Origin of the sequence: Halomonas sp. Mc5H-6 (genome assembly GCF_024124705.1) — a bacterium.
Lineage (GTDB): Bacteria > Pseudomonadota > Gammaproteobacteria > Pseudomonadales > Halomonadaceae > Vreelandella > Vreelandella subterranea.
Genome location: NZ_JAMXSI010000014.1, coordinates 1 through 88659 on the forward strand (window position 1 = coordinate 1; position 88659 = coordinate 88659).

Here is an 88659-nt window from a genome sequence, read left to right on the forward strand (position 1 = left end):
GTCTTTCGCTTCTTGTTCTGGTACTCGGCTTCGGAGAAAGTGATCTGATCCATGCGGTAATGAATCCTAGGCAGTTGACGATGGCCGTATTATCGCTGATTTCGGAGACTTATTCAGAGTCTCCTTAATGTATTGATGCCTTGCACAATACAGTGCTGGTAGTAGACCGCACCGAGACCCTATAATGCCGCCCTATTTTTCTAGCAGGATCGCGTCGTGATCGAGAATCTTCGCAACATTGCCATTATCGCCCACGTTGACCACGGTAAAACCACCCTGGTCGATAAACTTTTGAGCCAGTCCGGCACGCTCGACCGTAAAGCCGAAGGGCAAGAGCGGATCATGGACTCCAATGACCAGGAAAAGGAGCGTGGCATCACCATCCTGGCCAAAAACACGGCGATCAAGTGGCAGGATGGCAACGGCACTGACTTCCACATCAATATCGTGGACACGCCCGGGCACGCTGATTTCGGCGGTGAAGTCGAGCGCGTCATGTCGATGGTGGACTCGGTACTGCTGTTGGTTGACGCCGTTGACGGCCCGATGCCGCAGACCCGCTTTGTGACCCAGAAGGCCTTTGACCGTGGCCTGAAGCCGATCGTTGTGGTCAACAAAATTGACCGCCCCGGCGCACGGCCCGACTGGGTGATCGACCAGATTTTCGACCTGTTCGACAACCTGGGGGCCTCCGACGAGCAGCTCGACTTCCCGATCATTTACTGCTCGGCGCTCAACGGCATTGCCGGCCCTGATCCTGACGAGTTGGCCGACGACATGTCGCCCATGTTCCAGTCGATTGTCGATATCGTCGAGCCGCCCAAGGTCGAAAGTGACGGGCCTTTCCAGATGCAGATTTCCGCACTGGACTACAACAGCTACGTCGGCGTTATCGGCCTCGGCCGCATTAGCCGCGGCAGCGTCAAGCCGAACCAGCAGATTACCGTGGTGACCAAAGAAGGCCAGTCACGCAAGGGCAAGATCGGCCAGGTCATGACCCACATGGGCCTCGATCGTGTACAGACTGACGAAGCCACCGCGGGCGATATCATCTGTATCACCGGCATCGAGAACCTGGCGATTTCCGATACGCTGTGCGACGTCAATCACGTCGAAGCGCTGCCGCCGTTGACCGTGGACGAACCGACGGTCTCGATGACTTTCCAGGTCAACGACTCGCCGTTTGCCGGTAAAGACGGCAAGTTCGTCACCAGCCGGAATATCAAGGATCGTCTGGAGCAGGAACTGATCCACAACGTGGCGCTGCGCGTCGAGCAGGGTGAAACGCCGGAGAAATTCAAGGTCTCCGGGCGTGGCGAGCTGCACCTGTCGGTGTTGATCGAATCCATGCGTCGTGAAGGCTTCGAGCTGGCCGTTGGCCGCCCCGAAGTCATCATCCGTGAAATCGACGGCGAACAGCAGGAGCCCTACGAAGAAGTCATCATCGACTGTGAAGAGCAGCACCAGGGCGCCATCATGGAAGAGCTTGGCTACCGCAAGGGTGAAATGACCAACATGAACCCGGACGGCAAGGGTCGCGTTCGCCTGGACTTCATCATCCCCGCGCGCGGCCTGATCGGCTTCCGCGGGCAGTTTTTGACCCTGACCTCGGGCACCGGCATCCTGACCAGCCGCTTTGACCACTACGGCCCGCTGAAGCCCGACGCCTCCATCGAACGGCGTAACGGCGTCATGGTGTCGATGGTCGACGGCAAGGCGCTGGCCTATGCCCTTTACACCCTTCAGGAACGTGGCAAGCTGATCGTCGATCACGCCACCGAAGTCTACGAAGGCATGCTGATCGGCATCAACAACCGCGCCAACGACATGGTGGTCAACCCGACCAAGGGTAAAAAGCTCGATAACATGCGCTCGACGGGTAACGATGAAAACATCGTGTTGACGCCGCCGATCAACTTCACCCTGGAACAGGCCATCGAGTTCCTTGACTCCGACGAGCTGGTGGAAGTGACGCCGAACCATATTCGCCTGCGCAAGAAGCTGCTCAAGGAAAACGAGCGTAAACGCTCCAGCAAGAAGTAAGTTCCCGAAGCCCGCCTAGCAGCGGGCTTTTTTTTGCCTGCCCCACCCCTGCCATCTTGACCTGGCGCGTTTGCCAAGCGGCTCCCCCAACGCAACCTTAACGGTTACCCGCTGGAAAGCCGTTGCGGTGTAGCGCAAAGTAGCGCTATCCCAGGCACAGGGAATTATTTTATGATCGGATTCATACAAACGTTTTGATCATCACTGCCGTCAAGGAAACCCATGACCCCGCTTATCGAGGTTCAACAGGCCAATAAGGCCTTTGGTGGCCTGCAGGTCATCAACGACTGCTCTATCCGCGTCGAGAAAGGCTCGATTACCGGCATGATCGGTCCCAACGGCGCGGGCAAGTCGACGTTATTCAACTTGATGGCCGGCGCGTTGCAGCCCGACAGCGGGCGTATCCTGCTGGAAGGCGAAGATATTACCGCGCTCAGCGCGGATCAGCGGTTTCACAAAGGCCTGCTGCGCACCTTCCAGATTGCCCATGAGTTTACCCACATGAGCGCGCTGGAAAACCTGATGATGGTCCCGCCGACGCAGGCCGGGGAAAACCTCTTCACGACCTGGTTCAAACCCGGCCTGGTGCGCCGCGAGGAAGCCGAGGTACGCCGTCGCGCACTTGAGGTCATCGACTTTATCGGCCTGCACCATGTGCGCAATGAGCTGGCTGGCAACCTGTCCGGCGGCCAGAAGAAGCTGTTGGAACTGGGCCGCACGATGATGACCAACGCCAAGGTCGTACTGCTCGATGAAATCGCCGCCGGCGTCAACCGCACCCTGCTTGGCGACCTGATCGGCAACATCGAGCGCCTCAATCGTGAAATGGGCTATACCTTCCTGGTCATCGAACACGACATGGACATGATCGCCCGGCTCTGCGACCCGGTCATCGTCCTTGCCCAGGGCGAAGTCATGGTCGAAGGCCATATTCAGGACATCCAGAACAACCCCGAGGTCATCGAAGCCTATTTCGGTGCCGGGGCAGCGTAAAGGATGAAGGCGCCAGGCTTCCCTCAATGCCACGAGCAATCGGTTGGCAATCAACAAGAGACTTTTGCACCATGCCTTTAATCGAAGCGCGCGATGTTTATGGCGGCTATGGCGGCATGAATATCCTCAATGGGGTGGACATGTCCCTGGAAGCCGACGAAGTCGGGGTGATTGTCGGCCCGAACGGGGCCGGTAAATCCACCTTGCTGAAAGCGGTTTTCGGGCTTCTGCACGTCAATCAGGGTGACATTTTGCTCCACGGCAAGCCCATTCAAAATCTACCCCCCCACCAGCTGGTTGAACGCGGCATGGGCTTTGTTCCCCAGGAAAAGAATGTTTTCCCAAGCCTTACCGTCCAGGAAAACCTGGAGATGGGGGCCTTCCTGAAGCCGCAGAACGTGAAACGCATGCTGGGCCAGGTTTACGAGTTCTTTCCGCCCCTGCAGGAAAAACGCCATCAGCCCGCAGGGGAGCTGTCCGGTGGCCAGCGCCAGATGGTCGCCATGGGCCGCGCGCTGATGGCCGAACCCAGCCTGCTGCTGCTGGATGAACCCACCGCCGGGCTTTCCCCGCTATACATGAACGAGATTTTTGACCGCGTTAAGCATATCAACGCGGCTGGGGTAGGCATTCTGATGGTCGAACAAAACGCCAAGCAAGCGCTGGCCATTGCCGACAAGGGCTTTGTGTTGGCCGCGGGTCAAAACCGCTTTACCGATACCGGTGCGGCACTGCTTGCCGACCCGGACGTGGCGAAAAGCTTTTTGGGCGGATAGCCCAGGGGACAATAACGTGAATGAACTGGTTTTCTTTGTTAACAACGTGGTGATCGCCGGTAGCGTGACGGGCGCCATCTACGCCATCGGGGCGATCGGCGTCACGCTGGTTTTCAGCATCATGCGCTTTGCCCACTTTGCCCACGCCGACGTAATGACCTTCGGTGCCTTCATGGTGTTGCTGCTCACCACGGCATTTCCCGGCGTAGGCATGAGCATCGGCGTGCCCACGGCAATCGTCATGTTGCCGATCGCCATGCTGCTGACCGCCTTCCTGGCGGTGGGCATTGATAAAGTGTTTTACAAGCCGCTGCGCGCGCACGGGGTCAAGCCCATCGTCATGGTCATTGCCTCACTGGGTGTCACCCTGATCCTGCAAGGCCTGATTCGCCTGTTTTCCGGCACCGGCGGCCAGGGCCTTTACGTCGACGACCGCAAGGAGATTTTTCGCATGCTGCCGTTCGACGGCGTGCGCGTGCCCATCGTGATTACCGAACCGCAGGTTTATCTGTTCGTGATCACCCTGGTCGCCGTCGTTGCCTTGCACCTGTTCCTGAGCCGTTCGCGGCTGGGCAAAGCCATGCGCGCAATGTCCGACAACCCCGAACTGGCCCAGGCCTCGGGCATCAACACCAACACGATTGTCGCCGTGACCTGGGTGATTGCCGGTGGGCTTGCCGCCATTGCCGGTACGCTGCTGTCGCTGGACGTGACGTTCAAACCCGACCTGAGCTTTTTCCTGCTGCTGCCGATTTTCGCCGCCGCCATCGTGGGGGGCGTCGGGCACCCCTATGGGGCCGTGGCGGGGGGCTTCGTGGTCGGCTTTGCCGAAACTCTGGCGGTGTTCAACTGGGCCGTGTTGCTGCGTCCCTTCCGCGATAGCCTGCCCACTTGGCTCGAGCTGCCGTCCAATTTAGCCTTCGTGGGGACCGAGTATAAAATCGTCGTGCCGTTTTTCATTCTGGTCGCCATCCTCGTTTGGCGACCCACCGGCATCTTTAAAGGCAAGGTGATCTGATGGCTGATAGCAACTACACCCCGCAGGATGCGACGCCCAGGGCGTCGCGACTGCCACTGCGCGAACTTTGCCTGTTCGGCGCCCTACTGATCACCATTGTCGGCGTCTATGCGGCAATGGGGGCCGCCTATAGTACGCGGATGCTGGTCGAAGCCGCCTGTTATGCCGTGCTGGCGCTGGGGCTGACCATTCAATGGGGCTATGCGGGCCAGTTCAATGCCGGCGTCATGGGCTTTGTCGCCCTGGGCGGCGTCAGTGCCATGCTGTTCAGCGTGCCGGTCAACGACGCTTTCTGGAACAGCGAACTGCCTGCCGAGCTTGGCAAGGTGTTGCTGTATGCCATTGGGGCCACCCTGCTGGTCGTGGCTGCCACCAAACTCACCCGGCTGGGTGTGCCCAAACGGGTTCGCACCGTGTTCACGGTGCTGCTGGCCATTGTGCTGTACATGGTGGTCATCAGCTTGTTGCGCGACGTGACCGCCGATATTGAGTCCCAGGCAGACTTCGTTGGCGGGCTTGGCTTGCCGCCCTGGCTCGGCTGGATCTTCGGCGGTGCGCTGGCGGGCGTCGTGGGCTACTTCATCGGCCATGTCTGCCTGGGTCTGCGCAGCGACTATCTGGCCATCGCCACTCTGGGGATCGCCGAAATCATCAAGGCATTCCTTAAAAATTCAGACTGGTTGACCCGCGGCACCGCGACGGTCTCGCCGCTTCCCTGGCCAACCCCCGGACCGGCGGAACTGGGATTTACCCTTTCCCGGGCGATATACCTGTCGCTGACGGCGGTGATCATTGCCGGGATCTTCTTCCTGCTCCATCAGGCTTACCATGCCCCCTGGGGGCGCATGATCCGCGCCATTCGCGACAATGAGGTATCGGCGGCGGCCATGGGCAAGGATATCAACAAGCGGCGCCTGGAGATTTTCGTCCTCGGCTGCATTCTGATGGGCATTGGCGGCGGGATGCTGGCCAGCTTCAACAGCCTGTTCGACCCCAACGGCTACCTGCCCCTCAACCATACCTTTCTGGTTCTGGTCATGGTGATCCTGGGTGGACCGGGCAACAACCTGGGCACCATTTTCGGCGCCGTCGCGGTGTATATCATCTGGATCATGTCGGAACCACTGGCGCTTTACCTGATGGATCTCGCCGTGGCCTTCGGTGCCTTTGCCTTCGACTGGCAGGCCCCTGCCAACATCGACAGCCGCGCCCTTCAGGCAAGGGTATTGGTGATTGGCGTGCTGGTGACGCTGGTATTACGCTTCGCGCCTAAAGGACTACTGCCAGAGCGCGTCAAGTACCACGACTGAACAAAAAAACCGCCCCAGCGCTGGGCTGGGGCGGTGTTGGTCCAACGGTAGCTGGCTTAAAGCGCGTCTTCTTCCAGCTCACCTACCCGTTTGAACTCACCGTCTTCAACGGTCATTTCCACAACGATACCGGGCACGTCGCCGCTGTCGTTGAACTCATGGCTGCCTGAAGCCCCTTCGTAGTTAATCTCTTCACCCTGGGCAATCAGCTCGACAGCTTTCTCCCACTCGCCGGGCAGAATGGTTTCGCCAGGGGCCGTCGCCACAGAGCGCAATGCGTCAGACAAGCCTTCACGCTCGGCGTTGCCGTTCTGCTCGATGGCCAATGCCACCAGAAACGCTGCATCGTAAGCCTGGGCGGCAAATACCGCTTCAGGGTCTATGCCGTCAGCTTCGGCGGCTTCAATAAAGATATCCGTGCCGGGCAAATCCGGGCTGCCGGGGCGGGTTGCGATCATGCCTTCCAGGACATCAGCACCCACGGCTTCGACAAGGCTGTTGCCCACCATGCCGTCAGCACCCACGTACTGGGTGAATACACCGCTTTCCGCGGCCTGGCGCAGCACGGTCTGGCCTGATGTGTCGGCGTAGGCCAGCACGACGAGCGTTTGTACACCGGTCGACGACAATATGCCCAGTTCAGAGCGGTAGTCGGCACGGTTGTCCTCATGGGCGAGGCTTTCCACCACGCTGCCGCCTTCCGCTTCAAAGGTGCTGGTAAAGGCGTCGGATAGCCCCTGCCCATAGTCGTTATTAACGAAGGTCACGGCGACTTCTTCGATACCTTTGTCGATCAGCAGCTTGGCCAGCATTTCACCCTGGAAGGCGTCGGAAGGCACGGTGCGGAACACCAGATCATTATCGTCGAGCTCGGAGACCGCAGGCGCGGTGGAGGCGGGTGATACCATCAGCACGCCGCCGGGGATCGCCGCATTATTGGCCGCTGCGATGGTGGCACCGGTACACAGCGCACCGACAATGGCCGTGACGTCTTCGGAATTGACCATACGGTCCGCCGAGTTCGAGGCGGCCGATGCGTCAGAACAGGTGGTATCGCCCGACGGCATTTCCAGCGTCTGACCGTCCAGAATGCCGCCCTGCTCGTTAATCTGCTTGACCGCCAACTGCGCACCATCAAAAATCGGTGGCGTCAGGCTCTCGATACCGCCTGTAAAGCCCCCCAAAAAGCCCACCTTGACCTGAGCCTGGGCCGCACCTGCCAATGCCAGTGAAGAAACGGCCACCGCCGTGGCAATTATGCGTTTATTCATCATCTTATTGATCGCTCCCTGTAGGATTTAGCGCCCCATCGTCTCGCGCTGGGGTCTGCTATTAATCTGGAACTGGAACGCTAAAAATACAAGCAACGTTTTCCAACGCTAGCCGTCGCGATCATCCTCGACGCGCTCAGCCCAGCGCTTGCGGGCCAGGTTGCGGCGGTAAAGGCGTAATAGTGCGATCGTCAGCGCCGTCGCCAGCATGGCCGCCAGCACGACGCCCTGCCAGGGACGGGCCGCGTTGCCCATTACCGTCTCCAAGGTGATAATCAGTGTCAGGCCAATCGCCTGGGAGCCGATCGCTAGCGCGCGCAGCCTATCGAAAGCGGGTGGTGGCATAACGTCTCCGTAATTTGCAACTCGCATGGTATGGTGCGCCAGTGTAACTGCTAAACGGGAAAATCATGAACGCCATTACCCTTGGCCCGCTACTGATTTCGCTGCCCCGCCTTTACGCCATTGCCTGTGCACTGGCGTTGCTGGTCAGCACGCGATATTTACTGGGACTCCCCCATCGCCGTCATCAGCGCTGGTTTCTGGGGCTGGTGGTCATTTGGCTTATCGCGGCTCGCTTCGGTCATATCGCCCTGCATATCGAAAGCTACAGTACCGCCCCGCTGGAGACGCTGAAGTTCTGGAAGCCGGGCTACCAAGGGCTTTGGGGCATGGCAGCAGGCCTGTTGTGGACGATCTGGTCGCTGCGCTCACGGCTCATTGCCATGGGCGGCGCCATGGCGTTGCTGATCGGGGCCTCGAGCCTGTGGCTGGTGCTGGTCACACTCGCCCCACTGGGCAGCGACATGAGCTTGAAAAGCCTGCCCGACATTACCCTGGATGATATTGATGGCGACCCGGTACATCTTCCCTCCCTGGCGGACGATCACGATAAAGTCATCGTCAATCTGTGGGCCACCTGGTGCCCGCCTTGCCTGCGCGAGATGCCGCTGCTTGAAGACGCCGACCAGCGCGAAGGCGTGGCTGTGGTGGTCGCCAACCAGGGCGAAGACCTGCTGCCCATTGTGCGCTACCTGGATGAACAGTCGCTGCGCTTCCGCTACGCCCTGCGCGACCCCGGCCAAATGCTGATGTCGCTCGTCGAAGCGCCGGGGTTGCCCACAACGGTGCTGTTCGACGGCGAAGGCAACACCCTGGATATTCATGTGGGCGAGCTTACCCAGGCCCATCTGGACCGTTGGCTCGAAGATTGACGACGATATACCTTAATCCTCCTGCCCCTTTGCGTTAGAATCCCCCGCCCTGTTTGTGGCCGGTCATCATGACCGGCCGCGTACGCCCCCGTTTTGCAGACTTCCTTGAGGCATCATGAGCGATTTTTCACCCGGCCAACGCTGGATTAGTGACGGTGAAGCCGAGCTTGGGCTCGGCACCGTGCTTAACTGCGACACCCGAAGCGTTACCATCTTGTTCAGTGCCAGCCAGGAAACCCGCACTTACAATACCCGCCAGGCCCCGCTGACCCGCGTCATGTTTGGCAGCGGCGACCGTATCCAGTCGGCTGATGGCTGGCAGATGATTGTCGATGACAGCCAAACGTCCAACGGCCTGATCACTTACAGCGGCGAGGACAGCCAGGGCCAACGGCGCGAACTGCCGGAAGCCAAGCTCGCCGACACCATGCAGTTCGACCAGGCCCGCGACCGACTGCTTACCGGCCAGGTCGACCGCAACGACTGGTTCGACCTGCGTTTTCGTACCCTGCATCATCACCAGCGTATCGAACAGCACAGCGCGCTGGGCTTTGCCGGGCCACGCATCGACCTGGTGCCGCACCAGCTGTATATCGCCGATGAAGTCGCCCGGCGTCATGCGCCGCGCGTCCTGCTGGCGGACGAAGTCGGGCTCGGCAAAACCATCGAGGCCGGTTTGATACTGCATCGCCTGCTGCTCACCGGGCGCGCCGAACGGGCCCTGATTCTGGTGCCGGATAGCCTGACCCATCAGTGGCTGGTCGAGTTGCTGCGCCGCTTCTCGCTCAACGTTACCCTGTTGGATGAGACCCAGAGTCAGGCTCACGGCAGCGCCAACCCGTTTGAAAGCGCTCAGCTGGTACTGGCAAGCCAGGGCTGGCTGTTTGCCAATACCCACCGCCAGGAACAGGCGCTGGCCAGCCACTTTGACCTGCTGATTGTTGACGAAGCCCACCATCTCGACTGGAGCAGCGAGGGTAGCGGCCCCGGCTATCAGTGCGTCGAGCAGCTGGCAAGCGATATCCCCAGCCTGTTGCTGCTCACCGCCACGCCCGAGCAGATGGGCATAGAAAGCCACTTTGCCCGTTTGCGGCTGCTTGATCCGGAACGCTACCACGACCTGGCGCGCTTCAAAGACGAAGAACGTCACTACGGTGAAGTGGCCAGCGCCATTGAGGCGCTCGAGGCTCTCCCCGCCACGCCTGACGCACGCGTCCATGTCGAGGCCGTGGCCGACGACCGCGACAGCCAGGCCCTGCTTGCCACCCTGTGCAATCCCGAGGCCAGTACCGACCAGCAAGACGCTGCCCGTGACCAGCTCCGCGACGCCCTGCTCGACCGCCATGGCACCGGGCGGGTGATGTTCCGCAACAGTCGCCGCCATGTGGGCGGCTTCCCCGAGCGCCGCCTGCACCTCGACGCCCTGGCACTGCCGTCGGCCTATCGCCGCATGCAGCGTCGGCTGGAGCGCGACGACGACTACCTCGACGAGCTGCTCATCGAGACCGGCATGGATCATCCGGACGTGCTGATCTACCCGGATGCCGCCTACCGCGAGTTGAGTAACGACCCGCTTCACGGCGAACCCTGGTGGCATATTGACCCGAGGGTGAACTGGCTGCTGGAAAAACTCAGCGATGACAGCGACGCCGGTTTCGCCAACGACAAGGTGCTGGTGATTGCCCACCACCGCGAAACCGCCGAAGGCCTGGCCGAAGGTCTCCGCGTGCTGGGCGGCTATCATGCGCCGGTGTTTCACGAGGGCCTGTCACTGGTCGAACGCGACCGTGCCGCCGCGGCGTTTGCCGATGAAGAAGACGGCTGCCAGGTGCTGGTGTGCTCCGAAATTGGCTCCGAAGGGCGCAACTTCCAGTTCTGCCGTCACCTGGTGATGTTTGACATGCCCCAGCATCCCGACCAGTTGGAACAGCGCATTGGCCGCCTGGACAGGATCGGTCAGCGCCACGCGATCGAGATGCACGTACCGACGTTTACCGGCAGCCCCGGCGAACGCCTGATGCGCTGGTATCACGAGGGCATGGATGCCTTCAGCGCGCCCCATGGTATTGGCAGTGACCTGTTTGACGCCTTTGGCGATGCCCTGGCCGACGCACTGCTCGACGACGAGATGCTCGATGAGATCATCACCGAGACCCGCGAGCTGTTTGTCGCCAAACTGGCCGAGCGGGATGCCGGCCGTAACCGCCTGCTGGAGCTCAATGCCTGCCGTCCGGTGCGCGCCCGGCAGGTGGTCGAGGCGGTGCGCGAGCTGGACGACGACAGCGCCCTGCCGCGCTACGTCGAGCGCGCACTGGACGTGTTTGGCGTGGATAGCCAGGAGATCGGCAATGGCCTGCTTCACCTCCAGCCGGGGCAGCACATGCTGGACGGCCTGCCGGGGCTGGTAAAAGGCGAAGAAGGGTTTTCCGCCACCTTTGACCGCCATCAGGCACTCGCCCGCGATGACATCCAGCGGCTTTCCTGGGAGCACCCGCTGCTACGCGAAATGATGGGCCGCATCATTGACGGCACCATGGGCAATACCGCGCTGGCCTTGCTGGGTCACCCGGCCATCCCCAGCGGCCGCCTGATGACCGAGCTGGTATTCCGCACCCATTGCCCAGCGCCCACATCGCTGCACCTGAACCGGTTTCTGCCGCCGACAGCCGTGCGCGTGCTGCTCGACGAGTCAGGGGCCAACCTGACCGACAAGATTTCCTTCACGGGGCTGGGCAAAAACCTGCAGAAGGTCAATAAATCCCTGGCACGCGACCTGATCAAGCGCCATCACGACGCGCTTCGCGGGTTGCTCAGACAGGGAGAAGGGGAAGCCGAACGCGAACTCCCCAGCATCGTGGAAGCTGCCGAGGCACGCATGCGCACTCAGCTGGACGCGGAACTTGCCCGTCTGGCGGCGCTGGCGGAACACAACCCGTCGGTACGCAGCGAAGAGCTCGACGCCCTGAAAAAGGAACGCCAGGCCCTCAGTGACGCGATTGAGAACACCCGCCTGCGGCTGGACGCCGTGCGGGTGATCATCACCGTTGCCCCCAATGCCTAAGCGCTGCGTTCAGGCGACAGGATAGCGGAGAGCGCCTCCTCCAGCGTGGGATATTGAAAGCTGAACCCCGCTGCCTCAAGGCGCTCGGGGCGCATATCGGCACCGGTCAGCAACAGCTGGGACATCTCACCCAAGCCCGCTTTCAAGACACAGGCGGGCACCGGCAATACCGCCGGGCGGTGCAGTTGCCTGGCCAGTGTCCGGGTGAACTCGGCATTGGTCACAGGATGCGGCGCACTGCCGTTGAAGGCACCTGACAGCGAGGCGTCATGGAGCAGGAAGATGATCGCCTCGACCAGGTCGTCGCGATGGATCCAGGGCATGAATTGTCTGCCGTCGCCAAAACGGCCCCCCAGCCCCAGCTTGAAGGGCGGCAGCATCTTTTGCAGGGTGCCGCCGCCCGCCCCCAATACCAGCCCGATGCGTAAAATCGCCAGGCGCACGCCCATGTCCTCAATGGGCTTGGCCGCGGCTTCCCATTCGGCGCATAGTCGGTGGGCAAACTCATCGTGGGGCGTGGTGTCTTCGGTGACGCGCTTATCGCCTTGATCACCGTAATAGCCCATCGCGGAACCACTGACCAGCACCTGGGGCAGCGGCTGGCCGTTCTCGCCCAGTTGCTCGCACAGCGAGACGAGCTGTTCGGTCATCTCGACCCGCGAGCGAATCAGCCTCGCTTTCTGGGTATCGCTCCAGCGCTTGGCCGCAATTGACTCGCCCGCCAGGTTGACCAATGCATCCGGCGGACTGTCGATGAACGCCTGGGCGCTGTCACGGATGTCACATTCCCGGGGAAGACGATCGCGTACTTTATGAGGCGTACGGGAAACCACCTGCACCTCATGCCCCTGCGCTATCAAGGCCGGGCAGAGTCGCTGGCCGACAAAACCACTGCCGCCGGTCACTAGTACACGCATGGTGTTTCTCCCTTTTGATGTCGACGAGCGAGCTACGCTCTTGAAGGTTTACATTTCGACTTATCTATACAAAACTATTACACATAGAATGAGATCGTACATTAATATATGCCCATTATTGACATTACACCGGGCCAATTACCCATCAGGTCACCATGACAACCGTCACCTCTGCTCCTCTCTCGAACGTCGCCGTTGTCGGTGCCGGCATGGCGGGCCTGGCCTGCGCCAACCGCTTGGCGGAACACGGCGTGGCGGTGACGGTATTTGATAAAGCGCGCGGCCCGGGCGGTCGCATGTCGACCAAGCGCCTTGACCAGGCGCAGCTTGACCTGGGCGCCCAGGCATTTACCGTGCGCGATCCAGCCTTCAGGGACGCCGTTGCCGGCTGGCTTTCGTCAGGGCTCGTTGCGCCTTGGCCGACCGTCAGCTATCAGGCTAGTTCAAGCGGCTGGCAACTGCATCATGACCCCCACACCCGCTACACCGGCGTGCCCCGCATGAGCGCGGTTACCCGCCACCTGGCAGATAGGTTTCAGACGCATCCCCAAACGGCGCTGCACCTGGCGACACGCATCGAGGCATTGCAACGCTCACCCAACGGCTGGCAGCTTCAAGATGCACAGGGGCGTGGTGTCGGCCCATTCGACCATGTCGTGTTGACCACACCGCCGCCGCAGGCGTTGCCCCTGGTAGCGCCCTGGGAGGCGACACTGGCTGAGGCATGCCGGGCGCGTGACCAGCGCAGCTGCTGGGCGGCCTGGGCGGTGCTGGATGGCCCCCTACCCACTCCGCCAGGCGGTCAGAGTGACTGGCAGATGGCCCGTATTGACCACCCTGCGCTGCGCCTGGTGTCGCGTAACCAGACCAAGCCGGGTCGCGAGCATCAGCCTGAAAGCCTCAGCCTGATGGCGCATCTGGACTGGAGCGAGGCCCACCTGGAAGACGACCCCCAAGCGGTTTCCGAGTTACTGTGGGCGGCCTTCACTGCGTCGTTTTCAGCAGGCACGCCGTTACCGTTGCGGGTCAGCAGCGGCGCGCACCGCTGGCGTTACGCCCAGCCAAGCACGGCCGATGACCGGTTATTCCTATACAGCGACAGCGGCCTTGCCATATGTGGTGACAGTTTCACGGCCAGCCGCGTGGAGTCGGCATGGGTCTCTGGAACGCAGATGGCCCGGGCGTTAATAGATCGGTCGGTACATAACAGGACTGGCTAATCACAGCCTAACAAGTGAATCCAAAGGTTGTACCTTGAGCCTACAAGTTGTACAAAGGAGCGTTAGTTATTCAAGATTGTTGATCGGTTAATTAGATATTAGGTAATTGCTATGGATAGCAAACCACATCGCCCGCCGCAGCAAACCACGATAGGCCCATGCGGCTTGGCTCCGCAGACAACTAAGAGGCAATGGCGCCCATGAATAATAAGGCGACCCACCCACCCGATACCCCACTTTATCCCATTCGGGAAGTTTCCCGTCTGACGGGTGTTAATTCGGTTACCCTGCGTGCCTGGGAGCGACGTTACGGTTTAATCTGCCCCAAGCGCACGCCCAAAGGCCACCGGTTGTATGCCCAGGATGACATTACGCGCATCGAACGCATCCTCCAGTGGCTCAATCGCGGCGTCCCGGTCAGCCAGGTCGCGGACCTGCTCGACCAGCCCGACACCGTTGAGGCGCCGGTACCCGACGCCGGCGACTGGGTAAGCCAGCGCCAGCAGTTGCAGGCGGTCATCGAAGCGCTCGATCTGCCCAGGCTGGAAGCCTTCTATCACCAGAGCCTGGCGCTCTATCCGTTGAGCACCGCGATCAACGAACTGTGGCAGCCGGTGGTGCTGACGCTGGAAGCCAAGTGGGCGGTGCAACCTGATGCCCTGGTCCGCCGCACCTTCGAAGCCTTCTTGCGCAGCCAGGTGGGAATCCGCCTGCATTACGCCAATCAGGCCACCCGCGGTCCGTTGATCCTGCTTAATGCGATGCCCGACGACCCCGGCCCCCTTTGGGTCCTGATGTCAGCGCTGATGGCCAGCGAACAGGGTTACCGTGTGCAGCTGCTGGATCACTCCCTGCCGCTAGAAGACCTCCCACAGGCAGTCGCACGCCTGCATTCTTCGATGGTGCTGCTGTCCAGCGGCCAACGGGAAGACGACCGTTATATTCGCCAGGCACTGCCGGATGCCGCTGCCACGTTAAATGTGCCCATCTGCGTTTGTGGTGAGGTCGCCCGGCTGCGCGACGCCGATCTGCGCGACACCTCCGTGCATATGCTTGGCGATGACCTGCCTCAAGCCATCGCCCGCTTGCGCCCATTACTGCGCGAATCAGGCGTCCTTTGACAAACTGAGTGACACCGCCGAAGCGGCGGTGGCTACCCGCTTGACCACCGCCCTGCAGGAGTTTCCATGTCTCGACAGTTAGTTTGGCTGCGTAGTGACCTGCGCATCCACGATAACACCGCGCTTGCCGCCGCCGCTGCAAAAGGACCGGTGGTTGCCGTCTTTCTGCGCTCGGTGGACCAGTGGCAGGCGCACGGCCATGGCATCAACAAGATCGACTTCTGGACACGTGGCGTGACGGCCCTCAAAGAAGCCCTCGAGGGGCTGAACATTCCGCTTCTGCATCGGGATATCGCGTCGTTCGATGAGGCGCCCGCCACCTTGCTGGAGATTGCCCGCGAGCACCAGATCGAGCATTTGCACTTCAACCTCGAGTATCCCCTCAATGAACAGCGTCGCGACCAGGCAGTCATCGAGTCCTTCAAGCAGGCGGACATTGCGGCACACGGGCATCATGATGCGGTGGCCTTTGCCCCCGGGACGCTACTGACCGGCAAAGGCGACTATTACGGCGTCTTCACCCCCTTTGCCAAGGCCTGGCACAAGCAGATCACCGCCGACCAGTTGGCACTGCGCGACACCCCGGATGCTCAATCGCCACTGGGTATCGATAGCGACCCTTTGCCGACACTCCCGGATCTTGATGCCACCCCGGTCGATGCTGACCAGTGGCCTGCAGGAGAGCACGCCGCCAGCGACCGCCTGGAACGCTTCTTACGCTTCCGTGGCCGCCACTACAGCGATCAGCGGGACTTCCCAAAGGTGCGCGGCACCAGCGAGCTTTCGCCCTATCTGGCGCTGGGAATGATCTCCTATCGACAGTGCATGCAGGCCGTCATGAGCGAGAATGGCGGACATTTGGCCGATGGCGATAAAGGCCTGACCGCCTGGGTCAGTGAGCTTATCTGGCGGGAATTTTACCAGCACGTGGCCGTCGGCTTTCCTCAGGTATGCCGCCACCAGCCGTTTCAGGCCCATACCCGTAAACTTGCCTGGCGCGACGACCCCGACGCCTTCAACGCCTGGTGCGAAGGCCGTACCGGCTACCCGCTGGTGGACGCCGCCATGCGCCAGCTGGTCACCACCGGCTGGATGCACAATCGGCTGCGCATGGTCACCGCGATGTTCCTGAGCAAGCACCTGCTGATCGACTGGCGCCGGGGGGAGGCGTTTTTTCTGCGCCACCTGGTGGACGGCGAGTTTGGTGCCAACAACGGTGGCTGGCAGTGGGCGGCCTCAACGGGTACCGACGCCGCCCCGTATTTCCGAATCTTCAATCCCACCACGCAATCCACGCGCTTTGACCCCAACGGCGACTTTATCGCCCACTGGCTGCCCGAGCTTGCCGCCTTGCCGACCAAAGCCCGCCATGCACCACCGCGCGACCTGCTGACCCAGCTGGACTACCCCGCCCCCATTGTCGATCACAAGGCAGCACGTCAACGGGCACTCGATGCCTTCAAGGCGCTGTCAGACTGATACCGGCCCGCTAACCGCCTAACGACTTCAGGAGTCTTCATGTCACAGGACAAGGCACTGGAAGATTTTTGCGCCTTTTTCAATAAACTTGACAATACCTGTACAGAAAAGCTGTACGAAGTATATACTGACGATATAATTTTCAGCGACCCGCTGCATAACGTTGAAGGTCGCCCCGCGCTGTCGCGCTATTTTGCCGCGATGTATGAAAACGTCGAGCGCTGCCAATTCGTTTATCACACGCGCCAGCGCCAGGGCAGCCAGGCATTTGTCACCTGGACCATGACATTCGTGCATCCAAAGCTGGCAGGGGGACGTACGATCAAGGTAGAGGGGTGCAGTGCGTTGACATTTGCTGACGACGGCCGTGTAGCGCGACACAGGGACTACTTTGACGCCGGGGCGATGCTCTATGAGCACCTCCCGGTAATGGGGCGGGTCATCCGCTGGTTAAAGCATCGTCTTGATTAATCATTACGTTGCCTGGGGCATCTGACCAAGGTGGCCGCAGGGTGTAACAGGAGAGGTTCGATGAGCACATGGACAACCCCCCAGCGTATCTGGCTGACGGGTGCGACCTCGGGGATTGGCGACGCCTTGGCCAGAAAGCTAATTGCCCAGGGTCATCAGGTCGTACTCAGCGCCCGCAACCACGAGGCGCTGGAAGCGCTGTGCCAGGACCACCCCAACGCCCACCCGCTGCCGCTCGACGTCAGCGACCGCCATGCGGTGTTGGCCGCGGGCCAGCAGATCGGCGAGCAGTTGGGCGCCCTTGACCTGGTTCTGCTCAACGCAGGCACCTGTGAATACCTCAATGCCCAGCAGTTTGACATGGACCTGATCGAACGTGTCTTCACCCCCAACCTGTTTGGCACCCTGTATGGCGTCGAGGCGGCCCTTCCCTTACTGCGTGCCGCCCGCCGGGAAGGCAAGCCCGCCCGGCTTGCGGCCACTTCGAGCGCTTCTGCCTACCTGCCGTTACCCCGGGCTGAAGCCTATGGCGCCTCCAAGGCGGCCGTCAGCTATTTCCTGGAATCGCTGCGCCTTGACCTTGACCAGGAAGGCATCGACATCAGCCTGATTCACCCAGGCTTCGTCAAGACGCCGCTGACCGAGCGCAATGACTTCCCCATGCCCATGCAAGTCAGCGCCGAAACCGCCGCTGACGCCATTATCGAGGGTCTGGTCAAGGGCCATCTGGATATTCATTTTCCGCGCCGCTTTACCTATCTGGTCAAGCTGCTGGGCATTTTACCCCCCGCTTTGCGCCGCCGAATCGGCCTGCGCATGACGCGCCATCAAGAGGCTTCCCGATGAGCACCTTGGGTTCACAGCGTATCGCCGTGATCGGCAGCGGCATCAGCGGTATGGCAGCTGGCTGGTATCTTTCCGCCCAGCACGAGGTCACGCTGTTCGAAGCCGACGCGCGCCTGGGCGGGCACACCGCGACCATGGACGTCGAGGTAGGTGGTCGCCCTTACGCCATCGACACCGGCTTCATCGTCTTCAACGACTGGACCTATCCGCATTTTCAGCGCCTGCTGGATGCCCTGGATGTTCCCAGCCAGGCCACAGAAATGAGTTTTTCGGTACACGAGACCAGCGTTGACTTTGAATACAACGGCCACACCTTGACCTCGCTGTTCGCCCAGCGCCGCAACCTGCTCAACCCGGCTTTCTACCGCCTGCTGGCCGATATCATGCGCTTCAACAAGCAGGCCACTGCGGACCTGGAGAACGGCCGGCTTGCCCAGGACATGACGCTTGGCGACTATCTGGATCGCCACGGCTACGGCCAGGCCTTCCAGCGGCACTACCTGCTGCCCATGGGCGCGGCCATCTGGTCGGCGAGCATTGGCGACTTGCGATCCTTTCCGCTGACCTTTTTTGTCCGTTTTTTCCGCAACCACGGGCTTCTATCGGTCAACCACCGTCCCCAGTGGTACACCTTGGTGGGCGGTTCACGCCGCTACATTCCACGGTTGACCGCGCCCTATGCGGACCGTATTCACCTGAACACCCCGGTTACCGGCATTACCCGCACGGATACCGGGGTGATGATCACCACCGCTCAAGGCACCCAGCGCTTTGATCAGGTCGTACTGGCATGCCATGCCGACCAGGCCCTGGCCATGCTGGATGACCCGACCGCGGCTGAAAGCGAGATTCTTGGCGCCATGCCCTACCAGGATAACGAGGTGGTACTGCATACCGACACTTCGCTGCTGCCACGCCGACAACGTGCCTGGGCTAGCTGGAATTACCGCCTTGACGGCCGTGGTGCCGACGAACGGGTCTCGGTGACCTACAACATGAACATTCTTCAGCGGCTGGATGCGGACACCACGTTTTGCGTCACCCTCAATGATTCAGACAGTATCGACCCCGCCAGGGTGCTGGGACGCTACACCTACGCCCACCCACAATTCACCCTGGCGGGGCATGCTGCCCAGCAGCGTCACGACGAGATCTCATCGCCTGCCCGACGCACCCACTTCTGTGGTGCCTACTGGCGCAACGGCTTCCATGAAGATGGCGTCTGGAGCGCACTGCGCGTTGCCCGCTCGCTGGGTTGTGACGAAGCCTACACCCCGCTCTCTGCTCCCACGGCGCTGCCTACCAAGGAGCTGTTCGATGCCTATCAGGGGGGTGACGCGGGATGATGACGACGCCACATTCACGGGTGTATCGCGGCACCCTGCGTCACCGACGTTTCACGCCTCACACGCACCGCTTTGATTACCAGCTGTGGATGGCCTGGCTGGACCTGGACGAGCTGCCGATGCTGTTTGACGGTGTGCCGGGGTTCAGCGCCAGAGGTGCGGCACTGGCGCGTTTTCGCCGCGACGACTATCTCGGCCCGACAGATCGCCCGCTGGCCACCGCCGTCCGCGAAGAGCTGACACGCCAGTTGGGCAGCGCCCCCGAGGGTCGAATCTGCGTATTGACGCAGCTGCGCACGCTGGGCGCCATGTTCAACCCTATTTCAATGTATTACGCCTACGACCGGGCAGGCCAGCTGGCAGCGGTGCTTGGCGAAGTGACCAACATGCCCTGGCGTGAGCGCACCTGTTACGCCTGCCGTGTCGATGGCCACCGCCACAGCCACCACGCGACCTTCGATAAAGCCATGCACGTCTCACCGTTCAACCCCATGGACATGATTTACCGATGGCGATTTAACACACCGGGCGAGCAGCTGTTACTGCACATGGAAAACTGGCAGGCCGGGCAGCGTCACTTCGACGCCACCCTGACCCTGGAGGCGGCCCCCGCCACCGCCAGGGTGTTGCTGACCACTCTGGCGCGCCAGCCATGGATCAGCCTGAAAACCATCACCGGCATTCATTTTGAGGCGCTTCGGCTGTGGTTGAAGCGCAACCCTGTCTACAACCACCCCAAGCGCAAGGAGACCTCGAAATGACGACCCTGCGTTCCACGCCGCCTGATATTCAACCCGCCCCCCAGGGGCGTGTCACCCGCTGGCTGAAAAAGCGGCTGATTGCGCAGCTGGACACCTTTACCGGTGGCCACATTACCCTGATTGAAGGCAATCAATGCCACCATCTGGGTCGCGGCGGGGAGCTTCACGTCACCGTCGTCGTCCGCCACGCACGCGCCTGGAAGCGGCTGGCTTTCGGCGGCACCGTGGGCGCCGCCGAGGCTTACATGGACAATGACTGGGACGCCGATGACCTGGTCGCCCTGGTGCGCCTGTTTGCCATTAACCTGGACCAGGTCAACGGCCATCTCGAGAACGGCAGCGCGCGCATGACACGCTGGCTGATGGGCCTGGTGCATCGTTTTCAGCGCAACAGCCTGACCGGCTCCAGACGCAATATCGCCGCGCACTACGATATCGGCAACGACCTGTTTGGCACCTTTCTCGACAAGCACCACTGGATGTACTCCAGCGCCGTCTTCCCCTACCCGGATGCCAGTCTGGAAGAAGCCTCGACCTACAAGCTTGATGTCATGCTCGACAAGCTCAATGTGCTACCCGAGCACCATTTGCTGGAAATCGGAACGGGCTGGGGTGGGCTTGCCATCCATGCGGCCAAGACCCGCGGCTGCCAGGTGACGACGACCACCATTTCCGAAGAACAATACGCCTATACCGCTAAGCGCATTAAGGAAGAAGGCCTGGAGGCGCGCATCACGCTGCTGAAACAGGACTACCGTGAACTGACCGGCCGCTATGACCGGCTGATTTCCGTCGAAATGATTGAAGCCGTCGGCCACCAGTACCTGGATACCTACCTGCGCAAGGTCGATAGCCTGTTGACCGATGACGGTCAAGCCATGCTCCAGGCGATTACCATCCGCGACCAGCGCTTTGATGGCGCCAAGCGGGATATGGACTTTATCAAGCGGTATATCTTCCCCGGCGGCTTTTTACCTTCCCACCACGCCATTGCCAGCAGCCTGATGCGCAAGACATCGCTCAACATGGTAGCGCTCGATGAAATTGGCCAGCATTACGCGCGCACCCTGCGCGAATGGCGCCACCGCTTCGAGGCCCACCTGGAAGATGTGCAAGCACTGGGTTATGACGAACGCTTTATTCGCATGTGGCGTTATTACCTGTGCTACTGCGAGGGCGGTTTCCTGGAGCGTTCGATTGGCACATGTCACTTACTGCTGGCCAAGCCCGCTGCCAAACCGGCCCCCTTGACCGGAGCGCTGTAATGCTCGCCCGGCGGCGCTTGGTGGCAGTGCTCGTTAACGCTCTGGGCTTTGAAGTGATCTGGACGCTGTGCGTGCTGGGAGGTTCCTGGGTTGCCGCGATTGCGGGCAGTGCCTGGATTGCACTGCATCTGCGGTATGTCGGTAAACCCGGGGAGTGGCGACTGGTGGCGGCCTTTGCCTTATTAGGGCTCGCGGTCGACGGCGGTCTACAGCTGGCCGGGGGGCTGATATTTGCCGATCAACAGCTCATCGCAGGCTTACTGCCGTTATGGCTGTGGATGCTCTGGCCACTGTTCGCCACTCTGGTGCATCACTCGCTTGCCTGGCTATGGCAATGGCCCTGGCTGGCAGCGGCGCTGGGCGCGCTGGGCGGTCCCTTGTCGTATTTTGCCGGCGCCGCCCTCACCGAGGTCATCCTGGCGCCTTGGCTGCTGCCCGCCCAGGCACTGATATGGGCACTCCTCTGCCTTGGCGTTTGCCGCTATTACCGACGTTGGCAATTTCGCTATGCCGACACCCACTAGCGCCCTGAGCTTGCCACTTCGCCGGTGCGAGCCTTGGCAGGCTGGGCTTTAGGAAGCAAACGTTGCTCCAGTTCGTGTGCAGGCTGAGGACGGGCGAAATAAAACCCTTGCACCATATGACATCCCGCATCAACCAGAAAATCGCACTGCTCTTTGGTTTCGACGCCTTCGGCGATCACATCAAGCCCCAGTCCCTTGGCCATCGACAGCACCGCCTTCACAATCGCCGCATCGGCCTGGTCACCGGGCAATTCTCGAATGAACGCTCGGTCGAGCTTTATCTTGTCCACCGGCAGGCGCTTAAGGTAACCAAGCGATGAATAGCCAGTACCGAAGTCATCGATCGCAATGGCATAGCCTTGGTCGCGTAGCGCTCTCAGGCGCGGCCCCATGTCGCCTGCGCGCTCGTCCAGCAAGACCGATTCGGTGAGTTCCAGGCCGATGTGAGCAGACGTTATCCGGTAGCGCTTCAGGCAGGTGGCCAGTTGGCTTTCAAGATCACCATGAAAGAGTTGCAGCGCCGAGATGTTGACCCACATGGTCAGCGTCGGCATGTCATTATTGGCCCAGTGCGCCTGCTGCGCGCAGGCCTTTTCAATCACCCAGCTACCCAGCTCCGCCATCAGGCCGTGGCGCTCGGCCAAGGGGATGAATTCACCCGGCGATATCATCCCATCGCGCGGGTGCTGCCAGCGCAGCAGCGCCTCCATGCCAAGCAGCTCGCCCGTACCGGGGTGGTGCTGGGTCTGAAAATACAGCTCCAGTTGATCCCCCGAGACGAGGGCGGCACGCAGGTCGCTGACCAGCGACAATTGCGGATTGTCCTGCTTGTCCAGAGCGGGGCGAAAACGCAGACTGTGGTTACGCCCCAGCCGTTTGGCATTGTATAACGCCGACTCCAGCCGTTGAAACAACACCCCGGAGTCACGACCGTCTTCCGGGACTCGACAGCTGCCGATGGTCAAACCCAGACGCAACGATTGCTCCTGGATCTCAAACGGGTTGCTCATGTGATCACGCAGGTTCGCCACCCACTTATCGTGATCATCATAGGTCGTGGTGCGCATGACCATGAATTCATCGCCGCCTAGACGTCCGACGACGCTGCCCGCCATATAGCTCGTCAACCGCTGAGCAAAACGCGCCAGCAAACGGTCACCCTGCTCAACGCCCATGCTGTCGTTCACCGATTTCAAACCGTCAATATCGATCAGCGCAATATCCAGACTCTCTCCCGCGCGCAGACTGCGCAGGCGTGATTCCATCAGGTCGTGCAGACGCCGCCGGTTGGGCAGACCGGTCAGCGGGTCTTCATAGCCAATTCGCCGCAGATCGCGCTCACGGGCTTTCTGGGCGGAAATATCGGCAAAAAGGCTAATGAAATGGGTTATATTGCCGCGTTTATCGGTGATGGCACGCACCTTGAGCCACTCGGGGTATTCATCGCCGTGCTTGCGGCGGTTCCACATCTCGCCTTCCCAGCGCCCGGTGTTTTTAAGTGTGCTCCAGAAATGCTGGTAGAATGTTTTATCGTGCCTCGGGGCTGCTAGTGTTTCGAGCTTTAGCCCCAGTATTTCATGACTTTCGTAGCCGGTAATTTCAGTAAACGCAGGGTTCACGGCAATAACACGGTTCTCTATGTCACTGATGACCATCGCATCATTGGCAAGCCCGATCGCATCCTGCGAGAGGCGCAACCTGAGACGCTGTTGACGCACCTGACGCCACGCATCCCAGAGCCCAAGCGCCACCACCGATGCCGCGACCATGCGCAGCGCCGCATCGGGAATCCAGATGCAGGCGGGCAGTGCCACCAACGCAGCCCAGACCAGGGGGCGACTAAGGGAAACGGGAAGCCACATGCTTGTTCACGACATCCTATAAAAACGGGCTAAGAGTTGCTCCGAAAAATAATTAGATCAGCGTCATGACGACGCCTGACAGGCAACGGAACGTCAATCTTACGTCAATAAGCCGTTTAATGTGCAAAACCAATCATTCGACTCTACACTATTTGCCTCATTATACTTTCGGCCGCCCATAAAAAATCTGTAGGGCACGCCAATAATAAGCCCGTTACGTGCATTCAGCGGTTTCGGGAAGTAGACTAGGCTCAACCTTTTACCCTGATACTTGGAAAGATTCAGTGACCAAGCAACACTCCTTTGATCGCGATGAACTGCTGGCCTGCTCCCGCGGCGAACTTTTTGGCCCGGGTAATGCCCAACTGCCAGCCCCCAACATGCTGATGCTTGACCGCATCACGCACATTCACGAAGCAGGCGGCGAGTACAATAAAGGCGAATTGATTGCCGAATTGGATATCACACCCGACCTATGGTTTTTCGATTGCCATTTCCCTGGTGACCCGGTCATGCCAGGCTGCCTGGGGCTTGATGCCATGTGGCAGCTGGTTGGCTTCTACCTGGGATGGCTAGGCCACCCTGGCCGCGGCCGCGCACTCGGCTGCGGTGAAGTGAAGTTCAGCGGCCAGATACTTCCCGACGCGCAAAAAGTAACTTATCGTATCAACATGAAACGCATTATTACTCGTCGGCTGATTCTGGGCATGGCCGACGGCACCGTCTCGGTAGACGGTCGTGATATCTATCAGGCTAATGATTTGCGCGTTGGCCTATTCACCTCCACTGCGAATTTTTAACAGGAGGCTCCCATGCGACGAGTGGTAGTCACCGGCCTTGGCATTGTGTCGTGCCTGGGCAATGACCAACAACAGGTCCTTGAGGCGCTTAGAAGTGGCCGTAGCGGCATTCGCTTCAAAGAAGACTATGCTGAACGTGGCTTTCGCAGCCAGGTAGCAGGCAGCGTTGATATTGACCTCGAGTCGCTCATTGACCGCAAACTGCTGCGGTTCATGGGCGATGCAGCGGCTTACGCGTATATTTCCATGGCGCAAGCCATCGAAGACGCGGGGCTTGCCGACGATCAGGTATCCAACGAGCGAACTGGCCTGATTGCGGGCTCTGGCGGCGCCTCGAGCGCCAACCAGGTGGAAGCCGCAGATGTGCTGCGCGAAAAGGGACTGCGTCGCGTAGGCCCCTACCGCGTTACCCGCACCATGGGCAGTACCGTCTCGGCGTGCCTGGCAACGCCGTTCAAGATCAAGGGTGTGAACTATTCCATCTCGTCGGCCTGCGCTACCTCGGCACACTGTATCGGCAGTGCGATGGAGCAGATTCAGCTCGGCAAGCAGGACGTGGTCTTTGCTGGCGGGGGCGAAGAGGAACACTGGACGCTGTCCTGCCTGTTCGACGCCATGGGGGCTCTTTCCACCCACTATAACGCGTCGCCCGACAAGGCATCGCGCCCTTATGACCAGGCCCGTGACGGCTTTGTGATCGCTGGCGGCGGCGGCATGCTCGTGCTCGAAGAACTGGAACATGCCAAGGCCCGCGGCGCCAAGATTTATGGCGAGCTGGTAGGCTATGGCGCCACGTCCGACGGCTACGACATGGTGGCACCTTCCGGCGAAGGGGCGACTCGCTGTATGCGCCAGGCCATGGCAACCGTTGAGGGTGATATTGATTACATCAACACCCACGGCACATCAACGCCGGTGGGCGATGTAGCCGAGCTCAAAGCGGTCCGCGAGGTATTTGGCAATTCAACACCGGCGATGAGCTCGACCAAATCGCTGACCGGCCACTCGCTGGGCGCTACCGGGGTACAGGAGGCGGTCTACTCGTTGCTCATGATGCAGCACCGTTTCGTGGCCGCCTCGGCCAATGTGGAACAGCTCGACGAGCAGGCCGACGGCTTCGATATCGTTACCGAGCGCCGCGATGACGTGGCAATCGACCGGGTGCTGTCCAACAGCTTCGGCTTTGGCGGCACCAATGCCTGCCTGGTGTTCCAGCGCTACGCCGAATAACCTTGCGGGATAATCGGCGGTAAGCACCACGAAAACGCCCCCAGCGGAATCCGCAGGGGGCGTTTTTTATACTCAGGCATTTTATACTCAGCCAATATAAGGGCGTTATTGCGGTCTCGGGACATCCGAGATCTCAACCAGTTGGGCCTCTATCCACGCCTCGACATCAGCCAGCACCTCATCCGAGGTCCGTCCTGCCGTTTCGATCGGTTCGCCAATACGTACCCGCAGCACGCCCGGGCGTTTAACCCAATGGCGCCCCGGCCACCGCTCCCCCGCATTATGGGCCACGGGTAATACCGGCACCCCTGCGCGACAGGCAACCACACTACCGCTTTTGTTGTAACGCCTGCGCTCCCCGGGCTCGACCCGGGTGCCTTCAGGGAAAATCAGCACCGAAAGCCCTGTATTCAGCCGTTCAACGCCCTGGCCCAGCACCTGCTTGATGGCCCGCGCCGGTTTGGAGCGGTCCAGGCTGATCGGGTGCAGCAAACGCAAGCCCCAGCCAAAGATGGGCAGGCGCAGCAGCTCACGTTTCAATACGGTACATACCGGCGGCTTCATCACCTGCAGAAAAACCGTTTCCCACTCGCTTTGGTGGTTTGCCTGAATCACGCAGGGCCCGTCCGGCAGGTGATGCGCCCCCTGAATGTCGTAGCGCACGCCGCAGGCAATGCGAAACCAGAACATCAGAAAATAATTATATAGATTGAGCAGGCGATAACGCCCAGCCAGGGGTAAAAAAGGTGCGATCGGCAGGAACAGCACGCCAATCACCAATAGGGCAGCAAAATACCCTGCGTAAAATACCACGCTGCGAACCACTTGCTTCAAGACGACGCTCCTGTGCCGTCGACACCCTTCGGATCACGCGTTAAACACCAGGCATCGAGCATGCGCCCGACCTCCAAACGCCACGGCTTTTGATGGACACCAAACACATTGAGCACCCGGCGACAATTCAGCACGCGCCGCAACTTGGCATCATGGTGATGCTTCAATGCCTTGACGTCACCTAACGTCACTTGCTCGCCACGACCTTCAAGGTGGGTCAATAGTTGCGTCCTCACCATGGAGGTAAAGGTAAAGGCGCTCACCGGCTCGGTCCCCGCCAGATGATAGGCGCCCCAGGCATCCGCACCGCAGGACTGCTGCTGGAGCATACCGATCAGCGCAAGGGCCACGGCATCCGCCGAGGTAGGGCAAAAGATGACGTCTTCCGCCGCCCGCACGCTGTCACCCATGACCAGGCTGTCCAACAGCTCGTTGAGCCACGCATGGCTGCCCTCAAGGGCGAACAGCGGCCCCAGGCGAACAATCAGATGGCGCGCATAATCGGCCCGGATACGATTGCCGGTTTGCACCAGACGGCGCAGGCTTTCATCACGGGGTGCCGGAACGACATGCTCATCGATGGCGACGTCGAAGCCGTCTTCGTAAAGCTGATCAGACACACACCAGACGAGCGCCACGTCTTCGGTGCGGCAGGCCTCGAGGCAGACCTCAACGGCGTCGGCGTGTTCCATAACGGCGGCGGGGGCCATGTTCAGGGGGTGCGCCAATGGCGGCACAATCACTGCATCCGGTGACACCTCCCGCAGACGCTCGGCATTCACCTGCGTCGCTTGTTCAATCACCAGTTCAGTATCTGAACGGCGACTGGTTTCGCGTGCCAGCGCCAGACTCAGGCAGTGGCCCGCATCGAGTATCAAAAGCTTCAAGACGGCCTGTCTCCCTTACCTTCACTCGCGTCATTGAGCGTCACTTAGAACGGAATCTCGTCGTCAAAGTCATCGAAATTACCGGGGTCTGGCGCGCCATATTGGTTGTTTTGCTGGCCTTGCGGCGGTGCGGGCTGGTTTTGCTGCGGCGCTCGCTGCGGCTGGGCAGCGCCTTGTCCGCCGTATTGGTCACCCTGAGGGGGCTGAGGTTGGCCACCCTGCCCACCTTGTGCGTAGTTGTTTGGTGCCGCGCCGCCGCCCTGGTAATCCCCGCCGCGGGAATCAAGCATCTGCATATCGTTGGCAACGATTTCAGTGCTGTAGCGGTCCTGGCCATTCTGGTCCTGCCATTTGCGGGTTTGCAAACGTCCTTCGATGTAAACCTTGGAGCCTTTCTTGAGGTATTGCTGGGCAATTTCGGCGGTTTTGTTGAACATCACCACCCGGTGCCACTCGGTGCGCTCCTGGCGCTGACCACTCTGGCGGTCCATCCAGGTATCGGTGGTGGCCAGGTTAAGGTTGGCAACCGCCGTGCCGGAGGGCGTGAATCGTACCTCAGGATCCTGTCCGAGGTTGCCGATCAAGATAACCTTGTTAATGCCGCGAGCCATAAGGCGCTCCTTTCAATTGATATCGATAAACGTCGACAGCGTCCCAGCGACGCACTATTACCCCACCCCTTTTATGATTTCGGGGGTGTTACCAGCTTAGCAAGCGCTGCTTGATCAAGCTGCTGCCGATTGACCTTCAAATACGCTAGCCGCTCTTCGGGCACGACCATGACATCCTCGACGCCTGCCACGCCTGCCAGATGCTCAAGCAGCACGTCCATAGTATCGCCTTCGGTGTCGCCCAGTGCCACCACCTCACTGCTCAACGGCGGTGGTGATGGCATATTCAGCATCGCGCCCCACCACAATAGCGCCAGCAGTGCGCAGCCGAGGAATACCGCGTCCAACCCCCCGACACTTGCCAGCACGCCACCCAGGGTGCCGCCTAGAAATGCCCCCAGGAACTGGCTGGTGGAATAGACGCCCATGGCAGTCCCCTTCGCCCCGGCCGGTGCCAGCTTGCTGAGCATCGACGGAAGGGTGGCTTCCAACAGGTTAAAGCCGGTAAAGAAAATAAACAGCCATGGAAATAACCAATAGCCCTCAGAGACCGGAAGCCCCAAACCCGCCAGGCTGACCGTAATGGCGCCAATCGCCAACAGGCAGATGCGTGTCATGCGCTGGCGCTTCTCGGCCACGATCATCAGCGGCAGCATGGCGACAAACGAAAATCCCATGATCGCCAGATAGGCCAGGCCATGATGCGCCGCGCTGATTCCCGCCTCAAGCAAGCGAAACGGTACGGCCACAAAAATCGCCATCAGCACGAAGTGCAGCGCAAAAATCGACACGTCGAGCCGCCAGAGCTCCGGGCGTGACAGCACGCTCCTCAACTGCCGACGGTCCATGCCCACATCGCGGTGCTGGACACGGCGCGGCGCGGGCGGCACCCAGCGCCACAAAACGATCAGGCCCAACAGCGTCAGCAGTACCGTCAGCCAGAACACACCGGCAAGCCCTGCCCACGCCGCCAGCCAGGGCCCAATCACCATGGCCAGAGCAAATGCCACGCCAATCGACAAGCCAATCGTTGCCATCGCCGCGGTACGCACCTGCTCGCGGGTCTGATCCGCCAGCAGCGCCATGATGGCCGCGGCCACCGCCCCACTGCCCTGCAGGGCACGGCCGACAATCATGGCGCCGATGGAATCAGCAAGCGCTGCCACCACGCTGCCCAGCGCAAACAGTACCAGCCCAAAGGCAATCACGCGTTTGCGACCAACCCGGTCAGACCATAAACCGAAGGGGATTTGCAGAAGCGCCTGGGTCAGTCCATAGATCCCCAACGCCACACCCACCAGCAGCGGCGTCGAGCCTGCCAGACCGTCGGCATACAGCGCCAGCACGGGCAGGACCATGAAAAGCCCCAACATACGAGACGCGTACAACCCCGCCAGGCCGCTGATGGCACGGCGTTCAGAGGCCAGTAACAGTGCAGACACCTTGCGCATAAAACCCTTGGAATGGTCCTTGGGATGATGGCCGTCGATGGTAAGTCAATGCCCACCGGGGCTTGGATAGCCGCCCATTCTAGCGCGTTGGGTGATTCAGCGAAACGTCATCACACCGTTGCCGAGCGAAACCGCTTTGCCGGGAGGGCCCGGAGAAACGTATAATCACGCTTTTGCCGCGCGATTCGAGGTGTTGATGGACAGCATTCTGGTCAGGGGTGCACGCACCCACAACCTCAAGCAGATCGATGTGGAACTGCCCCGCAATAAGTTGATCGTGATTACCGGCCTTTCCGGGTCAGGCAAGTCCTCATTAGCGTTCGATACCCTCTATGCCGAGGGGCAGCGCCGCTATGTGGAGTCGCTCTCCACCTATGCGCGTCAGTTCCTGTCGATGATGGAGAAGCCCGATGTGGATCACATCGAGGGGCTCTCACCGGCCATTTCCATCGAGCAGAAGTCTACCTCGCACAACCCGCGCTCGACCGTGGGCACGATTACCGAGATTTACGACTACCTGCGCCTGCTGTTTGCCCGCGCGGGCACCCCACGCTGCCCCGAGCACGGTGAAGACCTGGAAGCCCAGACGATTTCGCAGATGGTCGATCAGGTCATGAACCTTGCCGAAGGCACCAAGCTGATGCTGCTGGCTCCGGTGGTCAAAGGCCGTAAAGGCGAGCATTTGCAGCTGCTGGCAGAGTTGCGCGCTCAGGGGTTTGTGCGTGCGCTGATCGACGGACAGGTGCTGGAGCTCGACGACATTGCCCCGCTGGACAAGCGCAAAAAGCACGATATCAGCGTGGTCGTCGATCGTTTCAAGGTGCGTGATGATCTCGCCCAACGCCTGGCCGAGTCCTTTGAAACCGCGCTGAACCTGGCCGACGGCACCGCCATGATCCACTTCATGGACGGTGGCCATGAGGATATCGCCTTCTCGTCGCGCTTTGCCTGTCCGGTCTGCGGCTATTCGCTGGCGGAGCTCGAGCCGCGCATGTTCTCGTTCAACAACCCGGCGGGTGCCTGCCCCACCTGCGACGGGCTGGGCGTCCAGCAGTATTTCGACCCGGCCAAGCTGATCAGCCACCCGGAGCTGTCGCTTGCCGAAGGCGTGATCAAGGGCTGGGACCGGCGCAATATCTACTATTTCACCCAGCTTCAGGCGTTGGCCAAACACTATCGTTTTGAACTGGAAACGCCCTGGAATGAGCTGGCTCGCCACGAGCAGGACATTATCCTCAACGGAAGCGGCGATGAAACCATCCCGTTTGTCTATGTGGGCGATCGCGGCCGCAAGGTGACCCGCGAACATACGTTCGAAGGCGTGCTGCCCAATATGCAGCGCCGCTACCGGGAAACCGAATCCAACATGGTCCGCGATGACCTGGCCAAGTATATCGCGGTACAGCCCTGCGCGACCTGTAGCGGCTCGCGGCTGCGCAAGGAATCGCGCCACGTCTACGTCGACGACCGCAACATTGCCGATATGGTGCATCTGCCCATTGGCGACGCATGGCGCTACTTTGCCGACTTGCGGCTGCCGGGACGCAAGGGCGAGATCGCCGACAAGATCGTCCATGAAATTCATGCGCGGCTGGAGTTTCTGGTCAACGTCGGGCTCGACTACCTCAACCTGGAACGCAGCGCCGACACCCTCTCCGGCGGCGAGGCCCAGCGCATTCGCCTGGCCAGCCAGATTGGCGCTGGCCTGGTCGGCGTCATGTACATTCTCGACGAACCTTCCATCGGGCTGCATCAGCGCGACAACGACCGGCTGCTGAAAACCCTGGAGCGGCTGCGCGACCTGGGCAACACCGTGATCGTGGTCGAGCACGATGAAGATGCCATTCGCGCCGCCGACCACGTGCTGGATATCGGGCCCGGGGCTGGCGTCCACGGCGGCGAAATTGTCGCCCAGGGCACCCCGCAAGACGTCATGGACAATCCCGAGTCGCTGACCGGCCAGTACCTTTCCGGCACGCGGGAAATCGCCGTGCCGCCCTACCGCATTCCCGGCAATCCGGAAAAGCAGCTCATCGTCCGCGGCGCCACCGGCAATAACCTTCAGGACGTGTCGCTCTCGCTGCCGCTGGGGCTGTTTGTCGCCATTACGGGTGTGTCCGGCTCGGGTAAATCGACGTTGATCAACGGCACCCTGATGCCCATCGCCGCCCGGGAGTTGAATCGCGCGACCTCGCTCACCCCCGCGCCTTATCAAAAAATCGAAGGGCTCGATCAGCTGGATAAAGTGATTGATATCGACCAAAGCCCGATTGGCCGCACACCGCGTTCCAACCCGGCCACCTATACCGGCATTTTCACGCCCATCCGCGAACTGTTCGCGGGCACCCAGGAAGCCCGCTCGCGGGGCTACAAGCCCGGCCGGTTCAGCTTCAACGTCAAGGGCGGGCGCTGCGAAGCCTGTCAGGGCGAGGGCATGATCAAGGTCGAGATGCACTTTCTGCCGGATATCTATGTGCCCTGCGACGTGTGCAAGGGCAAGCGCTATAACCGTGAAACCCTGGATATCCATTACAAGGGCAAGACCATCCACGAAGTGCTGGCCATGACGGTGGAAGATGCCCTGGAGTTCTTCAGCCCGGTACCGGCCATTGCCCGCCGCCTGCAAACCCTGCTCGACGTGGGCCTGTCCTATATTCGCCTGGGGCAAAGTGCCACCACGCTGTCGGGCGGCGAAGCCCAGCGGATCAAGCTCGCCCGGGAACTGGCCAAGCGCGATACCGGCAAGACGCTGTATATCCTGGATGAGCCAACCACCGGTTTGCACTTTGAAGATATTCGCCAGCTACTGACGGTGCTCCACCGCCTGCGCGATCACGGCAACACCATCGTGGTGATCGAGCACAACCTGGATGTGATCAAGACCGCTGACTGGATTATCGACCTGGGTCCCGAAGGCGGCTCCGGGGGCGGTCGGATCATCGCTGAAGGCACACCTGAGCAGGTCGCCAAACAGGCGACATCGCATACCGGACGCTTCCTGGCACCGTTACTGGCGCGGCAACAACGCGCGTCTGCCTGATGATCCATCATGGCGGGACTTGCGTGAGTCGCCGCCACGCTGCGAAACTCATGTAATACATGGCGTTAAGCATTTTTTATCGGCGTCGTTTATAGTAGCGATTGGTTGAGTCATTGATTTTAAGCGAACATCGTTCAGGGGTGGTTAATCGTGGGCCAGGAAAAAAGCTGCATCATTAAGCATTTCAGCCACTACTGCTCGCTTGATGAAGACGAAAGACAACTGCTCATCTCGCTGGAGGATAGCCCCACCGATATTAAAGCAGGCACACTACTCTGGGAGATAGGCGACCCGGCCAATGAGTTCTGTACGCTGAAAAGCGGCTGGGCTTACTCGTATCGCCACCTGGAAAACGGCGACCGCCAGATACTCGAAGTCTTTTTGCCCGGCGATATCATCGGCCTGCGTGAGTTTGCTTTTAACCAGCGTCTCGAGAACGTGCGCATGATCAACGATGGGGTTATCTGCCACTTCCCCCATCGCCGCATGCTCGAACTATTTCGCCAGTCGCTGCCGCTGACCTCGATCATGTTTGCCATCGGCAGCCGTCAGCAGGCGCTGCTCACCGAACGGCTAGTGAACATTGCCCGGCGCAGCGCCCGCCAGAAAATGGCCCATTTTCTTCATGAAATGTATTTACGTCTTCGTCAGACCAATGACGATATCAGCGGCCAGTTCCGCCTGCCGCTTTCCCAGGAGCAGTTGGCCGATATTCTGGGTCTAAGCCCGGTTCACGTCAGCCGGACATTCAGCGCGCTAAGCGAGGACGGCCTGGTTTTCCGCGACCGTCATAACGTCACCATTCCGGACCTGGACGCCCTCTCCGTGGAAGGCGAGTTTGACGACGCCTACCTGACCGATAACGTGCGGCCGCTGTTTGACGCTGCTGGCTAGCACGCCCCCCGCCAATACATCAATGGAAAAGGGCGCGAGCCGTATAAGCGCGCGCCCTTTTCCGTACGGCGATGACTTACATTAGCCGCACTTCGACCAGCCGCACCCTGCGTAGCAGGTGGGGCAGCCATCCATCATGATCAGCTCTCCGCGGCATTCAGGGCAGTGGCCGACGACCGCCGGGCCGTTGCTCGGGGCATTAGAGGTGGCGGCATCTTGCCCGATGGGCTCGACCGCGCCGTTTTCTGCCTCAGCGGGCATGTCGTCGGCGGGGGGCTGCCAGGCGTGGCCGTGCTGCATGCGATGCGCGTAGCGCTCCACCAGGCTTTCCACCGGCACCTGGTTGCCGTCCTGATCCAGAAAGCCGCGACGGTACAGAATCTGCTGGATCGACCAGGCAATGGCGGCCACTTCGGAATCATGGAACATGGGTTTGTTCCAGCGGTTCATGCCACAACGCACCAGGCCCTTGTCCCAGGCCACTTTGCGCAAGTCGGCCACTGCCTGGGTGACGTAACCGCCGCGGGCCGCCAGTGACAGGCTACGCATGGTCGCCGTAATCCACTGGTGTTCGCTGGAAAGCTGTCCGGAAGGGAAGAAAAACTCCACCGGGCGCTCGATGACCACGCGCTTGCCGCCGACCACGCCTTCCACCGGCATGAAGGACACCAGTAGATAAACCTTTTTGCGGCCTTCGGCGCCGACATAGGAAATCTTTTCCGAGACGGCTTCCAGTGTGCCTTCCGGACGCGACGGAATGCGCACCGTCAGCGGGTCTTCCTCGGGCAGGGTCGGGCTTGGCGCTTCAGGCGCCTGCTGCTTGATACGGTAACCGACGATTTTCGAGGTGATTTCAACAGTCATAACGTTCTCCACTTGGCAAAGGGTTGCAGGGTTGTGCGTGATGGGGCGTGGCCCGGCATCACCATTTGCCGTAGGTGCCTTCTTTCAGACCATCAAACAGGTTGGCGGCGTTGTGCTCTTCACCGTCGTAGATCACTTTTTCATCGCCGGTCAGTTCGAGGGTTTCACCGTTCTCCAGCTCAAACACATAGGTGGTGTTTTTCAGGTCGTCTTCGCGCACCAGAACGCCCTGGAAGGCTTCCGGATTGAAGCGGAAGGTCGTGCAGCCCTTGAGACGGCTTTCGTAGGCTTGCAAATAAAGGTCCTGGAACTTCTCGAACGCAAACTCGGTAGGCACATTGACCGTCTTGGAAATCGCCGAGTCGATCCATTGCTGGGCCGCCGCCTGAACCGCCACGTGCTGCTCGGGCGTCACCGCATCGGCGGTGATGAAGTAGTCAGGCAGGTCGCTGTCCACCGCATCAGCGGCAATAAAGTGGCGATAGGCTGCCAGTTCGAAGGACACGACCTCGACCTGCTCCTTGGTCTTCTTGCCCGACTGGATGATATTGCGGAAATAACGGTGCGAGAACGACGGCTCGATGCCGTTGGACGCGTTGTTGCCCATGGACAGCGAAATCGTGCCGGTCGGCGCGATGGAACTGTGGTGGGTAAAGCGTGCGCCGTGTTCGGCAAGTTGCGCCACGAGCTCGGGTTCAAGCTCGGCCACCTTGTTCATGTACTGGCTGTAACGGGCATGAAGAATACGCCCGGGCACCTTGTCGCCCACCTCATAGCCGTCCTTGGCCAGCTGGGGACGCTCGCGCATCATCTTCGGCGTGATCACGTGCTCTTCGGCGAGCACCGGGGCCATGCCTTTTTCCTGGGACAGCTCCAACGCCTGCTTCCAGCCTTCAATGGCCAGGTGACGGCTGACTTCTTCGGTAAAGGCCAGCGACGCCTGGGAGCCGTAAGGAATCTTGAGCATGGTCAGCGTCGAGCCCAGGCCCAGAAACCCCATGCCATGGCGGCGCTTGGCTTCGATTTCGCGCTGCTGCTGGGGCAGCGGCAAGCCGGCAATCTCGACCACGTTATCCAGCATGCGGGTGAAGATCGCCACTACTTTACGGTAGCGGTCCCAGTCAAAGCGCGGCTGGTCGCTGAACGGCTCAATGACGAACTGGGTCAGGTTGACCGAGCCCAGCAGGCAAGCGCCTTCCGGCGGCAGCGGCTGCTCACCGCAGGGATTGGTGGCGCGGATATCTTCGCAGAACCAGTTGTTGTTCATGCGGTTCACCTGATCAATCAAAATGAACCCGGGCTCGGCGTAATCGTAGGTCGAGGCCATGATGGTGTCCCACAGCTCCCGCGCCTTGATCACCTCGACAATCCGGCAGGCCACGCGGCCTTCATCGTCGACCGTATAGCCTTCCTCGACCACCGGCCAGTCGCGATAGATGATGTCCTCGTCGCTGACGTCGTCTTTCTCGCCGGGGTGGAGCGGGAAAGCCAGCGGCCAGTCGGCGTTATGCTTGACGGCCTCCATGAACTCGTCGGTAATCAGCAGGCTAAGGTTGAACTGACGCAGGCGCCCGGCTTCGCGCTTGGCCTGGATAAACTCACGCACGTCCGGATGGCCGACATCGAAGGTGCCCATCTGCGCGCCGCGACGGCCACCGGCAGAGGCCACGGTGAAACACATCTTGTCGTAGATATCCATGAACGCCAGCGGGCCATTGGTGCCTGCGCCCGCGCCGAACACAAAGGCCCCTTTATGGCGCAACGTGGAAAAGTCGTAGCCGATACCGGCGCCGGACTTGAGGGTCATTCCGGCGTCTACCACGGAGTCCAGGATATCGCGCATCGAATCGCGAATGGTGCGCGACACCGTGCAGTTAATCAGGCTCACCGCGGGCTTATAGGCGTCAGCCCCTGCGTTGGAGAGAATCCGCCCGGCAGGCACCGCGCCATTTTCCAACGCCCAGCGGAACTTCGGCAGCCACTCTTGCGCCTTGTCACCTTCTACATCCGCCAAGGCTTTCGCCACCCGCTCGAAGGTCGCGCCCAGGTCCTGATCCACCGGCTGGCTATGGCGATCCTTAAGACGATATTTGGCATCCCAAATTTCCCGCGACGGTTCCTGAAGCGGGACATCGTTAGAGGTGTTCATAGCCTGGGTAGCAGTACTCATGTCGCGAAACTCCTTAGCGGCGTTGAAAATAGCGCTTGGTCAAAGCGATTATACGAGGCAACCGGGTGAAGTATAGTCTTGACTTTGCACTATATCGGCTGCTTTTTCATATTTTTTCTACCATATATAGAAAAATCAGCGCCTTAGTCTTTTGTCACCGTGCATCAGACGATAGGCTAAGGGTTTTCCAGATGATGGGCCTGTTCATGCCGTTGATATCGCGTTTTCATTCCGCACTTGCTTACCCTGCGCTTGGCGCTGCGTTGGTGTTATCGCTGCCATCGGCGCATGCCGTGTCGTTTAACGTCGAAGACGACCAAACCCACGACCATTGGCAGTCGATGGCATTGACCCTCGGTAACGAGCGTCATTTTCGTGCCGTGGAAGCGCACAGCTACTCGGATGCCACCTTGAGCGTCAATGCCACCCAGGGCGTGTGCGACTTACCCTGGCTGGAGATGCGTGTCGAACTGGAAGCCGCTCAGGGCGAAAGCCGAGCGGTTAATCAGGTGCCTGCGCGGCTACGCGTCGATGAACGCGAGCGCATTCACAGCGTCGCCGAATTTATCACCGAGCGGGGCAATAACGGCTTTTATGCCCACTTTTATCTCAACGATATCGATCAATTGATCGCCGACATGAGCGTCGGCGAGCAGGTCTTTCTGGGCTTTGACCAGGGGGATGAAGACCCCTGGTACATGATATTCAGCCTGGAGGGCGCGGGAGAGGCGCTGGCAAGGATGCAGCGCCTATGCCGGGATGCGTTTTAGCGGGGGTTAATCCTGGGTTGGCGGCTGCCTGAGCACCAGCTCGACGCGACGGTTGGCCGCCCGCCCCTGCGCCGTGGCATTACTGGCTATGGGCTGGGTATCGGCATAGCCAACGGCGCGCATGCGATCAACCTCGAGCCCCTGGCTATCCAGATGGCGGACCACGGCGATCGCCCGTGCCGACGATAGCTCCCAGTTGGAAGGAAAGCGAGAGGTCGAGATGGGCACATTATCGGTATGGCCTTCGACGGACACCTGCCCATCAAAGGCGCTGAGCACTTCGACAAGACTGTCGACGAGGTCACGGCCCTGCCCGGTGAGTTGCGCCCGGCCGCTGTCGAACAACAGGTTGTCGTTGATGCGCAGCGTCACCCCTTCCTGCCCCTGGGAGACGTCCACTCCCGGAATGCTGATACCGTCAAAGCGCGGCTGCAGGCCGCTGTGACGGGGCTCGATACCGGTCGCCAGTGATGCCAGAGGCAGGTCGGCGATCGCGCCGGGGGACGCTTCATCGACGCTGGCTTGCGAGCCAGCGTCGTTACCGCCGGGTGGCGCCAGCGAGAGCAGCAAGACAAACAAGGTCAGCAACAGCGTCAATACATCCAGATAGCTGGTCATCCAGCCATCGTCGCCACTGTCCTTGGGCAGTGGCGCTTCCAATGTATGGCGGGTATCCCGGTCTAGCATCCCGACTACCCCTTGGCGGGGGCGCTATTCGAGGCGCGCGGCTTTTTGACCTCCGGCTCGCGGATTTCGTCGTGGTAGTTGGCGACGAAGGAGTTGAGCGTTTCTTCTATAAAGGAAGGTAGCCGCCGCTTGGTAATCAGGGAGATCCCCTCCAGCACCATGTTCATGGTGATCAAGCGCTCCTCGGTGCGCCGCTCGAGCTTCACCGCAATAGGCTTGAACACCAGATTGGCCAGCAGGATACCGTAGAAGGTGGTCAGCAAGGCCACCGCCATGCGCGGGCCGATCACATCGAGATTGCCAGAGTCCATGACTTCCAGCATGTTGACCAGCCCCACCAGGGTGCCAATCATGCCGAAAGCGGGCGCATAAGTGGCCATGGTGCGGAATATCTGGGCTTCCGCATGCTCACGCGCCTTCAGCCGCGCAATACGCCAGCGCAACATATCGAAGATTTCGTCTTCTTTGGTGTTGGCGATCACCAGTTGAATGCCGGTCCGCAAAAACGGATTACGGGTGTTTTCGAGCTCTCGTTCAACAGCGCGGACATCGCCCTTGAACCACAGCCGGGACATGGCCACCAACTCGTTGATATCATCACGCACGTAGGTGTTTTCGCGCCGGAAGACCAGCCCGACCAGACGCACCACCCGCAGCACTTCCTTGAGGGGATAGCTGATAAAGGTAGCGGCAAGTGTGCCCGTGACCACGATGGCGAGCCCGGGCAGGTTGAGGAAGCTATCCGGCGATTCGGCGGTGAAAAACAGGACGCTTACCAGCAACAGGATGCTGGCGAAAATACCGATCAGCGTCGATGGGTTCATGTCGTGCTCCTTAAAGCAATATAACGGGGCTTATCAGCACCGAGCGCTAAAACGTCAGCCAATCGCCGTTGCCCTGGCAGTGACGTCAAAAGACCCTAAACCGAGTCGTTTAACTTGGCGCGCAGACGGCTGACTGCCTGACTATGCAACTGGGAAACGCGTGACTCCGTGACGCCGAGAACAGCGCCCACTTCTTTCAGGTTGAGCTCTTCCTGGTAATACAGCGCCATGAGCAACTTTTCACGCTCGGGCAGGGCCTCAATGGCCGCCACCAGGGTTTCCCGCTGCTGGGCATCGAGCAAGTGGTCAAACGGCGAACTCACGGTTTCGCGATTATGCGGTTCGCTGCCATCCGCCACCAGCTCTTCAAAGGGCAGCAACTGCCCGCTATTGGTATCGTGCAATAGCTGCTGATAGTCGCCCAGCGGCATCTCCATGGCGTCAGCGATTTCCGTTTCTTCGGGGGGACGCCCAAGCGACTGCTCCAAACGCCTGACGGTTTCATCAACGGCCCGCGCCGAACGACGGACGCTGCGAGGCAGCCAATCACGGGTACGCAATTCGTCCACCATCGCCCCGCGTATGCGCTGACTGGCAAACGTCGCAAAGGTGGCCCCCTGAGTGGCATCGAAACGTCCCAGAGCTTCCAGTAGCCCCATCATGCCTGCCTGGATTAAGTCATCCAGCTCTATGCTGGCCGGCAACCTGACCTGAAGCGTCAAGGCCTGACGTCTCACCAGTGGCATATACTCCGTCATCAGCTCACTTTGTTTGATCCTGCCTTGTGCTGTGTACATCCTATTGCCTCGCGGCTAAACCACCTGTGCTCACTGGTAATTCACTATCATCTGCAACCCTTTAACGCTAACGGGACGCTGCCCTGGGTTTAGCGCAAATTGAAAATGCAGGGGCGTTGTCGCACTTATGCCTGATAAAGCACGGGTCTCCCCACGCATGCCCGATAATGACACACAGCGCTCGGGGTGGCATAACCATGCCTGTAGCGCTGCCCCGGGCGCGTGTTGGTACTGCCACTGGACTCGCTCGATGACCGCCGCTGGCGTGGTAGCGCCCGCTGGAGGACGAACCGGTTCACTGCGACTGGCGCGGTCGCTCATGGTCACCATGAGCCCCGGCACATGTGTCACCCAGCTGCTGGACGCTCCCTGAGCAAACGAACCGAGTCCCAAGGCTAGTACCAAAATGCTAATCGCATGACGCCAATAGCCTAGCATGCATCGTTCCTTCTCATGAGCGGATTAACCCCGATTATTAGACGCTTTACCGGCGTTAGCTGCCATTAGCGGGCCAGCAATAGCAATTCAGTGTCAAGATAGTGGCCGGCCGCTTGCTGCAGGTTGGCCAATAGGCCTTGCCTGGGCAGGTGAGGCTCGTGCAGTGCCAACAAGCGTTGCGGGCCGTTATGCTGCCGCAGCTGTTTCAATAGCTGGTACATACGCCCAAATGCATCGGCATCGCTGCTGACCCACAACGCCCAGCGACGATGTTGCTGACTGAGCGTCGCCAGTTCTGGCTCATCCGGCATCACGATCCGAATATCCCAGTCGGCCGGATCCCCGGCCCAGGCTCGCCCTAGCGCGGCCCACTGGCCCAGGCGCGCGCTGACCTTGCGCACCTCTACCGGCCCATCACCTGATAGCCCGGTGACCATTAACGGCGTTTTAGGCTTAGGCGGTGTGACAGGCGGCTCCATGGCCGCCGCGCTGGGCACCACGGGTGAGCGGTAGGCCATCGGCCCGGATGATTCCGTTGCCTCGGGAGGCGCTTCATCGCCCCGCTGCTGACGCTGCAGATCCGCCCACTTGCGCAGCCCAGAAGCTTGGTCTTGTGCGCTCATGCTAGGCCCTCACGATTAACACCGCCCAGTTGGCGGATCGCATCACGGGCCATAAAGGCGTATACCAGCGCATCCAGCAATGCCGTATCCCGCCGACGGCGACGGCTGCTTAGCAGGTTCAGCACATCACCGTGCAATGCACCGGCGGCCTCGTCCTCGGCGCAATCAAGGTGCCCGGCAATGGCGGCAATGCCACTGGCCATCAACAGGCGCACTTCAGGGCTTACGTCGCCACTATCGGCGTCTTTGAGCTGCTGCCAGGCACGCCGTGTCAGCGCCGCAAGGCTTTCACTCTGCAGTTGGGTCACCAGCAGGCTCAGCACCTCATTGCCCAATCGCGCGGGGGTGAGCCAGTAACGGCGGGTGACCACTTTGGCGCTTTCGGGGTCACGGACTTCGCCATACCACGCCAGCAGCGCCCGCCCCTCTTTGTCGGTAACTTCGGCATAGGCCGTCCACAGCGCCATCGGCTGGCCACGGAAGCGCACATTGACGCGGTGATTGAGCGTACTCTCGGCAAACAGCTGGCGCAGCGCATAGCGTTCACCGTGCAAGTTTACCCTGAGTGCCGGGGGTGCCAAGCTGACCCAGGTCAGGTATTGGCGCTCTAACCAGGTCAACGCCTCGCTATCGGGTAATGACGGCAGCAGGTGCACGGCGACGCCATCGCGCTCGCTAAAGGTGGTCATGCGCGGTTGCCAGCCAGCGGGCTGGCGGTGCTGAAGCCAGGGTAGCGCCATCCAGGCGCCCTCGGCATCCAGTCCTATATCCGGCATCGCCCAATCGCAGCCGCGTTCATTGCGGCGGGGCGACCAGGCCATGCCCAGCATGTGTTGGGGCGGTGGGTACCCTTCCAGAAGCTCGTCCAGACGCTGATCCTGCAACACGCTGGGCAGGTTAGCGATATCCCAGACGCCTTCGAGACGCTCAAAGCCCACCATGCGCTCGCGCAGACGCGCAAACAGCGACGACAGACGGCGCCCCTGGCCCAGCACATCCCGTGACCAGCGGGGCATGCTGAGCGGTGCGGCGGATGGAGATCCACTGCCTGACCCGGCCGCGTCGGTATTCAGCGCCTGATCGACCAGGGTAGCCGGGTCCGCCACCGCCATATCTTCGGGGACCTGCTGACCATAGGAACCAAACAGCACGCGCATGCCATGGCGCATGACAATATCCAGGATAGGGGCCAAACGTCCCGCTTCGTCCTGCTTGGTGATGATGCAGTCATCCAGTTCAGCACCTGCCGCACGGGCAGCCTGGCGATAGCGCATCACCACTTCTTCCAACGTTTCCGGTTGGCTGGCGGCATTCAGCAGCAGTACCAACCTGACGTTGGAGCGACCACCCTGCAAGTGAGCGATCTGCTCGATGACCCGCTGGTCGCGCTGGCTCATGCCCACGGTATCGATGATGACCCACTGTTTGCCCTGCAGACGATTCAGCAGGTCGTCGATGGGTTGCTCCGCATCCAGCGCGTACATCGGGATATCCAGCAGGCGCGCGTAGATGCGCAGTTGCTCATGAGCGCCGATACGGAAGCTGTCGGTGGTCACCAGGGCGACGGGACGGGTCCCATGGCGCATGACAAAGCGAGCCGCGAGCTTGGCGGTAGTGGTCGTCTTGCCAACCCCGGTGGGCCCAACCAGGGCGACAATGCCCGTTTGATCGAAAAATTCGGGCTCATCCTGGAGCACGGCCAGTCGTGCCATCAGGCGCTCACGCAACCAAGGCAGTGCCTGCTCGCTGTCCGCACTTTGCGCCGACAGGAAGCCCGGCAGGTCCATCAGGATGTCGTCGGCAAGCTCGCGGCTGAAACCAACACCGCAAAGCAGCTGTCGCCAACGCTCTGTCCCGCTGGCGGTCGAGGCAGTGGGTGTTGTGCTACGGTCGGTGTGTTGGGAAGCAAGCAGCGAGCGCATATCCTGCATTTCGCGCAGTAAGCGCTCACTCATCGACTCCAGCGGATCCTTCGGCGCAGCCGGTGGCTCGTTGGCGGGAGGGGGCGAAGGCTCGAAATGATCAACGGCTTCGTCGGCCATGGCGAGAATTTCAACGCCGCCCTCAGTGCGCCGGTTCGCGACAATCAACGCGTCGTCACCCAGCGCTTCACGCACCTGGCGCATCACATCGCGACTGTTGGCGCCCACGAAACGTCTAACACTCATGTATTACCCCTGGCCGTGAGTCAAATAGTGACGCTGGCATCAGCGGCCCCCTACCACAGTGGTTACCCGCAGCGTGCGGTCATCGGGTATCTCAGCCTGGGACAGGACGGCCATATGGCGCAAGCGACGGCGCAAGAACCGCGACAACACCGCACGCAGGGAATGCTGAACCACCAGTACCGGCGGCTCGCCACTGCTTTCGTGGCGCTCCAGTGCCTGCTGGGCCTGGGTCATTAGCGTTTCGGCAAGCCCCGGCTCCATCGCCCCGTTGCCGTTCATCGCCTGCACCAGCACCTGCTCTAGCTGAGCATCCAGCCCCATCACGTTCAAGGTATCCTGACCGGCAAACCACTGCTGGGTAATCGCCCGGCCCAGGGCCACACGAACCAGAGCCGTCAGCTCGTTGGCGTCCTGCTGCTGGCTGGCGTACTCAGCCAGGGTATCAAGGATGGTGCGCATGTCGCGAATCGACACGTCTTCATCCAGCAGGTTCTGCAGGATACGCTGCAGCACCGTGAGCGAAATGGCCTTGGGTACGACTTCTTCCACCAGCGACTTCTGCTCGCTGCCCAGCTTGTCCAGCAGTTTCTGAACTTCCTGGCGGCCGAGCATTTCCGGCGAGTGGCGGTGCAATAGGTGATTGAGATGCGTCGCGATCACTGTGCTGGCGTCGACGACCGTGTAGCCGTAGACCTGGGCATGCTCTCGCTGGCTGGACTCAATCCACACCGCGGGCAAGCCAAAGGCAGGATCTTCGGTTGGCGTGCCTTGCAGTTCCCCGGACACCTGACCCGGGTTAATCGCCAGCCACTTGCCCGGATAGGCCTCGGCACGGCCAATTTCGGCGCCTTTCATTGACAGCACATAAGCGTTTGGCGACAGCTCCAGGTTGTCGCGTATATGCACTACCGGCGGCAGAAAGCCGACCTCCTGGGCAAACTTTTTACGAACGCTTTTAATCCGCGCCAACAACTCGCCTTTTTGTCGTGAATCGACTAGTGGAATCAGACGATGACCGACTTCCAGGCCGAGCGTATCGACCAGTTGGACATCTTCCCAGCTGGCCTCAGGCGCCTCCTGGGTCGGCGGTGGTGCGGCGGAGATTTCCTCCTTGACCAGCGCCTGCTCCTGGCGGCGCATGATGAACCAGGCCAGCCCGGCAAGCAGCAGGGTAAACAGCAGGAAAACCATGTTGGGCATGCCCGGCACAATACCTAGCAGGCCCATGACCATCGCTGCCAGGATCATCACCTGGGGGTTGATGAACAACTGGCTGATCATCTGCTGACCAACATCCTGGTCGGTATTGACCCGCGATACCGTCACACCGGCGGCCGTCGAAATAACCAGGGCGGGAATTTGCGCCACCAGGCCATCCCCGATGGCCAGCAACATATAGCTGCGACCGGCATCGCCGAAGCTCATATCGTGCTGCAGCATGCCAATCATCAGGCCGCCAATGATGTTAACGACCATGATCACCAGGCCCGCGACGGCATCGCCACGTACGAACTTGCTGGCACCATCCATCGACCCGTAAAAGTCGGCTTCCTGGGCGATTTCCGCACGCCGGTTCTTGGCGTCTTCCTCGCCAATCAGCCCTGCATTGAGGTCAGCATCGATTGCCATCTGCTTGCCAGGCATGGCGTCCAGCGTGAAGCGAGCACCCACTTCGGCGATACGCCCTGCACCTTTGGTGATAACCATGAAGTTGATGATCACCAGAATCAAAAAGACCACCAAACCCACGGCAAAATTACCACCGACCAGAAACGCCCCAAAAGCCTCGATCACCTTGCCGGCAGCGGCACCGCCCTGGTGCCCTTCCATCAGCACCACGCGGGTTGACGCCACGTTCAACGACAAACGCAGCAGCGTCGTAAACAGCAGCACGGCGGGGAAGGCGGCAAAGTCGAGGGGTTTTTGGGCGAACATGCTGACCATCAGCACCATGACGGCCATGGCGATATTGAAGGTAAACAGCAAATCCAGCGCAAACGGCGGCATGGGCACGATCATCATGCCCAGAATCATCAGGATCAGCAGTGGCCCGGCGAGCAACTGGACTTTTACGTCGCTCACCCAGTCACGCCGACTCATTAGTTGGGTAAAGCCTTTCATGTTTGGGCCTCATCGCCACCGGCGCCACGCCCGGGGGTTTCCATTTCCGGGGGCACCGGCAGATTATCGGGGGTAGGCGGCACTTCGCCTCCTTGTTGCGCTACATTTTTCAAGCGATATGCCCAGGCCATGACCTCGGCCACGGCCGTATATAGATTCGCCGGTATTTCGGCGTCCAGATCGACGTGATGATACAGCGCCCGCGCCAGCGGTGCTGCTTCTAACCGTGGCACTTCCGCTTCATTGGCAATTTCACGGATGCGTTCGGCCACCGCATCAGTGCCTTTAGCCACCAGGCGTGGCGCCCCCATCTGCCCCTCTTGATACGACAGCGCCACTGCGTAGTGGGTCGGGTTGGTAATGATGACGTCCGCCTCCGGCACCTTGCTCATCATACGGCCGCGCGCCATGGCCTGCTGCTGCTGGCGAATCCGGGCCTTCACCTGAGGGTCGCCTTCTGATTCCTTGTGCTCGCGCTTGACTTCTTCCTGGCTCATGCGCAATTTCTTGGCATTACTCCACAGCTGGAAGGGCACATCAATCAAAATCACCACGATCAACGCCAGGATCATCAATCCCGCTGCCTGGGCCGCCATGGTCAAGGCGCTGGCCAACGCTTGCTGAATAGGCTGGTTCATCAGTGACATGAACTTGCCCATATTAAGGTATAAAAATGCCGCACCTACGCTACCGACCAGCAGTGTCTTGGCAATCGCCTTGGCCAGCTCGATCAATGCTTGGGTAGCGAAGATGCGCTTCATCCCGGATAGCGGATTCAGCTTGGACAGTTTCGGCTGCATCGACTTTCCTGAAATCAAAAAACCGCCCAGCAGCGCAGGTGACACCAGCGCGATCAATGTCAGCAGTAAAAACAGCGGCATCATTGCAAACAGAGTGCGCCTGCCGAGATCGATGGCATGGGTCACCATCGGCATACCTTCCATGGCGTGGCGGCGCTCGAATAGAAAAGCCTGCTCCATCACCATGCCAAGCTGATTGTAGAGCATTTGTCCCATGGTCCAGAGGCCAATCACCCCGCCCAAGAGCACCAGAAAGGTGGTCAGCTCCCGCGAGCGGGGCACCTGCCCTTCTTCACGCGCCTTTTCCAGCCGTCGGGGCGTGGCCTCTTCGGTCTTTTCCTGGTCGCTGTCGTCTTCTGCCATGCGGTCATCCGGCCAGGTAATGTATCGCGGCTAAACACGAAAAGCCGCCCCTAAGGACGGCTGAGCGAAACGTCGTGTAACCCGAGCAAGGGTTCAAACCGTGCGCTAGAAGCCCAATTCGTCCAATAGATCGTCGACCTGATCTTGCCCGGTCACGATATCAGGTGCATTGTCCTTCACTTGAGGCCCATTCAAAAGCTCTTCGTTACGCCGTGCATTCTCGTTTTTCCACTGATCTTCGGCCTTGCGTTGCATCGTTTCTCGTGCCTGGGCCTCCGGAACGTTGTCAATGAGCACCTGAACCAGCTGATGTTCAATCTCGCGAATGACGTCCATCATCTTCTTGATGACCTGACCGGTAAGGTCCTGGAAATCCTGTGCCATCATGATTTCCATCAACTCTTTATTGGTCGCCGCCGCCATATCCGGCACGCTCCCCAGATAGCCACGCGTATCTTTGACCAGCGCTTTGGCTTCGTCCAACTCCTTTGGCGCTTCAAACCACTCTGCCCAACGCTTATCCAACGCCTCAGCCTGATCGCTAAGCTGATCCTGAAGCGGTTGGGCCCGGTCAATCGCATTCAGCGAGCGATCTGCCGCCTGCTCGGTCATGGTGGCGACGTAATGCAAACGGTCGCGTGCATCGGGTATCGCTTCAGCCGCTCGCTCGATTTCCTTATCCAGCCCCAGCTCACGCATGTTTTCCCTCAACATGCGGGTCAGTTTGCCAACGCGATGAATAAGATCTTCGGCGGCCTCTTCGGACAGTTGGGTAGAACCGGACTGCTCATTCTGGCTCATGGTGCTCTCTCCTCGTAATCCCGGCCCGCAGGCCTTGCCGCGTTACTTACCCAATTTGTCAAAGATCTTATTGAGCTTTTCTTCCAGCGTCGCGGCTGTAAACGGCTTCACAACATAGCCGTTGGCGCCCGCCTGAGCCGCCGCAATGATGTTTTCTTTCTTGGCTTCCGCCGTCACCATTAACACCGGCAACTCTTTGAGGGCGTCATCCTGACGGATTTCCTTGAGCATCTCCAGGCCATCCAGATTGGGCATGTTCCAATCAGAGACCACAAACTCAAAATTGCCTGCACGTAGCTTGTTCAAGGCATCCTGCCCATCCTCTGCCTCTTCTACGTTGGTAAAACCGAGTTCTTTCAACAAGCTGCGTACAATACGGCGCATCGTGGGGAAGTCATCCACCACCAAAAAGCTCATGTTCTTATCTGCCATGGGTCATCCTCTATCAGTTGGGGCTGGTTAAAATTCTTCCCAGTCGTCGTGTCCGCTGGTTGATGGCACTGAACGGCTAGGCGGAGTCGATGGTGTTTTGGCGGCTGGCGCGGCCACCGCTTTAGGCACTGAGCCTGCACTTGCCTGACGTGACGGCTGCTGATGAGCCACCTGCATGCCCACCAGTTTAAATACCGCCACCGCTTCTTCAAGGCGGTTGGCCTGCTCTTCCAATGACGACGCGGCGGCGGTGGCCTGTTGCACCAAGGAGGCATTCTGCTGGGTCACCTGGTCCATCTGGCCGACCGCTTGACTGACTTGTTCGATGCCGTCGCTCTGCTCCTGGGACGCAGCTGAGATTTCATCCATGATGTCGGTGACACGGCGTACAGACGTCACTACATCGGACATGGTTGTGCCTGCCTGTTCAACGAGGGTAGAGCCTTGCTGGATCTGAGTCACCGAGTCATCAATCAGCGCTTTGATCTCCTTGGCGGCATCAGCACTTCGGCTGGCGAGGTTGCGCACTTCCCCGGCTACGACAGCAAAGCCTCGGCCTTGCTCACCGGCACGGGCTGCTTCAACCGACGCATTGAGGGCCAGGATATTGGTTTGAAAGGCGATCGAGTCGATCACGCTGGTAATATCCGAGACTTTTTGCGAACTGCTGGAAATACCGTGCATGGTGGTCACCACCTGCTGCACCACGTCGCCGCCACGCTCAGCCGTGGACGATGCATCCGCTGCCAGCGTGCTTGCCTGGCGTGCATTGTCGGCATTCTGCTTCACCGTCGCCGTCATCTCTTCCATGCTGGAGGCAGTCTCTTCGATAGAGGCCGCCTGCTGCTCGGTACGCGATGAAAGGTCGGCATTGCCGCTGGCAATTTCGCGGGTACCGTGGTGAATTTCACGGCTGCCATCACGCACCCGCGCGACGATATCGTTGAGGCTGCCCTGCATCCGCTGCATCGCGGTATAAAGCTGGCCAATTTCGTTTTTGCCGCCGCTGGGGATCGCTGTGGTGAGATCTGCATCGGCAATGGTATCGAGCATCTGCACAGCTTCTTTGAGAGGCCGAATCACCACGCTGCGCAAGCCTGCATAAATCAAGAACAACAGAAGAAGCGTTACAGCAAAGATGATCCACTCAATAAAACTGTAGAACTGGTTAATGTCGTCCAGCTCCCGCTGGAGGGCATCGCCTCGCTCGCCAGCATAGCGCACGAATTCAGTCAACAATTCTTCCTGACGCTCTGCTGTTGGGGCCAACTCATCACGAATCGCATTGAAGCCGGTTGTATCCATCTGGTCCAGCGCTTCTATCTGCTGGTACGTCAGATCAAACACCGCTTCAAAAACCGTTTCGATCTCGCTACCCAGCGCATCTCCGACGTCTGTACGCGGTACGGAAGCAAAGTTGTTAAAACGTGCTTCAGCCCGACTCAGTTGGTCCTCGGCGGCTTCCAGGCGAGCCGTCGCTTCGCGGTTGCGTCCCAGCAGAAATTGGTTGGAGGCCACCTCCAGTTCAACCAAGGCGCCGCTCCACAGCGCATCGGCGCGGTTTAGTTCATTCAGTTGCTCCACATTTATCCGCTCAAGCGTGGTTAATGTATCGTCCATAGCCTGTTCGGCAAGTCGACTCATTAACACATTGCTGACAATGGCCAGCAAGAATAACAACAGCGCCACGATCACCGCGACGTTAACACTTAAATTGCGTAATGCTCGGTTCATTGGGTTCCCTTACAGCCAAGGATGACTCATTCTTGTCGTTATACCCGCTGTGCCCGCCCCGACGCGGCAATCAGCGACATTAATTTCTCTGGAATCTCATCCAGCGCCGTGACATCAGCGGCCGCGCCCATGGCAACTGCTTCTCGGGGCATACCATAGACAACACAGCTTTCCTCGTTCTGAGCAATGGTGGCTGATCCAGCCTGACGCATTTCCAGCAGCCCGGCGGCTCCATCTTTGCCCATGCCGGTAAGAATCACGCCAATGGCGTTTTTGCCGGCCTGGTCGGCGGCAGAGTGAAATAGCACATCCACCGAGGGGCGGTGGCGATTGACCGGTGGTCCGTCGTCAAGCCGGGCGACGTAGTTGGCACCGCTGCGCGCCAGTTTGAGGTGCTGGTCTCCGGGGGCAATATAGGCGTGGCCGGGCAGCACACGCTCGCCGTCGGTGGCTTCCTTGACGGTAATGCGACATAGCCGGTCCAGCCGCTCCGCAAACGAACGCGTAAACCCACCCGGCATGTGCTGGGTAATTAAAATCGCCGGCGCGTTGGCGGGTAGCGGTTCGAGCACTGCCCTGATTGCTTCGGTACCGCCAGTGGAAGCGCCGATAATAATCAGCTTCTCACTCGATACCATGGGCGCTTTGAGTTGGGCAGGCGGCGGGGTATTTTTATGCCGCGCCTGGCGAGGGCGAGAACGCGCCGCCGCACGCAGTTTTTCGGCAATCTCGTTGGCGTAATCCATCATCCCGCTGCGAATACCCAAACTGGGCTTGGCAACAAAGTCCAGCGCCCCAAGCTCCAACGCCCGTAGGGTGATTTCCGAACCGCTTTGGGTCAGTGACGATACCATCAATACCGGCATCGGACGCAGACGCATCAGGCGCTCGAGAAAGTCCAGCCCGTCCATGCGCGGCATTTCAACATCAAGCGTCAGGACATCCGGATTATGCTGCTTGATAAGGTCGCGGGCGGCAATCGGATCAGGCGCTACCGCCACGACTTCCATATCGGGTTGGGTATTGATAATTTCCGTCAACAGGTCGCGAATCAGCGCCGAGTCGTCAACACATAACACTTTTATTTTGGCTGCACTCAAAGCACGCCTCCTTATCCGTCAAGCCGTTTGCCGCACTAAGGCACGTTGGCGTTTTATTTGTTTGCCAGGGTATAAACTGTTTGCCCACGTAGCTTGAAAGCATCGCTGATGTAGGAAAAATTCTCCGAGTGACCGGCAAACAGAAGGCCGTCGGGCTTGAGCAGGGGCGCGAAACGTTTAAGAATTTTTGCCTGGGTGTCTTTATCAAAATAAATCATGATATTCCGGCAAAAGATCACGTCAAAAGGGCCTTTGACAGGCCACTGGGGCGCCAGCAGGTTCATGGGCATAAACTCGACCAGCGAAGATACTTCAGGTCGCACGCGGGCCAACCCGAGATGGTTGCCGGTGCCCTTCTGGAAGAAACGCTTTACCCGCGCCTCTTCAAGCTTGCGCACCTGTTCCTGGGGATAGACGCCCTTACGCGCTTTGTTCAGGGCGTCAGTGTCAATATCCGTCGCGATGACGCTGGACTGGGAAGCTCGTCCGCCCAGCGTTTCGAGCAGCGTCATGGCAATCGAGTAAGGCTCTTCACCGGTGGACGCAGCCGAACACCACACCGATACAGGCCCCTGCTTGTCCTTTATATGCTCAGCCAGCAGCGGAAAGTGGTGGGCCTCACGGAAAAAGGCCGTGAGGTTGGTGGTTAGCGCATTGGTAAACGCTTCCCACTCTTTAGCATCCGGCTGACGCTCAAGGCGCGCGAGGTAGTCGCCAAACCGAGTCATCCCGTGGTGACGTAACCGTTTCGCTAAACGGCTATAGACCATTTCGCGCTTGTGCTCGGCCAGCACAATGCCTGCGCGCTGATAAATCAACTCACGTACACGGGTAAAATCGGCATCCGTCAGTTCCAGGTCGCGCTCGATCTGGCTGCCGGATGCCCATTGGCCGATGTCGACTCGTTCACGTTGCTCGGTCAAAATATGCGCCACTCCTCTACAAAGCCTTGACCCGCCTACTTGTCAGCCAACGGGGGTTGCACGACACGGTGAGTCTGAAACACAACCGACTGCTGGCACCAGAGGCACACCGCCTGATAGAGCGGCATGCCTCTGGTCGAAGTGCTATTGACTCCAGCTTTTATACTATCGGCTTGAAACCCGCTGACTTGAGCGCGTTTGCAGTACGTCTTTAGTGTTTAAAACGCTTCCCATTCATCCGCTGTTGCTGCTGAAGCTGGCGCGGCAGGACGGGGGGACTGAGCGGGCAGCGAAGTGGCTGCGCGTGGCTTGCTTGCGGAAGCCGTCTGCGACTCGGCAACACGAAAACGTTCAACGGCTTCGCGCAGTCGCCCGGCTTCGTCTTCCAACTCGTTCGCACTGAAGGCGGCTTGTTGCACCAACTCGGCATTTTGCTGAACCACTTGATCCATTTGCGCCACGGCCTGGTTAACCTGACCGATACCATTGCTCTGCTCTTCGGAAGCAGCCGCAATTTCGTCCATGATGTCGCTGACCCGCTGCACGGCGGCCACCAGGTTCTGCATTGTCTTACCGGCCTGATTGACCCGCTCAGTACCAACATCGACTTTGCTCAACGAGGTGTCGATCAGGGTTCGAATATCCTTAGCCGCACTGGCGCTTCGGCTGGCGAGACTGCGAACTTCCTGTGCAACCACCGCAAACCCTCTACCATGCTCGCCAGCCCGCGCCGCTTCTACGGACGCGTTTAGCGCCAGAATATTCGTCTGGAAGGCGATATTATCAATAAGGGTAATGATATCGGCGACCTGGTGCGAGCTGGCGCTGATGTCCTGCATGGTATCGACGATCTCGCCAACTTCTTCGCCGCTGCGCCGTGCCGTCAGGGTGGCATTTTCCGCCAGTTGACTTGCCTGGCGGGCGTTATCCGCATTATGGCCAACGGTTGAGGCAAGCTGCTCCATGCTGGAAGCAGTTTCCTCCAATGAGGACGCCTGTTGCTCAGTGCGTGATGAAAGATCGTTGTTGCCACTGGCGATCTGTTGCGAGCGCTCAAAAATTGACGCACCACTGGTACGGACGACACCCACCGTTTGCGACAGCGACGCTTGCATATGGGCCATCGCAACGTAAAGACGACCAATTTCGTTATTACCAGGCGCGGTAATCTGCTGGTTTAAGTCGCCTTTTGCCATGCGTTCGAAGTAACCCACCAGATTGTCCAAAGGACGCAGCACATTCGCTGCCACCCCCCAAACCACTGCCACTACCGTGGTGAGCGTCACCAGCACCACGGCTAGGAGACTCCAGCGTATTTGCTCGGCGAACGCTGTAAACGCCTGCTGCTGGGAGGCTAGATCGCTACTGTTTTGCACGATATCTGCCCCATGATGGAGAGCATAAAGGCCGATACCACACGCCACCAGCACCATCGTCGACAGCGTCACCAGCACCAGTCCCCAACTCAGCCGGACGGTCATGTTATTCATTACTTGCCGTATCACCTGCCCCACCTACCGCACTCCTTATCGCCAGAAGCGCCCCCTCACTCCATTGCGGTGAGGGCGCTGACCGCATGATCCCTGGACACTCTTCCCTGTGCGTCAACTTTCTTTAACTCTGGCTGGCGCCGTCCACCAAGGCCATCTCTTCGCTGGTAAGCAGTTTGTCGATATCGACGATCACCAGCATGCGATCGTCAAGGCTGCCGAGTCCGCTAAGGAAATCGGAAGACAGAGTGACGCCAAACTCGGGGGCAGGCTTGATCTGGTCGGGCGTCAGCGTCATGACATCGGATACGCCGTCAACCACAATACCCACAATCCGGTCAGCCACGTTGACAACGATCACCACGGTTTGGCCGCCGTACTCGACATTTTCGAGGTGGAACTTGATGCGCAGGTCGACGATCGGCACGATCACGCCGCGCAAGTTGGTCACCCCTTTAATGAAGTCAGGTGCGTTGGCAATGCGCGTTACGTTCTCGTAGCCGCGAATTTCCTGAACTTTCAGAATATCGATGGCGTACTCTTCGTCACCTAGCGAGAACACCAGAAATTCGCTGTTATCCGCTTCAGTCGCGAGGACCGCCCTATCGTTTGCTTGGCTCATGACGGTTCAGACTCCTTGTAAAAAGACATGGTTTGCGTTTTGGCTGGTTTTGCAGCCTCTTTTTTTGCCCGGCTCAGTCGATGCAAGCCGGAAATATCCAGAATCAGGGCTACGCTACCGTCGCCAAGAATGGTGGCCGCAGAGATGCCAGGCACTTTGCGGTAGTTATCTTCCAGGTTCTTGACCACTACCTGCTGCTGGCCAACCAGCTCATCGACCAGCATGGCATAGCGACGTCCCTCACCTTGCACAATCACCGCAATGCTTTTGGTCGGGTCGGTAATGGCATTTTCGACGTCCATCACTTCGTGAATGGCGATCACCGGCAGGTATTCGTCGCGCACCTTGAGGACGACGTCGTCACCCGCCATGGCATACATGTCATCTTTATTGGGCTGCAAAGACTCCAACACGGTGGAAAGCGGCAGGATAAAGGTTTCCCCCCCCACTTTAATCGACATGCCGTCCAGAATGGCCAGTGTCAGGGGTAACACGATACTCGTGACGGTGCCCTCACCTTTTTTGGATTGGATCTCGACACGCCCACCCATGCCCTGGATGTTGCGTTTCACCACGTCCATACCGACGCCACGCCCCGATACATCGGTGACTTCGTTGGCGGTGGAGAAACCCGGTGCGAAAATCAGCTGATAAATCTCTTCATCCGACATTGTGTCGGATACATTCAGGCCGTTTTCCTTGGCTTTGGCAAGCAGGCGGTCGCGATCAAGGCCAGCGCCGTCGTCACGCACTTCAATCAGGATGTTGCCGCCCTGATGGCGGGCAGCCAGGGTCAGCTTGCCGGTGCGCGGTTTGCCGATCGACTCGCGCACATCGGGCATTTCAATGCCATGATCAAGGCTGTTGCGTACCAGGTGGGTTAACGGATCGGTAATTCGTTCTACCAGGCTTTTATCCAGTTCGGTGGATTTGCCTTCGGTGACAAGCTCGATCTCCTTGCCCAGCTTACCGGCGGTATCGCGTACGACCCTTGGGAAACGGCTAAACACAAACTCCATGGGAATCATGCGGATCGACATGACCGATTCCTGCAGGTCCCGGGCATTGCGTTGTAACAGGCTCATGCCGCTTTGCAGCGAGCTGTTGGCACCCGACTGTTCCCCGAGGTCGCTGACCGTTTGATCGAGCATCGACTGGGTGATGATCAGCTCGCCGACGAGATTGATAATCTGGTCGACCTTGTCCACCGATACACGTATCGACGAGGACTCGGGGGCGGCTTTCTTCGCTTTACCCTTGGCCTGCCCATCGCCAGTCTCGGCTTTGGCAGGTGCCGACGGTGACGCTTTTTGTTCCGTTGATGACGCGGGTGGCGCGGTTTCCTGGTCGGCCGTTGGCTCGGCTTCAGGCTGGGCAGCTTGCGGGTCTGCTTTCACCTCGCCCGATGCAAGTGGCTGGATATCAATTTGGTCGGGCTCGATAATAAAACACATGACCGCTTCAATATCGTCAGCACTGACGCTACCACTGAGCACGACCTCGTAGCGCTTATCGTCGCCCGACTGGGACTCGATATCGCCCAGCTGCTCCAACTCTTCGACCAGCAGGAGACGATCCTTGTCATCCACATTGATCAGCGCCACCTTCAAATGACGCGTGCTATTTGTCTCTGATGCGTCACCTGCAGAGGAACCATCGGCAGACGCCTCTTCCGTTGACTCTGCCGACGATGCTGTTTCAGCGGGCGCTTCGAGGGACTGTCCGATCTCTTCGAGGGCTATCTGCTGCAGCGTTTGGCAAATTCGCTCATACGTTTCCTGATTAGGCTCTTCCTCGTTGCGATAGGCATTTAATTGCTCGTGCATAATGTCTTTGGCCTCTAAAAATGTATCAACGAGGTCAGCCCGCAGCGCTAGCTCCCCTTTACGCGCGTAATCCAGAAGATTTTCCATGATGTGCGTGGTGTTTTGCAGAACGCCAAATCCGAAAGTGCCTGCGCCACCTTTAATCGAATGTGCGGCACGAAAAATAGCGTCGAGCTGCTCGCTGTCAGGATTATCCACATCAATCTCTAGCAGATGCTGCTCCATATCCGCGAGCAGCTCTTCTGCCTCTTCAAAAAAGGTGTCAAAAAAATCGGCTATATCCATGCACCATCCCCTACCTTCACGTCAAAGTGTTAGCACAAGCGCAGCGTTATTCGGCGCTCGTTGTCTCTTGTTCTAAGTCTGGCTGTTCTGGGTCTATCGCTTGCTCTGGGTTTTCCGCTGGAGTCGCCTCTTCAGGTACACCAATTGCGTCTTCCGCAGTTTCTGATAGCACCGTGGAAACATCGGTTTCCATCACCACCGGATTGCGAATGGCCTCGGCAATTTCGGGTAACAACACGATCAACTCAATGCGTCGATTGATCGGGTCGTCGGGTGCAGTGTCGGGCAGCAGCACCCGGTCTGCATAGCCGGAAACACGCAACAGTTGACCCGGATCAAGTCCTCCCGCAACCAACTCTCGGCGGGAGGCGTTGGCCCGGTCATTCGACAGCTCCCAATTGCTATAGCCTCGATAGCCACCGGCATAAGGCACGTTATCCGTGTGCCCCCCGATACTCAGGTCGTTGGGCAGCTCATTGAGCAGCGGCGCAATGGTTCGCAGCAGATTACGCATATAGGGTGCCACCTGGTCGCTGCCCAACTCGAACATGGGTCGCTGCTCGGTATCCAGCACCTGAATACGCAGGCCTTCGCGAGTCAGGTCAAAACGCAGCTGTGAGCGCAACTCGCGTAGTTCAGGATCGAGCTCAATCGCGCGCTCGATACGCTCCTGGACATCCATGAAAAAGCGTCGCTCCTGCTCGCTAGGCCGCGTTGCCTGCTTTAAATCAATGCGTGCGCGTTCACCATCGCTGTGCGTTGGATCAGGGCCGCCGCCAGGAATCGCACTCGTACTTCCGGAGCGGTCACCACCGGTAATAGCGGTCGTCAAGGGTGTACTGAAATATTCAGCGACGCCTTGGCGCTCTTCCTCGCTGGACACGCTGAGTATCCATAGCACCAGAAACAGCGCCATCAGTGCAGTCATGAAATCGGCGAGGGCTATTTTCCATGCGCCACCGTGGTGCGCATGCACGACTTTCTTGCGCCGAATAATGATCGGCCGCTTATCTCCCGCCGCACTCATGCACTACCAGCCTTTTTCGCGTCGCGTACGTAGTCTTCCAGCTCGTTGAAGGTAGGACGCTCAGTGCTGTGCAGCGCCTTCCTGCCAAATTCCACCGCCAGCTGAGGGGCATAGCCATGCAGGCTTGCCAGAAGCGTCACGCGAACACACTGGAGCATTTTTTCCGCTTCTTTCGCCTGCCGATCGATCGTGCTGGCTACCGGGTTGATAAACCCGTAACCCAGCAGAATCCCAAGGAAGGTACCCACCAGCGCTTGGGCGATCATCTCCCCCATCTGCTCTGGGCCGGCATCAGCATAAGTCAGCGCTTTCACCACGCCCATTACCGCCGCCACGATGCCAAAGGCAGGCATCGCATCGCCGACCTTGGAAATCGCGTCGATAGGGATGTGAGCTTCCTGTTCGAAGGCCTCAATTTCATGCAGCATCAGCTCATCAATCTCCATGGGCTCCATGCCGCCGCTGACCATCAGGCGCAGATAATCGGTAAGGAAGTTCATGATATGAGGATCTGCCAACACCGTAGGGTGCTCTTGAAACAGCGGGCTTTCCTGGGGGTTATCGATATCTCGCTCTATCCCCAGCATGCCTTCACGACGAACCTTGGAAAGCAGCTTGTACTGCAGCGCCATCAACTCCATGTACATGGCTTTGTTGTACTTTTTCGTGCGCTTCAGCTTGGGCATGATTTTGAAGGTGGCCTTGATCGCTTTGCCGTTGTTGGCAGCAAGAAAAGCCCCTACCCCGGCACCTCCGATCATCAACAACTCAAGCGGCTGAAACAGGGGACCCATGCTGCCCCCCGCCAGCACGTAGCCACCAAATACCGACAGTAATACGACGATGTAACCTAAGAGGATCAGCACAGGCAGTGTCCTTCACTATTTCAATGGTCTATAACGGAACCAACGGCGACCCGTTACGTCAAAAAATCACGTTATGTTTGATGCCGATTTACACATCTGCCGCGTTTTGCCGGCCCGGGAGGGCGGTTGGCAAATGCCGCAGACATAGTCGTGCATCGGGTTATGAGCGTGAGCAACAAAACGACCTCCGCAACGGGTACACGGCGTCAGCTGGAGCAAGTCGCTCTCAAAAAAACGTACCAGCGTCCAGGCGCGCGTCAGCCCCAACACCGGCTCTACGCCCTCAACATCAATCTGTTCGCCGTATAGCCGATAGGCCTTCGCGAAGGCATCAATCCGCTCACAGTCAGCTTCTTCCACCAAGCTGGTATAAATGTTGTAAAATAAAGAGGAGTGGATATTGGGCAGCCAGGTAATGAACCAGTCGGTTGAAAACGGCAGCATGCCTTTTGGCGGCGACATCCCTCTTACCTCTTTGTACAGCTTGATGAGACGTGTGCGACTTAGCTCTGTCTCCGTCTCCAATACCTGCAGCCTTGCCCCAAGTTCAATCAGCTCAATAGCGAGCTGCACCTGGTGCATTTCGTCTACCAAGCTTTTTTGACTCACGTGCTGTCCTCCGGCGGCATCGACTCGTACTCCTCACCAGCCAGCAGCAGTGACGCATGCAGGCTTGCGAGGCCTTGATCACGCGGATTGGCTGTCACCTGCTTCAATCGCTCGACGCTTGCCTGACCGAACCGGCAAATCAACTGGTTGGTCCGCGACAGCTTCGTCAGCTGCCGAGCATTGAGCGATAGGATAAGATCCGCCACCTCACCGTCGATTTTCAGACGGAACATTGCGGCCTCACGGTCTTCACTCAACAAGCGCTGTGCGAGCAGCAAGTACGCTAAATTGATTTCTTGTATTTCATCGAGAAAGCTGGTTTGACTCATAGTGGCCTATCGGACGAAACTGACGCCTCTATTAGGGTGGTAATGGCGCCATGAGTGATTTTTTCATACTGACCCAAACTTCATGGTTGCATACCACGTTTACATTGGCTACTCAGCCTTCTCACGCTTGTGTAGCCCAGCCTCCGACAATTCAAATACCCATACCAACAGTTCAGCAATCACCTGATACAGGTTGGCAGGAATCTCTGCATCCAAATCCAGTTGCATCAATAGCGCGACAAGCTCCGGCGCATCATGCACATAAATGCCCTGACGCTGTGCCTCGGCCATGATGCGTTCGGCCAGATCGCCATAGCCCTTGGCCACTACCCGTGGCGCTCGTTCATGATCCTGATAAGCCAACGCCACCGCTTGACGCCGCGATTCATCCGAAGACATCCGGGGCCTCCTCGACGTAGCGTGCACGCACCTGAACCTTGCGCAGATCCAGCGCCTCCAGACGCGACTCAAGCGCAGGAACGCCGGCCTCAAGGCGTTGATGCACTTGCGCTTCACTGGCGGTTAAGTCGATGTTCAAGACACCTCGATAGAGTCGCAGTGACACGCTAAAAGCACCAAAACCAGGCACATCAAGCTGCATATCGGACTGCCAGCTATCATCAGACGACCGCTGCTCTTCGCCGTCTTCCTGATGCTGCCCACGTGTCGGCAGATTAATCGCCAGCGCCATGAAAATACCCGCCCACACGTCACCTTCCCACCGGATCGTGGGTGTCACCAGCATTTCAAGCTGTTGACGCACCAAGCTTTGCAGACTTTCATGCACCACTTCGCGTGGCTGGCGATTGGGCATGACATCCAGGGTGGTGTCGCGGGCCAAACGCGCATCAATGTTCGCTTGTGGCGACTCTTTCGCATGGGGGGCGAGTTCAGCCGTGTTAAATGTTCCTGGACTGCCCACCGGCGACTGAATCGTAGCGGGTGTGTTAACCACCGGGGCACGCGCCGCCGCAGATTCACTGGCTGCAGGTATTAACGATGTGTTGGGTAGGATAGCGGCGTTACCCGGCGGCGGTGGCGCTACCAGCAATGGCGAGGTGGCGCCGGGCACCATACCGGATGACGATATTCCACTCCCACCACCTTGCGGCACCAGACCTGCACCCAGCGCTGTCGACGCCAAAGGCGTTGGTACCGAGGCGCGCGGACCAGGCTGCATTTGCGGCTCTCTCAATAGCTGCTGCCGATTGGCCTCACCTTGAAACCAGCGTTTGAGATGTGCCTCGTAAAACAGGCCACTGTCCCGCACGCTGGCTTCAAGCCGCGCCGCCAACTGTGTCGATGATGGTGACTCGGCCGCATTCATCAACGGCGCTTCGGCACGCATGACGGTGGGTGGCGCGGGAAAGCGAAGCAATACATCCGCAATACTGCGTGCCGCTGGGCTAAAGTGGGTCTGAGTTGAGCCAGGCGGCAATGCCTGAGCATCACCTCGCTGAGGCTGTCGCCCGCCGTCAAGCTGAGACGGCAAACCCCTCATATCCCGTAGTGCTGTATCACGCAGCGCTGTAGAAGCAGGGTCACGTCCATCCAGCCGCGCATCCCCCATCAGGGCGCGCGGGCCTTCACCCGGCACTACCGGTTTAATCGGCTGATCCATTAACCGCTGGTTCGACACATCGCCCCGGCGCCCCAGCACCTGATGAAGCAGGGTATCGATCAGCGGATTAATGGTACTCACGACGACCTCGGCGCCTGGTCATCATTACCGCCAAGCTCATTACCACCTGCCTGCTGTGGCGCATAGGCACGGTGTAAATTGCGCTGACGTTGAGACACATTGATTAACCGCCCCAACTCATCACGACGGGCAATAAGCTGCCGACGGATCTCCACGTCCTGCTCCAGAATCGCTTCCAGCAGCTCTGCTTTACGCTGCTGCGCAGCAGACTCGAGCGTCACCGAGGAGTCCAGCTCGCGCAACTTTTCAACCAGCAGGACATAGTGAGTCCGCTGATCGATCAACTCTGCCCACTGATCATTATCGGCCAGTTCGTGCATATACATAACGCTGTCGAGTAGCGCTGTATAGGTATCAATGAGCGTCTGTTGCGCGTCATCTCGCGTCGTGGTGGAAGCCGCCATTAGTGCCTCATGCAGATTGCTGTTGGCCAATTTCGCGCCATGCAGAGGCAATATCCTCAAGCAGCCGCTCGGCTTCGTCCAAGCTCGCTTCGTCATTGCGCAAATTAGCTGTCAACAACAGGCGTGCAATATAGTTGTACAAAGCGCCTAGTTGCTCTGCAATATCGCCGCCCTGCTCGCGATCAAGTGCCGCCGCCAGGCCATTGTTGACGATATCAAGCGCTTTCGAAATGGACCGCCCTTTCTCAGCCGAGTTACCCGCCTGCATATGGATACGGGCGGCGCGAATGGCGGCTTGCGCACCATCAAAAAGCATAACGATCAGCTGATGGGGATCAGCCGACATCACGCCGCTTTCAACGCCAACCCTTGCATACGCATTGGCTCCTCGGCCATAGGCGGCTGCACCGCGCGAGTACGTCATACGTGCTACTCCTCATCCCGTGGCGACCGGATGCGGCCAGCCACTAAGCAAATTACCGGCAAGCATCAAGCATATCGCTGGGAATGCCTGCCTTAATTGATTATCGGCGAGCGCCAAAGCGACTTTAGTGCTTCAAGGTGTTTTTCTTTGTCTGGCGCTTGTAAGCCCTCTGTCAGCGCCATGGCTATGTCGAGACGGCCACTTCGCTCACCGGACGCCCCAGCTTCTCGACAACATTACCGCGTATTGTCTCACCCAGGTTATCGCGCATCGGTGCATTCGCTGACGTCGCCAGCTGAACCTCCGTGAGATCACCCTCCTCATCAATACGCAATACCCACGCCAGCTGCTCACTGGAAAAGCGCACCAAGGCGCCAACCGGCAAGGACTTAAAGTGCCCCACATAACGCTTGATCCAGTGTGGGTCAAACTGTTGGGAATGGGTCAACAGATGGCGGTAAATTTGCTGTGCCGTTTTCGCGGGACGATCACTTCGGTCGCGCCGTAGGGCTTCCGCGACATCCACAATGGCGCTGGCCTTGGCAAGCTCGTTCAACGATTCTCCCGACACACCGTCTGGATAGCCGCTACCGTCCATGCGCTCGTTGATACCGCCGATCACGGCAGACGCAACACTCTGAGACAGCCACTGGCAACTCTCCAATCGCTCTAACACAAGCGAAACGTGTTCGCTCAATGCCTGGCGATGCGTCGCCTCGAAGTGAGCCGCCTTGAACAACACCTGAGGCACCAGCGCCTTTCCCAGATCATGAACCAGGCCGCTTGCCACGACCGCTTTGCGCACATCGCGGGGCATACCAGCGCCTACCAAATCCAGCAAGTGAACCGCCACGGCAATACCATGGCGAACCAGCAGCGGCTCGGGCGACAGACACCGACAAGCGAAAAGCAGCGATTCACGATCCTCTTCATGCAGCCCCATCAACCGGTCGGCGTATAAGGAAAGCTGGCGCGAGTCGATATCGCTTCCTTGCTGCAGCGACAGCATTTGCCCATCCAGGAAAGCGGCAACCTTGACCAGGCGGCGAGCCATGGGCGTGGCATAGCGCTTTACGTCGCGTCGCCCGACATGCTCACCGGCACCCACTCGCCCAGCTGGCGAGGTAAACAAGGGCGATGGCTGGCGCCCCTCACGATCCTCTTTGGCATAACGGGCCGACTCGCGCTCGATTTCACATACGAAATACCAGACCTGACGCTCCTGATCGGCACTGCATGAACCGAAATAAAACCCGACGCGCAGCAAATTTCGCTCCGGGTCCGGGCGCTGATGGCGAGCCAAGGCCTGAATCTCAAAGTGCGTCCCATCGGGAAATTCAAAGGCAATATCCAATGGCCCCTCAGCGGTTGACAGCATGCCGCTTGCCGTCATTGGCAGCTCCAACTGGCAACCCTGCTGGGATAAGTCGCGCAGCTCGCCATGAATAGCCTCCTGGCCTGGCATGCTGACGTTGGCGGCCACGGGCATGCCAATGCGTAGCTCAGCGCGAAAAGCCTCACGCCGCTGAAGTACGTCCAGATACGACGGATAATCACTGCAGCACAGAAAACGCCCACCAGAACGGCGAGTTTCGGTCAACGATAGCAACGGTGTGCGCAGCACCTTACCTTGCGTTTCCCCCACCAGATAAAACGCCTCACCCTGCTGAAGACGACCGAGCAGGTAATCTACCGACGAAAGATCCAATACCAGGGTTTCGCCCTTGTGCTGCTCCATCAGCACGACCGGTTCCGGTCGCCTATCATCACCCTCCAAGCAAAGCGACGCGCCGCCGCTTTCCACCAATGTATCCAACAGCGACGCCACCGCTACCGGGTTTGCAACTCGCTCATATTCTTCCTCAAGGGCCACCATGCTCTCCTTACCTCTCCCATTGCCTCAGCGGATTATGCGCAAAGCGCTACACAATACCAGAAGCTGACGACAACAAGGATGCGCCACCCTTCGATGCAAGGTTTCGCTTAGCGACTATCCTAAACGCGACTATGCTAAACAGGGTGACAAAGTTAACTTATCCACCAATACTGCTTTGCCGACACTAAAGTTATCGTTAGCAGGGCCGATCAACATAGCGTAAGTATTAGATGCAAGAGCCTAAAAGTCGCTCCAATAAGGCCTCATGCCAGAAGAACTTATCAACCAGCGCTGGCCATTGGGGGCAGGTACAAAAAACAGGGGAATACGCACCATGAACTCATCCAGCATTGACGCAATCAACCTCGCTCAGACGACTCAGTTGAATATGCTGTCGCCGCGCCAGCGTCTTGACGACGCATTAGAGGTCCTTTCTGCCCCCGGAAGCCAGCTGAGCGAGAACCAGCAGGCTGAACCCACTGCCGGGGAGCTCGTTGAACCCATCCAGCGCATTAATGAAGTGATGCGAGAGCGGGGGATAGAATTTGAAATCAGCGAAGATTTGTCGCGGGTCATCACTCGTGTGGTTGATCGTGATTCGGGTGACGTTATTCGACAGATTCCTGCCGAGGAAGTTATCCGCATTGCCGAACAGCTACAGGAAATGCGCGGCCGGTTCATCTCGCTGGAAGCTTGAACCACTGACACAAAAACCCGCTACTAACAGACCGCAATCAACAGAGGTAGCACAAACAGTTAGTGCGTTACGGGGTTACACCTGCATATTCATAACATCCCGGTAGGCTGACACCAGGCGATTGCGCACCTGTAACCCCATCTGAGAGGCAACACTCGCCTTCTGCATATCAATCATGACATCCGCCAATTCGAGGTTGGGGTCCCCCGCCTGAAACGCCTTCGCCTTGTTGTTGGCATCCAGCTTTAGCTGATTGATGCGCTGAATGGACGCCTGCAGCTCACCGCCAAAACTGCCATGCCCTGCCGACTGGACAAGTGCACCACTTTGCATTGGCTGATTTGCCGCCTGGCTGGCCAACCCCTGCATCTGCTGCAGCGTTGCCTGTATTGCAGGAGTACTCATGTTATCGCCTCAAGCAGTAAAATGGCTGAACGTACGAAGCCTATCACCAGTATGACAAAGCTCATACGGACAATTACGTACAAAAAGCCAAGCTTTTCGTTCCTTTATGGTTGCCCAGCCACCGGATAATGGCGTTCATCATAATTACGCCTCATCTTTTCGGCGGATAACCGCGATTGACGGAATTTAGCCTATGCCTTCTATGGTGATGTGCCTGGGCAGCTACCTGTTTTGCTTGTCCCAAGGGAGGGATTCATGAGCGAAGCGGGTGCTGCGGCGGGCCGTCAGACGAACACTACCACGCCCTCAGCTCGTGACGGCGCAGGTAATGATAATACGAAAACTTCCTTTGCTGACCGCGTGCTGTCTCAGTTGCGCGGCAATCCGCTTGTCGCTCTGCTGGTGGCTGGCGCCGCGACCATTGCCGTGATTGCCGTCCTGATGATGTGGGCAAGCAGTCCCGACTATCGCGTGCTGTACAACAATCTTGATGAGGCGGACGGCGGCCGCATTATTACCGAACTTGATGGTCGCGGCGTGCCTTATCGCTTCAGCGACAACGGTCAGGCGTTGATGGTTCCCGGCGATCAGGTGCACTCTCTGCGCCTCTATCTTGCTGAGCAGGGCCTCCCACAGGGGGGGAATGTTGGCCTGGAACTCATGGACAACCAGGCGTTCGGGATCAGTCAGTTCGCCGAGCAGGTCAATTATCAACGGGGACTGGAAGGTGAGCTAAGCCGTTCCATTGAGTCATTAGGGCCTGTAGAAGGCGTTCGTGTTCACCTATCGATGGCCAAGCCCTCGGTGTTTATTCGCGATCGAGAGCCCGCGAAAGCCTCGGTGGTACTGACCCTGTTGCCCGGGCGCGTACTTGGCGATGGCCAGGTTAGCGCCATTGTTCACATGGTATCGAGCAGCGTGCCTGAGCTGGCGCCCGAAGATGTCTCCGTGGTCAACCAAAATGGCCGCTTACTGTCGGCAGACGTCGGCGGCAATAATGACCTTGATGGTAGCCAACTGGAATATCTGGCTGAGGTCGAGCGTTCTTATCAGCGGCGTATCGAGAACATCCTCACACCGATTCTCGGCGAAGAAAACGTGCGCGCTCAGGTAGCCGCTCAGGTGGACTTCTCCCAGCGGGAAGAAACGTCTGAACGCTACGGCCCCAATCAACCGCCTAACGAAGCCGCCGTTCGCAGCCGCCAGTTAAGCCTGTCGTATGACGGTGAAAACCTACTGAGCTCCGGCATCCCTGGCGCACTCAGCAACACCCCGCCTGGAACAGCGCCCTCCCCCATCAATCAGCCTGATGAGGACGGTGAAGGTGACGAAGACGGCGAAGAAGCCCCTGAAGATGCCCTTCGCAACCTGCAGCAAGACGATGTCGTCAATTACGAAGTTGACCGCAGTATTGAGCACGTTCAACACCGGCTGGGTCGCGTTGAGCGCCTGACGGCCGCGGTTGTCGTGAACTACCGTGAAACCATCAACGAAGAAGGTGAGCCAGAGCAGGTGCCTCTCTCGAACGAGGAAGTGCAACAGATCGAGCGCCTGGTGCGCCGGTCGATGGGCTTCTCTGAAGCGCGCGGTGACGCAATCGATGTGGTCAACACCCCGTTTGTCGATATGGAAGAGGACACCCGTGAAACGCCCGAGTGGTGGCAGCGTCAGGGGACTCTTGAGCTGGCAGCGCAGCTGGGCCGTTACCTGCTCGTCGCGCTTGCCGCGCTGCTGCTGTACCTGCTGATACTAAGACCGCTCATCAAGCGCTATACCGAATCGCCTGTCATGTCGACAGCCACGCCTGGCGCAGGCGTTCAGGCTCGGGTTGGGGATGATGAAGATGAGTCGGTAGAAAACGAAGAAGACGCCGACGAGACATACCAAAAGCCGAAACGCCGGCGCAAGACATCGCTGTACGAGCACAACCTCAACGACCTGCGCGAAATGGCGCAAGAGGATCCCCGCATGGTAGCGATGATCGTGCGCAGCTGGATGAATGCCAATGAGTAATGTAGTTGCCAATATGGGCGGCGCCCGCAAGAGCGCCATCCTGTTACTCGCCCTGGACGAGGACAGCGCCGCTGAAGTGTTCAAGTACATGAACGCCTCGGAAGTCCAGGAAATCAGTATGGAAATGACCCGCCTTCAGCAAGTCTCCCACGACGACATGAAAGCGGTGCTTGAGGCATTCCATAAAGAGACGGAAGAGTTTGTCGCGCTCAACCTTAACTCCAGCGAGCATATTCGCTCGGTGCTTACCAAGGCGCTGGGCAGCGACCGCGCGTCCAGCCTGATTGAAGACATCCTGGAAAGCAGCGCTGAGACCTCCGGGATCGACTCGCTCAACCTGATGGAAGCCTCGATGGTCGCCGAGCTCATCCGCGATGAGCACCCGCAGATCATTGCCACCATCCTGGTCCATCTGGATCGTCACCAGGCGTCAGATGTGCTTGAACTGTTTGAAGAGAAACAGCGCAACGACGTGGTATTACGTATCGCCACCTTCAGTGGCGTTCAGCCCGCCGCCCTGCAGGAGTTGACCGAGGTCCTCTCCAGCATGCTCGATGGCCAGAACCTCAAGCGCAGCAAAATGGGTGGCGTAAGAACGGCAGCGGAAATTCTCAACCTGATGAATTCGTCTCAGGAAGAAACGGCGATCGAAACCGTACGTTCCCACAGCGAAGATCTGGCACAAAAAATTATCGACGAGATGTTCCTGTTCGAGAACTTGCTCGACCTGGACAACCGCGCGATCCAGATGGTCCTGCAGGAAGTCGAGACCAATTCGCTGGTGATCGCCCTCAAGGGCGCCCAGGACGCCCTGGTGGACAAGTTCCTGCGCAATATGTCTCAACGTGCTGCTGACCTGGTCCGCGAGGACATGGAAGCCCGCGGGCCCATTCGCGTGTCTCAGGTTGAAGCCGAGCAGAAGACGGTTCTTCAGGTAGTGCGCCGCCTGGCGGATTCGGGTGAAATCGTCCTGGCAGGAGGAGATGATGAATATGTCTGAGACCCAATCGCCGCAGTTCGATCGTCACCAACAGTGGCGGCGCTGGCAGATGGATGAGCTCCTCCGCCCGGCCGGCGCTGGCGAACATGAGACCTCAGCGTCGGCATCGTCCCACCAGCGTAAGATCGACGCCGCTCAGAAAGCCGCCAAGGAGGCACAGCGGCGCGAAGAACAGGCGCGCCAGGCAGAATACGACAAACTACGCGAGCAAGCCGAAGCTGACGGTTACCAGGCTGGCCTCGCTCGCGGTCATGAAGAGGGCTTTGCAAAAGGCCTTGAGGAAGGCCGCCAGCAGGCCGAGCAGGAACTCGCTCAGCGAATAAAAGACACCTTGACTCCGCTTGGCAACCTTGCCAAGCAGTTTTCGGACGCACTCACGCAAATTGACGACGCCATTGCCCATGATCTGGTGGCGTTGGCCACCACAACAGGCAAACAGCTTGCTGCCGAGGCACTGAATGAAACGCCCGAGCGTATATTGACACTGGTACGCGAGCTACTGCATACCGACCCCCCGCTTGTCGGCCAACAGCGGCTGTGGCTAAACCCTGATGACCACGCGATTGTCGCAGAGCACCTCGGGGTTGAGCTTGAAGCCGCCAACTGGAAACTCCAGCCCGATGATCAACTGGCCCGAGGCGGATGCCGGGTGACCAGCGCTCAAGGCGAGCTCGATGCCACCTTCGAGAGCCGCTGGCAAGCCGTGCAAGCCCAGGAGCGCAAGCGCCAATCCAATCCACCCAAGTCGTCGACGTCGTCATAGGGGCTGCCATGACCACTGCTTGTCCTCACCAATTCCGCTGGCAAAAAGCCATCCGCCGCACCACGCAGCGGGTTGGTTCTTTACCGCGTGTGGGCACCAGTGGTCGCGTCATACGGGCAACCGGCATGGTCGTCGAAGTGGTCGGGCTTCGCGTTGCGGTCGGCAGCGCCTGCAAAATCGAACTACCGAAAAGTGATGCGCATCTTGACCAACCTTATGCCGAAGCGGAGGTTGTCGGGTTCGCCGGGGATAAGCTCTACCTGATGCCTCTTGAGCAAATCTCAGGCCTGATGCCCGGCGCCCGCGTATCACCGCTGAGCGACGGAAGCGGCCACAGTGCAAGGCGCTTTCCCATCGGCGAGGAGCTGCTGGGTCGCGTACTTGACGGCAATGGCAATCCGCTTGATGACCGTGAGCATCTGGACGACACTGCCCGCGCCACCCTCGATACGCCACCGCTGAACCCTCTATCCCGGGCGCCCATCGAGTCTCAGATCGATGTCGGCATTCGCTCGATAAACGCACTGCTGAGCGTCGGCCGGGGTCAGCGCATGGGGCTTTTCGCCGGGTCAGGGGTCGGCAAATCGGTGCTTTTGGGCATGATGGCACGCTATACCAAGGCGGATGTCATTGTCGTAGGCCTTATCGGCGAGCGTGGCCGAGAGGTGCAGGATTTCATCGACAATATTCTCGGCCCCGAAGGCCGTCGCCGCGCCGTGGTCGTTGCCGCACCGGCTGATACGTCGCCCCTGCAGCGCCTCCAGGGGGCCGCCTACGCCACGCGGCTGGCCGAAGGGTTTCGCGATGAAGGCCGCGACGTTCTACTGATCATGGATTCCTTGACGCGCTTTGCCATGGCCCAGCGCGAGATCGCCCTTGCCATTGGCGAACCTCCGGCCACCAAGGGATATCCGCCGTCGGTCTTTGCCAAGCTGCCTAGCCTGGTCGAGCGCGCAGGTAATGCGGAACGGGGCGGCGGCTCGATTACCGCGTTTTACACTGTCTTGACCGAGGGTGATGATCAACAGGATCCGATCGCGGATTCCGCTCGGGCGATCCTCGATGGTCATATTGTCCTTTCGCGTACGTTAGCCGAAGCAGGCCACTACCCGGCTATCGATATTGAAGCCTCCATCAGCCGCGCCATGACCGCGATCACCGACGAAGCTCAACAACGTCAGTCACGTGTTTTCAAGCAGTACTTCTCGCGTTATCAGCGTAATCGCGACCTGATTAGCGTGGGCGCCTACTCGCCCGGTCACGACCCGCAGCTTGATGAGGCGGTGAAGCGTTTTCCAGAACTTGAGCACTTTCTACAGCAGAATATTAACGAAAGCGCCACCATCGACGCTTCCCGACAAGCCCTGAATGCCCTGGTTGGAGAGTCCGCATGAGCCGAACGCAGCTGGAGATGCTTGCCGATTTAGCCCGTGAAGCCCGCGACCAGGCGGGTATTGCCCTCGCCCAGGAGCGACAGGGGGAACAACAGACAACCGCTCAATTGAATTCGCTAAAGCGCTATCGCGCAGAGTACGCCGAGCGTTTGCAGCAGGCGATGCGCGAAGGAATTGATCCGGCCACGATGTACAACTACCAGCAATTTCTTGGCTCGCTGGATGCTGCATTGGATCGCGCTCGCCATACGCTGGCGGCACAGCAAAAACGCGTGGAAAAACGTCAACAACATTGGCAACAAGAGCAGCGTAAGCTGTCTTCCTACGATACACTGACCTCACGACGGCTAGTGGAAGAACACCGACGCCTTGAGCGTTATGAACAGAAAACCAATGACGATTTGGTGACTAGCCGTTTGGCTCGCCAACGTAATGAGACGCCGCAGTAGCGGTGCCGGGGAACTGAGCATGAATATTCACCAGTTGCTATCAACGACGCAAGGTCAAGCGACCAGCAGCCAGCAAGGCAACGCGACAACAGCTGACAGTGCGCGTGGATTTTTTCAGCAAGCGCTTTCCCAGGCGTCTGCTTCGCCTCATCAACGCCTTGCCAGTGCACAGGTTACCTCCCCCTTAAACCAGGCAGGCAATAGCCCGATGGATAATGGTCAGCCTACAGAGGCAACATCGCTGTCGGCCTGGCTGGAATCACTTGGTTTAGATATTAGCCCTGAGGCCCTGGAGGCACTGGTGGCACGCTTTGCCTCGGACGGTGGCGAGTCAATGCCTGAGGAAATGACCCGCCTTGATGCTTCCGAGAGCCTGGATAACGCCACACTTGATGAAATTGCCCAGCGCCTCGCGCTAATGGCAAACTTCAGTAATACCGCCAGCGAGTCCCAACAGCTCCCGGGCAACAATGGAGCGGCACCCACCGCCACTGAGCTTGCCGAACAGCTAGGCATTGAGGAAGGTGAAGCAGAGCAATTGGTGAGCCTGCTCAGCGCCTTTTCTGCTTCTCAGGGCCAGACAGCCAATACCCGGCCATCCGGTGCATCGCGAGGACTGAGCGATATCGCACAGTCACTAGGTACTTCGCCTCAAACGGCTGACGCGAGCAAGGGCTCGCGAGCGGAGAGCCTATTAAGCCAGGTCGACGCACGGTCAGCCTCTCGTCAAGGTCCGGAAACCTGGGTGAATGCGCTCGACACCTCAGGACGCGCGGCTGACGGAGCTGTCAAAGCCAATCTGGTTCTGCCCACAACGTCCTCGGAAACACTGCTCAACACCCTGTCGTCGAATAACGCCGCGCAATCCAGCGGACAGGCGTCCGCACAAGCGACTAGCGTTCAGCCAACACCGACGAACAGCCTGGGTAGCGCTGCCAACCCGGCACCTGCCGCGGTCAACACCCCGGTGACCAGCCCCGCCTGGCCGCAGCAACTAGGTCAGCAGCTCGTCCAGTTCGCCCAGCGAGGGGGAGACCAGCTTGTGCAAATGCAACTACATCCCGCCGAGTTGGGCGCCCTCTCCATCTCCTTGAAGTTTGGCGAACAAGGCGCCCAGGCACACTTTTTATCCAGCCACGCTCAGGTTCGCCAGGTCATCGAGCAGGCCATCCCCCAGTTGCGTGAGGCGCTGGCCGAGCAGGGTATTTCGCTTGGCGAAACCTCGGTTGGCGAGCAGCGCGAATCAAGCGAGCAGGGTTTTGCACAGCAGCAGGCTAGCCCGGGTGGTCAACCTGGCACTGAAGGGGGCGAGGAAGGTAGCGGCTTGGCACCAACTACCCTTAATGCGCCCATCACAATGGATGGCAGGGTTGATCTGTACGCTTAACCGGATAATTCGCCAGGACAACACGTCTTCCGTGACCACTCAAATGGCACTTGGAAGCTAAGCCAAAAGATAGGCTTGCCAAGCGAGCCTGTTCATTTCATCACTAGCATGCGCTTTAGGCATAATGCCACGTTAACGCCACGCATGGAGATTACGGGAACGACCAATGGCTGAATCAAGCGGCGGACCAAAAAAACTACTTTGGGTCATGATCATTTTAGTACTGCTCTCCTCTGCCGGTGCAGCAGCCGCCATTTATATGGTGCTGGATGAGCGTGATGATGATAATCCGGAAGCCCCCTCCGAGGAGGTTGTAGAGTCAAAGCCACCGGTATTTCTGACCATCGAGCCCTTCACCGTTAATCTGGCTGATGATCGTCATGGTACACGCTTGTTATATGCGGGCATTACGCTTCGCGTGGAAGATGAAGCTACCCGGGAGTTACTGGAAACCCATATGCCACAGGTACGCAGTCGGTTACTGACGGTATTATCGGGTCAGGAGGCCGGCCAGTTGACATCCTCAGAAGGCAAGCAGCAACTAGCCGCCGCCATCAATGAAAGGCTGAGCGAGCCTTTCGACGAGAACCAGCCACCGCCTGAGCTGCGTGAAGTGCTGTTTACTGAATTCATTGTGCAATAATTTCGGGAACTGGAGCCGTTCATGTCGCAGGACGATCTACTGTCCCAGGAAGAAATTGACGCCCTGCTGAAAGGGGTCAGTGGTGATGACGAGTCATCAGCTTCCTCGGCCCAGTCGCAGGATGAATCAAGGATACGGCCTTACGATCCATCCACGCAGCATCGCGTTATTCGCGAGCGACTGCATGCTCTGGACTTCATTAATGAGCGCTTTGCACGTTACTTCCGTACCGGCTTATTCAACTTGCTCCGGCGCAGCGCTGACATAACGGTTGAATCGGTTCGTTACCAGAGCTTTAGCGATTTTTCGCGCAATGTGCCCGTGCCAACCAACCTGAACATCGTCTCGATGCGCCCGCTACGTGGCTCTGGCCTGATCGTATTTCCGCCTAATTTGGTTTTCATGGTGGTCGATAACCTGTTTGGCGGCGACGGACGCTTTGTCACAAAATCGGACGGGCGCGAGTTTACCAATACCGAGCAGCGTATCATCCACCGACTGCTAGGCTTGGCCATTGATGCCTATCAAGAAGCCTGGAAAGTCGTTTATCCGCTGGACATCAGTTTCTTGCGCTCGGAAGTACAGTCAAAATTTGCCAACATTACCAACTCACCCAATGAAATCGTGGTGAACACGAAATTCAATATCGAGGTGGGCAACCTGTCGAGCAATTTTCAGGTCTGCATGCCTTACGCCATGATCGAACCGCTACGCGATCTTCTGGCGAACCCGATCAACGATAGTAACCACGATCAGGACGGCACCTGGTCGCGCCGGATGGCAAGTGAGTTACGCGAGTCGGAAATCGAGTTAGTGGCTGAGTTTGCACAAATACCCAGCCGTATTTCCCATGTCATGGGACTCAAGAAAGGCGACGTACTGCCGTTGGAAATTCCCTCTACGGTTACCGCCAACGTTGATGGCGTACCCGTGATGGAGTGCGAGTACGGTAGCCAGCGTCAGCAGCGTGCCTTGCGTGTCAAGCGCTTGATTGATCACGCCGCCATGAACAATGTACCGTCCAACGACTTTGCCAAAGGGTCGACGCGACAGAAAGCCAAGGAATCTAAAGCATGACGGATCCTAAGAAACCCGATCAGAACATCTCTGACGACGACTGGGCATCTGCCATGTCGGAACAGGAGCAGGAAGAAACCGCTGCCTCATCCGAGGCCGCTGACGGGGAGGATGAAGATCCCTGGGCAGCGGCGATGGCAGAACAGCAAGCCGTCGAAGAAGAAGCCTCAGCAGAAGAAGAAAGCGCAGCCGATGAAGTGCCCGCAAGCGAAGCCAAGGCGGCCAGCGACGATGTTTTTCGTCCGCTGACCCAGGAAGGTGGCGCCACGCCTTCGCGCGATCTCGAAATGATCATGGATATTCCAGTCAAGCTGACCGTTGAGCTGGGGCGTACGAAGCTGACCATCAAACAGCTGCTTGAACTGGCGCAAGGGTCGGTGATCGAACTCGACGGGCTCGCCGGTGAGCCCATGGATATCCTGATTAACGGCTATCTGGTGGCTCAAGGGGAAGTCGTTGTTATCGAAGACAAGTATGGCATCCGTATCACCGAAATCATTACGCCGTCTGAGCGCATTCACAAACTGAACCGATGAGCAGTGAAGCCGCTTCAATACAAAATGGGTCGCTCGACGCACTAAGTAGCGGTGGAGATTCCTTGATTGGCATGGCCATGCTGGGCAAGACAGCCGCGGCGCTGGCGCTGGTCATTGCGATCATTTTGCTGTGCACTGCATTGCTCAAGCGCCTCGGCAATGCCAAACGCGCTGGCGGACAGCTTCAGCTGATTAGCAGTATTGCTGTAGGTAATCGTGAACGCGTGGTCATCGTGCAGGTTGAGGATACGTGGTTGGTGTTAGGCGTCGGTAGTGGGCGAATTAACAAACTACACGAGCGACCGGCACCAGCCACACCGCCAGCTGAGACACCTCAGGCACCATCTAGCTTTGCCAAGCGATTTGCCCAGGCACTTGCACACAATGTGACCCAAAAGCGCCGCGGCCAAACGCCCTCACCGACCTCTGATACAGACCGAACCCCATGAGGATTGAAACCTTGCGTCAGCCGCATTATCAGCGGTGGCGGTGGCTCATTGTTATTGGCTTACTGCTGTGCCTCTTGCCGGTCATCGGTTATGCGCAAGAGCTGCCCGGTATCACGACCCAGCCGCTTGAAGATGGCGGCCAGCAGTGGTCGGTTTCTCTACAAACGCTGTTATTTCTAAGTTCGCTGGCGTTTCTGCCCTCCATGCTGCTCATGATGACCAGCTTTACGCGCATCATCATTGTGCTGAGCTTGCTGCGCACGGCCATGGGCACCCAGGCGACACCACCCAACCAAGTACTACTGGGCATCGCGCTGTTCTTGACGTTTTTCATCATGTCGCCGGTGTTGGCCCAGGTCTATGACACTGCCTGGGTGCCGTTAAGCGAAGAAACCATCAACTTTGAAGAGTTTTTGCGCCTTGCGCAGGTGCCGTTTCGTGAGTTCATGCTGGCCCAGACCCGCGAGCCCGACTTGGCCCTCTTCGTTCGCCTGGCGGACGTCGGCCCTATGCAGGGACCTGACGATTTGCCAATGCGCGTTTTACTGCCGGCATTTGTTACCAGCGAGCTTAAAACCGCTTTTCAAATCGGCTTTACGATTTTTATTCCTTTCTTGATTATCGATCTGGTCGTGGCGAGTACGTTGATGGCACTGGGCATGATGATGGTTCCGCCGATCACCATTTCGTTGCCATTCAAGCTGATGCTATTTGTTCTGGTCGATGGCTGGCAGCTGATTGTCGGATCGTTGGCTGAAAGCTTCTACATGATATAGCCGTCATTACGACGATGGAGGCCGAATGACCCCTGAAATGGTCATGACGATTGCGTATCAAGGCATGCGAGTAACGCTGTTTCTCGCAGGCCCCATGTTGCTTGCTGCCCTATTTACCGGCTTGATCATCAGCCTTTTTCAAGCCGCGACGCAAATCAATGAGATGACGCTGACGTTCATCCCCAAAATTCTGGCGGTTTTTGCCGTCCTGGTGCTGGCGGGCCCATGGCTTCTTGGGCTGATCACCGATTTTACCCATCGCTTATTCACCAATATTCCCAGCATGGTGATGTAAGCCAATGGTTGAGGTCACCTTTGCCCAGCTACAGGCATGGCTGGTGGCGTTTATCTGGCCGTTTGCCCGCATTACCGCCTTCATGGCGGCGTCGCCTCTGTGGGGACATTCCAGTGTACCCAACCAGGCCAAGGTGGGCCTCGCCGCGGTTGTCGCGGTGGTGATCGCTCCGGTTCTGCCTCCCATGCCCGACGTGCCCCTGATGTCCTGGGCAGGCGCAGGTATCATGGTTGAGCAGGTTCTGATTGGCATCGCCATCGGCTTGGTCATGCACATTGTATTCGCCGTGGTTCAAGCTGCCGGGGAATTTATTGGCCTGCAGATGGGGTTGGCATTCGCTAGCTTTTTTGATGCGGCCAGTGGTACCAACATCATGGTGTTATCGCGGATTCTATATATGGTCACGCTGTTGATGTTTCTCGCTCTTAATGGCCATCTGATGGTACTGGAAACGCTGGTGATGAGCTTTCAGAGTCTGCCCATTGGCATCGGCACGCTTAACCCCAACGCCTTCGAGCTAATGGCCCGCTATGCGGGCACCATATTTGCCTCGGGGATGCTGCTAGCCTTGCCACTGGTCGGCTCGCTGCTGGTCATTAATCTGGCGCTGGGGATTCTGAACCGTTCTGCTCCACAACTAACGGTATTCAATATCGGTTTCCCGACGTCATTAACGGTAGGCCTTCTGCTGATGATGGTGCTGATGACAGATCTTGAGCGCTTTTTACAACGCCTGTTCAGCCAGGGGATAGACTTCATGCAGGGATTGATCGATACCCTGGCGCCGTTATCTTGAGCTTTCTGCGAAAAGGGTTGGCACCATGTTAAAAGCCCTTTGCTATTAGCAAAGGGCTTTTAACGTATCGGAACAATGCCGCTTAATTAGCAGGGCTTACAGATAATCAAACAGCGACATACCCTTCACATCAACAAAGGCTTTTTGAGAAGCCTGCAGGCCTACCTGGCGCAAACTATATTCGGAAATGGCCTCGTTATAATCGAGGTCGACCAGATCCGACAGTGTCTGTTCGTAGTTGAGGCTACGGTTACTGCCCACCGCGTCAATTACATCGAGTTCATTGAGGCGTGCACCGGCTGATGCACGCACCGTGAGAACGTTATCCAGTGCATTGTCCAGGTCACGCATCGAGGTATTGAGCGTGTTGCGCAAATCAGCTTTATCGGCGTCGGTCTCAACGGGGTTTTCCAATACGCGGATAGCTTCTTCCATGGTGCGGAACAGGTTCGGCTCGCGTTGGTCGCTACCTGCTTGAGCGACCAGGATTTCATCACCCACCTCCGGCTCGCCTTTCAGGTCAACATTAACCCCGCCGAAAGAAACATTCATACCTGGGATGTACGCTTGATCGGTGAAATCACCATTATTATCTGGATCGTATGCAACCCAGGTTTCGGTGCCCTCATCATAGGTCTCGATGCTGTAGGTAGGGTTATTGCCAGCATCCTCATCAAACTGAATGCGGTAGCTATCGCCATAGCCTTCGTCATTGACATCGCTGACCTGTGGACCGCCAAACGTCACACTGCCAGTGTTATCGCTATCCGCTTCAGCCACGTAGCCTGCACTGCTGGGTACGCTTTTGAAAATTGATTCGCCATTTTCAGTGACCGGCATCAGGCGTGATGCATCGACGCGCTGTTCACGCGTATTGCTGTCACCTTTATACCCCACATTACCATCGGCATTTTTGACAAATGGCGGGTTGCTATCATTATAGCCGCCAAACAAATAGCGCCCGTTACCGTCGGTGGCATTGGCCTGGCCCAGCATGGTTTCGTAGACGCCTTTCAGTTCACTGGCAATCGAATCACGATCGACATTGCTGAGCGTATCGCTGGACGCCTGGATCAGCAGTGTCTTGGCGCTGGTAACAGCATCGCTGACGCTATTGAGGATGCTTTCCGTCTGGGCAAGCGAGTTACGCGCCGAGGTGCGGGCATCAGCGTACTGCTCTGTGACCGCCTTGGCCTGGTCAACACCGACGGCGCGGGAGGCGGCCTGAGGGTCGTCCGAGGGGTTCACAACACGACGGCCACTGGCAATTTGCTGGCTGACTTTCAAAAAATCGCTTTGCTGGCGATTCATTGACGCCGTGCTTTGGTCAAACATGGTAACGCTGCTAATACGCATGGCTGTTTATCCTCGAATTAACCGCGCAAATTCAAAATGGTGTCCATCAGCGTGCCGGCCGTGTCAATAACACGGGCGTTGGCCTGATAGAACTGCTGATAGCGAATCAGGTTGGCGGCTTCCTCATCCAGGTTGACCCCGGACTCGGACTGCTGCACTGCGGTTAACTGGTCGGTCAGCCCTTGCCGTGCGTCCAGGTTCACCTCAGTAATATTGGTGCGATTACCTACATCGCTGACCATCGCCCCATAGGCACCACTCACCGTGGCGCTGCCGCCGACAACTTCCTGACTTTGCAGGTCCTGCATGGCCAGGGCATTGCGGTTGTCGCCGGTATTGGCGTCGCTTAGGCTAATCGCGAATGTTGCGGTTTCGCCTGCCTCGGGCAGTTGGTTAAGCGTGAACGCAACCCCGTCAATCTCGATGCGGTCGCCTTCAGCCAAGGTGTCAGTCCCTGGATTGAAAGCCTCGCCATTAACCGTCAGCGTCGCTGTCGCTGGCGCAATACCACTGACGGTACCTGTATCGTCAACGTCAAAGGCATAGTCATCTTCAACCGATAAAGCACCGTCGGCCATGCTGACGTCGCCAATATCCAGGTCGCCTTCAAACTCGGCGAAGCTGCCAGCGGCAATCTTGTCGAGGTCGGTGATATTTGACTCCATTCCCGCCCCGGCACGACGCACCGGTTGAATTTCGAACTGGTCGCCTTCGGCGACAGAGGTTCCGCTGTTAAACGAAAGCGTCACGCCGCCAAAGGTAATTTCACCCGAGCCGGTGGTAGCATCCCAATTGGATTGATCCACATAGGCGGCATTATCAGGGTCAGCGCTATCCAGCACTTGGCCGTTGTCGTTTCGCGTCACGACAGGCTCAAGGTTGCCGTCAAACGAGACGGTATAGTCCGTGGCACGCAGCCTGTCGACCGTCTGCGGATCAAAATCTGCCGACGATAACAGGTCAGGGGCGCTGTTGCTTTCGTACCCGTAGCCCTGAGGCGAACGAACGTTGAATAAATCCCCGCCTTGGTCGCCGTTAAGATCGACGCCTTGCTTGTGTTGCTCATTTATTGCGGAAGAAAGCGACACAGCCAACTGCCCGATCTGGTTCTGCGTCTTGTCCAGGGTTTCCTGGCGGAAGTTCATTAACCCGCCAAGAGAACCTCCTGTCACCACGTCCTCATCCAACTGTGAAAGATTACCGCCACCATCACGGTAGCCAATGACGATCCGCTGGGGATCGTAGTCAGCTTCCATGGTCTCCAGTTGAAACGAATTGGTACCGGTAACCAATGGCTGACCATTGGGTAAGCTGACATTGTAGGTTTTACCATCCTGAATATTCAGGCGCAGGTCCATTCGCTCATTCAGGTCGGAGACGAGTTTATCGCGCTGGTTGAGAAGGCTGTTGGGGGCTTCGCCAGTACGGGCACGGGCAAGCGCAATCTCTTTATTGAGGCCTGCCACTTGCTCGGCGGTGTTATTGATCTGGGTAACTTCGTCTTTCAGTTGACTGTTGATATTGGTTTGCATGTCTTGCAAATAGCTATCGAACGAGCGGAACTGGGCGCTTAACGTTTCCGCGTTACCCAGCACCCCTTGGCGCGCCGCCGGATCAGACGGCGCGCTGGCCAGATCTTCCATCGACGAGAAGAAGTTCTGCATCAACGGGGATAGACCCGCCTCGCGGTCGGCCAGCAGGTTATCGATTTGGCTGACCTGATTGTAATAGGTCTCCAACGCACTCGACTGGGTTTTGGCACTGTTGAGCTGTTCCGCCACGTATTGATTGAATTGGCGCTCAATATCATTGACCTGAACACCGCCGGTCCCCGCGCTACCCTCACCCAGCTTGGTGATTTCACGATTATAGCCCGGTGTGTACACGTTACTGATATTGTTGCTGGTCGTGTTCAGCGCATTTTGCGCCGCGTTCAAGCCGCTTAGCCCAACAGAAAACATGCTCATGGTTCGATTCCTTTAGCCGATATTTCTATAATCGGCAGCGCGGTACAAAACTTGAATGATGATCTAACGTGAATCCGCCAGGAAGTCACCGGCATCCGGCATCGGACCCAGGGTGTCCATAACGCTCACCAGCTTTTCAGCATAGCGTGGGTCAGTGGCATAACCGCCACGTTGCAGCTCGCGCGCTGCTTGTTCGGCTGACGGGGCCTGTGTCACGCCCGCGTAGCGAGGGTTGTTACCGATCAGGTTGGCATAGTCGGTAAACGCATGTTCATAAGAATCATAGACACGGAAGGTATCAACGATTTTCTGACGACGGCCGTCTATGTATTCGTGCGTCACGACCTCTGTTGTTTCACCATCCCAATGCCCGCCGGCCTTGATGCCAAATACGTTATGACTATTCCTGCCAGTCTGAGTCGCAATTTCATGTTGTCCCCAGCCTGTTTCCAGCGCAGCTTGGGCCAGGATCAATTCAGCGGGAACGCCAGTGGTACGGCTAGCGGCCTGAGCCGAAGGTGCCAATGTGTTCATAAACTGATCAACGTGGGGCAATTGTCCTGTCGCTTGACGCTGGTTGTCAGGCTGCGCAGGGGCTACTTCCCCTAACTGGCCCTGACGCACAGCATCCAACTCGGCCAAGAAGTTGCTTTCCGAATTCGCCTCTGGAACGCGCTCGTCACCAGGGTTAAGCGGGCTATCCAAAACCCGTGGCGTACCTCTTGGAATACCCGCGATCAATTCCTGCATTTGTTGGTCACCGGAGGAAGACGCTCCTTCCCCTTTCGCTACCAAGCCTTCCCGTTCTAATTGCTGAACAAGTGCATCCGCAAGGCCAACACCTCGTGAGGCAATCACCTGTGACCATTGTTGGTCCAGCATCTTTTGGTAACTATCGGTCGCGCTACTGTCCATCAGGCCAGATGATGGAATCGCATCGCGCATGCTTTTCATCATCATCTGCACAAATAGTGCTTCGAACTGTTGAGCCGCTGACTGCACACCGGCTTCCGGATCGACCTTGGCCGTGTGCTGCATCCGCTGAAAGCCCTGTACATCAAGCGCAAATTGACTGCTCATATCAGTGGCATTCATCAGATGATCTCCAACTCTGCACGTAGCGAGCCCGAGGCCCTTAACGCTTCAAGAATCGACATCAAGTCCTGGGGGGTAGCGCCAAGGGCATTGAGCGCATTGACAACTTCGTTCAAGTCGGCACCTTCCACTACCTGCAGATAGGCTTCCTGCTGCTCGATATCGATGTCGGTGTCGGGCACTACTGCTGTTTCCCCTTCACCGAAGGGATTGGGCTGGCTGACCCCGAACTGGGTATCGATCATAATGGACAGATTGCCGTGGGCGACCGCCGCCTCGCGCAGCGTCACGGCGCTGTTCATCACAACTGAGCCAGTACGCGCATTGAGGACGACACGCGCTGGCGCCTCCATCGGGGTAACGTTAACGTTCTCAACCCGGGCCATAAAGTTAACCCGCTCATTATCGTCGACTGGACCGTCAAGGGCGATCACCCGACCATTGCGGCCATAAGCAACCGATCGACCAAATTCGTTATTGATAGCGGTCACCATGCGCTGGACAGTGCCAAAATCAGCGTCATCCAGCTGAAGCTCCAGCGTGCCGCCATTACTTCCCAGGTTAAGAGGCACTTCCTTCTCAACCAGACCGCCGTTGGGAATTCTGCCCGTTGCCTGCTGGTTGATCTGAACGCTACTTCCCCCGGCTTGTGCCCCCGCACCGCCAACCAGCATGTTGCCCTGGGCAATGGCATAGGTATCGCCATCGGCGCCTTTCATTGGCGTCATCAAAAGGGTACCGCCGCGCAGGCTCCGTGCATTGGCAATGGATGAAACCACGACATCGAGCCGCTGACCCGGGCGGGAAAATGGCGGCAGGTCGGCCGTCACCATCACTGCTGCAACGTTTCGCAGCTGCAAATTGGTGCCAGAGGGAACCGTCACGCCCAATTGCGACAGCATGTTGGTCAAACTCTGGCTGGTAAAGGGAGCCTGGGTCGTCTGGTCGCCGGTATTATCCAATCCGACCACCAGCCCATAGCCTACCAACTGGTTGTCCCGCACACCGGAGAAATTCGCGAGCTCGCGGATACGTTCCGCTTGAACAGGCATGGCCAAAAGACAAATCAGACCCATGATACCAAGCTGCCAGACCCGCTTTCCCAGTGTGTGGGGCGTTATACGTTGCATGTTATTGATCCGCATGTTGTCGATCATCGTGTCAGGCGCGATTAGAAAGGCGAAACGTTGAGGAAGAAGCGCTGCAGCCAGCCCATGTGCTGCGCTTCGTTAATGTAGCCATCCCCCACATACTCAATCCGCGCGTCGGCGACCTGCGTAGAAGGTACGGTATTTTGCCCACTGACGGTGCGAGGATTTACGACGCCCGAGAAGCGAATAAACTCAGTCCCCTGGTTGATGGCAATCTGTTTCTCACCACGTACGCGAAGGTTGCCGTTATTCATGACCTCCAGTACCGAGACGGTAATGGTACCGGTAAAGGAATTGTTAGCCTGAGAACCACCGCTTCCAGAAAAGTCGCTTTGACCATCCACTTCAAAGCCATACTCCGCCAGTGTTTCAAGCGCATCGGGCAGTGCACCAAACTCCAGGCCAGCACTACCATTCCGGTCAGCATTGGAAGCCGAGTTTTTGCTGGCACTGACCTCTTCATCCAGAATAATTGTCAGAATGTCGCCAACGGACCTTGGGCGGCGGTCTTCAAATAACGGCTGGTACCCCCGGCGCGCCTGGTAGATAGAGCCATTGGGAACCGGCGGGGGGCGATCCACAATATTGATCTGTTCCTGTTCGCCCACCACCGACGCCCTGGGTATTTGGGCACAGCCAGCGACCACCAGCAGAAAGAACGCCAGCCCTGCCAGCGCAATGCTTCGCAAACTACAATGTCGTTCCAGCATGACCCAACCTGTCAGTAAACGTCGTTACAGCTGACCCAAACGCGCCAACATTTCATCGCTGGTCGAAACGGCCTGGCTATTGATTTCGTAAGCGCGCTGGGTCTGGATCATGTTGACCATTTCTTCGACCACATTGACGTTCGACGTCTCTACGTAACCTTGAAACAGGCGCCCCGCGCCGTTCATGCCCGGCATATTCTGATTAGGGACACCGGAAGACCCCGTTTCCTGATAGAGGTTGCCGCCCATACTTTGCAGACCAGCCGGGTTAACAAAGGTGGCAACGTTAATCTGGCCGATCTCATTTGCCTGGTTGTCACCGGGCTGGCGTACGCTGACCGTACCGTCTTCACCCACGCTGACCGAGAGCGCGTTTTCCGGAATGAAAATCGCCGGCTCAATGGGGTAACCATTGGCGGTGACCATCTGGCCATTTTCATTGAGCTGAAAACTGCCATCGCGGGTATAGGCCGTATTGCCATCGGGCAGCAGCACCTGGAAGAAGCCTTGTCCGTTAATGGCTAGATCGCGGGAGTTTTCGGTTTGTTCCAGGCCGCCCTGAGTGTGCAAGCGCTCTGTGGCAACCGCACGCACACCGGTACCCACCTGCATGCCGGAGGGCAGGCGATCCTGCACATTATTCTGTGCCCCGGGCTGACGCATGTTTTGGTATAGAAGATCTTCAAATACCGGGCGTGAGCGCTTGAAGCCATTAGTGCTGACGTTGGCTAGGTTATTGGAAATCACATCCAGCTTGGTTTGCTGGGATTCCAAACCAGTTTTGGCCGTCCACAAAGACGAAATCATAAAAATACCCTCTTGGCTGACAAGGGTTTATCAGCCCTGAATCGATAACATGCTGTTGGCTCGCTGGGCGTTTTCGTCCGCCGAGCTCAGCATTTTCATTTGCATATCGTAGCGGCGCGCCGCATCAATCATGGTCACCATGGCGTCAACCGCGCTGACATTACTGCCTTCGAGCGCGCCACTGACCAGCGTCGCGTCTTCATCGGCCGCTAGCGCCCCAGGCTCGCCTTCTTCATTCGGGGGAGCGCGGAAGAGTCCGTCTTCACCACGTGTGAGTTCGCCCTCTTGTGGCGTCACCAGCTTGATTCGGCCGACATTCACCAAGGCTTCAGGGCCCTCGCCCTGAGGGATCGCACTGATGGTACCGTCAGCACCAATGGATATTTGCGCCCCTTGAGGTAGCGCGATAGGGCCTCCATCGCCTACCACCGGGCGGCCGACGCTCATCAATATACCGTCGCTGTCGACCTGAAGGTCGCCACGCCGCGTATAGGTTTCAACGCCGTCGCCATCTTGAACTGCCATCCAGGCATCATCCTGCATGGCGACATCAAGCATGCGGCCGGTCCGCTCTATCGGTCCCTGAGAATAGTCGGTACCTGGTGTGGTGGTCACGGCAGACGTACGTGTAGGCAGCAAGGCGTCACCTTCCACAGGCACCGAGCGTGCTGCCTGCAGTTGGGCGCGGAAACCCGATGTGGCAACGTTTGCCAAATTGTTACTCACCACCGACTGCTGGTCCATCGTGTGCTTGGCGCCGCTCATGGCGGTATACAGCATTCTATCCACGACCTTGCTCCCTTAATTCCGTCAGCCGTTACAGGTTGATGATGGTCTGCAGCAACTCATCCTGGGTACTGATGGTCTGAGAGTTGGCCTGGTAGGCGCGCTGAGCAACGATCATGTCGACCAGTTCGGCGGCCATATCCACATTGGAGGTTTCAACCGCGCCCGGCTCGATCAGACCGCGCTGGCCGGTACCTGGGGCACCAACCAGCTCCTGACCGGAAGAGGCTGTTGCAGTCCACAGGTTGTCGCCATTGGGGCTCAAACCTTCAGGATTACGGAAGCTCACCAGGGCAACCTGGCCCGCCGCACGCGATTCCTCGTTGGAATAGTTGCGCATGATTGACCCGTCGTCTTCGATGGTTACACCCACCAGAGAACCCGAAGTGTAGCCGTCTTGAGACAAGTCATTGACGGTAGAGCTATTGGCAAACTGGGTGGTATTGGCGAAATCAATCTCGATCTGCTGACTGGTCAGCGTATCGTTGAATTCGCTGGCACCTGCACCTAAAGCATTGCCATCTGCATCAGTGATTTCGTCTGGAGCATCTAGATCAATCTCGAATTCATTAAAGTTATTATTGAGACGGCCATCCGTCGTGAAACCAAAATTTGACCCATTAGCGATGTCAGTAAAACCGTAATTCGGTGCACCTTCAGGGCCGCCGGACATCCGGGCATCTACACGCCATTCATTAGCCGCCGTCTTGCTGAAGTACATGGTCAAATTTCGCGCATTACCCTGAGAGTCGTAAATTGTGCCGTTGGTCGAATACGAATACTGACTTGAATCCAGGCCATTGGCGACCTCTTGGGCCGAGGGTACGGCAGCTAACACTTCCTCTTCAGCATCCAGGTTGAGCGATACGTCGAGGTTCTGAGTAGCACTCGCCGCCAAGTCGCCTGCATCGACGCTCAGGGCTTCAACATCGCCGCCGCCCTGGATATTGCCCTGCGCGTCAGCGGGATACCCCATGATCTGTGCGCCCTGAGCGTTCACCAGATCACCGTTGGCTGTCATGGTCAGCTGGCCGTTGCGCGAGTAGCCAATTTCGCCGTTGGGTTGCTGAAAGCGGAAGAAGCCTTCCCCAGCAATCGCCAGGTCCATATTACGGCCCGATGACTCGATATTGCCCTGGTTGAAATTCTGCAGAACAGAAGAAGTTCGCGTACCCAGGCCAATGCGTGACTCAGCGTAAACATCGGCGAACTGTACATTCGAGCTCTTGAAGCCGACTGTCTGCGAGTTGGCGATATTGTTACCCACGGCCCCCAACTTTTCTTGCTGGGCATTCAGGCCACTTAACGCTTGTGAAAAACTCATGGTAGTCCCCTGCTAAATCGATCAATAAGTAATGGTTCAGAGAATTTGTTTGACTTGATCAAGTGTTACTTGGCCGTAGATGGCACCGAGGTCAAGGCGAACTTCCTCACCCGACCCGGCAGGCGTCACACCCTGCACCTGGGCATAATTAAGCGCCTTGGATTCAATTGCTTCACCTTCGGCATTGGTCGCTTTAAAGCTGACGTTGTACGACCCTTCAGCAACAGCCGCTCCGTCATTATTCAAGCCACCCCAACTGAACGATTCGACGCCCGCACCAACGCCCTCGATGTTGTTGGTATAAACGACTTCGCCCGCTTTACTGGTCACGGTAATCTCGACGTTATCCGCTGGTTTATCCAGCTCGATGCCAAACGGGGTAGCATAGCTGTTACCGTCTTCGTCAATGTTGACCTTTACCTGATTACCCGGCACCAGCACGGCATTGCCGATCAAGCCGGAAGCTTGCAGCATCTGTGAGGCGTCCATCTGCTTGGTGATGCCACTGAGTGTGTCGTTCAACTCCTCGATGCCACTGACCGTATTGATCTGGGCCAGTTGAGACGTCATCTCCGAGTTTTCCATGGGGTTGAGCGGGTCTTGATTTTCCAGCTGGGTAATCAGCAGGGTCATGAAACTTTCACGCAGCTCTTCCGACTGACGAGCCGGAAGCCCATTCGATCCGCCGCCGTTGACGCTAGTCAGTACACTTGTGTCGATATTCATGGTTTAACCTTCACCCAGCGAGAGTGTTTGCATCATCATCTGTTTACTGGTGTTAAAGACCTCGACGTTGGCTTGATAAGAGCGTGAGGCTGAAATCATGTTGACCATTTCATGAACCGGTTCAACGTTGGGCTTGGCGACGTAGCCGTCTTCGTCTGCAGCTGGATGATTGGGCATGTACTCAAGCCTTAGAGGCGAATCATCCTCCACGACCTCGGTGACACGTACGCCCCCCACGCCATAGCGTGAGTTATTGGCTTGAGACTCGAACATGACCTGCTTGGCCCGATACGTTTCACCGTCAGGGCCTGCCACGCTATCGGCATTGGCCATGTTGCTGGCGGTCACATTCATACGCTGCGACTGAGCACTCATGGCGGAACCTGCGATATCAAACGCAGAAAACATTGACATAACTACCTCCTAACCGGTTCGGACCAGCTTATTCTGGCTGCATGGCCGTTTTTAGCCCTTGAATCCGACTATTCATTATTGTGAGCCCCGCTTGATAGCGAACCGCGTTATCTGCGAACTGCGAACGCTCACGGTCCATTTCGACGGTATTGCCATCCAGGCTGGGCTGGCTGGGGATGCGGTAAAGCAGTTCCGCATTGTTGCCGACAGCCCGGGCAGGCCCCTCGCCAGCCAGATGGCGGTCCGAGGTCCGCGACAATGCCAGCCCCCCGCCATCGCTACCCTGTGCACGCTGACCGCCGTCAACGGCTTTTTTCAATTCACTAGCAAAGTCGATATCCCTGGCTTTGTAATTCGGGGTATCGGCATTGGCAATATTAGCCGCAAGCACTTCATGCCGCGCTTGACGCAGCCCCAGCGCCTGCTGATGGTAATTCAAAGAAGCTTCTAATTGATCGATCATGCCAATCCTCGCTTACTGAGAGGCAAAATAGGATTTGTTGATGATGGAGAATACGCCGACGCCTGTCAGCCTAAAGCATGGAACAACCTTCGTTTCACCCAGCATTTCTCGTGATAATCATCAGGCTTTTTCGTTAGAATCATGGATGATTTATATCCGCCTCTTTCATTGAGCACCCTCCCCCATGCGTCAATCGTCGCTTAGTTCCGTGCTTGGCTCTGTATCAATCCCTCTGCTGCGTTGGACATATCGCCTGCTTATGGTCAGTCTGGCGGCATTGGCTGTCCTGCCTTTAGCAAATGCATCAGACACCAAGCATGACGAACTCATGCAAAGCGTGCATCAGTTTCTCTACCAAGAAACACAGGCGCTGGGTGATGAAGTGGTTATTAATCTGCGGCCTCCTTCACCCCATCTTTCCGTTTGCACTAACCCCGACCCGTTCTTGACCAACCAGAACGAAACCCCACTCGGGCGGGTTTCAGTAGGCGTTCGCTGCGGCACCGATAGCCAGCAAGTTCGCTATCTGCAGGCAGAAGTCGACGTCATTGGCAGTTACATGGTGGCCGCTGTCGACATTGAACGCGGCCGTCAAATCACACCTGACATGCTGGGCGAAAAAACCGGCAATTTAAGCGACTTATCCTCACGAGCCATCACTCAAGCTGATGACATCGTGGGTAACGTCGCCCGCCAGCCCATCGCTAGCGGGATGACGATTCAATCGCATTTCATTCAGGCGCCTCTTCTCGTTGAACGAGGCCAGCGGGTTAAGGTCATAGCTGAAGGAGATTCCTTTCGCGTATCCCGCGAAGGGGAGGCTCTCAACAATGGCGCTATGGGCGAAGAAGTCAGGGTGCGCTTTGGTTCTCGCGAAGTGATGTCTGCCCGCGTAGTAGAACGCGGAACGCTGATGGTCGATTTTTAATTAAATGGCTAAAGTTTCACCCAGCACCGCCGATAGTTCACGTAATCCGCGCATCGCGCTCTAAACGTTGACGATGAGGCACACAACGTGAAAATTGATAACGTCAATAATCCGCCACTTCGCTCCAATCATGCCCAGCAGCGTGATGAAACCCAGAAGGCGGCAAATTCAGCATCTACCACGTCAGGTGCTGAAGCCAAGGGCTCAACACACATCAGCACGATGAGCGCCGATGAAACGCATGACATCGACAGCGCAAAGGTTGAAGAGATTCGTGATGCTATTCGTGATGGCCGCCTGGAAATCCGAGCTGATCGTATTGCTGATGGTTTGATTGCCAATCTTCGAGAATCCCAGGAGTAATTTATGAGCCTAGCCAGCTTGTTGACTGATCAGCAACAACGCATTGATGCGTTGATCTCGCTGCTGGGCAACGAGCAGACGCTGCTAACTCGGGGGGACATCGACGGCGATGCACTGGCTGACGTTGCCCATCAGAAGCAGCAATTGCTGACTGAGCTTGAGCGCATTGAAACCCTTCGGCGTAGCGTGCAAAAGCGCCTAGGGTACGAGAGTGGTGCGCAAGGTGCCAAGGCTGCCGCGAGCGATGCTGGCTGCACTGACACATGGAGCCGCTTGCTCGAAAAAAGCGAACGTGCCGCTCGCATGAACGCATTAACAGGCGAAATGCTTTCTCTACGCATGCAGCACAATCAAAAGATGCTCGATTATATTCGACAGATTGCTGAGAAGACCCTTTACAATCCGGATGGCCGTAATTCAGCCCAACCGGGCCGCATTAATGCTTCTGCTTGAACAATCCTTTTATCAAACACCACAAAAACTAGACAAGCCTTCTGCAAGATACTTCAATAAGTAACATTACGTTCCCTTATGGAGTAGCTTCATGCTTCCCTTCCTACCCGAAAAGTTTACTGCTGTCGTTATCGGTGCCAACGGCGGTATCGGCAACGCCATCGTCAACACCTTGCTAGGCAATAGCCAGATAGGCAATCTCATAGCAGTTAGTCGTGCGCCTTTTCCTGTAAAACACCCTGGCGTGGAATCCGTGGTTGCCGATGTCTCGACATCATCTGGGCGTGAAGTCTTATCAAAGCACCTGGATGGTCGCCCTATACACCTTCTTTTTAATGCGGTGGGGATACTTCATGACCAGGCAAGTGGTATCCAGCCTGAAAAACGGCTCGAGCAGCTCAATGAGACCTCCATTGCCCAGGTCATGCATATTAACGCGGTGACACCCGCGCTTTTGCTTTCGTCACTAAAACCATGTTTGCAGGGTAAGCACCCAACGATCATTGCCAGCCTTTCGGCTCGCGTGGGATCCATTGGCGATAACGGCTACGGAGGCTGGTATAGCTATCGAGCCAGTAAAGCGGCTCACAATATGCTGATGAAGACAGCGGCTATCGAGCTTTCGCGGCTCAACAAGCAGTCTATCGTATTGTGCCTGCACCCTGGCACAACCGACACAACGCTATCCGAGCCCTTTCAAGCGCGCGTTCCTTCCGATAAGTTATTTCACCCCACCTTTGTTGCCGAGCAATTGATCAGCGTGATGGCCAAGCGCACACCTGAGGACACCGGCAGCTTCTGGGACTGGGCAGGCGAACCTATTGAATGGTGATTGTTTGTTTTTCTGTCACACAAACAAAAACCCCCGAGCACGATGTGCTCGGGGGTTTCTGCGGTATAGGTGCCTAACGATGTCCCGGCCGGCGCTCCGGAGGGCGGCTCTCCGCTACTCTCCATGGGGAGACCCCTAAAACAAAAAACCCAGCCGATTGGCTGGGTTTTCTGCGGTATAGGTGCCTGACGATGACCTACTCTCGCATGGGGAGACCCCACACTACCATCGGCGCGAAGCGGTTTCACTGCTGAGTTCGGCAAGGGATCAGGTGGTTCACGCTT

Annotated in this window: 86 protein-coding genes and 1 rRNA gene; 39 read left to right on the plus strand and 48 right to left on the minus strand. The window is 58.2% G+C overall.

Features of this window, described 5'->3' with window-relative positions; translation table 11 throughout:
* Positions 1-216 precede the first annotated feature (216 nt).
* The 5 genes from typA (at position 217) to NH395_RS15825 (ending at position 6140) form a co-directional block, all read left to right on the plus strand.
* On the plus strand, positions 217-2043 hold the full coding sequence (gene typA, locus NH395_RS15805) for a translational GTPase TypA (RefSeq protein ID WP_253026232.1): 1827 nt from the start codon (positions 217-219) through the stop codon (positions 2041-2043).
* 222 nt (positions 2044-2265) lie between these two features.
* Positions 2266-3036, plus strand: coding sequence for an ABC transporter ATP-binding protein (locus tag NH395_RS15810; RefSeq protein WP_066318626.1), 771 nt, complete (start codon positions 2266-2268; stop codon positions 3034-3036).
* Between the two features lie 71 nt (positions 3037-3107).
* Positions 3108-3812 (plus strand): ABC transporter ATP-binding protein, encoded by a 705-nt coding sequence (locus NH395_RS15815; protein ID WP_066318628.1) that lies wholly within the window; start codon positions 3108-3110, stop codon positions 3810-3812.
* A 16-nt stretch (positions 3813-3828) separates the two neighbouring features.
* Positions 3829-4830, plus strand: a complete 1002-nt coding sequence (locus NH395_RS15820; RefSeq protein WP_253026234.1) for a branched-chain amino acid ABC transporter permease — start codon at positions 3829-3831, stop codon at positions 4828-4830.
* Positions 4830-6140 carry a branched-chain amino acid ABC transporter permease gene (locus NH395_RS15825; RefSeq protein WP_253026236.1) on the plus strand — a complete coding sequence of 437 codons (1311 nt, stop codon included), beginning with the start codon at positions 4830-4832 and terminating at the stop codon, positions 6138-6140. Before NH395_RS15820 ends, NH395_RS15825 begins: the two co-directional genes overlap by 1 nt.
* Positions 6141-6196: 56 nt before the next feature.
* Here the strand turns inward: NH395_RS15825 and NH395_RS15830 are convergent, their stop codons facing one another.
* Together NH395_RS15830 and NH395_RS15835 are read right to left on the minus strand one after the other, a co-directional pair.
* The gene (locus tag NH395_RS15830) at positions 6197-7414 is read right to left on the minus strand and encodes an ABC transporter substrate-binding protein (RefSeq protein ID WP_253026237.1); all 1218 of its coding nucleotides are present in this window, start codon (positions 7412-7414) and stop codon (positions 6197-6199) included.
* 105 nt (positions 7415-7519) lie between these two features.
* Positions 7520-7756 (minus strand): hypothetical protein, encoded by a 237-nt coding sequence (locus NH395_RS15835; RefSeq protein WP_253026239.1) that lies wholly within the window; start codon positions 7754-7756, stop codon positions 7520-7522.
* Positions 7757-7821: 65 nt separating this feature from the next.
* Between NH395_RS15835 and NH395_RS15840 the strand changes: the two genes are divergently transcribed.
* On the plus strand, positions 7822-8625 hold the full coding sequence (locus tag NH395_RS15840; protein WP_253026241.1) for a redoxin family protein: 804 nt from the start codon (positions 7822-7824) through the stop codon (positions 8623-8625).
* A 115-nt stretch (positions 8626-8740) separates the two neighbouring features.
* The gene (gene rapA / locus NH395_RS15845) at positions 8741-11686 is read left to right on the plus strand and encodes an RNA polymerase-associated protein RapA (RefSeq protein WP_253026243.1); all 2946 of its coding nucleotides are present in this window, start codon (positions 8741-8743) and stop codon (positions 11684-11686) included.
* Here rapA and NH395_RS15850 read toward each other — a convergent pair.
* Positions 11683-12603, minus strand: a complete 921-nt coding sequence (locus NH395_RS15850) for a TIGR01777 family oxidoreductase (RefSeq protein ID WP_253026245.1) — start codon at positions 12601-12603, stop codon at positions 11683-11685. The genes rapA and NH395_RS15850 overlap by 4 nt on opposite strands.
* Before the next feature lie 155 nt (positions 12604-12758).
* Between NH395_RS15850 and NH395_RS15855 the strand changes: the two genes are divergently transcribed.
* The 9 genes from NH395_RS15855 to NH395_RS15895 all read left to right on the plus strand — a co-directional run bounded on the left by NH395_RS15855 (position 12759) and on the right by NH395_RS15895 (position 21636).
* Positions 12759-13823: an FAD-dependent oxidoreductase gene (locus tag NH395_RS15855; RefSeq protein WP_253026247.1), complete on the plus strand. Its 1065-nt coding sequence runs from the start codon at positions 12759-12761 to the stop codon at positions 13821-13823.
* Between the two features lie 200 nt (positions 13824-14023).
* Positions 14024-14944, plus strand: coding sequence for a MerR family transcriptional regulator (locus tag NH395_RS15860; protein WP_253026249.1), 921 nt, complete (start codon positions 14024-14026; stop codon positions 14942-14944).
* Positions 14945-15010: 66 nt separating this feature from the next.
* Positions 15011-16423: a deoxyribodipyrimidine photo-lyase gene (gene phrB / locus NH395_RS15865; RefSeq protein ID WP_253026251.1), complete on the plus strand. Its 1413-nt coding sequence runs from the start codon at positions 15011-15013 to the stop codon at positions 16421-16423.
* Positions 16424-16462: 39 nt separating this feature from the next.
* Positions 16463-16894, plus strand: coding sequence for a nuclear transport factor 2 family protein (locus tag NH395_RS15870; RefSeq protein WP_253026253.1), 432 nt, complete (start codon positions 16463-16465; stop codon positions 16892-16894).
* A 60-nt stretch (positions 16895-16954) separates the two neighbouring features.
* On the plus strand, positions 16955-17740 hold the full coding sequence (locus NH395_RS15875) for an SDR family NAD(P)-dependent oxidoreductase (protein WP_253026255.1): 786 nt from the start codon (positions 16955-16957) through the stop codon (positions 17738-17740).
* Entirely contained in the window at positions 17737-19086 is a 1350-nt protein-coding gene (locus NH395_RS15880; RefSeq protein ID WP_253026257.1) for an FAD-dependent oxidoreductase, read from the plus strand. Before NH395_RS15875 ends, NH395_RS15880 begins: the two co-directional genes overlap by 4 nt.
* Complete coding sequence (locus NH395_RS15885; RefSeq protein WP_253026259.1) at positions 19083-19847, plus strand: DUF1365 domain-containing protein; 765 nt, start codon at positions 19083-19085, stop codon at positions 19845-19847. Before NH395_RS15880 ends, NH395_RS15885 begins: the two co-directional genes overlap by 4 nt.
* Positions 19844-21112 carry a cyclopropane-fatty-acyl-phospholipid synthase family protein gene (locus tag NH395_RS15890; RefSeq protein WP_253026261.1) on the plus strand — a complete coding sequence of 423 codons (1269 nt, stop codon included), beginning with the start codon at positions 19844-19846 and terminating at the stop codon, positions 21110-21112. Before NH395_RS15885 ends, NH395_RS15890 begins: the two co-directional genes overlap by 4 nt.
* On the plus strand, positions 21112-21636 hold the full coding sequence (locus NH395_RS15895; protein WP_253026263.1) for a DUF2878 family protein: 525 nt from the start codon (positions 21112-21114) through the stop codon (positions 21634-21636). The genes NH395_RS15890 and NH395_RS15895 overlap by 1 nt, the downstream gene beginning before the upstream one ends.
* On the opposite strand, the gene NH395_RS15900 is transcribed toward NH395_RS15895, so the two are convergent.
* Entirely contained in the window at positions 21633-23498 is a 1866-nt protein-coding gene (locus NH395_RS15900) for a GGDEF domain-containing phosphodiesterase (protein ID WP_253026265.1), read from the minus strand. The two genes, NH395_RS15895 and NH395_RS15900, sit on opposite strands and share 4 nt — an antisense overlap.
* 284 nt (positions 23499-23782) lie before the next feature.
* On the opposite strand from NH395_RS15900, the gene fabA reads away from it, so the two are divergent.
* The gene (gene fabA, locus NH395_RS15905; protein ID WP_066319005.1) at positions 23783-24298 is read left to right on the plus strand and encodes a 3-hydroxyacyl-[acyl-carrier-protein] dehydratase FabA; all 516 of its coding nucleotides are present in this window, start codon (positions 23783-23785) and stop codon (positions 24296-24298) included.
* Positions 24299-24310: 12 nt separating this feature from the next.
* Positions 24311-25528: a beta-ketoacyl-ACP synthase I gene (gene fabB, locus NH395_RS15910; RefSeq protein WP_253026267.1), complete on the plus strand. Its 1218-nt coding sequence runs from the start codon at positions 24311-24313 to the stop codon at positions 25526-25528.
* Positions 25529-25633: 105 nt separating this feature from the next.
* Here fabB and NH395_RS15915 read toward each other — a convergent pair whose 3' ends face one another.
* The 4 genes from NH395_RS15915 to NH395_RS15930 all read right to left on the minus strand — a co-directional run bounded on the left by NH395_RS15915 (position 25634) and on the right by NH395_RS15930 (position 29311).
* Positions 25634-26362, minus strand: coding sequence for a lysophospholipid acyltransferase family protein (locus NH395_RS15915; RefSeq protein ID WP_253026269.1), 729 nt, complete (start codon positions 26360-26362; stop codon positions 25634-25636).
* The gene (locus tag NH395_RS15920) at positions 26359-27249 is read right to left on the minus strand and encodes a sugar nucleotide-binding protein (RefSeq protein WP_253026271.1); all 891 of its coding nucleotides are present in this window, start codon (positions 27247-27249) and stop codon (positions 26359-26361) included. Before NH395_RS15920 ends, NH395_RS15915 begins: the two co-directional genes overlap by 4 nt.
* Before the next feature lie 44 nt (positions 27250-27293).
* Complete coding sequence (ssb, locus tag NH395_RS15925) at positions 27294-27860, minus strand: single-stranded DNA-binding protein (protein WP_092827317.1); 567 nt, start codon at positions 27858-27860, stop codon at positions 27294-27296.
* Positions 27861-27931: 71 nt separating this feature from the next.
* A complete protein-coding gene (locus NH395_RS15930) occupies positions 27932-29311 on the minus strand; it encodes an MFS transporter (RefSeq protein ID WP_253026273.1) in 1380 nt (459 codons plus the stop codon).
* Between the two features lie 196 nt (positions 29312-29507).
* Here NH395_RS15930 and uvrA point away from each other — a divergent pair, with 196 nt between their 5' ends.
* Complete coding sequence (uvrA, locus tag NH395_RS15935) at positions 29508-32351, plus strand: excinuclease ABC subunit UvrA (RefSeq protein WP_066318993.1); 2844 nt, start codon at positions 29508-29510, stop codon at positions 32349-32351.
* Between the two features lie 150 nt (positions 32352-32501).
* Entirely contained in the window at positions 32502-33245 is a 744-nt protein-coding gene (locus NH395_RS15940; RefSeq protein WP_066318992.1) for a Crp/Fnr family transcriptional regulator, read from the plus strand.
* A gap of 81 nt (positions 33246-33326) precedes the next feature.
* Here the strand turns inward: NH395_RS15940 and NH395_RS15945 are convergent, their stop codons facing one another.
* Positions 33327-34109, minus strand: a complete 783-nt coding sequence (locus NH395_RS15945) for a ribonucleoside-diphosphate reductase (RefSeq protein WP_253026275.1) — start codon at positions 34107-34109, stop codon at positions 33327-33329.
* Between the two features lie 58 nt (positions 34110-34167).
* The gene (locus NH395_RS15950) at positions 34168-36279 is read right to left on the minus strand and encodes an adenosylcobalamin-dependent ribonucleoside-diphosphate reductase (RefSeq protein ID WP_066318988.1); all 2112 of its coding nucleotides are present in this window, start codon (positions 36277-36279) and stop codon (positions 34168-34170) included.
* Positions 36280-36473: 194 nt separating this feature from the next.
* Here NH395_RS15950 and NH395_RS15955 point away from each other — a divergent pair, with 194 nt between their 5' ends.
* Positions 36474-37049 (plus strand): hypothetical protein, encoded by a 576-nt coding sequence (locus NH395_RS15955; protein ID WP_253026329.1) that lies wholly within the window; start codon positions 36474-36476, stop codon positions 37047-37049.
* Positions 37050-37055: 6 nt separating this feature from the next.
* On the opposite strand, the gene NH395_RS15960 is transcribed toward NH395_RS15955, so the two are convergent.
* The 25 genes from NH395_RS15960 to NH395_RS16080 all read right to left on the minus strand — a co-directional run bounded on the left by NH395_RS15960 (position 37056) and on the right by NH395_RS16080 (position 62320).
* Entirely contained in the window at positions 37056-37736 is a 681-nt protein-coding gene (locus tag NH395_RS15960) for an OmpA family protein (RefSeq protein ID WP_253026277.1), read from the minus strand.
* A 5-nt stretch (positions 37737-37741) separates the two neighbouring features.
* Positions 37742-38560, minus strand: coding sequence for a MotA/TolQ/ExbB proton channel family protein (locus NH395_RS15965; RefSeq protein WP_253026279.1), 819 nt, complete (start codon positions 38558-38560; stop codon positions 37742-37744).
* 95 nt (positions 38561-38655) lie between these two features.
* Positions 38656-39357: an RNA polymerase sigma factor FliA gene (locus NH395_RS15970; RefSeq protein ID WP_085917576.1), complete on the minus strand. Its 702-nt coding sequence runs from the start codon at positions 39355-39357 to the stop codon at positions 38656-38658.
* Between the two features lie 30 nt (positions 39358-39387).
* The gene (locus NH395_RS15975; protein WP_085917575.1) at positions 39388-39795 is read right to left on the minus strand and encodes a flagellar protein FlhE; all 408 of its coding nucleotides are present in this window, start codon (positions 39793-39795) and stop codon (positions 39388-39390) included.
* 65 nt (positions 39796-39860) lie between these two features.
* Positions 39861-40418 (minus strand): hypothetical protein, encoded by a 558-nt coding sequence (locus NH395_RS15980; protein WP_085917574.1) that lies wholly within the window; start codon positions 40416-40418, stop codon positions 39861-39863.
* Positions 40415-42586, minus strand: coding sequence for a flagellar biosynthesis protein FlhF (flhF, locus tag NH395_RS15985; RefSeq protein ID WP_253026281.1), 2172 nt, complete (start codon positions 42584-42586; stop codon positions 40415-40417). The genes NH395_RS15980 and flhF overlap by 4 nt, the downstream gene beginning before the upstream one ends.
* Before the next feature lie 39 nt (positions 42587-42625).
* Complete coding sequence (gene flhA, locus NH395_RS15990) at positions 42626-44707, minus strand: flagellar biosynthesis protein FlhA (RefSeq protein ID WP_085917572.1); 2082 nt, start codon at positions 44705-44707, stop codon at positions 42626-42628.
* Positions 44704-45870 carry a flagellar biosynthesis protein FlhB gene (gene flhB / locus NH395_RS15995; protein ID WP_253026283.1) on the minus strand — a complete coding sequence of 389 codons (1167 nt, stop codon included), beginning with the start codon at positions 45868-45870 and terminating at the stop codon, positions 44704-44706. Before flhB ends, flhA begins: the two co-directional genes overlap by 4 nt.
* A 105-nt stretch (positions 45871-45975) precedes the next feature.
* Positions 45976-46671: a protein phosphatase CheZ gene (cheZ, locus tag NH395_RS16000; RefSeq protein WP_085917570.1), complete on the minus strand. Its 696-nt coding sequence runs from the start codon at positions 46669-46671 to the stop codon at positions 45976-45978.
* A 42-nt stretch (positions 46672-46713) separates the two neighbouring features.
* On the minus strand, positions 46714-47103 hold the full coding sequence (cheY, locus tag NH395_RS16005) for a chemotaxis response regulator CheY (protein ID WP_085917569.1): 390 nt from the start codon (positions 47101-47103) through the stop codon (positions 46714-46716).
* A gap of 27 nt (positions 47104-47130) precedes the next feature.
* Complete coding sequence (locus NH395_RS16010) at positions 47131-48837, minus strand: methyl-accepting chemotaxis protein (protein WP_199284420.1); 1707 nt, start codon at positions 48835-48837, stop codon at positions 47131-47133.
* 38 nt (positions 48838-48875) lie between these two features.
* Positions 48876-49937: a chemotaxis response regulator protein-glutamate methylesterase gene (locus tag NH395_RS16015; protein ID WP_199284419.1), complete on the minus strand. Its 1062-nt coding sequence runs from the start codon at positions 49935-49937 to the stop codon at positions 48876-48878.
* A gap of 53 nt (positions 49938-49990) precedes the next feature.
* Positions 49991-50860, minus strand: coding sequence for a CheR family methyltransferase (locus NH395_RS16020; RefSeq protein WP_085917698.1), 870 nt, complete (start codon positions 50858-50860; stop codon positions 49991-49993).
* 218 nt (positions 50861-51078) lie between these two features.
* Positions 51079-52350 (minus strand): methyl-accepting chemotaxis protein, encoded by a 1272-nt coding sequence (locus tag NH395_RS16025; RefSeq protein WP_253026285.1) that lies wholly within the window; start codon positions 52348-52350, stop codon positions 51079-51081.
* Between the two features lie 124 nt (positions 52351-52474).
* On the minus strand, positions 52475-52972 hold the full coding sequence (cheW, locus tag NH395_RS16030; protein ID WP_066318954.1) for a chemotaxis protein CheW: 498 nt from the start codon (positions 52970-52972) through the stop codon (positions 52475-52477).
* Positions 52969-55083, minus strand: coding sequence for a chemotaxis protein CheA (cheA, locus tag NH395_RS16035; protein ID WP_253026287.1), 2115 nt, complete (start codon positions 55081-55083; stop codon positions 52969-52971). Before cheA ends, cheW begins: the two co-directional genes overlap by 4 nt.
* Positions 55084-55129: 46 nt before the next feature.
* Positions 55130-56110, minus strand: coding sequence for a flagellar motor protein MotB (gene motB, locus NH395_RS16040; protein WP_253026289.1), 981 nt, complete (start codon positions 56108-56110; stop codon positions 55130-55132).
* Positions 56107-56976 carry a flagellar motor stator protein MotA gene (gene motA / locus NH395_RS16045; RefSeq protein WP_199284416.1) on the minus strand — a complete coding sequence of 290 codons (870 nt, stop codon included), beginning with the start codon at positions 56974-56976 and terminating at the stop codon, positions 56107-56109. The genes motB and motA overlap by 4 nt, the downstream gene beginning before the upstream one ends.
* A gap of 66 nt (positions 56977-57042) precedes the next feature.
* The gene (gene flhC / locus NH395_RS16050; protein ID WP_253026291.1) at positions 57043-57585 is read right to left on the minus strand and encodes a flagellar transcriptional regulator FlhC; all 543 of its coding nucleotides are present in this window, start codon (positions 57583-57585) and stop codon (positions 57043-57045) included.
* The gene (gene flhD, locus NH395_RS16055; protein ID WP_085917562.1) at positions 57582-57914 is read right to left on the minus strand and encodes a flagellar transcriptional regulator FlhD; all 333 of its coding nucleotides are present in this window, start codon (positions 57912-57914) and stop codon (positions 57582-57584) included. The genes flhC and flhD overlap by 4 nt, the downstream gene beginning before the upstream one ends.
* Positions 57915-58022: 108 nt before the next feature.
* The gene (locus NH395_RS16060) at positions 58023-58313 is read right to left on the minus strand and encodes an EscU/YscU/HrcU family type III secretion system export apparatus switch protein (RefSeq protein WP_066318940.1); all 291 of its coding nucleotides are present in this window, start codon (positions 58311-58313) and stop codon (positions 58023-58025) included.
* A complete protein-coding gene (locus NH395_RS16065; RefSeq protein WP_199284414.1) occupies positions 58300-59616 on the minus strand; it encodes a flagellar hook-length control protein FliK in 1317 nt (438 codons plus the stop codon). The genes NH395_RS16060 and NH395_RS16065 overlap by 14 nt, the downstream gene beginning before the upstream one ends.
* On the minus strand, positions 59613-60020 hold the full coding sequence (locus tag NH395_RS16070) for a flagellar protein FliT (RefSeq protein WP_085917559.1): 408 nt from the start codon (positions 60018-60020) through the stop codon (positions 59613-59615). Before NH395_RS16070 ends, NH395_RS16065 begins: the two co-directional genes overlap by 4 nt.
* A 7-nt stretch (positions 60021-60027) precedes the next feature.
* Positions 60028-60444, minus strand: a complete 417-nt coding sequence (gene fliS, locus NH395_RS16075) for a flagellar export chaperone FliS (protein WP_085917558.1) — start codon at positions 60442-60444, stop codon at positions 60028-60030.
* A 184-nt stretch (positions 60445-60628) separates the two neighbouring features.
* A complete protein-coding gene (locus NH395_RS16080) occupies positions 60629-62320 on the minus strand; it encodes an HD domain-containing phosphohydrolase (RefSeq protein ID WP_085917557.1) in 1692 nt (563 codons plus the stop codon).
* A 334-nt stretch (positions 62321-62654) separates the two neighbouring features.
* Between NH395_RS16080 and NH395_RS16085 the strand changes: the two genes are divergently transcribed.
* Entirely contained in the window at positions 62655-63017 is a 363-nt protein-coding gene (locus NH395_RS16085; protein WP_253026293.1) for a flagellar protein FlaG, read from the plus strand.
* Positions 63018-63092: 75 nt separating this feature from the next.
* Here NH395_RS16085 and fliE read toward each other — a convergent pair whose 3' ends face one another.
* On the minus strand, positions 63093-63422 hold the full coding sequence (fliE, locus tag NH395_RS16090) for a flagellar hook-basal body complex protein FliE (RefSeq protein ID WP_066318923.1): 330 nt from the start codon (positions 63420-63422) through the stop codon (positions 63093-63095).
* A gap of 255 nt (positions 63423-63677) precedes the next feature.
* On the opposite strand from fliE, the gene fliF reads away from it, so the two are divergent.
* From fliF to fliR, 13 genes are all read left to right on the plus strand, one after another.
* A complete protein-coding gene (fliF, locus tag NH395_RS16095) occupies positions 63678-65435 on the plus strand; it encodes a flagellar basal-body MS-ring/collar protein FliF (RefSeq protein WP_085917555.1) in 1758 nt (585 codons plus the stop codon).
* Positions 65428-66435 (plus strand): flagellar motor switch protein FliG, encoded by a 1008-nt coding sequence (gene fliG, locus NH395_RS16100; protein WP_085917554.1) that lies wholly within the window; start codon positions 65428-65430, stop codon positions 66433-66435. The genes fliF and fliG overlap by 8 nt, the downstream gene beginning before the upstream one ends.
* Positions 66428-67198 carry a flagellar assembly protein FliH gene (locus NH395_RS16105; protein ID WP_253026295.1) on the plus strand — a complete coding sequence of 257 codons (771 nt, stop codon included), beginning with the start codon at positions 66428-66430 and terminating at the stop codon, positions 67196-67198. Before fliG ends, NH395_RS16105 begins: the two co-directional genes overlap by 8 nt.
* An 8-nt stretch (positions 67199-67206) precedes the next feature.
* Positions 67207-68592 (plus strand): flagellar protein export ATPase FliI, encoded by a 1386-nt coding sequence (gene fliI / locus NH395_RS16110; protein ID WP_199284410.1) that lies wholly within the window; start codon positions 67207-67209, stop codon positions 68590-68592.
* Complete coding sequence (gene fliJ, locus NH395_RS16115; protein WP_199284409.1) at positions 68589-69041, plus strand: flagellar export protein FliJ; 453 nt, start codon at positions 68589-68591, stop codon at positions 69039-69041. Before fliI ends, fliJ begins: the two co-directional genes overlap by 4 nt.
* A gap of 19 nt (positions 69042-69060) precedes the next feature.
* A complete protein-coding gene (locus NH395_RS16120; RefSeq protein WP_253026297.1) occupies positions 69061-70428 on the plus strand; it encodes a flagellar hook-length control protein FliK in 1368 nt (455 codons plus the stop codon).
* A gap of 166 nt (positions 70429-70594) precedes the next feature.
* Complete coding sequence (gene fliL, locus NH395_RS16125; protein ID WP_085917550.1) at positions 70595-71071, plus strand: flagellar basal body-associated protein FliL; 477 nt, start codon at positions 70595-70597, stop codon at positions 71069-71071.
* A 21-nt stretch (positions 71072-71092) separates the two neighbouring features.
* Complete coding sequence (gene fliM, locus NH395_RS16130; RefSeq protein WP_085917549.1) at positions 71093-72148, plus strand: flagellar motor switch protein FliM; 1056 nt, start codon at positions 71093-71095, stop codon at positions 72146-72148.
* Positions 72145-72684: a flagellar motor switch protein FliN gene (fliN, locus tag NH395_RS16135; RefSeq protein ID WP_253026299.1), complete on the plus strand. Its 540-nt coding sequence runs from the start codon at positions 72145-72147 to the stop codon at positions 72682-72684. The genes fliM and fliN overlap by 4 nt, the downstream gene beginning before the upstream one ends.
* Positions 72685-72755: 71 nt before the next feature.
* Positions 72756-73133 (plus strand): flagellar biosynthetic protein FliO, encoded by a 378-nt coding sequence (fliO, locus tag NH395_RS16140; protein ID WP_325073203.1) that lies wholly within the window; start codon positions 72756-72758, stop codon positions 73131-73133.
* Entirely contained in the window at positions 73130-73909 is a 780-nt protein-coding gene (gene fliP, locus NH395_RS16145) for a flagellar type III secretion system pore protein FliP (protein WP_085917546.1), read from the plus strand. Before fliO ends, fliP begins: the two co-directional genes overlap by 4 nt.
* Before the next feature lie 25 nt (positions 73910-73934).
* Entirely contained in the window at positions 73935-74204 is a 270-nt protein-coding gene (fliQ, locus tag NH395_RS16150; protein WP_066318890.1) for a flagellar biosynthesis protein FliQ, read from the plus strand.
* A 4-nt stretch (positions 74205-74208) separates the two neighbouring features.
* A complete protein-coding gene (fliR, locus tag NH395_RS16155; RefSeq protein WP_253026303.1) occupies positions 74209-75000 on the plus strand; it encodes a flagellar biosynthetic protein FliR in 792 nt (263 codons plus the stop codon).
* A gap of 96 nt (positions 75001-75096) precedes the next feature.
* Here the strand turns inward: fliR and flgL are convergent, their stop codons facing one another.
* The 11 genes from flgL to flgB all read right to left on the minus strand — a co-directional run bounded on the left by flgL (position 75097) and on the right by flgB (position 85799).
* Positions 75097-76356 (minus strand): flagellar hook-associated protein FlgL, encoded by a 1260-nt coding sequence (gene flgL, locus NH395_RS16160; RefSeq protein WP_253026305.1) that lies wholly within the window; start codon positions 76354-76356, stop codon positions 75097-75099.
* Between the two features lie 17 nt (positions 76357-76373).
* Positions 76374-78323, minus strand: a complete 1950-nt coding sequence (gene flgK, locus NH395_RS16165; RefSeq protein ID WP_253026307.1) for a flagellar hook-associated protein FlgK — start codon at positions 78321-78323, stop codon at positions 76374-76376.
* Positions 78324-78386: 63 nt separating this feature from the next.
* Positions 78387-79418: a flagellar assembly peptidoglycan hydrolase FlgJ gene (gene flgJ / locus NH395_RS16170; protein ID WP_253026309.1), complete on the minus strand. Its 1032-nt coding sequence runs from the start codon at positions 79416-79418 to the stop codon at positions 78387-78389.
* Positions 79418-80563, minus strand: a complete 1146-nt coding sequence (locus NH395_RS16175) for a flagellar basal body P-ring protein FlgI (protein WP_290443869.1) — start codon at positions 80561-80563, stop codon at positions 79418-79420. The genes flgJ and NH395_RS16175 overlap by 1 nt, the downstream gene beginning before the upstream one ends.
* Positions 80564-80589: 26 nt before the next feature.
* Complete coding sequence (locus tag NH395_RS16180) at positions 80590-81279, minus strand: flagellar basal body L-ring protein FlgH (protein WP_253026311.1); 690 nt, start codon at positions 81277-81279, stop codon at positions 80590-80592.
* A 24-nt stretch (positions 81280-81303) separates the two neighbouring features.
* On the minus strand, positions 81304-82086 hold the full coding sequence (flgG, locus tag NH395_RS16185) for a flagellar basal-body rod protein FlgG (protein WP_253026313.1): 783 nt from the start codon (positions 82084-82086) through the stop codon (positions 81304-81306).
* A 30-nt stretch (positions 82087-82116) separates the two neighbouring features.
* Positions 82117-82875 (minus strand): flagellar basal body rod protein FlgF, encoded by a 759-nt coding sequence (locus tag NH395_RS16190; protein WP_253026315.1) that lies wholly within the window; start codon positions 82873-82875, stop codon positions 82117-82119.
* Positions 82876-82903: 28 nt separating this feature from the next.
* Positions 82904-84196: a flagellar hook protein FlgE gene (gene flgE / locus NH395_RS16195; protein WP_253026317.1), complete on the minus strand. Its 1293-nt coding sequence runs from the start codon at positions 84194-84196 to the stop codon at positions 82904-82906.
* A 36-nt stretch (positions 84197-84232) separates the two neighbouring features.
* The gene (locus NH395_RS16200; protein ID WP_253026319.1) at positions 84233-84922 is read right to left on the minus strand and encodes a flagellar hook assembly protein FlgD; all 690 of its coding nucleotides are present in this window, start codon (positions 84920-84922) and stop codon (positions 84233-84235) included.
* 3 nt (positions 84923-84925) lie between these two features.
* On the minus strand, positions 84926-85336 hold the full coding sequence (gene flgC / locus NH395_RS16205) for a flagellar basal body rod protein FlgC (RefSeq protein ID WP_066318863.1): 411 nt from the start codon (positions 85334-85336) through the stop codon (positions 84926-84928).
* A 28-nt stretch (positions 85337-85364) separates the two neighbouring features.
* Positions 85365-85799: a flagellar basal body rod protein FlgB gene (flgB, locus tag NH395_RS16210; protein WP_253026321.1), complete on the minus strand. Its 435-nt coding sequence runs from the start codon at positions 85797-85799 to the stop codon at positions 85365-85367.
* Positions 85800-85983: 184 nt separating this feature from the next.
* Between flgB and flgA the strand changes: the two genes are divergently transcribed.
* The 4 genes from flgA to NH395_RS16230 all read left to right on the plus strand — a co-directional run bounded on the left by flgA (position 85984) and on the right by NH395_RS16230 (position 88375).
* The gene (flgA, locus tag NH395_RS16215) at positions 85984-86727 is read left to right on the plus strand and encodes a flagellar basal body P-ring formation chaperone FlgA (protein WP_253026323.1); all 744 of its coding nucleotides are present in this window, start codon (positions 85984-85986) and stop codon (positions 86725-86727) included.
* Between the two features lie 87 nt (positions 86728-86814).
* Positions 86815-87090, plus strand: coding sequence for a flagellar biosynthesis anti-sigma factor FlgM (gene flgM, locus NH395_RS16220; protein ID WP_066318846.1), 276 nt, complete (start codon positions 86815-86817; stop codon positions 87088-87090).
* Between the two features lie 3 nt (positions 87091-87093).
* On the plus strand, positions 87094-87543 hold the full coding sequence (locus NH395_RS16225; RefSeq protein ID WP_253026325.1) for a flagellar protein FlgN: 450 nt from the start codon (positions 87094-87096) through the stop codon (positions 87541-87543).
* 91 nt (positions 87544-87634) lie between these two features.
* Entirely contained in the window at positions 87635-88375 is a 741-nt protein-coding gene (locus NH395_RS16230) for an SDR family NAD(P)-dependent oxidoreductase (protein WP_253026327.1), read from the plus strand.
* A gap of 183 nt (positions 88376-88558) precedes the next feature.
* Here NH395_RS16230 and rrf read toward each other — a convergent pair.
* Positions 88559-88659, minus strand: a 5S ribosomal RNA gene (gene rrf / locus NH395_RS16235); the annotation flags it as partial.

What these genes read in the sequence shown, in the direction of transcription:
- NH395_RS15810 (WP_066318626.1), top strand. Translation starts at nt 2,266, where the DNA reads ATGACCCCGCTTATCGAGGTTCAACAGGCCAATAAGGCCTTTGGTGGC.
- NH395_RS15815 (WP_066318628.1), top strand. Translation starts at nt 3,108, where the DNA reads ATGCCTTTAATCGAAGCGCGCGATGTTTATGGCGGCTATGGCGGCATG.
- NH395_RS15825 (WP_253026236.1), top strand. Translation starts at nt 4,830, where the DNA reads ATGGCTGATAGCAACTACACCCCGCAGGATGCGACGCCCAGGGCGTCG.
- NH395_RS15830 (WP_253026237.1), bottom strand. Translation starts at nt 7,414, where the DNA reads ATGATGAATAAACGCATAATTGCCACGGCGGTGGCCGTTTCTTCACTG.
- NH395_RS15835 (WP_253026239.1), bottom strand. Translation starts at nt 7,756, where the DNA reads ATGCCACCACCCGCTTTCGATAGGCTGCGCGCGCTAGCGATCGGCTCC.
- NH395_RS15840 (WP_253026241.1), top strand. Translation starts at nt 7,822, where the DNA reads ATGAACGCCATTACCCTTGGCCCGCTACTGATTTCGCTGCCCCGCCTT.
- rapA (WP_253026243.1), top strand. Translation starts at nt 8,741, where the DNA reads ATGAGCGATTTTTCACCCGGCCAACGCTGGATTAGTGACGGTGAAGCC.
- NH395_RS15850 (WP_253026245.1), bottom strand. Translation starts at nt 12,603, where the DNA reads ATGCGTGTACTAGTGACCGGCGGCAGTGGTTTTGTCGGCCAGCGACTC.
- NH395_RS15855 (WP_253026247.1), top strand. Translation starts at nt 12,759, where the DNA reads ATGACAACCGTCACCTCTGCTCCTCTCTCGAACGTCGCCGTTGTCGGT.
- NH395_RS15860 (WP_253026249.1), top strand. Translation starts at nt 14,024, where the DNA reads ATGAATAATAAGGCGACCCACCCACCCGATACCCCACTTTATCCCATT.
- phrB (WP_253026251.1), top strand. Translation starts at nt 15,011, where the DNA reads ATGTCTCGACAGTTAGTTTGGCTGCGTAGTGACCTGCGCATCCACGAT.
- NH395_RS15870 (WP_253026253.1), top strand. Translation starts at nt 16,463, where the DNA reads ATGTCACAGGACAAGGCACTGGAAGATTTTTGCGCCTTTTTCAATAAA.
- NH395_RS15875 (WP_253026255.1), top strand. Translation starts at nt 16,955, where the DNA reads ATGAGCACATGGACAACCCCCCAGCGTATCTGGCTGACGGGTGCGACC.
- NH395_RS15880 (WP_253026257.1), top strand. Translation starts at nt 17,737, where the DNA reads ATGAGCACCTTGGGTTCACAGCGTATCGCCGTGATCGGCAGCGGCATC.
- NH395_RS15885 (WP_253026259.1), top strand. Translation starts at nt 19,083, where the DNA reads ATGATGACGACGCCACATTCACGGGTGTATCGCGGCACCCTGCGTCAC.
- NH395_RS15890 (WP_253026261.1), top strand. Translation starts at nt 19,844, where the DNA reads ATGACGACCCTGCGTTCCACGCCGCCTGATATTCAACCCGCCCCCCAG.
- NH395_RS15895 (WP_253026263.1), top strand. Translation starts at nt 21,112, where the DNA reads ATGCTCGCCCGGCGGCGCTTGGTGGCAGTGCTCGTTAACGCTCTGGGC.
- NH395_RS15900 (WP_253026265.1), bottom strand. Translation starts at nt 23,498, where the DNA reads ATGTGGCTTCCCGTTTCCCTTAGTCGCCCCCTGGTCTGGGCTGCGTTG.
- fabB (WP_253026267.1), top strand. Translation starts at nt 24,311, where the DNA reads ATGCGACGAGTGGTAGTCACCGGCCTTGGCATTGTGTCGTGCCTGGGC.
- ssb (WP_092827317.1), bottom strand. Translation starts at nt 27,860, where the DNA reads ATGGCTCGCGGCATTAACAAGGTTATCTTGATCGGCAACCTCGGACAG.
- NH395_RS15930 (WP_253026273.1), bottom strand. Translation starts at nt 29,311, where the DNA reads ATGCGCAAGGTGTCTGCACTGTTACTGGCCTCTGAACGCCGTGCCATC.
- uvrA (WP_066318993.1), top strand. Translation starts at nt 29,508, where the DNA reads ATGGACAGCATTCTGGTCAGGGGTGCACGCACCCACAACCTCAAGCAG.
- NH395_RS15945 (WP_253026275.1), bottom strand. Translation starts at nt 34,109, where the DNA reads ATGACTGTTGAAATCACCTCGAAAATCGTCGGTTACCGTATCAAGCAG.
- NH395_RS15950 (WP_066318988.1), bottom strand. Translation starts at nt 36,279, where the DNA reads ATGAGTACTGCTACCCAGGCTATGAACACCTCTAACGATGTCCCGCTT.
- NH395_RS15955 (WP_253026329.1), top strand. Translation starts at nt 36,474, where the DNA reads ATGGGCCTGTTCATGCCGTTGATATCGCGTTTTCATTCCGCACTTGCT.
- NH395_RS15960 (WP_253026277.1), bottom strand. Translation starts at nt 37,736, where the DNA reads ATGCTAGACCGGGATACCCGCCATACATTGGAAGCGCCACTGCCCAAG.
- NH395_RS15965 (WP_253026279.1), bottom strand. Translation starts at nt 38,560, where the DNA reads ATGAACCCATCGACGCTGATCGGTATTTTCGCCAGCATCCTGTTGCTG.
- NH395_RS15970 (WP_085917576.1), bottom strand. Translation starts at nt 39,357, where the DNA reads ATGTACACAGCACAAGGCAGGATCAAACAAAGTGAGCTGATGACGGAG.
- NH395_RS15975 (WP_085917575.1), bottom strand. Translation starts at nt 39,795, where the DNA reads ATGCTAGGCTATTGGCGTCATGCGATTAGCATTTTGGTACTAGCCTTG.
- NH395_RS15980 (WP_085917574.1), bottom strand. Translation starts at nt 40,418, where the DNA reads ATGAGCGCACAAGACCAAGCTTCTGGGCTGCGCAAGTGGGCGGATCTG.
- flhF (WP_253026281.1), bottom strand. Translation starts at nt 42,586, where the DNA reads ATGAGTGTTAGACGTTTCGTGGGCGCCAACAGTCGCGATGTGATGCGC.
- flhA (WP_085917572.1), bottom strand. Translation starts at nt 44,707, where the DNA reads ATGAAAGGCTTTACCCAACTAATGAGTCGGCGTGACTGGGTGAGCGAC.
- flhB (WP_253026283.1), bottom strand. Translation starts at nt 45,870, where the DNA reads ATGGCAGAAGACGACAGCGACCAGGAAAAGACCGAAGAGGCCACGCCC.
- cheZ (WP_085917570.1), bottom strand. Translation starts at nt 46,671, where the DNA reads ATGAGCCAGAATGAGCAGTCCGGTTCTACCCAACTGTCCGAAGAGGCC.
- cheY (WP_085917569.1), bottom strand. Translation starts at nt 47,103, where the DNA reads ATGGCAGATAAGAACATGAGCTTTTTGGTGGTGGATGACTTCCCCACG.
- NH395_RS16010 (WP_199284420.1), bottom strand. Translation starts at nt 48,837, where the DNA reads ATGAACCGAGCATTACGCAATTTAAGTGTTAACGTCGCGGTGATCGTG.
- NH395_RS16025 (WP_253026285.1), bottom strand. Translation starts at nt 52,350, where the DNA reads ATGAATAACATGACCGTCCGGCTGAGTTGGGGACTGGTGCTGGTGACG.
- cheW (WP_066318954.1), bottom strand. Translation starts at nt 52,972, where the DNA reads ATGAGCCAAGCAAACGATAGGGCGGTCCTCGCGACTGAAGCGGATAAC.
- cheA (WP_253026287.1), bottom strand. Translation starts at nt 55,083, where the DNA reads ATGGATATAGCCGATTTTTTTGACACCTTTTTTGAAGAGGCAGAAGAG.
- motB (WP_253026289.1), bottom strand. Translation starts at nt 56,110, where the DNA reads ATGAGTGCGGCGGGAGATAAGCGGCCGATCATTATTCGGCGCAAGAAA.
- flhD (WP_085917562.1), bottom strand. Translation starts at nt 57,914, where the DNA reads ATGAGTCAAACCAGCTTTCTCGATGAAATACAAGAAATCAATTTAGCG.
- NH395_RS16060 (WP_066318940.1), bottom strand. Translation starts at nt 58,313, where the DNA reads ATGTCTTCGGATGAATCGCGGCGTCAAGCGGTGGCGTTGGCTTATCAG.
- NH395_RS16070 (WP_085917559.1), bottom strand. Translation starts at nt 60,020, where the DNA reads ATGGCGGCTTCCACCACGACGCGAGATGACGCGCAACAGACGCTCATT.
- fliS (WP_085917558.1), bottom strand. Translation starts at nt 60,444, where the DNA reads ATGACGTACTCGCGCGGTGCAGCCGCCTATGGCCGAGGAGCCAATGCG.
- NH395_RS16080 (WP_085917557.1), bottom strand. Translation starts at nt 62,320, where the DNA reads ATGGTGGCCCTTGAGGAAGAATATGAGCGAGTTGCAAACCCGGTAGCG.
- NH395_RS16085 (WP_253026293.1), top strand. Translation starts at nt 62,655, where the DNA reads ATGAACTCATCCAGCATTGACGCAATCAACCTCGCTCAGACGACTCAG.
- fliE (WP_066318923.1), bottom strand. Translation starts at nt 63,422, where the DNA reads ATGAGTACTCCTGCAATACAGGCAACGCTGCAGCAGATGCAGGGGTTG.
- fliF (WP_085917555.1), top strand. Translation starts at nt 63,678, where the DNA reads ATGAGCGAAGCGGGTGCTGCGGCGGGCCGTCAGACGAACACTACCACG.
- fliG (WP_085917554.1), top strand. Translation starts at nt 65,428, where the DNA reads ATGAGTAATGTAGTTGCCAATATGGGCGGCGCCCGCAAGAGCGCCATC.
- NH395_RS16105 (WP_253026295.1), top strand. Translation starts at nt 66,428, where the DNA reads ATGTCTGAGACCCAATCGCCGCAGTTCGATCGTCACCAACAGTGGCGG.
- fliI (WP_199284410.1), top strand. Translation starts at nt 67,207, where the DNA reads ATGACCACTGCTTGTCCTCACCAATTCCGCTGGCAAAAAGCCATCCGC.
- fliJ (WP_199284409.1), top strand. Translation starts at nt 68,589, where the DNA reads ATGAGCCGAACGCAGCTGGAGATGCTTGCCGATTTAGCCCGTGAAGCC.
- NH395_RS16120 (WP_253026297.1), top strand. Translation starts at nt 69,061, where the DNA reads ATGAATATTCACCAGTTGCTATCAACGACGCAAGGTCAAGCGACCAGC.
- fliL (WP_085917550.1), top strand. Translation starts at nt 70,595, where the DNA reads ATGGCTGAATCAAGCGGCGGACCAAAAAAACTACTTTGGGTCATGATC.
- fliM (WP_085917549.1), top strand. Translation starts at nt 71,093, where the DNA reads ATGTCGCAGGACGATCTACTGTCCCAGGAAGAAATTGACGCCCTGCTG.
- fliN (WP_253026299.1), top strand. Translation starts at nt 72,145, where the DNA reads ATGACGGATCCTAAGAAACCCGATCAGAACATCTCTGACGACGACTGG.
- fliO (WP_325073203.1), top strand. Translation starts at nt 72,756, where the DNA reads ATGGCCATGCTGGGCAAGACAGCCGCGGCGCTGGCGCTGGTCATTGCG.
- fliP (WP_085917546.1), top strand. Translation starts at nt 73,130, where the DNA reads ATGAGGATTGAAACCTTGCGTCAGCCGCATTATCAGCGGTGGCGGTGG.
- fliQ (WP_066318890.1), top strand. Translation starts at nt 73,935, where the DNA reads ATGACCCCTGAAATGGTCATGACGATTGCGTATCAAGGCATGCGAGTA.
- fliR (WP_253026303.1), top strand. Translation starts at nt 74,209, where the DNA reads ATGGTTGAGGTCACCTTTGCCCAGCTACAGGCATGGCTGGTGGCGTTT.
- flgL (WP_253026305.1), bottom strand. Translation starts at nt 76,356, where the DNA reads ATGCGTATTAGCAGCGTTACCATGTTTGACCAAAGCACGGCGTCAATG.
- flgK (WP_253026307.1), bottom strand. Translation starts at nt 78,323, where the DNA reads ATGAGCATGTTTTCTGTTGGGCTAAGCGGCTTGAACGCGGCGCAAAAT.
- flgJ (WP_253026309.1), bottom strand. Translation starts at nt 79,418, where the DNA reads ATGAATGCCACTGATATGAGCAGTCAATTTGCGCTTGATGTACAGGGC.
- NH395_RS16175 (WP_290443869.1), bottom strand. Translation starts at nt 80,563, where the DNA reads ATGCGGATCAATAACATGCAACGTATAACGCCCCACACACTGGGAAAG.
- NH395_RS16180 (WP_253026311.1), bottom strand. Translation starts at nt 81,279, where the DNA reads ATGCTGGAACGACATTGTAGTTTGCGAAGCATTGCGCTGGCAGGGCTG.
- flgG (WP_253026313.1), bottom strand. Translation starts at nt 82,086, where the DNA reads ATGATTTCGTCTTTGTGGACGGCCAAAACTGGTTTGGAATCCCAGCAA.
- flgE (WP_253026317.1), bottom strand. Translation starts at nt 84,196, where the DNA reads ATGAGTTTTTCACAAGCGTTAAGTGGCCTGAATGCCCAGCAAGAAAAG.
- NH395_RS16200 (WP_253026319.1), bottom strand. Translation starts at nt 84,922, where the DNA reads ATGAATATCGACACAAGTGTACTGACTAGCGTCAACGGCGGCGGATCG.
- flgC (WP_066318863.1), bottom strand. Translation starts at nt 85,336, where the DNA reads ATGTCAATGTTTTCTGCGTTTGATATCGCAGGTTCCGCCATGAGTGCT.
- flgB (WP_253026321.1), bottom strand. Translation starts at nt 85,799, where the DNA reads ATGATCGATCAATTAGAAGCTTCTTTGAATTACCATCAGCAGGCGCTG.
- flgA (WP_253026323.1), top strand. Translation starts at nt 85,984, where the DNA reads ATGCGTCAATCGTCGCTTAGTTCCGTGCTTGGCTCTGTATCAATCCCT.
- NH395_RS16225 (WP_253026325.1), top strand. Translation starts at nt 87,094, where the DNA reads ATGAGCCTAGCCAGCTTGTTGACTGATCAGCAACAACGCATTGATGCG.
- NH395_RS16230 (WP_253026327.1), top strand. Translation starts at nt 87,635, where the DNA reads ATGCTTCCCTTCCTACCCGAAAAGTTTACTGCTGTCGTTATCGGTGCC.